Raw genomic sequence first — 115,343 nt, forward strand, 5'->3', positions numbered from 1 at the left:
ATGAGTCAATGAGCTGTGCCTGTCCTTGCCCTATTAGTTGTCAAATCTGTTATTTGAATGAACCTTTTCCTTTCGTTGTTAGTCATAGCTGTCTCTATTGATGGTGAGACAGCTGGTTTTATGAAAAAAAGAAAATATTGGTTAGGTGACGGTGATGCTTCGGATCAGGATCGTTTTTTTGTTGATGCTCTCGATTCTTCTTTGTGGGAGCGGGGAGATAAGAATAATTGGGATACGTGTTGGTATACGGGGATGCCTGATGAATCGGTATTTGAGTCGTTAACGTCGGAGCAAACGATTAATCATATTCCCGGTAATAGTGCACTTACCATTAAAAGTAACCTCTATCATACATTGGTGAATGCCAAGTTACGTGTAGCGAATACGCCTTATGCGCAACGTTTTGACTTTTTCCCCGAAACCTTTGTTATGCCCGGCGACTATTTTCGGTTTCAGCAGACAGCGCAACAAGAGCCTAAGCAGTTATGGATTCAAAAACCAAAAAATCTTTCTCGTGGCCGTGGTATCGATATGGTGCGTGAGCCTTCGATGGTTCCTTTTGATGATGAGTGGATTGTTCAGCGTTATCTTTCAAATCCGCACTTATGTCAAGGTAAAAAATATGTTCTACGTTGTTATGTATTGATTACCTCGGTAGAGCCATTACGGTTTTATTGGTATCAAGATGGTTTTGCTAAATTGGCATCTGAAGAATATTCAGCAGACGATTTGCATAATCTATATCGCCATTTAACCAATCCCGATATTAATGAAGAGAATGGCAGTGCAGAGGCTGCGGTTACTTTTATTTCATTTAAACGTTATCGTGATTGGTTAAAAAATGAGGGCCATGATGACGAAAAATTTTTTTCAGCATTAAAGGATATGATCACACTGACGGTCATCTCGGCTAGAGAGGCTATGCGTCGTCGTAATCATGTACTGGGTAGCGAAAACAAATCATGCTATGAGCTGATTGGTCTTGACTGTATGGTTGATGATGATATAAAGCCTTGGATTATAGAGTGTAATTTAAGTCCATCGTTATCAACTTATGCCGATGCTGCCGCCGGAGCCGCTGATGAGGCGAATGCAAAAAAAAGCATGGTGAGTGACTTAGTATGTATTTTAGGTTTGAATGATACGGTCAATGGCTCTTTAACCCATGCGGAGCGCCAGCAATATGAACTGAGTCATAGTGGTGGATTTGAGTGCCTCTTCCCATCAGAAAAGTCTACACAATATCTTCCCGTTTTCCCCGTTCCTAGATATAAAGATATCGAAAGCGTTCAATGGGAAAATAAACTAGACCTTGGTGTACTATCACTATTGCCAAATAAAAATAGTGATTATACATTTGCAGATTCTTTAGTTATTTTTGGGCAATCACATCACCTCAGCAATAGTATTAATAATGCTGGTAAGACGAATGCTCATGTTATTGCGCCTAATGAATTGGCAACATGGATATGGTTAAAAATATCAGCAGGTTATTCACCGAATACTATCATCGAGGAATTGTTAGAAACGCTTCCGCAATCAAAAGATGTCAGTCATTCCGAATTTTTATCCTCGATTTCTCAGCAGGTATGGGATGTTTTAGCGGACTGGGGGCAAGCCAATGTTTTTTCATTGCCGTGTTCTGGTGGCGATAGCAACGCTGCTAAAAAAGAAGCAGAAACGGCTTATTTTTATTGGGGCGATCAGCTAATAGAGCTTAACTTTTTTTGTCGAACGGCAATGCATCACTATAAGCCTCTTTTTTGCCAACCACGAGAAGGTGATAAGGTATATGCTGCTATAGATATTGTTCAGTCGTCCTATGGTTATTCAGTTGTGCATAATCGAACAATGCTAACGACTCAATTAACATTAGCGAATATTTTTAATGCCATATTTTCTTCGTTGATCAAGAATGAAGTTGAAAAAGGAAGTCATCTATTGGCAGCTTGCGCTATTACTACTAATAATAAAAATGTACTACTCGTTTCTCAATCTGATGTGATCAACGATGATTTCAGTGCTTTTATTGAAGCCTATAACGGGCAGGCAAGTATAGCTAATAATTATTTTTTGATTTCTTCCGATGGCAGTATCAAAGGGCTATTTATGCCGTTGAAAATAATGAATAGCTATTTGTTAAGTGATGATTCTTCGCTCCATGCAAGGGGTAATGGTTTTTCTTATAAGGCGATTGGCAATAATCATGGTTCATCTTTTGATGAATTTTTGAAAAATAGTACTCATTTATCGGTTATTTTTGTTACCGATTCTGAGCACTGTACGATGGAATCTTTGAGTCAATCAGATATTGCTAAAGAATTTTTCAATGCTTATCCCTCTGCTAGCCAAGCATCGTTAGTGCGACTTTCCAATTTTATTGATGATGTAGATTGTGGTTACAAAATCTCTTTGCAAAACAGTAGCGACGGATTAAAGAAAGGTATGGATATGTTGATGGATAATAAACTTCTATAGTCGATGATGAGCAGCCCCATAGTAACGGGGCTGTTATTCGGAAGAGAGTTTTATCTAATATTTCTTGTAGCCGCTCTCAGCTTCAGCCTTTGCTTCGGCTTCGCCTTTAGCTTCTGAGATACCTTTTGCTTCTGCCTTGGCTTCAGATTCAGCTTTGGCTTCTGATTCCGATTTGGCCTTATATTCAGACTCGGCGCTTGCTTTATATGATTCGCTCGCACTGTGATGTTCTGCTACTGCGTTATTAACAAATAATGCACTTGTGCCGGGTAAGAAACCGCTGAGTGCGACAACGGGAACGCCTACGGCGAGTTGTTTGGTGAATTTTTTAAGAAGTTCAGTTTTATTACTTTTCATAAAAGTACCTTATATGTAATAGATGATAATAGTATTTGCTCTCAGTTTGAGCGTATTATAAATACAAAAAGTGTGAGCTATACGTAGATTTTGTAGATTAAAAATAGTTCAACCTGTTTGTTTTTTAATGCCGCAATGCCCTTTATTTTTTAGTGACATGACTTTTTTTTGGCGTGTATAATAGCTTTAAAACTATCAATAATAATTACCTTACGTTTATATACCTATGTATAACGATTTGGACGATGTCGATAAAAAAATCCTTAAGTGCCTCACAGGCAATGCACGTATGCCGGTGAGCGACTTATCCCGTGAGGTTAACTTATCTCGTAATGCCGTGACGCATCGTATATCACGTTTGGAAAAAATGAATGTGATTAAGGGGTATCAGGTCATTTTGGGTGATGGCTTACCCATCAATGATGTGGTTGTGGCGATTATGATGGTTTACCGTAAAGATCGCATGCGCGGCACAGAAGTTATCAAGTACGTTGAAACTGTACCCGAAGTCACATCGTGTTACATTATGAGTGGCGATTATGATGTTATTCTTAATGTGCAGGCACGCTCACATGAACGCATTCATACTATTTGGCAAGAGATTAGCCATTTGCCGGGGGTAGATGATACGCGTACGACCTTTGCGCTATCTGCCGTAAAAATATAGTTTCTTTTCTTACACGCCCACCGTTGCCAATCATCTTGTTGGTTGCTGTTCTTCTTTTCTCTCTACTCTTCTGATCTTCTGGCACATGCACAATGTGCATTGTGTGAATGTTTTTCGTCATTATGCCCATGTATTTGGTGACTTCGTCAATGTTAGCTGACCGGTAGTTTTGTGATACTGCATCTACTGATAACTAACGAGAAGGTGTGACAATGAACTATAACGTAGCGTTAATTGGTTTTGGTGGTGTTAACCGCGCATTGGTTGAGATGGTGGCTACCGACCCTAAAAAATTTGAACGTGAGCAAGGTTTTAGTTTGCGTATTGTGGCTGTTTCAGATGTTTTTTTAGGATCTGTTTACGATCCTGAAGGGGTTGATGTTGAGCGATTAATGGCGTTGCCTGTTGAGCAAGGCGCTTGTGCAATACTGCCCAATGGTAAAGCGGATGCAGATAACGAAACTATTATAAAGCACAGTAACGCTGACATTGTTGTTGAAGCGACGGTGACAGACTCTGTGACCGGCGAGCCCGCTATTTCACATTGCCGTTGGGCCTTATCTCACGGTAAGCATGTGTCGACAACGAATAAGGGGCCCTTAGCATTTGCGGCGAAAGAGCTTATATCGCTCGCCGAAAAAAACGGTGTTAGTTTTGAATATGAAGGCGTTGTGATGAGCGGTACACCGGTATTACGTTTTGCCGATAAGTTATTAAAAGGCAGTGAGATCACACAATTTTCTGGCATTGTTAACGGTACAGCAAATTATGTACTGGGCCTGGTTGAACAAGGGAAAAGTTTCGATGAGGCCATTGCATCGGCACAAGCATTAGGATATGCCGAGGCTAATCCAAGCGCAGATATAGAAGGTAAAGATGTGATGTTGAAAGTGATCGTCTTGGCAAATCGTTTATGGGGAGCAAACTTATCGACGAAAGACGTTCAATGTGAAGGCATTACCGAGTTAAGTGAGTCTATGGTAAAAGACGCGGTTGAACATGGCGCACGTTGGAAGTTATTAGGCAAAGCCATTAAGCATGCCGACGGCCATATTACCGCAAGTGTATCGCCCGAACGATTATCGCTGGTTCACCCATTAGCAAGTATTAGTGGCCCTGTTAATGCGATGACTTATCACACCGATATGTTGGGCGATGTCACTGTTGCTGGCCCCGGAGCAGGGCGTATTGAAACGGCTTACGCTATTCTGTCCGATGTGATTGCAATACACGCTGAACAGACCAAACAAGGAGCGCACTAAGATGGAGTCTTTATCTAAAGTCGCGAACAAAACTTCAGATCAGCATGGCTTCTCTGGCACGGTATCGAATGCAACAATTGCTAGAACAAGCAATAGATCGGTCATTGATGTGATTAACCCTGCAACGCAAGCTGTCGTTGATTCTGTTTATGAAGCAACAAATGGCGACGTTGATGCGGCGTTAGCCAATGCGAAGCACGGTGTATCTATTTGTCGTGGCTTGGCTCGCTACCAGCGCGCTGATATTTTAATGGCGGCTGCCAAAAGCGTACAACAGCAATTGGAAGTATTTGCGCGACTCATCGTTCAAGAATCCGGTAAAACCATTATGCAAGCACGTAAAGAAGTATCGCGTTGCATTAACACATTAACGCTATCGGCCGAAGAGGCTAAGCGTTTGCAGGGTGAAGAAATTGCTTTTGACTCTTATGAAGGGGCAGTAGGGCGCCAAGGTTATACGCAGCGGGATCCTCTAGGCGTTATTGTCGCTATCACGCCATTTAACGACCCTCTAAATTTAGTGGCGCATAAATTAGGGCCTGCAATTGCCGGAGGGAATGCGGTGATTTTAAAACCTTCTGAGCAGGCGCCATTGTCTGCGCTCAAGCTGGTAGACACCTTAGTTAATGCGGGCTTAGATGAAAGAATTATTTCTGTGGTGGTGGGTGGTGCCGATGTTGGCCGTCAATTAATATCGGCGGACATTGTGCGAATGGTGTCGTTTACTGGAGGAATGTCAACCGGTGAAGCGATTACGCGTACTGCGGGATTAAAAAAAATGTCGATGGACTTAGGAGGAAATGCGCCGGTTATTGTGATGGCCGATAGCGATATTCATACAGCAGTAGACGCAACCGTATCGGGAGCATTTTGGGCATCGGGTCAGAATTGTATTGGTACGCAGCGTATCTTAATTGAGCGTTCAGCATTCGATCGTTTTGTGAGTACATTTGTTGCTCAAACACAACGTTTACGTGTGGGAGATCCGATGGACGAAAGTGTTGATGTAGGCCCAATGATTAATGTTGAACAAGCGATGCGGATTGAATCTTGGGTGAACGATGCGATTGCGCAAGGTGCAACACTATTAGCTGGACATCGTCGCACCGGTAGTTTTTACCCTCCTACAGTCTTGAGTAATGTGCCAGCGGATGCACAACTATGTGTTGATGAAGTGTTCGCCCCGGTGGTTATTTTGGATGTCTTTGATACATTTGAAGAGGCTGTTAGTAAAGCAAATAGTGTCGATTATAGTTTGCATGCAGGTATTTTTACGAATAATCTGGAGGTGGCATTAACGGCGGTTGATCGTTTAGAGGCGAGTGGAGTCATGGTGAATGACTCCTCCGATTTCCGTTTTGATGCGATGCCATTTGGCGGCTATAAGCGTGGTAGTTTGGGGCGTGAAGGCGTGCGTTATGCCTTAGAGGAAATGACACAAACTAAAGTGGTATGCTTTAATCGAACACAATAAATATTTTTTGGTGTTTATTGTTTCTTTCGTTTAATAACAATGCTGTTAATCTCGTTAGAAGCCAATACACTACGCGCTTTTGCTAACTGAGAGCGCGTATTAAAGGGCCCCGCAACCACTCGATGCCATTGTTGATTATCCTTGCCGCTAGTTGTTTCTATATCGACAGGTAAGCCTTGAAGAATTAACTTTGCACGTAGTGTGTCGGCATCGCTCGTTTGTTTAAATGAACCGGCTTGTAAAAAATAAATAATATTTTTTTGTTCAGGTGTTTTCTCAACAATCCGCTCGTCAACGTTGACTTCTTTACCTTTAAGTATCTCATAAAAGTCGAACTTGACTTTCGAGTCTTCACGCTTATCCTCATTGCCAGCTGTCATTGTCTTATCTTCTTTATTCGATTCATCTGACGGTGACGATGGGTTTTTTGAAAGCTCTGTTAAGAAAAATCCAAACCCAATAAGGCAGCCGCCGATAATTATCCATGCCCAGAGCGGAGGGCTTTTTTTAAGAGAGTTTTTTGACCGGTTATTTTTTGTTTGTGTGCGCCGAGTGTTGGATTTTTTTTTGCTGTTTTTGTCCGAATTGTTATTGGTTGGTTGACGTGAACGACGGGTTTTTTCAGATGGCGTCGTTGAGCGTTTGTTTTTTGCGAAGTCTTGAGACATAAGTGCGCTACGGAGTGGAATATGCTAATAATACTTTAGCTGTCACTGAGTAAAATACGGCCAGTTCTTTGGCAATAATCGAGTTAACAACTAAAAGGAAAGTCTGTGTCGATTCTACGTTTCTTGTGGGTCGACATCAACCAGCCAGTGTAGGCCTTTTGAAGTTTTCTTTTGTTCTAATTGGGCGCATAAGGTGTTGAGTAATGAGTGTAAAGTCGAGCGCCGATCTGTTTTTATCTGTAAGTAATAATAAAAGCGGTTATTACGCTTTTCGATACTTGACGGTAAAGGGCCGATAAAGCTCACAGTGTGAGAGGGTGTAATTAATTGCTCGCACAGTTTTTTTGCATCTTGTAAAAAGGTAACGGCTAGTTGGCTTTGGTGTGCATGGCAACGAATAAAGGCGATATAACGAAAAGGGGGAAGTTCACAGGTTTGACGTTCGCTAATTAATTGTTGGCTCAGGGCGCTATAACCATGATCGATGAGCTGTCTCAGCAATGGATGGTCTCCAAATTCGGTTTGTAGGAGAACTTTGCCATCATGGCTTTCTCTCCCGGCTCGCCCAGCAACTTGTGTGAGTAATTGCCCCATGCGTTCTGCTCCGCGAAAATCACTGCTAAAAAATCCACTATCAATACCTAACATAACCGCGAGCGAAACCTTGGCGAAGTGGTGGCCCTTTGCCAGCATTTGGGTGCCGATAAGAATACAGGGTTGTCCGCTATTAATTATCTCTAGCGTGGCTTGTAACTCGCCTTTTTTACTCATGCTATCGCGATCAATGCGCAAAATAGGCACATGAGGGAAATGCTGTTTGAGTTCTTCTTCGCTCCGCTGCGTTCCTTGTCCCAGTGCTTGTAAGCGTCGGCTATGACATTGTGGGCATTGTTCTGGCGCAGAGAATTTTGTATCGCAATGATGGCAATGCAATATCGCCGATTGTGGGGCGTGATAATGAGGTGTGTTTGAATGGCCGCGTTTATGTATTGTCATCCGGCTATCGCAGTGGGTGCACTCGCTAATCCAATGGCAATCTTGACACATTAGAGTAGGTGCAAACCCTCGCCGATTGATAAATACCAGCACCTGCTGCTGTTTGCCGATGGTGTGGCGGATGTCTTCTAAAATAGTCGGCGATAGCTGATCGTTGGATGATGGGACACAGTGTATTGCTGGCAGTGAGCTTTCGGTTGCGCGCGTGGTCAGCCGTAAATGTGTAAATCGTCCGCTAAGCGCATTGTGAAGTGTTTCTAGCGATGGTGTAGCGCTGCCTAGAATAATGGGGATGTTTTGTTGTTGAGCCCTCATGATAGCGGTATCTCTTGCCGAGTAGCGTACTCCTTCCTGTTGTTTGTAAGACAAGTCATGCTCTTCATCAACAATAATTAGCCCTAATGCAGGGAAGGGCGTAAATACCGATGAGCGAGTGCCGATAACGATAGGCGCATTGCCGGCTTTGGCGTCTTGCCAAGCAAACAGTCGTTGCTTATCACTGAGGCCAGAATGCAAAGTGGCGACGGGCAGCCCGAAGCGTTGTTCAAATCGTGAGACGGTTTGTGGTGTTAAGCCAATTTCGGGGACGAGGACAAGTGCTTGTTGCCCCTTTGCCATGACTTTTTCAATGGCTTGCAGATAGACCTCGGTCTTACCACTGCCTGTAATGCCGTCTAGTAAGTGGCAGGCAAATTGGTTGAAGTGGATGGCATCCAGTGCGGCTTGTTGTTCTGAGTTAAGAGGAAGTGGTGGGTTTTTAGATTGGCGGCCTAATCGGTTTTGCTCAAAATCAGTGGGCAGCGGCGTGTTTTTTTCTATTTCCTTTTTTTCCGCAAGGCCTTTTTTGCTTAGCGCTTGCAGTGTGGTTGTACTTAGATTGAGTGATGCTAGCTCGTTATGCGCGATTCGAACTTTCTGATTTAGTGCATCCCATGCTTGTTGTTGTTTTTTAGCGCGCCCAAAATCATCACGATTGTACTTTAGACCCGCCGCTGTCAGTTGCCAAGCGATTGCTTGTTCTCTAGAGGGTAAGGGCTTGGTTTTTCTCAATAATGTAGGTAAAGCGAGATGACAGACTTCGCCTAGTGGGTAGTGGTAATAGTCGGCACACCATTGGCAAAGGCGCAAAATATCTGTGGTAATAGCAGGCTTATCGGTTTCATCTAATGTAGGGCCGATAGTTTTCAGTTTATAGGGGGATGTGCGCCTTTCTGCGGACACCAGCACGCCGACCAGCGGTTTTTGGGCGCCAAAGGAAACCGTAAAACGTGTGCCCGGTGTTGGCGGTGTATCATTGTCGTGAGTTGCCGTTGTCTCTGCCGGCAGGTAATCGAATAGCCTGCGCAAAGGCGAAGGTATGGCGATACTAAGTGTTAGTGGCTCGCTCGCTGGATGATGGTCAGAAGGCATCGTAAATAGGTGGTCGCTGTTATTGGTTAATAATTGAGTGGTTGCGCTTGTGTTGGATCGTGATTCTGGTAAGATTGCCGCCCCTTAGTGGATGTGGCTTGTCGACTCAACTTTTACTGGTTATCTCGACAATGCAAACTAAACTATTTAAAGCGGCCGTGCTTGGCATTGTAACTTCTTAGTTGGGAGTTACTGATCAGGTGGCGGCGCAACGATAACATGATAGTGGAAGAGTAACATTATGAAAGCAGATATCCATCCAAAATATGCTGAAATGACAGCAACTTGTGGCTGTGGCAACGTGATTAAAACATCATCGACATTAGCTAAAGATATTCATTTAGACGTATGTTCGGCTTGTCACCCATTTTATACGGGCAAGCAAAAGACGGCAGATACCGGTGGTCGTATTGATCGCTTTAATAAGCGTTTTGCTGGTCGTACTGCGAAATAATTATACGGGCAAATTTTTGTCTATTAAAAAAGCCAGCTTAAGCTGGCTTTTTTGTGTCTGGCGTTCGTGTAAAAGTATCACTTTAAAAAATATCGACAGGTTTTACGCTGCTATTTTCTCCCGACTCAATACTTTCAGGAAGTTCTGTGGGGACGTTTTCCTCTAAAAAGACTTCCTCTATACCATTGGGGTCATCAGGTAAGGTCAATTCGCCCGTTTCGGGATTAATTCTCACGGTAACAACGCCACTCGGTTGTGGTGGCAAGGTGTCCGGTACATCCTTGAGAGCCGTTTCCATAAACTCAATCCAAATGGGTAATGCCGCAGTGCCTCCATATTCTCTACGGCCAATCTTGCTATTGTCGTCGAAGCCGACCCAAGCCGTTGCGACTAAATGAGAGTTAAAGCCAGAGAACCAAGCATCCGTAGGGCCGTTGGTGGTGCCTGTTTTTCCGCCAATATCGTTACGTCCTAATTTCTGTGCTTTTTTAGCGGTGCCGCGTTTGACGACATCTCTTAATATGGAGTTCATAATGTAAGTGACGCGTTCGTCCATTACGCGAGGCGCAGGCTTTGTTGTGGCTTGCTGTTCGTCGAGCGCGCTATCTTCCCCGCTAACCCATTGGTTTAATGGCGTGTTGAGCGCTGTACCCGTTGCGGTCGTTGTTGGTGCAGTGGAAGGTACTTTATAGGGGGTTGTTTGGAAGATAATGGTTTCTTCGCTATCTGTAATTTTCTCTACGAGATAAGGCTCTACTTTGTAACCGCCATTAGCAAATACCCCATATCCAGTCGCGACTTCGAGTGGAGTCATAACGTATGTGCCTAAAACCATGGATAGGTTTTTGGGTACTTTGCTACCGTCAATGCCAAACCGCTCGATACCTTCTATTGCTGTTTGAATGCCGATATTTCTAAGCAGTCGTATCGAGACGAGGTTACGCGATAGGTATAATGCTTTACGCAGACGCGTCGGCCCATAAAATTTGCCACTAGCATTTTCTGGGCGCCATGCGCTTTCGAGTGAGCCGCCTTCTACAACAACGGGTGCATCATTAAATATAGAGGCGGCAGTCAAACCATGCTCTAATCCTACGCTATAAATAAACGGCTTGAAGTTTGACCCCGGCAACCGTTTAGCTTGTGTGGCTCGATTAAAAGAGGTTTGTGTAAAGTCAAATCCGCCAACAACGGTTTTTATTGCGCCGTCAGATGGGTCAATAGCTGTTAGAGCACCTTGAATAGCGGGTATTTGTGAAAACTGCCAGCGAGTAGGTTCGCTATTTGTGCCCTCTGTTGGCGAATCGTTTTCTGCAGGGATTTGAAAAATGCGTACAACATCGCCGAGCTGTACAATCTTTTTCACGCTATTTGGAGCAGGGCTATAAAAATTTTCATTAACATATTTGCCGGCTTTATTGATGCCGTCTCGCCATTTGACGGTTGCGGTTTCCCCTGAAGCCAGTATAGCCGTGAATGATTTATCGTCTATAGATATGACTGCTGCAGGAATTAGCTTGCCGTAGCGAGGAATTGCCCGCAGCTTTTCTAACCAAGGTAGTAGGTTGACTTCGCCTAGCTGAGTGCCATTGATCACGATGCTGTCAGCATCGGAGCCATCACCCTTATTGGCGTTTGTGGCTTCTTTAGTTGTTTCTGTTGAGTGGCTTAAAGGTAATAGTTCTGCCGTGTCAAAACGTGCTTCAGGGCCTCTGTAGCCGTGACGTTGTGTATAGGCCAAAAGACCATTAACAACTGCGCGCTGACCGGCTGCCTGTAATCGACTATCAACAGTCGTATAAACATTGTACCCGCCGGTATAGGCTTTATCACCAAATAGTTCGAGGGCTTTTTCTCTTGCTATTTCTGCGACGTATGGTGCGTACAAATCTAGTTGTTGCCCGTGGTAGCTAGCAGAGACGGGCTCGTTGAATGCGGCTTCATATTGCTCATCGGAGATTTTGTTGAGCAATTGCATCCGGCCTAAAATCCAATTACGACGAATGAGTGCACGTGTTGGATTGGCGATAGGGTTATAGCTTGATGGTGCTTTGGGTAAGCCTGCAATCATTGCAGCTTGCGCGAGAGATAGTTCATTCAACTCTTTACCATAATAGACTCGGGCGGCTGTTTTCACGCCATAGGCACGATTGCCAAGGTAAATTTTGTTCAGGTATAGGGTGAGAATTTCCTCTTTTGACAGCTCCTGCTCAATTTTTAACGCGAGTAATATTTCGTTAAATTTACGAGAAAATGTTTGGTTGCGAGAAAGGAAGAAGTTGCGAGCCACTTGCATGGTGATGGTGCTTCCGCCGGATTGAATAGAACCTGACATGGCTAGCTGGGCAACCGCTCTAAGCAGCCCCGTTATGTCCACACCCTGGTGTGAATAAAAACCGTCATCTTCCGCAGAAAGTATGGCGTCGACTAAGAATTGTGGCGCCTCTTCAAAGGTTACCGGGTCGCGTCTTTTCTCCCCAAATTCACCAATAAGTTTACCGTCGGCTGAAAAAACCCGTAAAGGGACTTGTAGCTCAATCTCTTTTAGGCGCTCAACATCAGGTAGTGAGGGGTTCAAATAAAGATAAGTGCCGATTAACGCTGTGGTGGTCGCACAGATAAATGCGAGTGTTGACCACGCTAAAAATGGCAAGACAGCCTTTTTCAATGTCATTTTTCCTTTAAAATTAGAGGGTTATACTTAATGGGCGACGTTTGTCTACTATTATACTTTATTTCGCTATGATAATTTTCTGATTAAGTTGTGCAATGTGTGAAGCATAAGGTTGCGCTACCGAGTTAAAGTGCTATAACATGAACATCATGTAAGTTACCGATATAGATAAAAAAATTCACCTTTTTGATTTTTTTCAAGCTAGTTTTTAGAAAAACAATAACACGCAATTAAAGGCATCATGAGTTTATTTAAACGTAAGTCTAAGCCAATAGTGGGTATCGATATTAGTTCAACCAGTGTGAAACTGGTTGAACTATCGTCGCAATCGAGTGGCTATCAGGTTGAGAGCTTTGCGGTTTGCCCTTTGGCCCCCGGCGTTGTTGTAGAAAAAAATATTAATGACCTTGATGCTGTTGCTGATGCAATTAGGCAATTACTGGCTAAATCGCGCTGCAAGGCGAAAGAGGCCGCGGTTGCCGTTGCTGGGTCAGCGGTTATTACAAAAATTATTGATATGCCAGCAGATCTCAACGAGGATGCGCTTGAAGAGCAAATTACGGTCGAAGCTGATCAGTATATACCTTTTCCTCTTGACGAAGTCGCTATTGATTTTGAAATTCAGGGGCAGGCGAATGAAGATTCTAATCTCATGCAGGTATTGTTGGCGGCTTGTCGTAAAGAAAATATCGAGCTGCGTACGGCAGTACTGGAGCAAGCGGGTTTAACTCCCAAAGTCATTGATGTAGAGGCATATGCTATCGAACGTGCGTTGCCATTAATTGTTGATGAGTGGGAATCTGATGATGATCAGCTTGTTGCTATCATGGATATTGGCGCAACAGTGTCAACGCTTAGTGTGCTTAAAAACCAGCAAACGATCTATTCTAGAGAGCAGTTATTTGGCGGCAACAATTTAACGGATGAAATTCAACGGCGCTACGGACTTTCACAGACAGAGGCAGAGCAAGCAAAAATACAGGGCGGTCTACCTGATGATTATCTTGCTGATTTACTTGAGCCATTTAAAGAGACAGTATTGCAGCAAATTGCTCGATCGTTGCAATTTTTTTATTCTTCAGGAAACTATGGTCAAGTTGATCATATTGTTCTTGCGGGTGGAGTCGCTAGGTTGAGCGGTATTGCGCCACTAGTACAGAACCACCTAGAAACACTGGTTAGCGTTGCTAATCCTTTTTCCGGTATGGAGTATGCCTCAAAAATAGACAGTGGCGAGATTGAAGACGTTGCTCCTAGTTTAGTCATTGCTACGGGTCTTGCTATGAGGGGGTTAAGTTAATGGCAAATATTAATTTGCTGCCTTGGCGTGATGAATACAGGCAGGAGAAAAAGCGAGAGTTCTTTTCTACGCTGATTATGCTCGCCATACTGGCTGGCGTAGTGGGTTATGCATGGTTCGTTTTTATAGATAATAAAGTCGATGCTCAAAAATCACGTAATGAGATATTTACTCGTGAAATTAGTTTGCTAGATGCTCGTGTTGGTAAAATTACTAAACTTAAAGCTCAGCGTAAAGATTTAGAGTCTAAAACAGAAGTGATTCAGGGCTTACAGAATAAACGCCCGTTGGTTGTCCACTATTTTGATCAAATAGTGCGCGCTGTGCCAGACGGAGTATACTTTAAAGCAATGTCTCGAAAAGCTGACACTTATACAATTAAAGGTGTGTCAGAGTCTAATAGTCGGGTATCTACATTAATGAGAAACTTGGACGAGTCACCATTTTTTGCTTCGCCTAATTTAATTAACGTCGTGCAAGAGTCGTTTGAGTTGACGGTTGAAGCTCGCGTGCCGGTTGGCTTTTCTAGTCTTGCTAACTAATTATATTGTTAAACGCTAAAGAGTCTATTTATGTCCCTGCAAGACACATTAGAACAAATTAATAACCTTGATATCAATGAGATTGATTGGTCGCGTATTGGTGTATGGCCGCTGGCGGCTCGTATTTTTGTTTGTTTGATGGCTGTTGTCGGCGTATTAGTTTTTATCTACTTTTTTTATATTCAAGGTTTGCAAAGCACCTTGAGCCAGCAAATTAATCAGGAACAAGAGTTGCGTAATCAGTTTCAGACCCGCTTGTTCCAATCGGCGACATTAGAGCAACACAATAATTTGATGGAAAAAATGGAGGTCGACTTTGATTCGCTTGTTGCCCAGTTACCTCAAAAAACACAAGTGCCAGGGCTTTTGGATGATATTGATGAAAAAGGTCGTGTAAGTGGTCTAGACATCGTGAGCGTAAAGCTAGCTCCTGAAGTGCAGGGTGAGTTCTATGTGACCCTACCGATAGAAATTATCGTGGTTGGTAATTATCACAATTTAGGGGCTTTTGTGAGTGGTATAGCAGGTATGGCACGGATTGTTACACTTCACGATTTCGAAATAACATCAGGTGGTAAGGTCGGAGATTTGAAAATGTCTATTCAGGCTCGTACCTACCGGTCGTTAGATGGCGAGGGTGCATAGTGTTAATGGAGATATTTTTACAGGTCATTCGCTTTAGCGCTATTTCTTTGTCTGTTTTGTCATTAGCATCTTGTAGCAGCAAGTCTAATGATGATGTTTATGCGTTTATCGAGGAAAGTAAGCAGCGGCCTGTTGGTGATATTAGACCGCTTAAACGTTACCCACCTTATAAGCCTTATGACTATAGCTCACAGCAGATGCGTAGTCCATTTGAGCCTCCATCTGTCATTGAGCAAAAGATAATAAAGTCTAATAGCAATGTTAAGCCAGATATTGACCGTCAAAAGCAGCGTTTGGAAAACTTTGAATTTTCATCTTTATCGATGGTCGGTACGGTTAAGCAGAGTGATACGTTATGGGCTTTGATACGTGATCCTGAAGGGTCAATTGAACGCGTCAAAAATGGCTACTACTTAGGGAAAAACAATGGTCGAATAGTGAATGTGAATGGCGATTCGATTGATGTTATAGAAATTGTACCTAACGGTAGTGAGGGTTGGTTAGAGCGCCCTAATATTTTATCAATGAAGGCTGAAGAATAGTGACAAATAAATATTTTAAAGGGCTACATATGATACATCTGCGAATATTCTGCTTTTTGGTTTTGTCTGTACTGTCAGCGCAGAGCTCTTCGGCAATATCAATTAATGACCTTTCTTTTTCCGAATTGCCTGGGGGGCGTATTGAAGTACGCGCTCAATTTTCTTCACCGCCATCGATTCCGAAGGGTTATTCTATAGAGAGGCCCGCTAGAGTTGTTTTAGACCTTCCTGGCGTTGTTAGTCAATTACCACAAAAAAAATATTCGCTTGGACTTGGGAATTTGAACAGCGCTGTTGTGTTGACAGCGAAAGAGCGCACCAGGGTGATATTTAATTTAGATAGTATAGTTAGTTACTCCTCAAATGTTTCCGGTAACGACCTTGTATTTGTTCTAGACAATGCGATTGCTACTGAAGCTGCTGCTTTACCTGTTAGTAGCCAATCTGTTAGTCAAAGTATTCCCTCTCAGGCTGGCTTTAATACAATTACCAATGTTGATTTTAGGCGCGATGAAAATGGTGAGGGTAAATTAATTCTCTCATTGTCTAATCCAAAAATTGCGGTTGATATCGAACGTAGTGCTAGAAAAGTCAGTATGTTTTTTTCGAATACGACTATTCAAGATAACTTGCAGCGTCGTTTGGATGTTATTGATTTTGCTACTCCAGTCCAGTTTGTTGAGGCGCGCCGTAACAAAAATGGCGTCAGTATTAATATAGAGTCACAGGGGCAATACGATTATTTGGCCTATCAGGCCGATGGCACTTATGTTGTCAGTATTGCGCCTTTAACGCCTGAGCAAGTTGAAGAGCAAAAGGAACGTTTTAGTTTTGTTGGTGAAAAGCTATCGCTTAACTTTCAAGACATCGAGGTCAGAAAAGTATTAGAAATCATAGCGGATTTTACGGAACTTAATTTAGTGGCAAGTGATACGGTTAGCGGCAATATTACTTTGCGCTTAGAAAATGTTCCGTGGGATCAGGCGCTAGAGTTGGTGTTAAAGTCTAAAGGCTTAGATAAGCGTCAGTCGGGTAATGTATTGTTAGTGGCACCGGCTGCTGAAATTGCAGAGCGTGAGCGTCAAGAATTAGAGTCGCGTAAACAGCTACAGGAATTAGAGCCTTTGAGTACGGAGCTTATTCGTGTGCGCTACGCTAGCGCCTCTGATATTCTTGCCTTAATAAGTAGCGGTAGTTCCGAAAACGAAACCGCCGATGTCCAAAGTATATTGTCTTCCCGAGGCTCTGCCGTTGTTGATGAACGTACAAACTCAATGATATTGACGGATACCGCAGAAAATATTCTAGGAATAAAATCGCTGATTAATAAAATCGATGTGCCTGTTCGCCAGGTGATGATTGAGGCAAGAATTGTATCGGCGACAGATAATTTTATGGAAGAATTTGGCTTTTTTGTTGGTATTCAAGATACCTCTACAGCAACTAACCCCAATCTCACTACTACTGCTCGTAGTGATGCAACAGTTTTTAACCCCGTAGGTTCTGATTTTGATGTTAGCTATGTGTCGGGTAGTATTTCGTTGGCATTAGAGATTCAAGCGTTAGAAGACTCTGGTTATGGAGAGATTATTTCCCAACCCCGTGTATTAACTGGAGATAAGCAAACAGCAAAAATTTCTAGTGGGCAGCAGATTCCATTTACATCTAGTGATGGCGATACAGTAACGACGATTTTTCAGGATGCGGTATTGAGCTTGGAGGTTACCCCACAAATCACACCAGATAATCGTATTATTATGGATCTTAAAGTAAATCGTGACTCCTTAGATACCTCTACAGTAACGGTTAGTGGTTCGCCAATTAATGTCACAGAGCTGACGACTACAGCTTTGGTAGGTGATGGAGACACGATAGTGTTGGGTGGTATTTACGAGCAGACTAAAACAAGCTCCGTTAGTAAAGTTCCCGTGTTAGGCGACCTTCCTGTTGTTGGTCGTTTATTTAGAAGTGATTCAAATCAAGATGATCGTACGGAGTTACTAATATTTATTACCCCTCGTATTTTGGCTGATACTTTGATTGACGAGTAGTGTAAAAAAAATGCAAAAAATCGCCTTAGTTGGCCCGATGGGAGCTGGGAAGTCGACAATAGGGCGGTTGTTGGCCAACGCCTTGCGCGCTCCATTTTATGATAGTGATCATGTCATCGAAGAAAAAACAGGGGCAGATATCCCTTGGATTTTTGATGTGGAAGGTGAGTCGGGCTTTCGTGATCGCGAAACGGCAGTGTTGAAATCATTGCTCACCAAAGATCAGTTGATACTTGCCACCGGTGGTGGGATTGTTCTCAGAGAAGAGAATCGTCAGCTTCTCAAACAAGCTGATGCGGTTATCTATCTGAAAGCGGATACGGAGCGGCTTGTGCAGCGAACCTTTAAGGATAAAAAACGCCCATTACTACAAGTTGATGATCCAAGAAAAAAAATTATTGCCCTATTGGCTGAACGCGACCCGCTGTATCACGATGTGGCTACCCATGTCGTGAAGACGGATACTCGCAGCCCCAAAATTATCGCTCAACATATAACAACACTTCTCAATAAAGAACACTCTGCCTAGGCTTGCTATGTCCCTTCAACAAACACTGACTGTTAATTTGCCGAATGGGCGTCACTATCCTATTTATATAGGGCAGGGCTTGTTGGATAACGCTGAATTATTGACAGCTCATATTAGTGGTCGGCAAGTCTGTATCGTGACCAATGATACGGTTGCTCCGTTATATCTTGAAAAGGTACAAGTATTATTAGCGGGTTACCATGTTAATACTGTTGTGTTACCCGATGGTGAAGCGTATAAATCACTAAAAACTGTTGAGTTGATATACAACACGTTATTAGAAAATACTCATAATAGAAGTACAACTCTGATTGCTTTGGGTGGTGGTGTTGTTGGTGATATGTGTGGTTATGCAGCGGCAACTTACCAGCGCGGTGTTAATTTTATACAGATACCCACGACATTATTATCACAGGTAGACTCTTCTGTAGGAGGGAAAACGGGGGTTAATCACCCATTGGGTAAAAATATGATTGGTGCTTTCCATCAGCCTCAATCAGTGATTATTGATACGGACGTATTAAAGACTTTACCGGCCAAGGAGTTGTCTGCAGGTATTGCAGAAGTTGTTAAGTATGGTTTGCTCGGAGATATTGATTTTTATCATTGGATCGAGCAGCACATTGAAGAAATTATGTCGCTAAAGCAAGCGCTGGCTGTAGAAGCGATTGCGCGATCATGTCAAAGCAAAGCCGATATTGTTGCGATGGATGAGCGCGAGGGTGGGGTGAGAGCCTTGCTTAATTTAGGGCATACATTTGGGCATGCTATTGAAGCGGCACAGGGTTATGGTGTTTGGTTGCATGGGGAAGCGGTCGCTGCTGGTATGGTGCTTGCGCTCAAATTATCGGCCTTGCTCGATAAAATTTCCCTCGAAGACGTTGACCGCTTAATTCACTTACTTAAAAAAGCGAGTTTGCCGACATCTGTTCCTAGTGATATGTCGCCGGATCAATTTCTACAATTGATGTCTCTAGATAAAAAAGTTATTGACGGGACGTTGCGATTGATACTTTTAGAAAAAGTGGGACAAGCCTTTATTTGCGATGAAGCCCCTGTCGACTTGATAAAGCAAGCGATAGCTGAGCATACAATTTAGTTGTTTGCCCTAACGCAGTGAAGGTTCATGTTAGATATAAAATAAGTAATGTAGCGCTTTTGTAACAACAATAAAAAATTAAAATTAGTGACTAGCACTGCTAGCAGAGAGGCACCGTTCATGTCTGAGTTTGCAGCAAGTAACAAGCCTTCAACAATTAATGACGATCTAGCGGCCGTTGAGTCTCAGCCTTTATCTGAATCGTCGGCTTCTAGTTTCGTTACCCCCCGCTCGTTTGAAGATACTTTTCAGAGTGCCAGTATTGCCGACATTAATTATTCGACTATTGATGAGTGCCCGGACTTTCCATTTTTTGAAGGCGGTGACAGGCGAGCGGTGCTAGATGAAGTGGCTCATTTATGTCAGTTTAGTCATAACGTTGTAGCGGTTTTAGGTGCAGCAGGCGCAGGTAAAACATCACTCGCTCATCAGGCTGCACGCGAGTTGAGTGAGTCGGCAGATTGTTGTGTGATGGAAGCATCACCTATGAATACGGCCGAAAATATGTTGCTGTTATTGTCTCAGCAGCTCGGTATTTTTGTTGCTGATAATTCAAGTTTACAACAACTTACAGCGGCAATTAATTACTATCAGCCCCCGAGCTTGCATCAACGTGTGGTTATTATTGTTGATGAGGCGCAGTATTTGCAAGAAGCGGCCCTTGATGCATTTATTCAATTGTTGCAGAAGCCATCACCTAATTATTTTCATATTCTGTTGATCGGCGATCCGGTACTCCAGATTACTCTCGATAAGCTAGATAAAGGTGGCGTGCTGGTATACGACATACCGTTGCGCCCGTTAAACGAAAGTGAGTTATCGAGTTATGTTGATTTTAAACTTAGCCTGATCGATTACCAAGGTGCTGAGTTATTTGATGATGAAGTGATGCTCCACCTTTGGCGTGAAAGTAAGGGGCTGCCAAAAGCAGTGAACCATGTAGCCAACAAGGTGTTACTTGCCAATCAAATAGCGGAGACCGATAACCAGAGGATGGGTTTGCCTATGGGATATATGGCGATGATTGTCGTGTTGTTGGCCGCACTGATTCTCGCGGTTTTCTATATCGATGATACGCCCGATGGCGTTGCCGAAAAAGATCCCTCTGAATTGGCGTTGCCGCTCAATAGCGAAGAATTGAGTATCGATCAGCCGCTCTCTAGTAATGGAGGAGTAGCGACGATAGATAACTCGATAGATAATGCGGAAGCGATAGTTAAGCAAGATAATACTGTAGATATAGAGCAGAATGTGGCCGAAAGTACTACGCTCGTTGCCGACTCTGAGGATCAGCTCTTCTCTGTTAATAGTGATGCTATACAAGAGAGTAGCTTTTCTGTAGTTGATGATGATAATGTTGATTCACCAGCACCAGCACCAGCACCAGCACCAGCACCAGCACCAGCACCAGCACCAGCACCAGCACCAGCACCAGCACCAGCACCAGCACCCGAAGTTGATCTGTCTTCAGAAGACGTTCTACCGGCAAGTTCTCCAGTGGTTTCTGCAAATAGCTCGGCTGCTACCAGCGTTGCGGCTGAAGAGTCGAGTGCTACTAGTCCTGCGGCTACTACCATTACTTCTTCCGATGGCTCGTCTCAAAATACATTAGCCGCTGAAGCTGCGGTAATGACATGGCCGAGCTCAAACTATACCTTGCAGGTAATGGCTGCTAGCCGTTTATCGGGTGTGATGAGTTTCGTTAATGCACAGTCAAATCGTGACCTATTACGGGTCGTCACTCTGCCTCGCAATGGTGCAGCTTGGTATGTGGTCTTCACAGGCGTTTATGAAACACGTGAAGAAGCCCTATCGGCGATTACTTTTCTCCCTTCTTCTCAAAAAAATACACGTCCTTGGCCTAGGCAAATATCCGATATTAAGCAAAAAATAAGTGATTTTCGACGAAAATAGTGCTTTTTAAAGTTTTTTGTCGCGTATTTCATGTGCTTGGTTGTCAAGTATAGAATCGCAGGTTAGTATAAATCATCAATCAAAAACGCGTTTGCCCGAAAGGCAGGCATTGGTTGTGTCGAGTGCTGACGTTTTTTGCACTCTTTTGGTTCACCTGCGTAAAGCAAGGTCTTGATCAATAGTGAATAAGGCTTGTGCTTACCAACCGTGCGATATGCACACCTTAACCATAGCGGTTATTTTCGTTTAAGCCGCTCAATGTATTATCTATTTCGTCGCCCCAGCCCAATGTTGGATGTTACACAGAGCCGAAAAGCCCTGTTAATGCTAAGTGCGCTCTAGAAATAATTGACAGTGTTTGGCGATGTTGTCAGTCATAACGGTTACGTTAATTGGCATTATGCTTGCGGCGTAAATTCTGTTGTAAATAGAGCAGTAAAGAGGAGAAATGAAGTATGTCGACAGGTCTTTACGATATTAATGAATTTAAGGATAACTGTGGATTTGGTCTTATTGCTCATTTAAATGGCAAGGCCAGTCATCGCTTGCTTCAAATGACGATTGAATCCCTTACCTGTATGACGCATCGAGGCGGCATCGCGGCTGACGGTAAAACGGGTGATGGGTGTGGTTTATTAATGCAGAAGCCCGACTGTTTCTTCCGTGAAGTTATCCAAGAACAGTGTGGTGTTGAGCTTGATGAGCGCTATGGTGTGGGCTCAATCATGATTGATCGTGATGCTGGTAAGGCATCTAGAGCAAAATCGATTTTTGCTGATGCAATGCATGAAGAAGGATTACGTGTTGTTGCATGGCGTGATGTGCCCACCGATGATGCGTGCCTTGGCCCGATTGCGATCGAGTCAAAGCCTGATTTTGTTCAGGTGTTTATCCATAGTGCTACCGATAATTTATCGAGTCAAGAGTTTACGGCCAAGCTCCTTATTGCTCGTCGTAAAGCCAATACCATCATGCGCAATGAGGGCTTATTTTATATTGCCAGCTTGAGCGAAAAGGTTGTGTCTTACAAAGGCCTGATGATGCCTGTCGACCTTCCTGCTTTTTTCCCTGACCTTGCTAATCCTGCATTAGAAACGGCTATTTGTGTATTTCATCAGCGTTTTTCTACCAATACAATGCCCCGCTGGCCGCTCGCGCAACCTTTTAGATTGTTAGCGCACAATGGTGAAATTAATACGGTGACGGGTAATCGAAATTGGGCAACTGCACGCACCCCGAAATTTATTTGTGACTTATTACCCAACCCGGTTGATCTCGCACCGATGGTGAATCGCTCTGGTTCGGATTCTTCTAGCTTGGACAATATGTTAGAGCTATTGGTGGTGGGTGGTATGGATCTGCATCGTGCGGTCAGAATGTTGGTTCCACCTGCTTGGCAGAATATGCCCACCATGGATGATGACTTACGCGCCTTCTATGAATATAACTCCATGCATATCGAACCTTGGGATGGCCCAGCAGGGCTGGTTATTACTGATGGTCGTCATGCGGTGTGTACTCTGGATCGTAATGGTTTGCGCCCTTCTCGTTGGGTGATGACGAAAGACGGGCATATTACCGTGGCATCAGAAGTCGGCGTGCATAATTATCAGCCGGAAGATGTTGTTGCTAAAGGGCGTTTAGGGCCGGGGCAGATCTTATCTATTGATACGGAAACAGGGGAGTTATTACACACAGCCGATGTTGATGAACGTTTAAAAACGTCGAAACCTTATAAGCAGTGGCTGGACTCTCAGGCAACTACATTACAAGCAGAAGAGTCGCCTATAGACGGTATTAGTGGCGACGTACTTAACCAACAAATGAAAATGTTTGGTGTCAGTTACGAAGAGCGTGCGGATGTGATTCGCCCATTGGCTCAGCAAGGGCAGGAAGCAACAGGCTCTATGGGTGACGATACTCCCATGGCAGTGTTGTCGCAAAAACAACGTTCCTTGTATGACTATTTTAGGCAGCAATTCGCTCAGGTGACTAACCCACCCATTGACCCTTTGCGTGAAGCGATCGTCATGTCGTTAGAAACCTGCCTTGGTCGTGAGCTATCGGTATACGCAGAAACCGAAGCGCATGCTAAGCGAGAGATTATTCCATCACCGGTGTTGTCTCCGGCAATGTATCAAGCATTTATTGATTTGTGTGGTGGCTATTATCCCAAGCAGGAATTTACTTTATCTTATAATCCGGATGAAAAAAGCCTGCATCAAGCCGTCAAAGACCTGAGCAATAGTGTTGCTGTTGCTGCTCGTCAAGGCACGTCAATGATGATCTTGTCAGATGAAAACATACCTAAAGGGCATCTGCCTATCCATGTTTTATTGGCGACAGGCGCAGTGCATCATCGATTGATTAATGAAGGCTTGCGTTGTGATATTAACATTATTGTTGTAACGGCGACCGCTCGAGATTCTCATCATATGGCGGCATTGTTAGGCTATGGTGCTACAGCTATTTACCCTTATCTGAGCTACAGCATTATTAACGATCTAGTTAGTGATGGTCAGGTTACTGTTGAGACGGTGGATGCCTATAAAAATTACAATAAAGGTATCGACAAAGGGTTAATGAAGATCCTTTCAAAAATGGGAATTTCAACCGTTATGTCGTACCGCGGCGCGCAGCTTTTTGAAGCGGTGGGCTTAGATAATGAGATTATCGATCTTTGCTTTATCGGTACACCGAGCCGTATTCAAGGCGCAGGTTTTGCCGAACTAGAGGAGGACCAAAAACAGCTAGCGAGTGATGCTTGGAAGTCTCGCAAGCCTATTTCCCCCGGTGGTTTACTGAAGTATGTACACGGACAAGAGTACCACGCATACAACCCTGATGTTATTCAGGGGATGCACAAGGCGGTGCGTACCGGTGATTTTGCAGATTGGCAGTCGGTTGCCGATCTTATTAATCAACGCCCCATAGCGACACTACGAGACATGCTAGCCATTAGTGGTGATGTTACCCCTATTGCTATTGATGAAGTTGAACCTATTGAGGCGATTATCCCTCGTTTTGATTCGGCAGGAATGTCTCTCGGTGCTCTATCTCCCGAAGCCCATGAAGCGTTGGCCGAAGCGATGAATCGCTTAGGTGGCCGTTCAAATAGTGGTGAGGGTGGAGAGGATCCCGCGCGCTATGGCACACAGAGAAGTTCTAAAATTAAACAAGTCGCATCAGGTCGTTTTGGTGTTACGCCTCATTATTTAGTGAATGCCGAAGTACTGCAAATTAAAGTGGCTCAAGGGGCAAAGCCCGGCGAGGGTGGTCAGCTACCGGGCGGTAAGGTCAATGATTTAATTGCGCGCCTACGCTATTCCGTGCCCGGTGTTACTTTAATTTCGCCACCGCCCCATCATGATATTTACTCAATCGAAGATCTTTCACAGCTTATTTTTGATTTAAAGCAGGTGAACCCCGATGCCTTAGTGTCCGTTAAGTTAGTGGCGAGGCCGGGTGTTGGAACCATTGCCACAGGTGTCGCAAAAGCGTATGCAGACCTCATTACTATTTCAGGCTATGACGGTGGTACAGCGGCGAGTCCGTTAAGTTCTATTCATTACGCAGGCTCTCCTTGGGAGCTGGGCCTGAGTGAAACTCATCAAATGTTATGTGTAAATGATTTGCGCGATAAGGTGCGTGTGCAAACGGACGGTGGTTTAAAAACCGGATTAGATGTGGTTAAAGCCGCGATTTTAGGTGCAGAAAGTTTTGGCTTTGGTACTGGCCCAATGGTTGTTTTGGGTTGTAAATACTTACGCATTTGTCACCTCAATAATTGTGCTACTGGTGTCGCGACTCAGCGCCCTGATTTACGGAGTGAACACTATCAAGGCACGGTTGAGATGGCCATGAACTTCTTCCGCTTTATCGCAGAAGAAACCCGTCAGTGGATGGCGAGTATGGGTGTTAGATCATTAGCCGAATTAATTGGACGTGTTGATTTACTGACCGTTATAGAAGGCAAAACCAATAAGCAAAATAAATTAGACCTCAGCCCTATTATTCATAGCGACGACTTATTAAAAAGTAAACCGCAGTTTTGTCAGGTGGACAAGAACGCCCCCTTTGATAAGGGCGCTTTGGCTGAGCAAATGGTGAGCGATATTTTGCCTACGATTGAGTCGCAATCAGGTGGTGAGTTTCACTATACGATTACCAATTGTGATCGCTCATTGGGTGCGCGTTTGTCCGGAGAAATTGCCAAACGTTACGGTAACAGCGATATGGAAAAGAACCCTGTTGTATTACAGTTGAGTGGTATTGCTGGGCAAAGTTTTGGTGTATGGAATGCGGGTGGTTTGCACTTGTACCTTCAAGGTGATGCAAACGATTATGTGGGTAAAGGCATGGCGGGTGGAAAAATTGTGATTCGCCCACCGCAAGGTTCAGAGTTTCAAACCCAAGAAACGAGCATTGTGGGTAATACCTGTTTGTATGGTGCCACGGGCGGTCAATTTTTTGCAGCAGGCCGAGCAGGTGAACGCTTTGCTGTCCGCAATTCGGGCGTGAATGCTGTCGTTGAAGGTGCGGGAGATCACTGTTGTGAATATATGACCGGCGGACATGTTACCGTGTTAGGTAAAGTCGGCGTCAATTTTGGCGCAGGTATGACCGGTGGGTTTGCTTATGTTTACGACCCTAAGCATCAGTTTGATAAAAAGCATAATCCTGAATTAACGGATCTATGCCGTTTTGATCAGCCGATAATGGCGGGGCATGTTGCTCATTTAAAAACTATTATCGCTACTTTTGTGGAAGAAACGGATAGCGAATGGGGACAGTATTTATTGGATAATTTTGGCATGGCATCGAGCCAATTTGTCCTGATCAAACCTAAAGCATCTTCTCTTGAATCTTTGTTAACAACGACGATACCGCTTGAAGGGAATGTTGCATAAAATTTATGAACACGTCATATCCATAACTACAGTATTTTATTATTTGGCAATATGCGTATTGCATGAGCAATGATTTTACTTCGTATGAAAACGTATTTTTATACGACGGTTTTCGAAAAAAGGTGAAGTATTATGAACCAACCACTACAAAATGATTTTCAATTTATTGATGTAGCACGACAAGATCCGCAGAAAAAAGCAATCGACGTTCGTACCACAAAATTTGTTGAAATTTACCAGCCCTATACAAAAGAAGAAGTGGCTGAGCAATCTCACCGTTGCTTAGATTGTGGTAACCCTTATTGCGAGTGGAAATGCCCAGTGCATAATTTTATTCCTGATTGGTTGGGTTTAATTGCCGAAGGTAATATTTTTGAAGCCGCAGAGTTAAGCCATCAAACCAATTCTCTTCCGGAAGTGTGTGGCCGTGTTTGCCCACAAGACCGCTTGTGTGAAGGCGCTTGTACGCTCAATGATGGTTTTGGTGCGGTGACTATTGGTAATGCCGAAAAATATATTACCGACACCGCCTTTGCGATGGGTTGGAAGCCCGACATGTCTACGGTGGTTGCGACCGATAAAAAAGTGGCAATTATTGGTGCTGGTCCAGCAGGTATCGGATGTGCCGATATTCTTGTGCGCAATGGCGTTAAGCCGGTTGTGTTTGATAAGTATCCTGAAATTGGCGGTTTGCTTACCTTTGGTATTCCTGAGTTCAAATTAGAAAAGTCAGTGATGTCACGGCGCCGTGAAATTTTTACCGAGATGGGGGTGGAATTTCATCTGAATACCGAGATAGGTAAAGATATTAGTATTGATGAATTACTGGATCAATACGATGCGGTGTTTATGGGTATGGGAACGTATGAATATATGAAGGGTGGGTTTCCAGGTGAAAACCTATCGGGCGTTTATGATGCATTGCCATTTCTTGTGGCGAATGTGAATCGTAATTTAGGTTTTGAAAAATCACCGGAGGATTTTATTGATGTGGCGGGCCAGCGTGTTGTCGTATTAGGTGGTGGTGATACGGCGATGGACTGTAATCGTACTTCAGTCAGGCAAGGTGCTAGTCAAGTGATCTGTGCTTACCGTCGTGATGAGGAAAACATGCCAGGCTCTCGTCGCGAAGTGGTGAATGCACGCGAAGAAGGCGTTGAGTTTTTATTTAATCGTCAGCCGGTTGAAATTGTTAGCGGTGATAACAACGAAGTGACAGGGGTTAAGTGTGTGAAAACCCGGCTGGGTGAACCAGATAGTAATGGTCGCCGCCGCCCTGAAGTTATTGATGGTAGCGAAGAGATCATCCCAGCTGATGTGGTTTTAGTTGCTTTTGGCTTTAATCCCAACCCTGCACCTTGGTTTGATGATAAACACATTAGAGTGAATAGTTGGGGAGGGGTAATAGCGCCAGAAGAGCAGCCCTATAAATTTCAAACCAGTAACCCCAAAGTATTTGCTGGCGGAGATATGGTGAGAGGCTCTGACTTAGTCGTGACGGCTATATGGGAAGGGCGCCAAGCCGCGGAAGGTATTTTGGATTATTTGGAGATCTGAGCAGTCATCACTTTTGATGGTTGTATTTTTCGTATATGCGTCTCAATAATATTACTGTATGATTTGCGAATTACATTTTTTTCGCCATAGTTGACTATTTTATTTTGGTGGATTTTAGTCTTCGTTTAATATTTACAATTAGTGTCAGGAGTTATAATGAAAAGGTTAATGGTTGTTGGACTTTTTTTAATACTTACCGCTTGCAGCTCTATGCAAGTAACCACTGTTGATCCCAACACTGGTTACTTTGAAGCAAAAAAACAAGCAGTAACCACTGTTAGCAAATTCGTCGATTTAGATAGTATAAAGCAGCTTATTTTAATTCCTGATGAGGACTTTGTGAAAGGGCAAATAAATAATATTGGGTATTTTGATAAAGTAATGACTTTCGATGATTTGGAAAAAGAGATTATAGTTAATAATTTGCAAGACAAAGTTCCCTCGGTGAGAAATAAAATAGGTATTAATAAAGCCGCTAAGGAATATAAACCTTTTATATGGTTTCGATTTGATACCCGTGGCTCAGGCAACCATGAATATGCTCAATTTATTTTGACAGACCCAGATACACTTGAAGACATATTTGTATCGGAAATACATTTGGATTACATTTGGGCCGGAGTTAATGATCAATATACATGGTATCCACTGTTTAACGAAATGATTAAATACATTGAAGCTAATTCGCAAACGTACAGAAAGTAATCTAATTAATGCTGCTAGTGCAAACAATATGAATTCGAGTACCTAAATTCAAGGAGACCTTATGTTTGTTTCAGCGATTTACGCGTCGTTATTAGCTCTATTACTCGTCGTTTTGGCTGTTGTTGTTATTCGTGTGCGACGCAAAAATAAAATCGCTTTTGCTGATGGCGGAATTAATGAGCTAACCGTTGCTCGCTCGGCACATGCGAATGCGTCAGAATATATTCCCATTGCCCTAATACTTATGTTTGCACTGGAGTTTAATGTTGGCCATAGTTGGCTATTACATGCCTTTGGTATTTTGTTTCTGGCGGGGCGAATGATTCACGCTTATGGTATTTTGCGGGAACAATTACCTAAACGAGTATTGGGTATGGCATTAACCTTCATCACAATTGTAGGCCTTGCTGCCGCGAACTTTCTGGCTTTTTTGCCCTTTTAGCATCCCACCTCATATTCGTCTTTTTTGCCATAGCAGAATAAACCTGTTTGATGAATGACGTCATAAGGTGTGTTGGGCTACAATAGCGCGCTTAAATAAGAGTTATGAGGCCGTATGTCAGAGTTAAAAAATGATCGTTTTTTGCGCGCGTTATTGCGCCAACCTGTTGATAGAACGCCAGTATGGATGATGCGCCAAGCGGGTCGTTATTTGCCTGAATATCGAGCAAGCCGCGCAAAGGCTGGCGATTTCATGAGCTTGTGTGGTAATCCACAACTTGCTTGTGAAGTGACCTTGCAGCCGCTCGAACGCTACCCCGAAATTGACGCAGCCATACTCTTTTCTGATATTCTCACCATTCCTGATGCCATGGGTTTAGGTCTGTACTTTGAGACAGGCGAAGGCCCTAAGTTTTCTAAAACGGTACGTACTACCGCTGATATTGATGCGCTACCCGTCATTGATATGTCGAAAGATCTACACTATGTTACCGATGCTGTCTCGTTAATTCGTCGTGAATTAAACGGTCGTGTACCGTTGATCGGATTTTCAGGCAGTCCGTGGACATTGGCAACCTATATGGTAGAAGGTGGCTCAAGTAAAGATTATGCTCGTACTAAGTCACTGATGTATACACAACCAGAAGCCTTTGAACAGCTCATCGACAAGCTCGTAGTGTCTATTACTCACTATTTGAATGCACAAATTAAAGCCGGGGCACAAGCCGTACAGATATTCGATTCGTGGGGCGGGGCGCTGTCTCATCAAGCCTACCATCGTTATTCTTTAGCGCCAATGCAGCGTATTGTTGATGGTTTGATAAAAGAGCATGATGGTCGTCGTGTACCCTCTATTTTGTTTACAAAAGGAGGCGGGCAATGGTTGCCGTCATTGGCTGAGACGGGTGCTGATGCGCTGGGATTGGATTGGACGACAGATATTGGTCGTGCTCGACAAGAGGTTGGTCATCAAGTCGCATTGCAGGGTAATATGGATCCTGCTATTTTATATACTAACCCTAAACGCATACGAGAAGAAGTAGGGGCAATTTTGGCAGCATACGGCTCGGGTACAGGGCATGTGTTCAACCTAGGTCACGGGGTAACACCTCAGGCCAATCCGGATAATGTGGGCGCTTTTTTTACCGCTGTTCATGAATTATCTGAACCCTACCACTAGAGAGGTGGTAGAGAAATAAGAGGCAATCAGCGTAATCATTGGAGATCGACTATCATGGTGCCTGTTTAGGTACCCACTTTCTTTGATGGTGAATACAAGTAGGCAGTCTATTGAGTATTAAACCTGTAAAATTGCAAGTGAATGACATCGAATTAGGCATGTATATAGCCTCGCTTGATCGATCCTGGGAGAAAACCCCATTTCCTATCCAAGGGTTCTATATTCGCGATCTTTCAGAGATTAAGCAACTTAAAATACACTGTAAATATGTCTATATTGATATAGTAAAAGGCGTTTCCCCGTCAGATAAGACGCTTCTTGAAGGAAAACGCTTGCAAGATATTCCTGATGTATATCGAGGTAAACTCAAGCCCATTTATGTCGATAGTCAGGTATATGATCAATCTTATAGCTTAGAGAGTGAAATGCCGTTGGCGCAGGAAGTTTACGAGCGTTTGATCTGTGAAATGAATACGGCCATGGGGCAAATAGCTCAAAAAGCACCAGTATGCCTCGATGCACTTTCGCTTGCTGCTTATGCGATGGTTGACAGTATTATTCGCAACCCCGACGCTTTTATGTGGCTTGTCAGGGTGCGTAAAGCGGATGAAAAAGATCCCTTTTATCACCTGCTTCGCTCATCTGCTTGGTCTATAGCCTTTGCAAGACATTTAGGATTGAGTAAAGCGAATTTATGTTTACTAGCGTTGAGTACATTGCTTAGAGAGGTTGGCAGGCTGACTTTGCCTAAAGTTTTATTGTCCAGCAAAGCGGGTGACCCATCTCAAACCGGTGTTGGCCAGATTATTGTTGAGCAAACAATGGCAACGCTAAAGTCAATGGATGGACTTCACCCTAAAATACTAAAAACAGTTTCTATGATGTTTGAGCGGCTTAACGGCAGTGGTTATCCGCAACAACTCCAAGGTGATGACATTCCTTTTCTTTCTAAAGTTGCAAGTCTTGCTGTTTTTTATGACGAGGCAACGTATGTTAAAGGTGAGTTATGTTCAATTCCTAGTTCTCAATCTATATCACGGCTATATGAAGCGCGGGGTAAGCTGTTTCAAGATGATCTCGTTGTTGAATTTATTAAAACCTTCGGCCTTTATCCAACTGGCACTTTAGTTAAACTATCAATGGATGAAATTGCTGTAGTCACCGAACAAAATTATACACGCCGTTTAAAACCAAAAGTCATGGTTGTGGTTGATAAGGCAGGCAAGGCGCTTGATGAGTTTAGCTATATCGACTTGATGGTGGGCGATACTCGCACAATAGTGCCTCCGTCGCCATCACGCATTCGTAAAGCAGAAGCGCAAATTCCTTCGCGTATCGATATTGTTGAAGATGTGCAGCCTTATGATTACCCTATCAAGGTGACAAAAATACGTGAGGCGCACATCGCATTTATGACAGGGCAATAATCAATAAACGTCTTGTACAGAAATATTACGTCTCGCGTAGTTCCCCTATTTTTTCTCCCATCACGACGGGACTATTTGCGGCTAATTCATCATCCCAAACTGCTGCGCCCTTGCCAAATAATACAATCGCGGTCGAGCCTAACTTAAAGCGCCCCATCTCTTCACCTTTTTCCAAGGTTATACGGTCTGCCTTTTGATAACAGGTAGTACGTATTTGTTTCTTTACTGGGGCTACGAGCCCAGCCCATACGGTCTCAATACTGGCGACAATCATTGCACCTACAAGAATGACCGCCATCGGGCCATGCTCGGTATCAAATAAAGCAACCACTCGCTCATTGCGAGCGAATAATCTCGGCACATTTTCTGCCGTTGTTTCATTGACTGAGAATAAATCCCCCGGCACGTGAACCATTGTGTTCAGTGTGCCGCCTAATGGCATGTGTACGCGATGGTAGTCTTTTGGCGATAAATACACTGTAGCAAAGGTGCCGTCTGCAAATTGTTTGGCGATGTCGACATCACCGCCGACCAGCTCAAGTAAACTGTACTCTTGGCCTTTAGCTTGAAAGATATGCCCGTTGTGGATATCGCCTATTTGGCTGATACAGCCATCAGCAGGGCAAGCAATATTGCTTGCGCCCTGAGTGATAGGCCGTTGCCCTTCAGCCAGTGCACGGGTAAAGAAATCATTAAAGTGAGGGTAAGCATCGGGGTCTGGATTTTCGGCGATACTCATATCCACGTCATAACGACGAATAAACCAATGAATAATTCGTTGCTTAATCCACGTTGTTTTGTTTTCAGCGATCCAGCCGGCGAGACGAGATAAGGCATGTTGGGGGAGTAAGTATTGAAGTACAACAAAGATAGTCTTATTCATAGATACCGCGATTAATTGAGAGTAAAAATATAAAAGAAAGATTGGTGGGGCGGTATTGTATATTGGCAAACGCTAAATAGCATTAAAGAACCTCAGGCTAAGCCCTTTCGTCATGCCGAACTTGATTCGGTATCCTATAATATAAACGTTTGCCAGATTCCGATTTTCATCGGAATGACTTATCCAGAGTTTCCTTAGGGAGCCTCAGGCTTGTGTAACGGTTTTTTGTATAGAGGTTTCTTAACAGGGAGGATGAATACTTATAGTTGCTCAAGCGTGTGAGCTAATTCCTTACCTACGGCTTTGAAATATTGATGCTTTTGAGCGTCCCAACTTGTGTGATCACAATAAATCAGTGCTTTCGGTTTTTTTTGTTGAAACACCGACAGCAGCCCGCAGGGCTTAATATCACAAGATTGTGTAAATTGCTTAGGCATTTTGGCTGATGCTTTTGACAAGTCTTCAGGTGAAACGGAGATGCAGCACGGTTTGGTAATCATTTGCTGAAATAGGCTTTTCTCAGTGTGCCAGTCGGAATGAAAGTTGTTGATTTCGGGTTTATCCGCGAAGCCGTAACAGGTTTGTGTGTGAATATCATGGTCATCCACTTCCATAATGACACAGTGCTCGACACCCACTCCTTTAGCTAATGCATTCATAGTAATAGCCAGTGCTGTATCGGCATTATCACTTTGGCGAATTTTCTCCCGCCACGCTTTCAGCACTTCAGGTTGTAATGGTGCATTGCTCGCTAGGCCTGTGGGACAGATCGGGTCTTTGTGCAAGCCTCGTAGTCGGTTGATGGGCGCGAGCAAGCCTTGAAATTGTGTCGGTAATGGCATCGATAATGCCAGCTCAATGACAGCAGTATGTAGCTCTTCATCACTAATACCTAAGTGACGACACAAGAGCTTAGCGCAGCGCTGAATGTATTTACCGTTCCAATCAAAATAAATCGCAATGACATATTGGTTAAGTAGGTAAACGCCTGCTTCCACACTGTAAAATAAATTGCGTGCGACTTTGTCGTTTGCGAACCATTGCGTCAGTTTATTTTCTGGTAAAAGGTGAGCTTTAGCCCAAAAGTGTCGCTGTTTTATTGGGTTGATGGCTAAGGCATCTAAGCTGACTTTAGGCAGTAAAATCAGTTCGTTGGCTCGCTCTAGTAGGTCAGGTAGCTTAAAGCCTAATTTTTTAACACATAGCGCTATATACGATTGTGGTTTTTGGCTGGCGAGTACCTCCCCATGAGACATCGTTTTTGGTGCGGCAATCCACATGAGCCATAGCGGCGCATTAAAAAATAATGTCGGCAGAAAAAAGCGATCACTTGTTGCATTGTGTTTTTTATTCAATAGTGTGGATGCAAGATGTGCCGCAAATAAACTGGCCGATAGCACTTCTTTAAGCCCTTCTGGAGGAGCTGATATTGTTCGGCTACTTTTGATAACACGCTCAATTTTGTTAAGGCCAATAAGGCCTATTAAATGTGTTAGGTGCTGAATATCACCCTCTTTATCGCTGAGTTGTTGAGCTGTGCAATGAAATAACTTTAAGCACAAGAGTGGATCTTTTTGAATGGCGGAGGCGAGCATTGGAGATGTACAAGTATCATCATGCAGTAGTTTGATTACGGTGTTAGCGACAGTTTTATCAATGGGTAGTGGGTTCTTGGGAAGCTTTTTCAGCCAAATGGATAGCCTTGAGTCAGTGCTCTTTAGAGCTCCAGCACTATTCTTTTTCCCTAAAACTGCGCTGGGAGAGTGATTGTAGTCAGTACTATGCATTATTTGAGGTGTGGCCGCTAAGAAATACAAAAGGTTAACCTGTGGTGCATTCTGAGCCAAATTGCATTCATAGAACAGAAGAGCAGGTTATTTCTTCAGCAACTCTTGGCAGCAGGGAAGCTGCCACGAAGCTTATAGGATATATTTACAGCGTGTTGCTGAAGAAATAACCTGCTTTTTTGTTCGAAATTTTAGAATGCACCACGGGTAAAGGTTAGTTCGCAAGTAATAACACCGAATTATCGGAATGTTACTCGCTAAACACTCCTATAAATATAGCCTATAGTGAGATATTCGTTGTGTTTTTTAGAGGCTCCTATAGCTTATCGATGGTGTCCCTGAGATTGAAGTAGCTTTCCATACGCCGATCATTGACTCGCCCTTGTGCGTGGGCATCTAAAATGGCGCATTTTGGTTCGTGCCGGTGTTTACAATCACGAAATTTACAGCGGCCGATGTAGTCTCTCAGTTCAACAAACCCTTCTAAAATAGTTTCTTCATCCATGTGCCACAAGCCAAACTCACGTATTCCTGGAGAGTCAATTAATTGCCCTCCGTTTTCGCCATCGATAGAAGGAAAGTGAAATAATTGAGCGGTGGTGGTGGTGTGTGTGCCTCGCTGCGTAGCAGCCGACAATGCGCCGACTCGTAAATCTTGACCGGGTAATAAACGATTAATAAGTGAAGACTTACCAACGCCGGACTGGCCGACAAATACCGTTGTTTTGCCTTTTAAGAATTGTTTGAGGTTATTTAAGCCATCCTGTTCTGAAGACGAATCCTCTACTGTAGAGGCGAGCGTTGAGGTGTAAATAACCTCATAGCCGAGGCTGCGATACATCAGGCTGATGTCATCTAAAATATGTCGGTTTTTATCGTCAATCAGATCCATCTTGTTTAATAGTATTACTGGTTTGATGCCAATGGCTTCTGCTGCGACTAAGTAGCGGTCAATCAAAAAGGTATGCGGGCGGGGAAATGGTGCAACGACCACCAGAATATTATCAATATTGGCAGCAATGGTTTTCATCTCACCATGAGGGTCAGGACGAGATAGCGCTGATGTTCGTGGTTGTACAGCGACGACGACACCGGTTGGATCTGCATCTCGCCAAACGACATGATCTCCGGTCACGAGTGAACCCAAATGTGTACGCATATGACAGCGTTTCTTGGGGAGTAGCGAGTGCTCTGTAATCCCCTCTGACAGGGAGAGCGTTTGAATTTCAACTTGAGTGCCGTAGTGAGCAATCACTAAGCCTTCCTGTTCGGGGCCTAAGTGGCCGTCTTCTTCTTTGGTGTCAATCTGTGCATTTTTACGTTCGGCACGTTCGGCACGTTCTTGTTGAACCTTCTCTATACGCCATGCCTGCTTTCTAGTTAGTTTGCGCTTACTCATAAAAAAGCTCGATCATGGCGAACTCGGCTACAGCGAATGGAGTACGTTGAATGTTATCAAGAGAATCATTGGTAATAGGTTCAACTGGATTTATAAGCATATATCGGTAACATGGTAATGAAGTAAACACTGCACAGGATGATACGCGAATATGCTACACGAAGATAACCTGATTTGGATTGACCTAGAAATGACCGGGCTATACCCCAACGATGATGTCATCATAGAAATTGCCACTATCGTTACTGATAGCAATCTCAATGTACTGGCAGAAGGCCCAATGCTAGCCGTTCATCAATCGAATGAACGTTTAGCCGCCATGGATGAGTGGAATACGAACCAGCATGGAAAATCAGGCCTGACCGAGCGTGTACGTAATAGCACCATTACCGAAGCTGACGCAGAACAACAAACCATCGCTTTTCTTAAACAATGGGTGCCGGCAGGCAAATCCCCCATGGCGGGTAACTCGATCTGCCAAGATCGACGTTTTCTTGCCAACTACATGCCCGAGTTAGAAAATTATTTTCACTACCGTAACTTAGATGTCAGCAGTGTGAAAGAACTCGCACGCCGCTGGAAACCTGAGGCTCTCAATGGCTTTAAAAAATCTGGCGCGCACTTAGCAATGGATGATATTCGCGATTCTATTAACGAGTTAAAACACTACCGAGAAACATTTTTTGCCGTGTAATTGTTGGCAGGCAAATCGGAATACTACCCCGGTTGCCTTCATTGCTTGCAACCTTTGCGGCATTGGGCAAGCGAGTGGTAATGGCGAATTGAGATTTGCTTAAATCCGTTTTAACGACTGGGTTCGTACCTCACGATCACTTCATTGCGACGTAGAAAAGGCAGTGCCCATGGTGGGTTGTAGCGTGCGAGTGCCGGAGTGCTTATTGGAGTGATATTTTTTTCGGCGAGCCATGCTATCAAGCGTTCTGTTTTTTCGGCGACTTTTTTCTCTCCGGTAAAGCCAGAGAACCGCAGTGTTGCATAATAGGTTTCAGGTATTTCTGTGAGCATAACGGCTGGATTATTTGGAATGGGGAGGCTTGTCATGGTGTATTTACTTGGCATCACAAAATGTACCCGCCACTGTTGATCTACGCTTTCTGATATGAGCTTAACGGTCACCGGTGCTGTCATATCGATAGCGGAGGACGCAGAGTGATTGGCATCACTGTGGCGGGTGATTGTGACGGGTGCAGTCATGCTAATGGTCGTGTTGTTTGTATCCTCTTCGGTAGTTGATTCCTCTTTAGTTCCATTTTCGTTAGAAAATCGCACGGTGTTATTACCAAAAATATAATCTGCAATAAGTTTAAAGCCTTTGTTGCTGGCCTTATCCATATCCCCTGATACGGTGGCTTCGGCAATAATCATGGGTGCGTAACGGCGCAATTCGATATTTTCATCAGTGCCTAACACGGTGTACTGTGGTTCTTCTATTGCCATTGCCTTGCCTGTCGATAATAGTCCAAATAGAAAGCAGGATAGAATCATTATCGGGCTTACCTTAGTTTCTCGTTTCCCTGCTTTTTTCTCTTTTCTGCCGTTGTGTATCTCGCGGTATGAGCCTGTGGTGATCATAGGTGTTCTACTCCGATGCTCTAAGCATTTTCAAGTGGCTTTTTACCTAGTTTCTTTGAGTTGCTTGCTTAAACTATTTGCTTTTACGTAAATACTTCTCAAATAGCTGATGATTGAGCGAACGAAGGTATTTACTTGACTAAAATACTGTATATAACCACAGTTATTGGTCAGTTTAGTCAATAATGAGCAGTCAGCCATGAAACTACAACAAAAACTCGCGATTTTGGCCGATGCTGCGAAGTACGACGCGTCTTGTGCCAGTAGCGGTTCGACGAGTAAAAATTCGCGTAAAGGTAAAGGCGTTGGTTCAACCTCCAGTGGTATGGGTATTTGTCACAGCTATACACCTGATGGCCGCTGTGTATCTCTTCTAAAAATTCTACTGACTAATTTTTGTATTTATGAGTGTAGTTACTGTATTAATCGTGCCTCAAGCCCTGTTGAGCGCGCGCGTTTCACGGTCGACGAGGTGGTTAACCTCACTATTGATTTCTATAAACGCAATTATATAGAAGGGCTATTTTTAAGTTCTGGCATCATTCAATCGTCCGACTACACCATGGAGCAATTGGTGAGTGTGGCGCGTGAGTTGCGAAAAACGCATGATTTTCGTGGGTACATACACTTAAAAACTATTCCCGATGCCAGCCCCGAACTCCTGCGTATGGCGGGTTTGTACGCTGACCGTTTAAGCATTAATGTCGAGTTACCTTCTAAGCAATCATTGGCGCTGTATGCACCCGAGAAAAATCCGGTGACTATCAAGCAGTCAATGGGTACGTTGCGTGATCATATTGATGAATCAAAAGAGAGTCGTAAAAAGAGTAAGATAATCACATCAGCCCCTCATCGTAAACGTAAACCCTCTTCTCAATTTATGTATTCGCCTGCAGGGCAGAGTACTCAAATGATTGTAGGGGCAGACCAATCGTCTGATGCAAAAATTTTAACATTAGCCAATAATTTATACGGCAAATATCACATGCGCCGTGTGTATTATTCGGCGTTTAGTCCTATCCCACATGCTGCGCATCAACTGCCCGCGCAGTCACCCCCTCTATTGCGTGAGCATCGTCTTTATCAAGCCGATTGGTTACTGCGCTTTTATGGTTTTGATGTGTCAGAAATTGCTTCTACGGGGGCGTCTGCTAATGACGGTATGTTGGATTTAGATGTTGATCCTAAGTTAGCGTGGGCTTTGCGTAATCGTCATATTTTTCCGGTTAATATTAATACTGCACCACGGGAAATGTTATTACGTGTCCCCGGTATTGGTGCGATTGGTGCGCATAAAATTATTCAGTCCCGTCGTTTTAAAAAATTACGGATAGCCGATATTGCTAAATGCGGTTTATCGATTAAAAAAATTGAGCCATTTATCGAGGCGGCCGATAATAATTCGGCAAGCCACCTCTTAGAAGACGACAATCTAAAACAGTATTTTATGAAAAAAGAATCCGCTCAAATGGCACTGTTTTAGATATGGAGATATTCATCACGGCGAGTCATTCGATATATTATGATCGCAATTAAAGTCGATACATTACATGAATGGCGCATGCAGGCCCGTGAACTATTAAAACGCGGAATTATGCCGCAAGATGTTGCGTGGGAGAATAAACAGCAAAGCCTATTATTAGGTGCCGACCAACAGCAGTTAATTAATCAGCCGATTATTCATCAACAATTGGCGATACCGTCAGCCTTTTTCAATCTAGCTAACAATGTGGCCTGCTTTCGCGATGATCGTAAGTGGAGCTTGCTTTACAGTGTGGCGTGGCGGCTATTATTTGAAGATAAACAACTACTGGGAATGGCGATCGATAAACAGGTGTCAGAATTGCTTGCGATGCAGAAATCAGTAGCAAGAGATAAACATAAAATGGCGGCTTTTGTACGCTTTAAACGTGTTGATGTATTAGAGCACGAACCTGCTCAGCAAGGTGATAATTACGCGCATTATGTTGCATGGTTTGAGCCTGAACATCTCATCGTTATGGATAAATCCCCTTTTTTTGTTCGTCGCTTTAGTAATATGAGTTGGTCAATACTAACTCCAGATCTTTGTGCTCACTGGGATCAGCGAGAACTCACGTTTACTCAAGGTATCTCTCGACCACCGAGTATTGCTGATGATTTGGAAAAACTATGGCTGACCTATTATCAACATATCTTTAACCCCGCACGGGTGAAGGTAAAAGCAATGCAATCTGAAATGCCTAAAAAATATTGGAAAAACTTGCCGGAATCTCATCTGATTAAATCATTACTCAGAGACGCAAGTTATCAAGAAATGGCAATGCTAGACAATGTTTGTGATGAAGATAAAAACCAAATTACTGAATCATTGTTTGTGAAAGAAAAGCAAGCCGAATTGCATCGAAAACGTCAGTCTTCATAGTGTTGCGAGCGGATAGAGAAGAAATTTTTATCTAGCTTATTTTGCAACGTTGAATTAATAGGTTGATTAAGGTTTGCGTTTGATTCGGCTCTGTTTTTAAAGGTAAAGGGATCCAGCTGATGTTATTTTCTTCACTATTTCCGTTTTTTTTCTGAGAAATTTGATAGATCTCTTTTTTACTTTCGCTAGTTTTTAATACGACTTTTGTTTTCGAGCTATTAACAGTGACGGAGGTAATCGACTTTAAAGGTATAGAATATTGGGTGGTTGATACAGGGCTTGCAGTATTACCAATGATGCTCTCTTTGGTCACGTAAACATTGCACTGCTCGTAACTGTAGGCATAACGTAATTTTTTTGCGCTACGATGAAGTGATTGATACTGTGTTAAATTTTGAAATATTAATTTTGCGGTATCACTATTCGACACGCTGTTGGCTAAAGCGTTGGTAGATAATGCATAACAAGACACCATCACTGCTTGTGAGATTACACGAGTGATTGTGACATGTGGCGTGTTAGGTTTTTTTCGAGGGGACATCATATCGCAGTGGCTCATCGCTAAGTAAATGTGAGGGCGCGATAGTACCGGCTTGCTTACATTTCGTTAACTAAAAGCCAATAACACTTATTTATGTTCAAATAGTGTTCGATTTAATATTTTGATGGTAAATCGATGATTTTTGACGAAGATACTGCTATTTTTATTTTTGTGACGCTCGTCACACTTTTTTGCACCTCTCAACACTTAAGTAATGCTTATGTATGGGCGTCGATATAACGATATTGTATAAGCTTTATGAGGGGCTACTAACGCTTACTGGTCAAGTCTTGTGGCGAGTTATTTAGGTGTTTTTCGTTTGTCGCTTGATTTTACGTTTACTTTTTCGTGGGCTGTTTTGTCGTTGTATGGCCCATTCGATATGTTCTTGTACCATCTCCGATGGAAAATTTTTGCGTTGTTCTAGCGCTTGTTTGGCTTGATCCGATTTAGGTGCGTTGCCTAAACCTATGGCTAAATTACGTAGCCAGCGTTCGTAACCAATACGGCGAATTGCTGAACCTTCGGTATTTTTTAAGTATTGTGCTTCTGTCCATAAAAAGAGTTCGGTCAGTTCGCTGTCTTGTAGTTGGTGCCTCGGAGAGAAATCGTGCTCTTTGCTGGGTTGTGCGTATTTATTCCATGGACAAATGGCTTGGCAGTCGTCGCAGCCGAAGACACGATTACCGATGGGTTCTCGAAACTCTTCAGGAATAGAGGTTTTAAGTTCAATCGTGAGATATGAAATGCAGCGTGTAGCGTCTAATGTATAAGGCGCTGCAAAGGCATCGGTAGGGCATACACTCAGGCAGGCGGTGCAATCGCCACACTGGTTGTTGGCGATAGTTGAGTTAATGGGCAAAGGAATATTCGTCATCACTTCGCCCAAAAAAAACCAACTTCCCGCATTTTTATTGAGCACTAAGGTATGTTTGCCGATCCATCCTACCCCCGCTTTTTCGGCAAAGGCTTTTTCTAGTACGGGCGCGCTGTCTACAAATGGGCGTTGTGTGATCGTGTCGATCGGCCAATGATTGTCATGAGCTAAGGTTTGGTAACGCGATTCTAATTGTGCTGCCAGCCTTGCTAAACGCTTGCGAATCAATTTGTGATAATCACGCCCTAATGCATAGCGTGAAATATAGGCTTTATCACGTTGTTTTAAAATTTTAATGTGTTGAGGGTTTTCGGGTAAATAATCCATGCGTGCCGATATGACCCGTAAGGCATTGGGTAGCAGTTGCGAGGGATCGTTACGCAATGCTTGATGTTGTTCCATCCACGCCATATCCCCGTGATAGCGATTAGCTAGCCATCGTTCAAGATGCTCTTTATGCTCACCGATATCAATGTCGGTAATGCCTATTTGTTGGAAACCGAGTTCGCGTCCCCAGCGCACTACATCGTCGGCCAGCGCCATCATGTCTGGGTGATTGTGGTGCGCCCCATAAGGGATTTGATTCGGGGTGCTCATACCTTAGCTGCTATCTTAAAGTGGTTGGCTTATAATGGGCTTGTCGATTAATGTCTTAACCCGTGTGCATCCTAAAACATAGAACAAAATAACTTGTTTTTTGTTCTATGTATGTAATTTAGCTCAGAGTGCACCACAGGTTACCTTATTGTATGGTTATCCCCACTTTTTTTATACGAGTTTTTCTATGTCAGTATCGCTTCCCCTGTATACAGCACAACAAGTTGTAGAACTAGACCGATTAGTGATTCAGCACGAAGGCGTTAGCGCAGCGCTACTAATGAAACGCGCAGGCCGTTGCGCTTTTGAGCGCTTATTAGCGCAATGGCCACAAACGGCAGCGCTGCATATTTTTTGTGGGTCTGGTAGCAATGGTGGCGATGGTTATGTGTTGGCTGCGTTAGCTAAGCAGCGTAATTTACAAGTGTCGGTATGGTTTATTGGTGAACCAGCAACAGATACAGCAGCACTAAGAGCTCGTGATTATGCTACACAAGAAGGGCTTGTCTTGGGCGAAGACATTCGACCCTTTAATGAGGCCGCCTTTATTGATAGCCAGCTAATGCAAGATCCACGTACCGTGATTGTCGACGCTTTATTGGGCACGGGTACGGAGGGCGAATTACGACCGCTAATGCGCGAAGCGGTTAACGCCATCAATACAGCAAAGCAGCGTTATGGCTGGTCGGTCTTGGCAATAGATATTCCCACTGGTGTTAACCCCGATACCGGTGCTACCGGCGACGACGTGATTCAATCGGATGTAACTATCAGTTTTATTGGCCGAAAGCAGGGGCTTTACACCGGTGCAGGCCGAGCATGTAGCGGCCAACGTGTTTTCTCTTCATTAGACGTCGAGGAAGAGTGGTTGCACTTAGTTAATCCTGCCTCGCAAACATTGGCGTTGAGTGCCTTGTTGCCACAGTTGCCAGAAAGGCATAGCAATGCACATAAAGGTGATTGTGGGCATCTGCTAGTTGTCGGTGGCGATACCGGCGTTGGCTATGGTTATGGGGGGGCGCCTCTGATGGCGGCACAAATGGCTTTGCGTACCGGCGCTGGTTTAGTGAGTCTGGCAACGCAGCCGACGTTTGTGAATGCGGCATTGTCACGACAGCCTGAGTTGATGGTCGCGGGTATCGAAAGTGGGCAGGCGTTATTACCTCTCTTGCCTCGTGCAACTGCCATTGTGATCGGTACTGGCTTGGGGCAATCTGCATGGTCGGAACAATTACTCTACCAAGTTTTAGATCATGCAACGCAACCTTTGGTGATTGATGCTGACGCCTTACGTTTACTATCACAAGCACGCTTCGCTAGCTTGTCTGCTGTTGCTCAACAAGATCGCCAGTGGGTGCTGACACCTCACGCCGGCGAGGCCGCTGCGCTACTTGACTGTTCTGTGGCCGATATCGAAGCCGATCGCTTTGCAGCAGCTCAGGAAATTCAGCAACGTTACGGTGGTGCGGTTATTCTCAAAGGTGCGGGCACTGTCATCGCGACAGCGGATGGTCAGTTGTCTATTTGCGATGCAGGTAATGCGGGAATGGCCAGTGGGGGTATGGGCGACGTGTTAAGTGGTTTGGTTGGTGCGTTGTTAGTCCAAGGGATGAGTGTAAATGATGCCGCTAAACTGGCAGCGCTCTTACACTCCACTGCTGCCGATATAGCGGTCAAAACAATGGGGTTGCGCAGCTTATTAGCAACCGATTTAATTCCGGCAGTACAGAAGTTATTGAATGAGCCTGCGTTTAATGAGATTTTGTCGGGTGAGCCTTTGGGGCATACGGCAAAGAGTAATGGTGGCTAGTTTTATGGCGGACAGCATCATGACGACTATTGATTCGATGACCTTGAAAAGCACGCAATGGTTAGCCGATGAAGCCGCTACAGTGGCGGCGGGTGAGCAATTGATGGCGCAATTAAAACCCGGAATGACCGTGTTTCTAGAAGGTACGCTCGGTGCGGGTAAAACCACAATGACGCGAGGCATGCTTAATCAATTGGGGCATTCAGGTGCCGTTAAGAGCCCAACCTATACCTTGGTCGAACCGTATGAAAATTTACCATTACCGGTTTACCATTTTGACTTATATCGTTTAGGTGATCCTGAAGAATTAGAGTATATGGGCATTCGCGATTACTTTTCTTCTGATGCTATTTGTCTTGTTGAATGGGCTGAGCGAGGGCAGGGTATTCTTCCCCAGCCGCATATCGTCGTGCAATTAGCGCCTAAAACATGTGAGCAGACGTCGGTAGTCGGTCGAGAGCTGACGATTTTTTCGACGTAACACGACTTATATGTAGCATAATGAATACCATGATAATGATAAGAAAAATTGCTAGCGCTGGCTTCCTAATAATCGTTATGAGTAGCCTTTTGATAAGCCCCGCGTTATTAGCCGCAACTACCGTCGATAGTTTGCGCGTTTGGCGTGCGCCCGACCATACGCGGGTTGTTTTTGATATGAGCGATACGGTAAGTTATCAGCTTTTCTCGTTAGACAATCCTCAACGTTTAGTGGTGGATATTAGCGATACAAAAAACCAAGCCTCTTTAAAGAAACCTTTTTTTGCCGATAAAAAATCACCGATAAAAGGTATCCGTGCTGCGGCCAGAAATGGTGGCGATTTGCGTTTAGTATTTGACCTTACGACTAAAGTAAAGCCCCGCAGTTTTTTATTAGCCCCTAATAAAGGTAAGCCTCATCGCTTGGTGATTGACCTCTATGACAAAGATGCGTCAACTAAAAAAACAGTAGCTGCAGTTGTTGAAACAGCACCTGCATCGGAGAATAGCTCGACAACAGCCAGTGTTAAAAAAAGAAAGCCGCGTGATATTTTGATTGTGGTTGATGCTGGGCATGGTGGGGAAGATCCGGGTGCTATCGGACCTAAAAATCTCTACGAAAAAGTGGTAGTTCTTGATATTACTAAACGTTTGGAAAAACTTTTAAAGAAAGAAAAAGGTTTCTCAGTACGTTTAACACGTACTGGTGATTACTTTATTCCTTTGCGCAAACGAAGAGACAAAGCTAGAGAGTGGCGTGCTGATTTATTTGTCTCGATTCATGCTGATGCGTTTAAAAACCCACAGGCGAATGGGGCGTCGGTTTATGCGCTTTCACGTCGTGGTGCTACAAGTGAAGCAGCTCGCTTTCTTGCGCAGCAAGAAAATGAAGCAGATCTCATTGGCGGTGTAGGTGATGTGAGTCTTGAAGATAAAGACGAGGTCTTACGTGGTGTATTGGTTGATTTATCGATGACTGCAACAGTAGGCTCAAGTTTAGAAGTCGGTAGCGAAGTGTTGAAAGGGATGGGAGGCATTGCTCGTCTGCATAAAAAACAAGTCGAGCAAGCGGGATTTTTGGTGTTGAAGTCTCCTGATGTACCTTCAATTTTGGTGGAAACCGGTTTTATTTCTAATCCCAAAGAAGCTAAATTATTGGCAACGTCAAATTATCGTCAAAAAATGGCTAATACTATTTCCAAAGGCATAAAAAATTATTTTTATAGTAAGCCTCCTGCCTCAAGTTATGTTGCGTGGAAGAAAAATGGCAGTAAAGAAAGCGACTTGATTATTCCCGCTGATAATACGGCAGCTCAATCTGTCGCGAATAATGTCTCCCCCATTCAGACTTCAAATCAGTCTTCCTCTGTCAATGTAGCAACAACGTCGACGTCATCCATGGCTCGTATTACCCATAAAGTAAAGAGTGGTGATAGCTTGTCAACCATCGGTGAAAAATATCGGGTCAGTGTGACAAAAATTAAACGCTTAAATAAACTAAAAAATAATAATATCCGTATAGGTCAAGAGTTGTTAATTAGTGAAAGGCGGATAGTATCATCGACAAAAAAGATAACGCATACGGTAAAAAGTGGCGAGACATTGTCTGAAATTGCGCAGCAGTACAAGGTATCTTATACCACCTTAAAAAGTCGTAATAAATTAAAAAATTCCACAATACGTATAGGGCAAGTACTTACTATTTCGCCTTAGAAAATTCGGCTTGAGTAGCTCCCACCATTTAATAAAATGTAACGATTAATTATGACGCCTTTTTCTGGAATACAATATCAAGCTGAGCAGCGCAAGGGCGGTAAAGCTGCGTTAAAAAATAGGTTGCCTGCGGTTCCACCCTCTTCGTTATTGCTTGAGTTACCCGATGATCGTTTCCTTTCAATGATGACTAAGGTGATTAATCAGGCGGGTTTTCGTTGGTCGGTGGTAGAGAAAAAATGGCCGCAATTTGAAGCCGCTTTTTTGGGCTTCGATATTATGAAACTGAGTTTTTTGTCTCCGGAGCAATGGGAGAACTATATGACGGATACGCGTATTGTTCGTCATTGGCAAAAAATATGCGCTGTTCGTGAAAACCTATCATTTGTATATGATGAATCACGTAAACGAGGTGGTTTTGCGCAATTAATTGGTGAGTGGCCAGATGATGATCAAGTAGGTTTAATGCTCTACCTCAAAAAGCATGGCTCACGTTTGGGCGGGCAAACAGGCCCTCGTTTTTTGCGTTATGTGGGAAAGGATGTGTTTATGTTAACCGGCGATGTTGTGTTGGCAATGCAGAACGCGGGTTTAGATATTGCGGATAACCCAAGCAGTCAGCGTGATCTAAAAAAAGCGCAAACATTAATGAATCAGTGGCGAGAAGAAAGTGATTTACCTTATACCCATTTGAGTAAAATTGCTGCTTATTCCACAGGGATTAACTACGATTAATCGAACATTGATTAGACGCTAATGTTTAGAGATCCCTTTACTAAAAAAGCCGCCATTGAGTAATCAATGGCGGCTTTTTTTGGATAATCTCCCTCATAAGGGAAATATTATTATGAGTTTAAATCGGTGTGCTCATTTCGCCTAAACGTTTAGTCAGAATTTTATTCTCATTGTAATCAATAGGAATAACCACCAAGCTTGGACCACTTTCGTTGAAAGAAGCTTCCAGCGCATCTTGCAGTTTGCTGGCATCAGTCACTAGGTGTCCATTCCAACCAAATGACTCAGCGAGTTGCATCCAGTCGGGGTTATTGAAGGCAAGGTCGGTGCTGCGATCAAATTCCGCTTCTTGTTTCCAGCTAATTAAACCGTAACCGCCATCTTCCCATACCATGACGGTCATGTTGCAGTTGAGACGACGAGCCGTTTCCATTTCTTGTACATTCATCAAGAAACCGCCATCGCCACAGATGGACAAAATGCGGCGCTCTGGGAATACTAGGCTAGCCGAAATAGCACCGGGTAGAGCAAAGCCCATCGAACAGAAACCGTTAGGAATTAAACAGGTGTTAGGCTCGTGGCAGTGGTAGTGGCGCGCGATCCACATTTTATGTGCGCCCACATCTGATAATAAAATATCATTATCGCCGAGTACTTGGCGTGCATCCCATAAGGCTTTTTGTGGGCGTATTGCTGCTTCGCCGGCGTCATCTTTATATTGTTCAAGCTCAGCGGTCATCAATGTGCGCATTTTTTTCTGACTGCTAAAGTCGTGATCAAAACCACCTTCATTACTAATGGTGTCGTTGAGCATTTCTAAAGCATGAGCGATGTCGCCAACCACTTCAATTTTAGGGTCGTAATTCTCGTCAATTTCAGAAGGTAAGAAATCAATGTGAACAACTTCTGCGGTTTTTCCGTTATTCCACAATTTAGGATGATACTCGACCATATCAAAACCAATCGTGATCACCAAATCGGCTTTTTCGATGGCGTAAACCGGAATATCTTTTGCGCCTAAACCAACGGTATATAGACAATAGTCTTTGTCCATATCTACGCAGCCTTTCGCCATAAATGTACTCATCACACCAATGCCGGTCGTTTCGCATAAGATGCGTAACTGCTCGCTAGCACGACGGCGAATACAGCCATTACCAGCAATAATAATCGGCGTTTTTGCCGCTTTTATACGGTCGTAAGTTTGGCGAATAATATCGGGATCGGGCACCGAGCGTAAAAACTTACGTACAGTTAGTGGCTCTTTCTTGCTCTCTAGTTTGGCAATATCTTCGGGTAACTCAATCAGTACCGCGCCGGGCTTTTCGGTGCGGGCTAAGCGTACCGCTTTGCGAACAATTTCAGGGATATTGTCGGGGTGCCATACGGTCGTCGCCCACTTGGTGACAGCACTAAACATATCAACCACATCCATGACTTGGTGTGATTCTTTGTGTAGTCGAGTGGAAGCCCCTTGGCCGGTAAGTACAATCATGGGCGCGCGATCCATATTAGAATCGGCAACACCGGTAATCAAATTGGTCGCACCCGGGCCTAGCGTACCGAGGCAGCCAGCAGGATTACCCGTAAGGCGGCCATAAATCTCAGCCATAAATGCAGCGCCTTGTTCGTGGCGAGTGAGGATAAATCGGATCTGGTCAGATTGTTCTAGCGACATCATAAAGTCGGCGTTTTCTTCGCCGGGTACACCAAATATATATTCGATGCCTTCTTCTTCGAGACATTTGACTAAGAGATCGGATGCCTTCATGGTATATTCCTTCTTTCGTGACTGAATGAGTAATGTGGTTGTGCAATTATTCAACAAATAAGATCTTGCGATATGCCCGTTAAAACCAGCAGGTTTACGTATGGTCTTCGCCGCTAATTTAGCATCAAGCAGCTTATCTAAGCGGAGGATAGCATGCTTAGATTTCACTGGCTTTACCGCGATCGTGATTATTCATCAAAAAACACAATTTATTGAACAAAAAATAAAATATCATTGAATATAAGTAGTACAGAGAGCCATCTATGAGCAATATCGTCACTCCCCCTGAGTCTGATGAGAGTATTTCACTAAAAGACTATGCCGAAAAAGCCTACCTCGATTATTCGATGTATGTGATTTTGGATCGTGCCTTACCCAATATAGGAGATGGCCTAAAACCGGTACAGCGTCGTATCGTTTATGCCATGAGCGAGTTGGGATTAAAAGCAACGGCAAAATTTAAAAAGTCAGCCCGTACTGTCGGTGATGTCATTGGTAAGTTTCACCCACACGGCGATTCGGCGGCCTATGAAGCCATGGTGTTGATGGCGCAGCCTTTCTCTTATCGTTACCCCTTAGTTGACGGTCAAGGTAACTGGGGATCGCCGGATGACCCCAAGTCTTTTGCGGCGATGCGTTATACGGAGTCTCGACTCACTGCTTACAGTGATGTGTTGCTGGGAGAGCTAGGGCAAGGTACGGCTGAATGGACCCCCAACTTTGATGGCACGATAGATGAGCCCAAAGTGCTTCCGGCACAAGTGCCTAACATCCTGCTTAACGGAACAACGGGTATTGCCGTGGGTATGGCGACGGATATTCCGCCGCATAATTTGCGTGAGGTGGTGAGTGCTTGCATCCATTTGCTTAGTAACCCTAAAGCAACAGTCGCTGAGTTATCTGAGTTTGTATTGGCACCTGATATGCCAACGGATGCGGAAATTATTACTGCGCCGCAGGATATTTTGTCGATGTATGAAACGGGGCGCGGCAGTTTACGTATGCGCTGCGTATGGTCGACTGAAGATGGCGATGTGGTGGTTACTGCCTTGCCGCATCAGGTCAGTGGCGCAAAAATATTAGAACAAATTGCCGCACAAATGCAGGCGAAAAAACTGCCCATGGTAGCCGATCTGCGTGATGAATCGGATCACGAAAATCCCACGCGCTTGGTGATTATTCCACGCTCGAATCGTGTTGATATTGAGCAATTAATGAATCATCTGTTTGCAACGACGGATCTTGAGCGAACCTACCGCATCAATATGAATATGATTGGTATTGACGGCTTACCAGCCGTTAAACCGCTAAATGTGATTTTGACCGAGTGGCTTTCTTTCCGAATGGTGACCGTGCGTCGACGTTTGCAATACCGTTTGGATAAGGTGATGAAACGTCTGCATATCTTAGAAGGTTATCTCGCGGCTTTCTTAAATATTGATGAAGTGATTCACATTATTCGTACCGAGGAGAAACCTAAGCAGGTCTTAATGGATCGCTTTGGCGTGACGGATATTCAGGCCGAAGCTATTTTAGAATTAAAGCTTCGCCAAATTGCAAAATTAGAAGAAATTAAAATTCGCGGTGAACAAGATGAACTCGCTAAAGAACGTGAATGGTTGGATGGCATTTTAGCATCGGCAACAAAGCTTAAAAATTTAGTGAAAAAAGAATTACAGGCCATTTCGGATAAATATGGTAACGACCGCCGTTCGCCGATTGTTGTGCGTGGTGAAGCGCAAGCCTTAACGGAAGCAGACCTACTCACCAGCGATCCAATCACCGTGGTGTTATCAGAAAAAGGATGGATTCGTTCGGCCAAAGGCCATGAAGTTGACCCCGAAGCACTGAATTATAAATCCGGCGATGGTTATAAATTTTCGTCAAAAGGCAAAAGCAATCAGCACGTATTACTTCTCGATTCCACTGGACGAAGCTACGCAATGGCAGCGCACACATTGCCATCGGCTCGTGGCCAAGGCGAACCCGCAAGCGGGCGCTTAAATCCGCCGAGTGGTGCGGTATTTACGGGCTTGTTAATGGGTGATGAAAAACAACGTGTTCTTATTGCTAGCGATGCCGGTTATGGTTTTGTTACGGAGCTAGGCAATTTATATACGAAAAATAAAGCAGGTAAAGCATTGCTAACCTTGCCTAAAGGCGCTCAAGTGCTGCCACCATTCATCCTTGATACGGTAGACGATGCATACGTTGCAGTGGTCAGTAATGAAGGTCGTTTGTTAATCTTTCCATTGAATGATTTGCCTGAACTCGCTCGTGGTAAAGGGAATAAAATGTTGAGTATTCCGGGCGCGCGTGTTGAAGCGAGAGAGGAATTTGTGGCTGCAGTCGCCGTGATTCACTCGACACAAAAGCTCACCGTGTTTTCTGGTAAGCGCCACACCACGTTTAAAATGTCTGACCTTGAGCATTATCGCGGAGAGCGCGGCCGTCGTGGTCATAAACTTCCTCGTGGATTTCAAAAGGTAGATTCTATCGCTGTTGTGTAATTATTTTATTAAATGAACCTCTGGCTTGTTCTGAGGTTCTTTAAGTCGACCTTCAGTATCTGGAGAGTATGAAGAGGAACGTGGTGAGTATAGCTCGTTACCCTAATACGCTGTACTCGTTGTCGCGCTTACAGCTAATCACTTGTTTACTTGCGCTGCTTGGTGTGGGTACAGTTTTTGTCTATGGTTTGTCGCAATGGTCTGAAGAAAAAGCATTGCGGGTAGCGAGAGAAAAGGCAGAAACGGTATTAAATTATCAGTCCTCCAATGTGATACTTCAACTTAATAAATTTAGTTTGATTACAGCATTAGTTGCTAAACGTCCTGATGTCCTTAAGGCATTTCGACAACAAAATAATAAAGAAAAGTTTTGGGATTCGCTTGCTTTGCCTACACGCCAACTCGCGGCAACTGTATCCGGGTTGTCTGGCGCGCAAGATGTATGGTTGGTGGATCGTCAGGGTTTAGTTTTTTCTAGTAATCATCGTGAATTTTTAGGCAGTAGTGTTGTGCAGCAACCCTTTTATAAGGCTGTGCTGCAAGGTCGTTTGGGTCGTATGAGTGATGTCGATGCTGAGGGGCGTCGGATCTATATTCTTGCTTCCCCCGTTTTTGTTGATCAAAAAGTGGCTGGCGCAGTTGTTGCGAGAATCAATGTTGATGTTATTGAGTATGTGTGGGCATTATTGCCAGAGCCTATTCTCGCGAGCGACCAAAATGGGCGTGTGTTGCTATCTAATGTCAGCGATTGGCGTTTACAAAATGTTGGCGATTTATTAAAAATACCTTCCCGTTTATCGGGTCGAATGACGGCTCGTTCCTCTCGCACTAACAGTACTTCCAGTCAAACAGTTCGCCATGTGCGTGTAAGCAATCAAGCCGATAAAGCCATGGCTAAACGTTACCTAGAAGTGACTCGATATACGCCATTGCTCCAGTGGCGTTTTCATACTCTTGTCGATTTGACGGCAGTAAGGCAACAAAAAATGACTACGGCAACAATCAGTGGCCTAGTGATTGCACTATGTATAGTGTTACTGTGGATTGTTTTTGAGCGCCATCGTCGACGCATTGATCGTTCGCGTAGTCAGCGCGCTTTCGCGCTACGCTTGGAGCGACAGGTGAGAGATCGCACCAGAGATCTTGTTGACTCTAATACACAATTAGCATCTGAGGTTCGCGAACGAATAGCTGCAGAGGCCGCATTACGCGCAACGCAAGATGATTTGATGCAGGCGGCTAAACTGGCCGGTATTGGTCAGCTATCAACAGCCTTGGCGCATGAATACAATCAGCCGTTAGCAGCAATACGTTCCTACGCCGACAATGCACAGCAGTTATTAAGTAAAGAAAAAACAGAGGCCGTTGCTGATAATCTACAACGTATTACGCGATTGACAGAACGGATGGCGAACTTAACGACAACACTACGCTCCTTTGCACACAAGTCAGATGATCAGTTGGTAGCGGTCAATTTATCAAGTGTGATGGACGAAATGGTTATTTTGCTATCCCCTCAAGCAAAAAAGCACGGTGTTAATTTACATATTAATAGCCCAGTGAAAGACGTCGTCGTGACCGCGAGTCATTTACGTTTATCGCAAGTGATTATTAATATTGTGTCGAATGCTATCGATGCTGCTCAAAACGAAGAGCGTAAAGTGGTTGAGGTAAGCTGGGATGCGCGTTCCACTATTGCTGAAATATATATAAAAGATAGTGGGCGTGGTATTTCTGCAGATGTACGAGAAAAAATATTTACGCCCTTTTTTACCACTAAGGGAGTCGGGGTAGGTTTAGGATTAGGGCTTTTTATGGCCTACAATATTGTTAAAAGTTTTTCTGGCAGTATTGACGTTGAACATGAAAAAAATTACGGTGGTGTTTTTCGTATCACCTTGCCTTTAGCAAATTAGAACTCGTCATCCCGGTGAAAGCCGGAATCCAGCCAGTATTTGTGTTGCGGTGATGCCGGATCAAGTCCGGCATGACGAAACTATTATGAAGGTATGCAAAGGTATGATGAAGGCGTTTATATAAGCGATTTCTTAGTAAAAACAACAAGCGCCAATGCGATGTTAGTGATTTTTTTATTAATAAGGCTCACTGTTTTATGACAGCTCCCACCATTCTTTTGGTCGATGATGATGAAGACTTGCGCCACGCGCTTGGACAAAGTTTAACGCTGGCTGATTTTGATGTGTCTGATTATAGCAGTGCCGAAGGTGTGCTTGATCGTGTACATCGTGGTTTGTACGGTGTGTTAATTACCGATATTCGTATGACGGGCACTGATGGTTTGGCATTGATGTCGATGGCTTTGGAGGTTGATCCCTCTATGCCGGTTATTCTCATTACCGGTCACGGCGACGTTGCGCTTGCGGTAGAAGCAATGCGAGCAGGTGCTTATGATTTGATAGAAAAACCCTTTTCAGCCGATCGCTTAACCAATGTGGTTAATCGAGCTTTAGAAAAGCGGCGCCTGGTTTTAGAAAACCGCAGCTTGCGTCAAGAACTATCTGACAGTGCCACACTAGATAAGCGTTTAGTCGGCCGTACGCCTTCTATGTTGCGATTGCGCACAGAGTTGATGGCGCTGACAAGTGCAGATGTGGATGTGTTGGTTTGGGGAGAAACCGGATCCGGTAAGGAGGTGGTTGCTCGCGCATTACATGAAGAAGGTAATCGCCAAGGCAAGCCTTTTGTTGCGCTAAATTGTGGCGCTATTCCGCTTGATATTATGGAGTCGGAACTGTTTGGCCACGAATCGGGAGCCTTTACTAGCGCAAATAAAAAACGCATTGGTAAATTAGAATATGCGAATGGCGGTACGGTATTTTTAGATGAAATAGAATCTATGCCGATGGAATTACAGATTAAATTATTACGGGTCATAGAAAATAGAGCGATTGAGCGCTTAGGTTCTAATACCATCATTCCACTAGATATTCGATTTATTGCAGCCACTAAAGTTGATTTGGAAGCTGCCTGTACAGAAAAACTATTTCGTGCAGACTTGTATTATCGCCTTAATGTCGCGACGATTCGTATCCCCCCTTTGCGTGAACGTAAAGAAGATATTCCCATTTTATTTCATCATTTAGCAAGAGAAGCTCGTTCTCGCTATCGTCGAGAGATTCCAGAAATAAGCCCTCAAACGATGACTGAGTTAATGGCTTATGATTGGCCGGGTAATGTGAGAGAGTTACGTAATGTAGCGGATCGCTTAGTGCTAGGGATTTGGACAGGCTTAGAGAGTGAGTCGTCCGCACCATCAGCGGGCTCGGGCGAGCAGACAACGTTGGCTGACAAGGTGAGTCACTACGAGCGATCAGTTATCGCAGCAGAGTTGAGTACGCAACAAGGTAGTGTGAAGAAAACGTATGAGTCCCTTGGCTTGTCACGCAAAGCGCTTTATCAAAAAATGAAAAAATATCATTTAGACAAAAATATATTAGCCGATGATCCCAATGCAGTAGAATAGAGTACTCCCAGCAGTGTGTCGTTTAGGTAACATCTCTTACAAAAATGTGTCGATATAAGCCCATTTTTTATCTTCTTTTCTTATCTTTTTACGTTTTTCTCTTGCTAAATATGCATTCTCTTCTTTTGGCACGCTTTCTGCTAAATCATATCGACTTCGCATAAGACCGGTGACTTTTACATCGTGTACTGGTATCGGCGATGATGATTATAAATATAAAACTACAGACTTGTTGCCTAAAGCAGTGAAGCCTTAAACTTTTTAATAAGTTTAGCGGTATTCTTTTTGCTGGATTGGGCGACCTACCTTTGAGGAAAAATCTATGAAACGTTTACTTACTGCTATGAGTGCAGCAGCGCTATTAACGACGTCGGCAATGGCAACCGCAGACTGTGATCCGGGTGAAATTGTGATTAAGTTTAGTCACGTAACCGCAGCAACCGGTCATCCCAAAGGTGAAGCGGCAGGCGCAATTGCTGCTCGTATCAACGAGGAAATGAATGGTAAAGCGTGTATGCAGGTATTCCCACGCTCGCAATTATTTAATGATAATAAAGTGATGGAAGCCTTATTGTTAGGCGATGTACAAGTTGCTGCGCCGTCGTTAGCGAAGTTTGAGGCTTATACAAAAAAGTACCGCTTATTTGATTTGCCATTCTTATTTAATGATATGACAGCCGTAGAAAAATTCACAAACGGCCCTAAAGGACAAGAGTTACTCAATGCAATTGATGATAAAGGTTATGTAGGATTGTCCTACATTTTCAACGGGCTGAAACACTTTTCAGCGACGAAGCCTTTATTAGTCCCTAGCGATGCAGAAGGTCTAAAGTTTCGTACACAAACATCTGACGTAGCAGTAGCAATGATCGAAGCCATGGGTGCCAATGCACAAAAACTAGCATTTAAAGAAGTCTATGGAGCATTGCAAACGGGTGTGGTTAATGGTCAAGAAAATACGTGGTCAAATATTTACAAACAAAAATTCTTCGAGGTGCAGGACGGAGTAACAGAAACCAATCACCAATTACTCACTTATCTAGCGGTTACTTCTAAAGAGTGGTTAGGTAGTTTGCCTGAGGACGTGCGCACACAGTTTTTAGCTATTTTTAAAGAAGAAACCAATAAGGCGAATGCTAAAGCAACCGCAATTAATGAAAAGTCAAAATCTGAGATCATTAACGCAGGCGGTATTGTAAGAGCATTAACACCCGAGCAAAGAAAGATCTGGGTAGACACCATGAAGCCGGTTTGGAAAAAGTTTGCTGATGATATTGGTCAAGATGTTATTGATGCTGCGGTTGCGGCAGGCCAGTAAGTCGATTAACTAAAAAGTAAGTGTCATCAGTCAAAGGGTAAATAGTGCGTTTTTATCTAGCGTCTCATTATTTACCTTTGGAAGCTCTTAACAAGTCATTCCGGTGAAAACCGAAATCTAGTAAGCAGTTATATTATAGAGGTGCCGGATCAAGTCCGGCATGACGAAAATATGGAATTAATACCCCTGTGTGACGAAAGGTGTTAATCAGAGCTTCTCTTTGTTTCTTTTTATAGATGCTATTGAGGGTTGTTATGAACAAAGTATCTACATTTATTGATCGCTTTGAAGAGAATTTTATTGCCATTATCCTTGCACTAATGGTGTTCATTAGTTTTTCGCAGGTCATAGCGCGCTATGCCTTTAATTCAGGATGGGGTGGCGCGTTAGAATTAACGCAAGTGCTATTTGCTTGGCTTATTTTGTTTGGTATGAGCTACGGTATTAAAGTGGGTTCTCACTTGGGTGTTGATGCACTTATTCGCACATTTCCAAAACCTGTGTTTCGGTTTTTTTCATTATTTGGTGCCGTTGTTTGTATTGTTTACGGCGTCACACTGTTTTCAGCGGAATGGCTGACGATGTTTGGTATCGAGTCTAAGGGCGGAGCATGGTTTTACTTTAGTAAAATTTATCAGATTGGTATTGGCATGGAAGATATTGTATTGCCTAGTTTTTTACCTGAAGCGCTAGGGGGCGGCGAACGTTTACCACGTTGGATTGCTTATTTGATTCTGCCGATTGGTTTAGTGCTATTTGTGCTGCGCTCAGCGCAGGCATTTTGGGCTATTTGGAAAGGTGAGCGTCAAATGATTATTGCTTCTCACGAAGCAGAAGAATTAGTTGATGAGCATAAAAATACTGTGAAGGAGGCCGGGTAATGGAGTCATTAATATTATTTGGTCTAGTTTTTGTTTTTTTATTTCTTGGTGTGCCAGTTGCCGTATCACTTGGTTTATCGAGCGTGCTTGTCATTGCCATTTTTTCCCATGACTCAGTATCTTCTGTTGCACTACAGTTATATACCGCCTCGCAAAATTACACCTTATTGGCGATCCCGTTTTTTATTTTGGCCTCTTCTTTTATGTCAACGGGCGGTGTTGCACGGCGTATTATTCGATTCGCTATCGCAGCGGTCGGACATGTTCGTGGTGGGTTAGCCATTGCTAGTGTATTTGCGTGCATGCTGTTTGCAGCCCTTTCGGGCTCATCGCCGGCTACCGTTGTTGCTATTGGTGGTATTGCTATTGCAGGGATGATGCAAGCGGGATACACCAAACAGTTTGCCGCAGGCGTGATTGCCAATGCCGGTACGCTAGGGATTTTGATTCCGCCTTCTATTGTTATGGTGGTGTATTCAGCAGCTACCGATGTGTCTGTGGGTAGAATGTTTCTAGCGGGTGTATTTCCTGGTTTGTTGGCCGGTCTTATGTTGATGGTTGCGATTTATGTCAATGCGCGTATGAAAGGTATGCGTAAAGAACCCTTCGTAGGTATGACAGAAGTTTTTGAATCGGCGGGAGCGGCTTCTTGGGGATTATTTCTAATTGTCATTATTTTAGGGGGGATATATGGCGGCGTCTTTACACCAACCGAGGCGGCATCGGTGGCTGCTGTGTATTCATTTTTGATTGCTGTTTTTATTTATCGCGATATGGGGCCACTCAAAGATGTTGAGTGGCGTGAAGATGGTGAAGGCTTATCCAGTGTGATTGTACGTAATACAGGGCTAACACTGAAGAATAGTCTAGCCGTGTTTTATCACGATGATACCCGAAAGGTAATGGTAGATTCCGCCAAAACGACACTCATGCTGATGTTTGTTATCGTCAATGCATTAGTATTTGCTCATGTGTTAACGTCAGAAAATATTCCACAATATGTGACCAACCTTATGCTTGATGCTGGTTTTACGTGGTTCACTTTTTTGATTGCAGTTAATATTATTTTGCTATTAGGTGGGCAATTTATGGAGCCATCGGGCCTACTGTTGATTGTTGCTCCGGTGGTATTTCCAATAGCGGTTGAGCTGGGTATTGATCCTATTCACCTTGGGGTGATAATGGTGGTTAATATGGAAATCGGTATGGTGACTCCGCCCATCGGTCTCAATCTTTTCGTTACATCAGCGATTACTGGAATGAGTATGGTGGAAGTCATTAAAGCAGCGATGCCTTTCGTTTGCGTGATGTTTATTTTCTTGTTGATGATTACCTATATTCCCGCTATTTCGACATGGTTGCCGACGACCATGATGGGGCCAGAAATTATTACCCAGTAGCATTTCGTTGTATGAATATTCTCCCCTTTTTGGGCAGCAACTCGCTGCCCTTTTTTGTATTTGCCCTTTTAAAAAAGGGTTGATACAGTAGTTTTATGAATGATGATATTGATGATTTTTTAAAAGAAATGCATGACGTGCAACCGCTTAAGCGAGAGCGGCGGGTGGTACTGAATACACAATCGGTTGATAAAACAACGGCTAAAGTACGCCAGCAGGCGGCGCAGTCTGAAGCGGTGTCTCAGCGTGACCCCTTGGTGGATAGTGATGTACAGCAATTGGATGCGAATGCTGTGCTGGAGTATCAGAGACCGGGGGTGCAGCACGGTGTATACAAGCAATTACGCTTGGGCAAGTATGCCATAGAGGCACGTTTGGATCTTCATCGGATGACGGCTGAGCAGGCACGGTTAACACTGTACCAATTTGTTCGCGATTGTATTCACCATGATATTCGCTGTGCGCTGGTTACCCACGGTAAAGGTGAGGGCAGAGCGAACCCTGCGGTGCTAAAAAGTTTAGTGGCACATTGGTTACCGCAGATTGATGAGGTGCTGGCATTTCATTCTGCGCAAAAGCATCACGGTGGCACAGGCGCGACATATATTATGTTGAAGAAGAGTGAGAAAAAACGCTTAGAGAATCTAGAGCGCCATCAAAAAAGACGTTAACAATCAAAGTCGCCGCTTTTTTAAGCTTTATTTTTTGTTAAGTTTCTGAATACGTCATTCTGGTGAAAACCCATAACTGTCCGGAATAAAAGTTAAGCGTATTGCTGAAGAGGTTGCAGCCTCTAGGTTTAAAGGGTAAAACCCACTGACACGACTCATAACCTAGAGGCTGCAATATGTATAGAAATACACGATTTACTGAATTAATGAAAGCACTTCCTCGCCAAGCAGTAGAAAAAGTGGTTTCAAAGCATAAAGCAGATAAGCACAACAAAGGATTTCGTTGCTGGAATCAACTGCTCGCAATGATCTATGCGCAGGTATCAGGATGCCAAAGCTTACGAGAATTAGAGGCGGGTTTTAATAGTCAGGAGACGCATCATTACCATTTAGGTTGTCGTAAAATTAAGCGTTCGACATTATCAGATGCGAATAAATATCGTTCGAATAACGTGTTTGCTGATATCTGTGCATTGCTCTTAAAGCGCGGACACAAAAAAGTGAAAGGTGAACTCAGTGACCTATTGTATTTACTAGATTCCACACCGATACCGTTAGTGGGTTTAGGTTACGATGAGTGGGCTGAAGCAGAAAAAGATAATCGTATTCAGGGATTAAAAGCGCATTTAACGATAGCGTCTCCGAGTAATACTCCGGTCAACCTTGAAATAACAGAACCTAAGATAGGTGATCTTGAAGTAGGTAGAAAAACGGAAGCGGAAATAGGCGCGACGTATGTGTTTGATAGGGGTTATACCGACTATAACTGGTGGTATCGTTTACATGAATCAGGTAGCGTATTCGTCTCTCGTTTTAAACGTAATGCGTCTTTAGTGGTTGAATCGTATCGTCCAATCGAAGCCAAAGATGAGGCGATAATTTTAGAAGATGCGATAGTGTGTTTTAAAAACAAACGTCCGGGAGGCGCTAGGGTTAATCATTATCACGGTACGCCACTACGAAAGATTACAGTGAGTCGGCCGGATAAAGATACGCCGTTAATTATCGCGACCAATGACATGACGCGGTCAGCGAAAGAGATTGCTCAGTTGTATAAACAGCGTTGGGGAATTGAATTGTTTTTTAAATGGATCAAGCAACACTTAAAAATAAAAGTGTTCTTGGGTCGTAGTAAAAATGCGGTAAAAATACAAATTTATAGCGCCATTATTACGTACTTGTTGGTGCAATTGTATCAGCGCAATTTTCGACAAGATGTGAGCTTGAAGATGTGCCTAATGAGCTTGCGAGCGACTCTGTTTCAGAGAGTTGAAACAGAGTGGCAAATAGAGAAAAAGAGGCGTAAGAAAGTCTTGTATTACCAATCCATGCAAGGAGCTCTTGCTCTATGAATATTTATTCCGGACAGTTATGGGTGAAAACCGGAATCGAGTTAATATGTATCAAGCGCCTTCCCCATTCTATTGTGAGCTTACGATGAATTATCTACAGACCAAGCAATATTGTTTAACAAAACCAGAGGCGCATGAAGATTATCCTTTTGGGCCAGATGCTTTGGTGTTTAAGATTAACGATAAATTGTTTGCGATCTTAGGTGAAGAAAAAGGGGTAGCACGTGTGAATCTCAAATGTGACCCTGACGAAGCATTAATGCTGAGGGATATTTTTGATGCAGTGATCCCTGGTTATCATATGAATAAACGCCATTGGAATACGGTTATTCTTGATGGCAGTATTCCACAAGGTGAAATCGAGCGAATGATAGATCGTTCTTATGGTTTGGTGGTGAAGTCGCTCAAAAAAGCAGAGCGAAAATCGTTAGAGTTAGCGTATGGTGAAGAGCAGCTTTATCGTTAATATAATGAGTGTCTAAACAAGCTATACGTCATTCCGGACAACACTTTCTTGTTGATCCGGAATCTCTTTACTCTAACGAAGATTTATCGGCTTGCCATTATGTCTTCCACCAATGGTCTAAAAATTGCCTCGCGGATACTGTCAGCAATACTATTAATATCCGGTGAGAAGTAACGGTCTTGATCGTAAAAACTCACCCGCTCCCTAATTAAGTCATAAGCGAGTTCTACCTTTGGTGATGACTTTAGTGGTCGCCTAAAATCCATTCCTTGAGCGGCGGCGAGTAACTCGATAGCAATAATTCCCCGTGTGTTTTCTGCCATATTAGCTAAGCGTCTTGCGGCAAACGTTGCCATAGAGACATGATCTTCTTGGTTGGCAGAGGTCGGTAGGCTGTCTACTGATGCGGGGTGGGCGAGTGATTTATTTTCTGACGCTAAGGCGGCAGATGTTACTTGCGCAATCATAAAGCCAGAATTGACGCCGCCGTTCTCGACTAAGAAAGGGGGTAATTTGCTTAGACTACTATCAATTAATAGCGCCATGCGGCGTTCAGAAAGTGCGCCAATTTCCGCAATGGCTAAAGCGAGATTGTCGGCGGCCAAGGCGACGGGTTCCGCATGAAAATTGCCGCCAGAGATAATATCGTCACCAAAAATTAACGGATTGTCGGTGACACCGTTGGCTTCCACTAATAAAGTGTCGGCGCTATTGCGTATTTGGTTAAGGCAGGCGCCCATGACTTGCGGCTGGCAACGTAGAGAATAGGGGTCTTGAACCTTTTCGCAGCTTTGATGTGATTCGCTAAATTCTGAGCGCTCACCTAATAAGTCACGGTAGACCGCTGCCATATCAATCTGCCCTTGTTGGCCGCGAACTTCATGGATACGAGGATCAAACGGTGAGCGACTACCTAGGGCGGCTTCTACACTCATTGCGCCTGCAACCGTACTTGCTGCCAGCACGTCTTCAGTATGAAATAAGCCTTCTAATGCAAAGGCGGTAGAGGCTTGTGTGCCGTTGAGTAAGGCCAGTCCTTCTTTGGGGGCAAAGGTAATGAGTGGTTGCTTGGCGATTGCCATGCCTTCTTTACCCGTAAGAATTTTACCCCGATAACGGACATGGCCTTCTCCCATTAATGGAAGGCTCATGTGTGCCAGTGGTGCTAAATCACCGCTGGCACCGACAGATCCTTTTTGGGGGACACAAGGATAGACTTCGGCGTTAATCAGCGCGATTAATGATTCAATCACCGATAAACGAATACCAGAAAACCCTCTCGCCAGTGAGTTGATTTTTAATACGGTCATGAGTCTTACGGTATTGTCGTCCATTAATTCGCCAATGCCAGCGGCATGCGATAAGACGATAGAACGCTGTAGTAAGGTGAGTTCTTCGGGTTTAATACGAGTGTTGGCGAGTAAGCCAAAGCCCGTGTTAATACCATATACTACGCGGCCTTCATCAATGACTTGTTGTACGATATTGGCAGACGCATAAATAGCGGCTTTGTTCTCTTCCGCCAGCGTGATGTGGACTGGCGAGCGATTAATCTCTCGTAATTGAGGTAGTGTTAATTTGCCTGCTTGGAGTGTGAGCTTTTTCATTATTTATTCTCCTGCATCGGTAAGTCTAGCCCGTTCTCTTGGGCGCAACGGTTAGCGATATCGTAACCGGCATCGGCGTGACGCATCACGCCTGTAGCGGGATCATTCCATAGTACGCGACCCACGCGTTGAGCCGCATCGTCCGTGCCGTCGCAGACAATCACTACCCCAGAGTGTTGACTAAATCCCATACCCACACCACCACCGTGGTGAAGGCTTACCCACGTTGCACCGCCTGCTGTACTGAGCAGTGCGTTGAGTAGCGGCCAATCTGATACGGCATCAGAGCCATCCAACATCGCTTCAGTTTCACGGTTGGGGCTGGCGACCGAGCCTGAATCGAGATGATCGCGGCCAATCACCACGGGAGCAGATAACTCACCGTTCTTGACCATGTCGTTGAATGCTAGAGCGATACGTGCACGGTCTTTTAGACCAATCCAGCAGATACGTGCCGGTAAGCCTTGGAATTGAATGCGTTCCCGTGCCATATCTAACCACTGGTGTAGATGAGGGTCATCGGGGATGAGTTCTTTGACTTTTTGATCCGTTTTATAAATATCCTCAGGGTCACCCGATAACGCGACCCAGCGGAATGGCCCAATGCCTTGGCAAAATAAGGGGCGAATATACGCGGGTACAAAGCCGGGGAAATCAAAGGCGTTTTTAATGCCTTCTTCTAATGCCATTTGGCGAATGTTATTGCCGTAGTCCAATGTGGCTGCGCCACGTTGTTGCAATGTGAGCATGGCTTTTACTTGAATGGCCATGGATTTTTTGGCGAGATTAACGACGTTTTTTTCGTCTTGCTGACGTTCGGTAATAGCCTGTTCCATACTCCAGCCTTGGGGTAAGTAACCGTTTAAGGGATCATGTGCGGAGGTTTGGTCAGTGACCACATCAGGGCTAATATTTCGCTCGACTAATTCACTGAATATATCCGCAGCATTGCCTAATAAGCCAATAGAAACCGGGGTGTTATCTCGCTTTGCCTGTTCTATCATCGCTAGCGCTTCATCTAGAGAGAATGCTTTTTTATCGACGTAACGTGTCGCTAAACGGAAGTCGATGCGCGTTTCGTCACATTCCACAGCAATCATCGAAAAGCCTGCCATTGTTGCGGCTAAAGGCTGTGCGCCGCCCATGCCACCTAGCCCGCCGGTGACGATCCATTTACCACTGGCATTGCCATTAAAGTGCTGTTTAGCAACGGCGACAAAGGTTTCGTAGGTGCCTTGTACAATGCCCTGACTGCCAATATAAATCCAACTGCCAGCGGTCATTTGCCCATACATGGCGAGGCCTTTTTTATCGAGCGCGTTAAAGTGTTCCCAGTTCGCCCAATGGGGAACAAGGTTAGAATTGGCAATGAGTACGCGAGGGGCGTTTTCGTGAGTTTTGAAGACGCCGACGGGCTTACCGGACTGAACTAATAAACTTTCGTCGTTTTCTAAGCGTTGTAATACCTCGATGATTTTGTCATAACAGGCCCAGTCTCTAGCCGCGCGGCCAATGCCACCATACACAACGAGGTCTTCGGGTCGCTCTGCGACCTCGGGATCTAGGTTGTTCATTAGCATGCGCATAGCGGCTTCGGTTTGCCAGCTTTTGCAGTGTATTTTAGTTCCGCGAGGCGCTTGTATGTGTCGAGTGGTGTCGTGTCTTTTTGAGTCGGTCATATCATTCATGTGCGAATCTCTCATTTCGAATAGCAGAAATAATTCATTGGGTTATTGGTATGTCATTGCTTGGCTTGTTATTGATAGGCCGCTTGCGGGAAGTTAATTTTTCCTCCCAAACTGTAACGGTTGCCAGGGTGGCTCAATATGGCGTAGTTCACTAAGCCTTCTTTTGACCATGTACGCCGCTGAATTTGTAAACAGGCTTGTTGAGCGGTGATATGTAAGTGATGTTGAACATCATCGCCAGGGATGACAGCTTCAACTAAATGTTCTGCTTGTGCTAGTGGTGCGACTTTGCATAAATAAGCGTGTGTTGTTGTCTTTGAAAAATCTTGTTCTAAATAGTGTGGTGCTAAGGTTGGGTTAACGAAGCGATCTTCTAACTGAATAGGTAATTGGTTTTCTAGATGACAAATACGACTATGAAATAATGCAGTGCCAATACTGATACCAAAGTGTTCGGCGAGTAATCTGTCGGCAGTGACTTCGGTTAAGGCGATGATATTGGCTTGGTGATGGTGGTTGCGTGCATTAATTTCATCGGCAATATTTTTTATTTCTAACAGCGAAGATTGGCTGTTAAAGCTGGCAACGCACGTTTTTGCCCCTTGAGCACGCGCTAAAATCCCTTGTTCGGAGAGTTCCTGTAAAGCGCGCCGCGAGGTCATGCGGCTTACACTAAACTGTTTGGCTAGCTCATTTTCTGATGGCACAGGGTGCTGTTCTAACCATTGACCAGAATCTATTTGTTCTAAGATGTAGCCTTTTATCTGTTCAAATTTGCTGGCAGCCATGAACGCCTCCTACTCTCTATTAATAAACTAACGAATAAAACGAACGCTTGCTTGTATATACAAGTTGAGGCATGATTTCATAATCATCTTGTATATACAAGTTTTTTCGGTGATTCAACGAAAAGGTGCAAATAAATGATTGATGCAATACTTGATGCTGATCTGGTGCTGGTCGATGCCCGCATTATGACTATGTCTGGGGATGAGCTCGATAAAAGTATTATTTACGATGGCGCTGTTGTTGTTTATCAAGGAGTGATTGTATGGCTAGGGAATCAGTCATTATTGCCTCGTGTAACGCCGTCGGCACGTATTGAATCTTGTGGAGGTCAATGGCTTACTCCTGGGTTAATTGATTGCCATACGCATTTACTTTTTTCGGGAAATCGCAGCGCCGAGTTTGAGCAGCGAGCGCAAGGGACGAGTTATGCCGACATCGCGAGGCAAGGCGGAGGTATACAGCATACCGTCAAAGAAACTCGCGCAGCGACCGAATCTCAGCTCTATGAACAAGGTTTTTTACGTGCCAAAGCGATGATAAAACAAGGGGTGACCAGTCTAGAAATTAAGTCTGGTTATGGCCTCAATACAGAGACGGAGTGTCGGCTGTTGCGGGTGGCGCGTATGCTTGAAAATGCATTACCGCTTACTATCAAAACGACATTTTTGGGGGCGCATGCCTTGCCACCTGAATACGCAGGGCGGAGTGACGAGTATATCGATTATGTTTGTCAGCACATGCTACCCCGGGCGGCAGAGGAGCAATTAGTCGATGCGGTAGATGTATTTTGTGAGTCTATTGGCTTTAACGCTGCACAAACCGAGAAAGTATTTCAGACTGCTCACTCATTAGGTTTGCCGGTAAAGCTCCATGCTGAACAACTATCTAATATTGGCGGCAGCGTGTTAGCGAGCCATTATCAGGCATTATCGGTTGATCATATAGAGTACCTAGATGAGGCCGGTGTGGAAGCGATTGCAGCGAGTGACAGCGTAGCCGTGCTCTTGCCTGGCGCTTATTATTGTTTGCATGAAACCCAAAAGCCGCCAATTGCATTACTGCGGAAGCATAAGGTGCCAATGGCCGTCGCTACCGATTTTAATCCCGGTTCTTCTCCAATGGGTTCGTTACCGTTAATGATGAATATGGGGTGTCACTTATTTGGTTTAAGTGCAGAAGAAGCCTTGCTGGGGGCAACCATCAATGGAGCAAAAGCCTTAGGGATTGATGCTCAAGTGGGTTCACTTGCGGTTGGTAAGCAGGCGGATATAGTCAGTTGGAATATTGATCACCCGCGTGACTTGGTCTATCAGTTTGGTTTACAGCCTATACATAAAATGTGGAAGGCAGGAAAGCCTATTATTGAATACTAGCGCCGATAATTTTTGTTGTGTTTATCAATGAATGAATAAAAGGAGCCTCTGATTAACCGTCATTCCGGCGTATGCCGGAATCTATACATGCTTAATTTATAGGGATTCCGGGTCAAGCCCCATAACTGTCCGGAATAAAAGTTAAGCGTATTGCTGAAGAGGTTGCAGCCTCTAGGTTTAAAGGGTAAAACCCACTGACACGACTCATAACCTAGAGGCTGCAATATGTATAGAAATACACGATTTACTGAATTAATGAAAGCACTTCCTCGCCAAGCAGTAGAAAAAGTGGTTTCAAAGCATAAAGCAGATAAGCACAACAAAGGATTTCGTTGCTGGAATCAACTGCTCGCAATGATCTATGCGCAGGTATCAGGATGCCAAAGCTTACGAGAATTAGAGGCGGGTTTTAATAGTCAGGAGACGCATCATTACCATTTAGGTTGTCGTAAAATTAAGCGTTCGACATTATCAGATGCGAATAAATATCGTTCGAATAACGTGTTTGCTGATATCTGTGCATTGCTCTTAAAGCGCGGACACAAAAAAGTGAAAGGTGAACTCAGTGACCTATTGTATTTACTAGATTCCACACCGATACCGTTAGTGGGTTTAGGTTACGATGAGTGGGCTGAAGCAGAAAAAGATAATCGTATTCAGGGATTAAAAGCGCATTTAACGATAGCGTCTCCGAGTAATACTCCGGTCAACCTTGAAATAACAGAACCTAAGATAGGTGATCTTGAAGTAGGTAGAAAAACGGAAGCGGAAATAGGCGCGACGTATGTGTTTGATAGGGGTTATACCGACTATAACTGGTGGTATCGTTTACATGAATCAGGTAGCGTATTCGTCTCTCGTTTTAAACGTAATGCGTCTTTAGTGGTTGAATCGTATCGTCCAATCGAAGCCAAAGATGAGGCGATAATTTTAGAAGATGCGATAGTGTGTTTTAAAAACAAACGTCCGGGAGGCGCTAGGGTTAATCATTATCACGGTACGCCACTACGAAAGATTACAGTGAGTCGGCCGGATAAAGATACGCCGTTAATTATCGCGACCAATGACATGACGCGGTCAGCGAAAGAGATTGCTCAGTTGTATAAACAGCGTTGGGGAATTGAATTGTTTTTTAAATGGATCAAGCAACACTTAAAAATAAAAGTGTTCTTGGGTCGTAGTAAAAATGCGGTAAAAATACAAATTTATAGCGCCATTATTACGTACTTGTTGGTGCAATTGTATCAGCGCAATTTTCGACAAGATGTGAGCTTGAAGATGTGCCTAATGAGCTTGCGAGCGACTCTGTTTCAGAGAGTTGAAACAGAGTGGCAAATAGAGAAAAAGAGGCGTAAGAAAGTCTTGTATTACCAATCCATGCAAGGAGCTCTTGCTCTATGAATATTTATTCCGGACAGTTATGGGGTCAAGCCCGGAATGACAAAAGCGGTTAATCAGAGGTTCCAAAAATATACCGATGCTGCCTATGCACTTTTAATAAAAGCGCAACTTAATTCTGCTAATGCTTGGCCGGTTACGCGCTTGCCTGCCTGTACGCCAGCAGGGTGTCGACCGGGAGCCCCTTCCGCTAAATGAAGATATTGTATCTTGGGTAATGTTGCTATTTGGTGTACATAGTAGAGCGCGTCATCTAGTGAAATACCTGCTCGGGTAATAGCGCTGCTCGGCATTTCGGTAATGGCGTCTACATCGACTTCGATACCAATGGGCGATGAAGCGCTCGTTAAGTAGTGCTGTGTTTTTGTTATGCATTCATCAAAAGTGATTTCTTTTCGCCAAAAAATTTGTTGAATACTGTAAAAAGGAAATTGCAATTTTTTGAGTGCGTTTAACGCATCAGTAGAATTTTTTTGTTCATGAAGCCCCAGTACGCTGTAGCGCTCAAGATGACCTTCGGCATAGGCATAGTGGAATGGGTTGCCGCTATGTCGCCCCTCTAACGCCCGAAAGTCTGCATGGGGGTCAAGATTGGTCACCGCCATCGCTTGTTGTTTTGCTTCTGCACATGCCTTGATAATAGGGTAGGCATTGTTATGGCCACCGCCAATAACAATAGGGATGAGCCCTGCGCTAAAAATCGATAAGAGAATGCGGTGTACTCGTTGATCCAGCACCCCACATAATTGCTGGTAATGCTGATGCGTGTGCGGCTGCGCATCCATTGATGGTTTCATTAAGTCATCGCAATTAATATGACCCACCAATAAAACATCTTCTCCCGATAAAAACTCATTGCTTTGTAGATTTAAAAAATACGTGAGGAATGCATCCCACCCCTCTTCGGCGCCAGCGTGTCCGTGGTTGGCTACCGGTCCAATGCTTTCTGGAATACCGATAAGTGCAAAACGATAGCCGTGTTGAGTGGCGGTCGCTATGTCTTTGTCGGTATTTGCTATCCCTACCTTTTGTCCTAACTTCTGTTCGCCTGCTCGTGCAGCCGTGTATTGGTTGAGTTGGCGTTGTGTGAATAACGATAGATGTTGCATGACAGGCCTATAAGAGAGTAAGTGAAACGTTACGTTCTGATTAAGCCTCTCCGTCATGGGCTCGATCTGGCATCCTTATAATAGAGGTGTTTGTTAGGTTCCGGTTTTTACCGGAGTGATTTATTCAGAGGTTCTTTATCTAGAGTCGATAGGTGTGAGTCAGTTAGATTCCCATTTCTTGGCGTAATTTTTCCATGCGTTGAATATTTTCTTCTTTGCTGAGTGGCTCTGCTTCTTTGTTGGGCAGTGCAAGTGGCGTGATGTCAGGTAACACAATACCGTCAATCACTTGTTGACAAAGTTTTTCATAATGCGCTTTGAAGACTGGAAAAGCGACGCGTTCGGTATTGTTCGCAAGAAAGTACCAGTCTGATTGTTTGCCAGCGTAATAGACTGCCGGATGAGACCATGTGGCATTGGTTTTTGGTGATGGTGCATTGCACGCTTGACGATAGGCGTCGTGAACATTAGGTAGTGACATGTCAGTGTTGAGCTCTGTGCAAGCGCGAACAATCTGGCTGATCGTCGGTAGGTAGTCAGACGTTTTTATAACACTGTGTACAGCACTTAAAATAATATCGGGACTAAATAGCGATAAACTTTCCATCCACAAGCGCTTGGCAAAGTTCAGCTCTTCTAATTCTTTGTAGGCGCTAAAGTATAAGTGGTGATAGTTGAGGCGTAATAATTCAAAGCTCTGGTTGATACTATCGATCAGCTGTTCTTTTTCTTCCGTCGATAAAACTTTGTTGTGTGCCTGATTGTTATCGCCGCTGGAATTAGGATGCCCAGCTTCTGTCGCTAAGTTGTTCTGTGACTTTACGATCTTTTGTGCGACTTGTTCCAGAAGCGGGTTGCTGTCTTTCATAATGGTTTTTCCACTGATGTTTTACGTGGCGTAAAAAAATGTTATCCCAGCTATGCATGGGTTGGGCGCGATTGCGCCAGTATAAAATAAACTCACCAATTTGTTGTTGGATAAAATCGGGCTCGATGTTCGCATGTACGGTGAGCATTTCTATACAGTCTGGTGATGGTTGCCAATGTTCTTTAATTAACTCTGGGTGTTTGTTCCGCTCAACACCAGCTTGCACAAAGCGCCATTGCTGAATAATGTGCTCGGCAAAAAGTGTTCCCCATTCCGAATGTAGCGCCCCTTTCTCTATCCACTTATGGATAAACTCTGGTGTGCACTCATCGATAAAAGAGATGTCGATGCCTTGGCTGGTGTTTAAGTACGTTAAGGTATGCTGATCAGGCTTCCAGTCAGCCTGCATGGGGGTGCTACGTTTTTTGTCGATAAAGGGTGTATCTTGTTTCTCCCAGTCTTCTTTTAGCCACGAGAAAAAAGGCATATCCCAGTTGCTGTGTATGGCGCCCGATTGCTGATGATGTAATGAAAAGCGCTGTAGCGACTTTTGCACAAACGTATCGGGGATTCCATCGTGGACAATTTGCTGTTGTAGTTGTTCGCTAGGCAGCCAATGCTGAGGTAATGGTGTTGCGTTACTGGTTTTGGCGACATGCTTTTGCCACTTAACCTGTAATTGTGTGACAAATTTAGCGCCCCATGTGCGATGAGTTTCACCGCGCTCGCGCCAATAATGTACAAATAAGGGTAGTTGCTCGCGGATAAAATGTGTCGGAATATTCAGTTGCGATAGCATTGCTAAGGTATCGCGATCCGGCTGCCAGTTGGGTGGGAGCAAGGTTGCGCCTTGTGATGCACGGCGGTTATTTTGATGAGCCGGTTGTCCAGTTTGCCCGCCTTCTTGGTGTACATTATTGTGTTGTGTACCCGTATTAGTCGCGTAGTTGACCGACGTTAATGTGTTTTCTCTTATCTGAGGCGTGTTTGTGGTCGATGGTGAAGAGGCTGAGTTGGTCTGCTGAATCTGTGCAATGGCTTGTTGATTAAACGCAAATTTCAATAATTGGCTTTGGCCGTAGGGAGCGGATAAGAGTAAAATAATACCGAGATCGCGTAACCGTTGGCTGACTCGTTGAATATCTAAATCATCCCAAAAGGGCATGTGCGAAGCTAATTGTTCGCCGGACAATTCATGCCAGTGGTAGCCGCGGCTCTCTGTGCCTGTCTGGAGGCGAGTGAGTTCATCTAGCTGTGACAATAAAACAGCTTCTTCAAGGCCGATAGTAGCGGCCAGTGAAGGGAAGATAAGGAGTGGTTTTTCGGGCATCAGTAAAGACATCGGGATATTCTATCACCTTCATCTCCCTTCATCACTGTCTTGGTAAGCAGCGTTTATTATTAGTCACAGATGAGTGTGTTTCTTCCAAGAACTTATAAGTATTACCTATGCACACTACGCTGTGATGGCATGGTAAAGTACTGCCTGTGGTTGTGGATTAATACCGGCTTAATTAAACCCGTGGTGAATTCTGAAGTACTGCCCCATAAAAATAGGGGCTTTATCCATCAACACGCAATGAATATATCCCTGTAAGCTCCGCGGCAGCTTCCCTGCTGCCGAGGGTTGCTGAATAAAGCCCCTATTTTTATGGGTCTTTTTTTATGCGTCTTTGCGGTGAATTTTGCACAATGCAGCATGGGCTTAATTAAATAATATCTTGTAATGTAGGAATAAAATCATGGCGATAACGCGAGTAATAAAAAAACATCTTACAAAAGTCCATCTTGTTGGTAGCTTGTCACTGACCGTTGTGTTGGGGATGAGCCTAAGCCATTCTGCAGCAGCGGGTTGGCTCGATAAAGTGAAAGAAGTGGTGGGTAATAATGTGTCGACAGAGCAAATAACATCAGGCGCTCAATCAATCGCCGGCGGTGAGTTGTCGACAGAAGAAATTAGCGCCGCGTTTAAAGAAGCTTTAGATATAGGTAGCCGTAAAGTGGTTGACCAACTGGCGACAACCGATGGTTTTAATAAAGATAGTGCTATTCGTATTCCTTTGCCCGAAAAGCTGCAAACCGTTAAAAAGTGGATGGGTAAAGTGGGCTTGGGTGATCGTATGGATGATCTTGAAGTCAAGCTGAACCGCGCGGCGGAAGACGCTGCTCCGAAAGCAAAGGCGTTGTTTGTTGACTCGATCAAAGCCATGTCTTTTGATGATGTACGTAATATTTACAACGGTGGCGATAATGCGGCGACTAACTATTTCCGTGAAAAAATGACGCCGGCACTCACGCAAGAAATGCAGCCTATTGTGCAAAATAGCTTATCTGAAGTGGGTGCGGTTAAAATGTACGATGATGCGATGAGCGACTATAAAAGCATCCCTTTTGTTCCAGATGTAAAAGCTGATTTGGTGAATCATGTGGTTGATGGTGGTCTAGAGGGCATTTTTCATTATTTGGCTAAAGAAGAAGCGGCGATTCGCCAAGATCCCGTTAAACGTACGACAGAGTTGTTAGAGCGTGTATTTGGCGCGGAATAAACGCTGACAATAGGAATTCATCGTGGAGATCAAAATGATAATACGCAGTGTAGTGAGTGTATTAGCTATAGCTTTATGTTGGGCGAGCAGCGCTTTTGCTGATACGCCACAGCCGCAAGTGGCGCAGTTATTTGTGCGAGGTGAGGCGCAGCTAATGGTGCCGCCCGATCAGGTATCGGTATCGTTGGGGGTGACGACGCAAAAAGCCACGGCTAAGCAGTCGGTAGCAGATAATACCCGCAAAATGAACGCACTGATTAATGCCTTGGTTGGCTTGGGTTTGAGTGATGATGATTATAAAACACAAAACTTTCAGGTGAACCCTGTGTGGTCCAATCGTCCTAAGGGAGCCGGTAGCAACTGGCAGGCCAAAATTATTGCTTATCGCGTTACCAATACCCTTTCGGTGACAACGCAAGCGTTAGATCTCATCGGTGACTTAATCGGTGCCGCTACCGAAGCGGGAGCAAACCAAGTGAACGCCGTGCATTTTAGTTTATTTAATGCGCGACAATATCGTCAGCAAGCCATCACTCAAGCTATGGATAATGCGCGAACCGATGCCGATGTACTTGTTGCCGCCAGTGGTGATCGCATCAAGCGCACCTTGTCACTGCGTTTAGATAATGCCTCAGCTTCTAAAGAACGCGTGGAAATGAAAACAATGGCGAGAAGTAGCGCATTAATGGCTGATGCAGCCTATACTCCGCCGCCAATACAGTCAGGGGATATTGTTGTGCGCGCATCAGTTTCGGTGACTTATGAATTAGAAAGTCCGTAATCGTTGATGGCTAAGTCAACCCTGAATTCAGCAATAAATGTGATAGATGCTATGAAAAACAATAACCGTGCTGACCTTGTTTATGGTTTGCATGCCGTGCAGGCACTCATTGATGGCTCGCCGCAACGCATTAGCGTGTTGTGGGTGCTCAAAGGGCGTAACGATCAACGCCTACAGTCTATAAGGTCTATAGCAGAAAAACATCGTATGCGAGTGAATGCGGTCGAGCGCGAAAAGCTGGATGCAATGATCACAGGTAATCACCAAGGGGTTGTGGCAGAAACGATAGCTGATACGCAGGTGTACGATGAGGATTATCTAAAAAGTCGGCTGCCAAAGTTACAAGAGCAGGACATTATTCCGTTTATTTTAGTATTAGATGGCGTGACCGATCCCCACAATTTAGGTGCGTGTTTACGTTCGGCCGAGGCCGCGGGCGTGCAGTTTGTGATCGTGCCGAAAGATAATTCGGCCTCGTTAACGCCGACGGTTATTAAAGTGGCCTGTGGTGCTGCAGAAGTGTTGCCTTTGGTGCGTGTAACCAACTTGTCCCGTACGCTGGAATGGCTTCAAGCGCAGGGTGTGTGGCTAGTGGGTGCCGCAGGTGAAGCGCAGCAGGATCATTACCAGATGAATCTAACCGGGCCTTTAGCGGTAGTGATGGGAGCGGAAGGTAAAGGCTTGCGCCGTTTAACGCGAGAGCGTTGCGACTCGCTGATTCGTATTCCGATGATGGGTGATGTGAGTAGTTTAAACGTGTCGGTGGCGACAGGGGTTTGCTTGTTTGAAGCATTAAGACAGCGTGTTGTTGAGCGCAATTCCTAAGGCTGAATTTTTCCGCTTTTATGACTTAATTCTGAGGAGTAAATGTGAGTTCAAGCACTTGTAGTGCTTTTTTGCGATCGGCTTCAGAGAGGGAGTCTACAAAATCGACAATATTCTGCGTCGATTGTCGTAACGGTTTGGTGACATATTCTGGGCTGTCTTCTTGTATCGCATAATAAACCGGCTGCCCGCGACCCTGTAACAGCCAATCAATCGATACGCCAAATACTTCGGCCATTTTTAATGCCATTGCCATACGGGGAAGTTTTTCTCCGTTGCGATAGCTCCAAATCATCACTTCACTGACACCCAATAGCTTACCTAGCGCCTTTTGGGTGCTTTCTACGCCGGATAATGCCACGGCCTCAGTAAAACGTTCTGCAAACTCTGGATGTTTCATGCCGCACAATTTATCCGCAAGTTACTTAAACTGCAGCTATTTCATAGTTTATCTGTAAGTTATTATGCGGCTTGAGTGTCGCCTAAATCAACATTTATTGGATGATAGATAAAAATGTTAATCAAGGTGTCGTGTTGGGGGCTGTATAGCAAGATCAGTGTGCAGCTCCTTCTGGTTAAGCCCTTTCGTCATATCAGGCTTTATCCCACTCATAACTGTCTGGAATAAAGCTCTAGTCGTCATACCGGACTTGATCCGGTATCCGTTTAACACAATCGTTTATTAGATTCCGGCTTTCAACGGAGTGGCTTATTCAGGAGTGCTCTAAGAAAAGAGGCTAAACAGCAGGTAATAGTCGGGTAGGAAGTAATAAGACGGCGAAAAAGAAAGCGCCAGATAGATCGGCGCTTCTGGTAGTCGGGCTTTTTAAAATGCCGCTTGATAAATGGCTAGCGCATCGGCTTCGTTGACGGTACGAGGGTTGTTGATCAATAGGCGCTCTTGCTTCATCGCATCACTAGCTAACATAGCGAGGTCGCCCTCTGGTACTTTCATGTCTTTTAGTGTGTTTGGTAAGCCCAAGTCGACAATCAGTTTTTCGATATGCGTGATCAGTGCTTCGGTCACTGTTGCATCATCGCCTTCTACCGTGCTGCCCATAATCGATGGGGCGAGCTCGGCATACAGAGCTTGTGCTTCTGGTGCATTGAATCGCATCACATAAGGCAAAACAAGGGAATTACTTAGACCGTGCGGGATATGATAGTGGCCGCCTAATGGGTAGGCCAAGGCGTGTACGGCAGCAACCGGTGCATTGGCAAACGCTTGTCCAGCAAGGCAGGCGCCTAGCAACATCGCTTGGCGAGCTTCAATATTTTTGCCGTCATGTGTGGCGGTCATAATGTTTTCACTGAGCAAGGTTAGAGCTTGTTTGGCAAGCATATCCGCATAGTGGTTTTTTAAACGTGCGCTGGTATAGGCTTCGATGGCATGAACCATCGCATCGACGCCAGTGGCTGCTGTGATGTGGGGCGGCAGGCCAACGGTGAGCTCTGCATCCAATAACGCAACATCGGGGTACAGTTGTGTTGCCACAACGCCCGCTTTAGTGGTTTCGCCGGTGGTAACAATCGCCACTGCTGTGACTTCTGAGCCAGTGCCTGCTGTCGTTGGGATAAGGATAAGCGGTAGGCGCTGGCCTTTCGCGTTGCCAACACCATAAATGTCACTTAGCTTCTCGCCCGATTTAGCCATTAGTGCAATGAGTTTCGCGGTATCCATTGAGCTTCCGCCCCCAAAACCGATGACACCGTCATTGCCGCCGGCTTTTAATACGTCTAATGCGGCATACACGACAGACTCTGGTGGATCAGCAATAACATCTGCATAGCTGTTATAAGGCATGTCGCCTGTTTTTAAGGCATCTTCTAGTTTTGCCATTAAGCCGACGTTGACAATGCCTTGGTCGGTGACAATCAGTGGCTTGGTCATGTGGTTCTGGCGGCAAATGTCAGCGATGCTGTTGAGTGCGCCCGACTCGTTGATAATCGATTTGGTGGTGTTGAAAACAAATGGTTTCATAATGGCTTCGGCTCCTTTGTTGAAGCGTTAAGTGTAGTCGCTATATGTTAGTTGAAGTACTTTAGTTGTAATGATTATTTATGCATTGCCTAGTTCACAAGGCGATACGTTATTCGGTTGTTACACGGTACATGACAAATATAAATAAATCATGACAGATTTCTCTATTCGGCGGCGAATATTTTTCGTTGAATCCCTTGTGCAAATACTCTACAATTCGCGCCCCCGTGTTTCTGTATCTTTCAAGTTGCTAACTAATTGATGGGTATTTCAGTCAGCACAGGGTTATGTTTGGGGGCGATACTTAACGGTATCAACCTCTTGTTCCTTGCTTCACTCGTTGCCTATGTTGAACAATGGCGAATAAATGAGGAGGCATTCACCCGTAAGGAAAAGATATGCGTCATTACGAAATTATATTTCTTGTACACCCTGATCAGAGTGAGCAAGTGTCCGGTATGGTTGAGCGCTACACAGCATCAATCAACGAAGAAGGTGGCAGTGTTCACCGCTTAGAAGATTGGGGTCGTCGTCACTTAGCGTACTCAATCAATAAAATTCACAAAGCACACTACATTCTTATGAATGTTGAGTGTAGCGATACTGTGTTAGATGAATTAACCACGACATTCCGTTACAACGATGCCGTGTTACGTCACATGGTTATCCGTACTGATGAAGCGGTTGTTGAAGAATCGCCAATCATGAAAGCGGAAAAAGAAGGTCGTGAGCGTCGTACACGTCGCGAAGAGCGTTCTGAGCCAGCTCAAGAACAGAAACAAAAACCATCAGAAGCGCCGGCTTCTGATACAGCAGGGGAGCAAGCATAAGATGTCTCGTTTTTTCCGTCGTCGTAAGTTTTGTCGTTTCACTGCAGAAGGCACTAAGCAAATCGATTATAAAGATCTTGATACGCTAAAAGCCTATATCTCAGAAACAGGTAAGATCGTTCCTAGCCGTATTACTGGCACCAAAGCAAAGTATCAGCGTCAATTGTCTACAGCAATTAAGCGTGCGCGTTATTTAGCTTTGATCCCTTATACGGACGGTCACGATAGATAAATTATGATGCGCGCCCTAGCTGAATTTATGATGCGTGGGCGGCTTCAGGCGGGAGCCATTGCAATGCTGGGTGCGTTAATCCCATTGCTGACTCCTGCTGCTGTTGCGTTAACCACGCTACGCAAAGGGGCTACCGAAGGATTGAGTATTTTACTCATCGGAGCCGCGCCAGCACTAGCAGCCTTATGGTTTGCAAGTGATGGTGAAGGAAACTCGTTGATATCATGGATGGCATTGTTGTCATTACTGGCGGTATACATTCCCGCATGTGTTTTGCGCACCACGATCTCGCTGTCTTCTACATTGATAGCGACATTGGCAGTAGCAACAGTGATAGCCGTGATGACATTGTGGGCTGCACCCGACGTGGTAGATACCATGTCAGATAATCTTAGGCAGCAAATGTCCGCGCTTGAGCAAACGCCTACCGATGATTTGTCATCGTCGACAGCGGGCTCACCTGTGGTATCGCCGCTAATGACATTGGCCACCACGGTGGGTATGTCGGGATTACTTGCTTATATACTGACAGCCAATGGATTGATTGGCGTGCTTATTGGGCGCTGGCTACAATCGTTAGCTTTTAATCCAGGTGGATTTGGTGAAGAGTTTCGTGGCCTTAGACTAGGTATTGGTTTTTCGGCAGTGTGTTTTCTTGGCAATGTGTTGCTAAGTTACTACGATGATCAGTATTGGTGGTGGGCTAATTTGCTAGCGATACCGTTACTGTTAGTTGCTGCATCCGTTGCGCATCAAGTAGTGCGCCAGCGAGAGCTAGGCGGGCATTGGTTAGTCTTGTTTTATATTTTGGCGCTCGCTGTTATGCCAGTTGTCATGAGTATTGGTTTTTTAGACGCGTGGTTAAATTTTCGCGATCGACTGCAAAAGCAGTGATTGCATAAAAATTACATTAAAGAGGATTGCGAGATGGAAGTTATTCTACTCGAAAAAGTGGGTAAATTAGGTGGTATTGGTGACAAAGTGGCCGTTAAAGCGGGCTTTGGTCGTAACTATTTAATCCCTCAAGGTAAGGCGTTAGCGGCAACATCAGCTAATGTGGCTGAGTTTGAAACTCGTCGTGCGGATCTTGAAGCTGCTGAAGCTGAAAGCAGAAAAGCGGCTGAAGCACGCGCTGAGCAGCTAGCAGACCTAGAAGTGACTATCACGGCTAGTGCTGGTGACGAAGGCAAACTATTTGGTTCGATTGGTACACGCGACATTGCTGATGCCTTATCAGCGGCAGGTGTATCGGTAGAGAAATCAGAAGTGCGTTTACCTGAAGGTGCATTGCGCAATGTTGGTGAATACGACATTGATATTCAAGTACACAGCGAAGTAACGCAAGCGATCAAATTGATTGTTATTGCTGAGTAATTACAAGAAAACGCCAGTACCTAACCGGTATGATTTAGTGTTGTTGGCGTTTGATTGTGTTTTCTCTAAAGGCACTATTAACCTCGGTTAGTAGTGCTTTTTTTTCGTCTGCGGTATGATATTTACTCTTTGATTTTTGCCGTCATCCACAATAATAAATAGACCCGCACCTAATGATGTATCCACAAGACATGCTTGCTGCTGATGACATGCCCTCGACTGAATACGAGCAAGTGTCGTCGTCTTCCCAGCCATTGCCCCATTCGCCAGAAGCCGAACAGGCGGTGCTGGGTGGTTTAATGCTGGCAAACAATTTTTATGATGCCGTTGCCGAAGTCATTCAAGACGGCGATTTCTTTAAAGATAGTCACCAGCAAATTTTTAATGCGATTAACCGCTTAGCGGAAGCCGAGCAACCCTTCGATATTATTACGTTGTCAGAAGAGTTGGCGCGCAACGATGAATTAGAGCGCATCGGTGGTATGCCATATCTTTCGGATATTGCTAAAAATACGCCAAGTGCATCCAATATTGCCGCTTATGCGCGCATTGTGCGTGAACATGCCACGATCCGGCAGTTAATCCGTGTCGCTAACGATATTTCGCGCTTGGGTTATGATTCTTCAGGCCTTGATGCTAACGACCTTTTACAGCTCGCCGAAAAGCGCGTGTTAGAAATTGCCGAAGGCCGGCCCAAAGAGGGTGGCTTAGAGGCAATGGAAGGTCTGCTCAAAAGTACGGTTGAGCGCATCGACAAGTTGTTTCGCTCTAAGAGTGATATTACAGGTCTGAGTAGTGGCTTGGTCGATCTTGATCAACGCACGGCGGGTTGGCAAAACGGCGAATTAATTATTCTTGCGGCGCGTCCATCCATGGGTAAAACGGCGCTGGCGCTTAACTTTGTTGAATCGGCGATATTTACTCAAGAAAAGCCCGTGTTAGTTTTTAGTATGGAAATGCCGTCTGAGGCACTGATTATGCGGATGATTTCCTCTGTGGGGCGCATTGATCAGGGTAAAATTCGTAATGGTCAGCTCACCGAAGAAGACTGGCCTAAGCTGTCTACCGCCGTGCAAAAAATGAAAACCGCTCCGCTGTTTATTGATGATACGGGTGGCCTAACACCGCAAGACATGCGTGCACGTATTCGTCGTACCGTGCGTGAACATGGCGAGCCTGGACTCATCATGGTGGATTATTTGCAGCTAATGCAAACCGCCGGTAATAGCGATGGCCGTACACAAGAAATTTCTGAAATTTCCCGCTCATTAAAAGGCTTAGCCAAAGAATATAATTGCCCAATGATTGCGCTCTCACAGCTTAACCGTGGTGTAGAACAACGTCCGAATAAGCGCCCCATGAACTCCGACTTACGTGAATCCGGTGCCATCGAGCAAGATGCCGATGTGATCTTATTTATCTATCGCGACGATTATTACAACGAAGATAGCCCCGATAAAGGCATCGCCGAGTTGATTATCGGTAAACAACGTAACGGTGAAATTGGCACCTGCCGCGCAGCTTTTGTGGGTAAATACACAAGGTTTGAAAACCTCGCGCCAGATTATGTGCAGCCAGAGTACTAAGTGAAAAGCTAAGTAAAAAGATGAGTGAAGAATTGCGTGTTTTTTGAGCGACTCGGTTGAGCCTGTATAGCGATTGTGATTTAATGCGACAGCCTTAAGATGGGGCGAATTAATTAATTTATGGAGAAAGAAATGAAAAAAGTATCTGCCTTAGTGGGCGCTTTGGTTTTGGTTGGAAGTCAAATGGTTGTTGCTGGAGACTCTTATATTGGTTTGGGCTTTGGTTCATCTAAGTACGATACCGGAGTATCGAATATAACAGGTTCAGCTACTCTCGACGAAAAAGATAGCGCCGTTAAAATTTTCTATGGTTTTAATGTTGCATCGCAAATTGCTGTTGAAGTGCACTATGCCGATTTAGGTGAAGCATCTCTGAAAGGTAATAATGGTGATACATTTGATATTGACAGTTCTTCATTTTCGTTCATTGCGAACGATGCAGCAATAGTGAGTGAAGCTACAAGTTTTGGTGTGTCCGGTGTCTTTAAGCTATTTGATGAAGCTAGTGTTAATCCTTATTTTAAAGCAGGGATACATCGTTGGGATGTTGATGCTCAAGTATCATCGACCTCTAGTGCAACCGCTTCGGTGAGTGATGACGGTTTTGATGCGTTATTTGGTATAGGTGCCGATATTAAGGTGTCTGACAGCTTCTTTATTAGAGCGGAATATGAATCATATACTATAGGTGATGATGATGCTGCAGTCGCAACATTAAGTGCTAACATAGTATTTTAATAATGAAAAAATTTTGAACATACTGCCTTCAACCTGTGAAGGCAGTATGTTGTAATTTTTGTTTATTTATTAGTTTTTGAACGCCCCTTTCCTCGATTATCCCACTGTCCCCCACGCGCTTGTTGATACTGCCCTTTCCTAGAAGGAATGGTGTTGCGTTTCCCCATTTTTCCCGCCGCGGGTACTAAACACTTTTCACCATCACCAATTAAATCGCTGCGCTTCATATCTTGCAGTGATGCACGAATATCGTCCCAGTTTTTTTCGTCGTGGTAGCGTAGGTAGGCTTTATGTAAACGGCGTTGTTTGAGGTTGCGTGCGGTAAACATTTTTTTGCTTTTGTAGCTCAGTTTTTTGAGTGGATTACGGCCGCTATGGTACATGGCTGTCGCCAATGCCATGGGCGATGGATAAAAGGTTTGTACTTGATCAGCGCGGAATTTATTACGCTTTAACCATAATGCTAAATTAAGCATGTCTTCATCTTCACACCCGGGGTGGGCGGCAATAAAGTAGGGGATCAAATACTGTTTTTTACCCGCTTCTTTTGAGTACTTTTCAAACATGGCTTTGAACTTGTCGTATGAGCCCATGCCGGGTTTCATCATCATTGAGAGGGTTTTGTCTTCGGTGTGCTCCGGTGCAATTTTTAAATAACCACCGACGTGGTGAGTGACTAGTTCTTTGACATATTCTGGGTCTTGAATGGCAAGGTCGTAGCGTAAACCTGAAGCAATCGAGATGCGCTTAATGCCGGGTATCGCCCGTGCCTTTCGATAAAGGTTAGTGGTGGGGCTGTGATCGGTTTTTAAGTTTTTACAAATGCCGGGGTATACGCACGATAAGCGACGGCAATTGGCTTGAATCACATCATCCTTACAATTTAAGAAATACATATTGGCCGTAGGGCCGCCAAGATCAGAAATGGAACCCGTAAAATTAGGCACTTGGTCGCGTATTTTTTCGATCTCCCGCAATACCGATTCTTCGGATCGGCTCTGAATAATGCGCCCTTCGTGTTCGGTAATCGAGCAAAAAGTACAGCCGCCAAAACAGCCACGCATAATATTCACCGATGTGCTAATCATGGTGTAGGCGGGGATATTGGCTTCGCCGTAGCTTGGGTGCGCTCGACGCTGAAAGGGTAAGTCAAACACGCCATCCATCTCGTCAGTTTTTAGAGGGATCGGCGGTGGGTTGACCCAGATTTCACGATCGCCATGCTTTTGTACCAATGGGCGTGCATTATGAGGGTTGGCCTCTTGGTGTAACACCCGCGATGCATGGGCATAGAGCGCTGAGTCTGCGCGTACTTTTTCGAAAGAGGGTAGGCGAATATAGGTTTTATCTTCATCTAACGCCACTTTGCGGTGCAGCGGCATCGGGATGATTTTAATCGGTTCAGGAATAATTTCCTCTACCACTGGTTTACTGGCTTCAGTATCTGCCGTGGCTATCCCTAGCTTTTCTTCGGTACTTTTTTCGCTACAAGTACTGGGTGATTGGTCATATTCGTAAGGGTTAGGGATTTTGTCGATCTGTCCCGGCCAATCAATACGTGTGGAGTCTATTTCGCTCCAGCCGCTGGGCGGTGTTTTGCGCACAATGGTGGTGCCGCGAATGGTTAATAACTCATTAACACTGCGACCATGCGCCAGTTGGTGAGCGACTTCTGCGATAGCGCGTTCGGCATTGCCATATAGAAGAATGTCTGCCGTAGAATCAATCAGCACCGAGCGGCGCACTTCATTCGTCCAGTAATCGTATTGGGCAATACGGCGTAAGCTAGCTTCGATGCCGCCAATCACGACAGGAATATGTTTATAGGCTTCTTTACAGCGTTGAGAATAAACGGTGACCGCACGATCAGGTCGTTTACCGGCAATACCGTCGGCGGTGTAGGCATCGTCGTTGCGGACTTTTAGATCAGCGGTGTATTTGTTAATCATCGAATCCATATTGCCTGCGGTTACACCAAAAAATAAATTGGGTTCGCCTAGTGCGGTAAAGTCATCCGCACTTTTCCAGTCGGGCTGCGCAATAATCCCCACGCGAAATCCCTGAGACTCCAAAAAACGCCCCATCACTGCCATGCCAAAACTCGGATGATCAACGTAAGCATCACCAGTGACGATAATAATGTCGCAGCTATCCCAGCCTAGCTCGTCCATTTCGGCACGGCTCATCGGTAAATAAGGGGCGGCGTCAAAACATTCTGCCCAATATTTAGGGTATTGGAAAAGGTGAGGAGCTTTTGCTAAACCGGTTTTTGCCATAATAAATGCGTCTGCGATGAGGTCGGTAAGCCAGTGTATTACTGGGTGATGGAGCGGCGCTATTTTCGCATATTTATTGATCACACGTTAGTGTAGATTGCCTGTCTTTTCGTGTGATTCAGTGTTTTATTTTGTGTCTTATCACTCGTGCATATCTGCTGTATGCCTAGGTTGAGCTACTGGTGTTCACAGTGTATGATCGCCGCCTTTGTTAGCAATCTGTGTAGAAAGTATGCAAGTATTTCGTCATATTCAGTCACTACGTGAATGCTTAGCCATTGATCGCCAAGCAGGTAAGCGCATTGGTCTTGTGCCTACGATGGGTAACCTTCATCAAGGGCATTTAGCGCTGGTGAAAACGGCTAAGTCTCAGTGTGATGTTGTGGTCGTGAGCATTTTTGTGAATCGCTTGCAGTTTGGTCTTAATGAAGACTGGGATCAGTATCCACGGACCTTTGATGATGATTGTCAAAAGCTGATCACCGAGCAGTGTGATTATTTATTTTTCCCTGAAGAAAAAGAAATTTATCCGAATGGGATGGATGGGCAAACCCGTGTCGTAGTCCCGACGATGACCGATATGCTCTGTGGTGCAAGCCGCCCCGGGCACTTTGAAGGCGTGACCACGGTGGTGAGCAAGCTATTTAATATTGTCGAGCCACACGCGGCGGTATTTGGTCTAAAAGACTATCAGCAAATCGCAGTTATTCGTCGTATGGCACAAGATTTGTGTATGCCGGTAGAGATTATTGCTGGTGATATTGTACGTGAAGATGATGGGCTTGCCATGAGCTCACGTAATCATTTTATTACTCGTGATGAGCGTCCCCGAGCGAATCAATTGCGTCAGAGCTTGTTGTGGATTAAGCAACAGATCGAGCAGGGACAGAAAGATTATTTAGCACTCGAAATTGCCGCTAAAGCGCAGATTGTAGAAGCGGGTTTTCGTATTGATTATCTACAAATATGCAGTAGCGATACGCTAATGCCAGCCGCTCAAGATGATGAAGAAATCACGGTATTGGGTGCGATGTATACCGAATCTGCACGGCTTATCGATAATCTGTCTTTAAAAAGTCTCTGATTTAAAAGTTAACAGAACCGCAATGATTTTTGGTTATTATCGCTAGAAACGCATCATTCATTATATTCATTGAAAATAGTAAGTAGTAGAAATATGCAAACAACATTATTGAAAGGCAAGTTACATATGGCCTGCGTGACGCAGGCTGAATTGTGGTACGACGGCTCGTGTGCCATCGATTCTGATTTGGTTGAGCTGGCGGGTTTTCGCGAGTTTGAGCAAATTGATATTTACAATGTCAGTAATGGTGAGCGCTTTACGACCTATGTGATTTTGGCAGAGGCAGGCTCAGGGACTATCTCGCTTAACGGTGCGGCGGCTCGTAAAGTACAAGTTGGAGATCGTATTATTATTGCGGCTTACGGTCAATTTGATGATCAAGAGCTGGATACCTTTAAGCCCCGTCTGGTGTACCTTAGCGAAGAAAATAGAGTCGAGCGTACAGCGAATACTATTCCTGTGCAAAAAGACTAGCTTGTTTTTGAATAATGCCGCAACCATAATGGAGTGATTCTCCATTATGGTTGCGCAACAGTGTATTACTGACGAATACCTTCAATATGCAAATCCATAAATACAGATGTTGATGTTGGCCCTAGGCTTCTTTTAATATTGAAGTCTTTTAGCACTAACTCGGTCGTTCCTGAAAATCCTGCTAAGTATTTATTTTTTCTCTCTCCTTCTGCAATTTTCGTTGCATCAATGACAATGCTCTGAGTGACACCGTTAAGGGTGAGGTCTCCCATAATGCTGAGAGTTCCATCACTTGCGGGAGTGACTTTTTTGCTCTCAAATATTGCCTGTGGGTATGCACTCACATTTAAAAAATCATCGCTGCGTAAGTGCTTGTCTCTTTTGGCGTGATTAGAGTCGACGCTAGCGGTGTCGACAATGACTTTTATCGATGCGTTGTCGATATTATCTTTGTCGTAATTGAATGAACCGCTAAATGTGTTAAATCGACCCGTTAGCCAAGAAAACCCTGCGTGCATAATTTTAAAATTAATAGAGGCGTGTGCCCCTTTGGTGTCAATGATGTATTCAGCGGCAGAAAGGGTGTGGCTAAATAACACAATCGAGCTTGCGGTAAGTAATTGAATGAATGTTTTTTTCATGATTTTTCTCCAGATGGTTAAGTTAAAGGACCTCTAAACAAGTCATGTGTGGTTTTTAGCTGGATAAAATAAGCGTATTTTTCGTTGAATATTTCGCCAATAGCTCGCTATTACCTTCAATATTCGCCTCAAATACACTCATTTTATCTCACCGAAAATTTCACTCAGATTTATTCAAAGGTTCCTTAAAGCATTTTTTTTAAGGTGTGATCTTTATCGATGATGTGATGTTTTATTGCAGCAAGGCCATGTATTGAAGCGGTGCATACAGTCAGCCATGCGATCCAGTAGTGTAGAAAGCCTGCAATGTCTGCTTGCAATGGATGAAATGATCCGAGGGATGGTATGTAAAACCAATTGAAAACTGCGAGTGCGCGGCCATCGGCTGTAGGCATGAGATACCCAGTAATGCATAATAAAGTGCAAAGTAGGTAGAGTAGATAATGAGTGATAGTAGCGAGATTTTTTTCTAATTTTGATAAAGAAGCTGAAGGTGTAGGCGCTTGATTATATAGTTTCCATCCGAAGCGGATCATTAAAAGAGCGGCAAAAAACACTCCTAGTCCTTCATGGTAGAAAGGTGCAGCGTCGTACCAATAATCATCATAATCTAAATCTACCATCCATAGCCCTAAGCAAAATAGTAGTATGAGTATAGGCACGGTTAGCCAGTGAAAAAACTTAGCCGGCCACCCGTAATGATGTGATGTATTTTTTATCATTTATTAGCCAATAAGATTAGTAGTAGTGAATATAGTGAATGATAAAGCTGATGGCTTCCTGATTTTTAACACTGATTTTTAATGTAATTTTTGAGTGCTTATTTGGTTTTTATCGTATTTATTGGAGGTAGAATATGTTGGATATTTGTTAGTGTTAACGTAATTTTTAATCCACCCAGTGCAATGCTATCTTCTAATAAAATTTTTCCATGATATGCCTCTACAATAGCATGAGCAATGCTGAGGCCTAGCCCCGCACCATCTGATTGATTGTCTTTCCCTCGGTAAAACTTTTCAAGCAAGTATTTTTTTTCACTATCATTAACGCCATATCCGCTGTCTTCTATCGAAATGATAGTGTCTCTGTCTATTTGATTGATATTGATGAGGATAGTGCCGATTTTTTTATTGTTTTTTCCATATTTAAATGCATTGTCAATAATGTTTCTTAATAAGACTTCTATTGCCAGTGGATCGGCATCTACGGTTAAATTATTTTCTCCTTGCATAGTGATGTTGATATGCTGGTCAGTGTTTAATAGGTCAGAAATGATTAATCGAGTTAGCTCGCAAATGTCAAAAATGCTATTGTCTTTTTGTGTTAATTGCCGATTTCTATTTTTGGCAAGGCTAATTACTTGGTTTGCTACCCTAATGGTTCTAAGTGCTGATTTTTTAATATGTGATAATTTTTGCGAGCTTTCTTCAAAGTTTACACTCTGTATTTGTGCGATAAGCGCTGTAATAGGTGTTCTTATCTCGTGAGAGCAGGTGTCTAAAAATTGTCTTTCTTTTTCTAATTGATTGCGCAAGTTATGAATAAGTTGGTTGATTGCTTTTACCAAAGGAATTAATTCTTTTGTTGTCACTTTTTCGTGCACAGTGTCTTGTGTGTTTTCGGGTAAATTAGATACGGCGGTTGCTAATTCATTTAGTGGCCTTAGGCCAGATCGAATCGAAAAATAAATTCCTGCGGTTGTGGCTAAAAAAATAAGTAATAAAGGAATGGATATTGAGGCGACGAGGCGACGCGCGGCATGGCGTCTTTCGGAATCTTTAAAGCCGACAGCGGCGCATGTATTGTGCTGGCAATGTGTGCTAATAATCCATCTTTTATTGTCGTGCTCATGAAGGTATGTTTCTGTTCTTGTAGGCTTTTTTAAGTGGAGAATGTTTTGATCGATAACGATATTGTTATCTTGCCATATCGTAGTAAATTGATCACCTGATTCGGATAGCGAAAGGGCGTCTATTTTTTGGTGAGAAAGAATGTTTACCCAATGCGATGCAGATTGTTGTGTGTGTTCGTAAATATAATTTCTTGAGCCTTCTTTAACAAGAAGTTTTGTCGTTATTGTCGTGGTGATCCATACGATTAAAAATAAGCAGCTTATGCGTATGAGTAAGCGCGTTCTTAATGATTGTTCTGCAGTTTTGGTATTAGATAACCAACGCCGCGAATAGTTTTTATTAGCTTGGGCCACAGTTTTTTTCTCAGTTGTGAAACATACACTTCGATAGTGTTTTCTTCGATTTCCTTATCCCAGCGATAAAGTGCATCAATAATTTGTTGTTTTGTTTTTACCTGTCCCTGTGATTCAAGTAAGTACTGCAATAAGCGAAAGTGACTAAGCAATAAAGAGGTTGGTTGATCATTTACGTACACTTGAATGGATGCAGGATCAAGCACGAGGTGTTGGTAAACAATGCTCGGCGCTGTTCGCCCCATTTTACGACGTAATAACGCTCTGACGCGTGCAATTAGCTCATCCATGTCGAAAGGTTTTACAAGGTAGTCATCAGCTCCACTATCGAGGCCTAGTACAACGGCCTTGGGTTCGTCTCTGGCGGTTAATACCATGACGGGAAAATCGATTGACTGTCGACGTAAATCGGAAAGGAAGGATAGCCCATCTCCATCGGGCAAGCCTAAATCGAGAATTAATAAGCCAACCGTGTGATCGGTTGCCGCAACACGAGCAGACTGAATAGTTGCACTATGCTCAACCTCGATACCGGTACTACGTATTTTTCGGATAATGCCATCGGCGATACTTTGATCATCTTCAACAAGCAATATTTTCATATGCTACTCACTTATTTACTCAACAAATCATATCTTAAAAACCTGATTCAATCCTGATTTTTATTATCAGCCCCTAGCCATGGTTAACTGTTTATATCATGTATGCGAGTTAATATTTATGGTGAGTGTTATGAGGTTTATGATGAAGAGGTGTGTGCGGGTAGTAATCCTTAAGCTAATAGTGTTGTCTAGCTTGTTATTAATGGCTTCCTGTTCCTACGGGGGCAGTAAAGAACTTATTGCATGGGTTAAGCAGGGTGATATTGAGTCTGCTCGAACGCTGCTTCATCGTCGTTTTGTTCATTTGGAGGCGGTTGATAACGAGGGAAATACGCCTTTGCTTATCGCTGGTGTACAGCATGACTGGGAGCTGTTTGATCTATTGTTGGCGCATGGTGCAAATATTAACGCGCTCAATGCTAGAGATCGTGATTTGCTTAATACGGCGGTCAAAATACAATCTCCCTCGCTCGGCCTAAAAGCAATTGATGCAGGTATTTATGTTAATAGGTTTACGCCGAGTTATCAGGGGTCGGCATTGATCTATGCTTCAGCAGAAGGGCAGGTCGAGATTGTGAATGCATTAATTGCCGCTGGAGCATTAGTTGATCGTCAAAATAATCTTGGCTGGACAGCACTCTTAGAGGCTGTTGTTTTGGGGGATGGCTCTGAGCCATATCAAACAATTGTTAAAGCGCTCTTGCAAGCGGGCGCCGATAAAAATATCAAGGATAAATTTGGGCGTACGGCTTTGTATCATGCAGATGCTCAAGGTTATGAAAAAATTAGTCACTTATTGCAACATTGTGATCATTTTGTTTGTTCATCGTACTGAGGTTTTGTTTCTAAGATTAAGTCTGTTTTGTGATAGGCATCACGCTTGTTATTGGTTTTCTCAGTGGGTATGTATATGTAACGATTATTTAACGAAAGTAAGGTAGTGTGGTCATTGAGATATAGCGATTAACTTAGTACGCTAGCACCTCAAAAATAATATTTTTTTACAGACCACTCTCAGGAAATACTATGTCTTCTGTTTATCCCGTTTCAGATACTGTTAAAGCAAGCGCACATATTGATCAAGAAAGCTATCGTACGCTTTATGAGCAATCGATCAACGACCCTGATACTTTTTGGGCAGAGCAAGCCACGCAATTTCTAACGTGGCAACAGCCGTGGACGAGTGTATGTGAATCGGATATGCATAAAGGGTTGGCCCGTTGGTTTGATGGCGGCCAATTAAATGTCAGCGAAAATTGCATTGATCGCCACTTACCCGAACGTGCCAATCAAACCGCGATTATTTGGGAGGGCGATGACCCAACAGACGATCAGCACATTACTTATGCCGCCTTACATGAATCAGTTTGTCGTTTAGCCAATGTGTTAAAAGCGCGCGGCGTGAAAAAAGGCGATCGTGTGTGTTTGTATCTACCGATGATTCCAGAAGCCGCCTATGCCATGTTGGCGTGTGCGCGTATCGGTGCGGTTCACTCGATTGTATTTGGTGGTTTTTCTCCCGATGCTTTACGTGACCGTATTGTGAATTCTGATTGCCAAGTCGTTATTACTGCCGACGAGGGGGTGCGCGGTGGTAAGCATGTGCCTCTCAAAAAGAATGCCGATAAAGCCTTGGCCGGCTGCTCTAATGTGCATACTTGTTTGGTGGTTAAGCGTACCGGTGGCGATGTGCAGTGGGATGATAACCGTGATGTTTGGTATGGCGAAGCCGTTGCCGCTGCAGATACCGATTGTGCACCAGAAGCGATGGATGCCGAAGACCCCTTATTTATTTTATACACATCAGGTTCTACCGGTAAGCCAAAAGGGGTGCTGCACACAACAGCCGGTTACTTGCTACAGGCGGCGATGACTCACAAATATGTGTTTGATTATCAAGAAGGTGAAGTGTATTGGTGTACCGCCGATGTGGGCTGGGTGACAGGGCATTCTTATATTGTGTATGGCCCACTGGCCAATGGCGCGACATCGTTAATGTTTGAAGGCGTGCCAACCTACCCGAGTGCATCGCGTTGTTGGGATATTGTTGATAAGCATAACGTAGCGATTTTTTACACAGCGCCAACCGCCATTCGTGCTTTGATGGGTGCGGGTGATGAATGGGTAACTAACACGTCGCGCAAAAGTTTGCGCATTCTAGGAACCGTCGGTGAACCGATTAACCCCGAGGCGTGGCAGTGGTATCACAAGATTGTCGGTGAAGAGCGTTGTCCGATTGTTGATACGTGGTGGCAAACCGAAACCGGCGCGCATATGCTAACGCCATTACCGGGAGCCACCGCGTTAAAACCCGGTTCAGCCACGTTGCCATTTTTTGGTGTTCAGCCTGCACTATTAGATGAAAACGCACAAGAAATTGAAGGCGAAGGTGCCGGTAGTTTGGTGATTAAGGCATCGTGGCCCAGCCAAATTCGTAGCGTTTATGGTGATCACCAGCGATTAATCGATACGTATTTTACAACCTATCCCGGTTACTATTTTACTGGCGACGGTGCGCGTCGCGATGCCGATGGTTATTACTGGATTACCGGTCGTATGGATGATGTGCTTAACGTAAGCGGCCACCGTTTAGGTACTGCCGAGATTGAAAGTGCCTTGGTGCTACACGAAAAAGTCGCCGAATCGGCCGTAGTAGGTTATGACCATGATATTAAAGGGCAAGGTATTTATGCCTACGTCACCTTGATGAATGGCGAAGAGCCGAGCGATGCTATCAAAAAAGAACTTATTGGTTTGTGTGTGCAGCAAATTGGCCCCATCGCAAAACCCGATTTAATTCAGTGGGCGCCGGGTCTACCGAAAACACGCTCCGGTAAAATTATGCGCCGTATCTTACGTAAAATCGCCACCAATGAAATTGATAGCTTGGGTGATACCTCTACGTTAGCTGATCCGTCAGTTGTTGATGAATTGATTGAAAATCGCTTGGTGAAATAAGGAAGATAGTGTTTAGGCGTTTATGCAAAATATATTCATTACATTCTTAGATGTTTTTTATTAGTGCAGTTAGCTATCAAAAGGAAATCGAATTGAATCCTAAATCACATACATTGTTTCATTTTACAAAGAACAATGAAACATTAAAGCTCATAATCAAGAATGGATTTTGGCCTCGATATTGCCTAGAAGATGTTGCTTGGCTAAGGTACAAAGAGTTTGATTTTATTGCATATCCTATGGTTTGTTTTTGTGATATTCCCATATCAAGAGTAGATGAACATGTGAATTTTTATGGCGAATTTGGCGTCGGTTTATCTAAGGAATGGGCTGAAGCTAATAAGCTAACGCCTATTCTTTATGTGGCCTCAAATAACCATATTCCCAATTCATATCGTAAAATTATAGATCTTGCATACAACTTAGAAAAAGCTGCAAAAAATGAAGCGAAAAAATCAGTTAGATACTTGCTAGCTCATGCAAAGCCTACTGATGGAAATATGGTTATAGGAGGTGAATTTGTACCAAAAGAATTTCATCAAGAGTCCGAATGGAGATATGTGCCCAAAAATGAAAAAATTCAAGATTATCTAAAGCGTGCAGATTTTGAAAATGAAGAGCTAGCCAATAAAAATAATGAATTAACGAAAGAGCACTGTACCATTAGATTTACGCCGAAAGATATAAAGTATATTTTTGTCAAGAACGATAGTGATATACCAGACATAATCAACTTTATTCAAACAGAGCTAGACAGCTATCCGAGTGCCGACCTTAAGCTGTTAATGTCACGTGTAACCTCACTTGAAAGCATTAGGAATGATATATAGTGTTTGTAATGGAGTTTAACTTCTCTTAGCTGAGGCGACGAAAAGTATTACCCTTCAAAGCAAACGTTACTTAAAAAAGAAAGGCATACCATGAAAGCACTTGTCTTAGAGCAGGCTCGAAATTTAGTCGAGCGCGAAATTAGCCTGCCAGAGTTACCATCGGATCATACCTTGGTTTCTGTTGTGGCTGCTGGTATTGGTGGTAGTGAGTACCAAGGTTTTAATCATCCGGGTATTCGATCGCTGCCGAGTATTATGGGGCATGGCATTGTAGGCATGATTGAAGGTGGAGAGCGTGTTGCCATATATCCTTTATCGGGTTGTGGGGGCTGCACTTATTGCTTAGCTGGGCAAACGTCGCTTTGTGATCAGTGGTCGCTGATTGGTGTGCAGACAGATGGCGGTTTCGCTGAATATGTGTCGGCACCTACCAATAGCCTAGTGCCTCTACCAGATGGGCTTTCATGGGAGCAGGCAATATTTATTGAGCCTTTTGCGAACTCAATCAATGCATGGGAAATATCGGAGGCTACTGCAAACTCATCGGTGGCTATTGTTGGGGCAGGTGGATTAGGTTTGGGGTTAGTCGCTTGTGCAAAAGCCATGGGATGTAAAAATATCACAGTGATTGAATCATCGTTATCACGCCAAGCCGCCGCGCGTAGTTTAGGTGCAACATCGGTAATCAGTCAGGTGGCTGATGAACCTCAAGAAGAAAGTAATGCTCAAGGCGTTGCGCCTCTTTTGCGCAGCACTTCTTTGTATGACGCTTTCGATGTGGTGTTTGATACAGTGGGGTCTGAGGCGACTCGATCTATGGCGATAGCTATAACGAAGAAGAACGCTATTTGTGTATTTTTAGGTTTTTCATCCCCAATGTTTGAGCTTAATATGTCAGAGCTGATTCGGCATCAAAAAATAGTGAAGGGCTCGTTTGCCTTTTCACGGCAACAATTTGAAAGCGCGCTACACTTGGTTGTTCATTGTGAGTCAGCGTGGGTTAATAATGTATCAATGGATGACGTTGAGCCCGTGCTACTAAATTTTTTAGCGGGTGATTTTAGTCTTGTTAAAGCCGCATTAAGGCATCGATAAGCTGTTCAGAGGCTCCTTAAACATTTTTTCAAAAACAATATCACTTAAGAGTGCTAGTAGAGTATAGATGTAGAGTATCGCTATGGACATCGTCTTTTCTTCTCAAATAGTTATCGCATTTATGATCTATTTTTTAGGTGTTGCTAGTCCGGGCCCTAGTAATTTAGCCATTATGGGTGTTGCCATGTCATCTGGTCGGCGACCTGCGATGATGCTTGCGTTGGGCATTATTTTAGGCTCTGGTTTTTGGGGTGTTTTAGCGGCTTTTGGCTTATCTACAGTGCTAACTCATTATGTCTCATTGCTGTATGCCATGAAAATAGCAGCGGGGTTTTATTTATTGTGGCTGGCTTATCAATCAGCACGCTCTGCGTTTTTTACTGCTTCTTTAAATAAAAAGTTGAATATAAGCCCTGAGAATAGTGGCGCGTCTATCAATCGAAATAACAATGTGTATCAGCGCTTATTTGTTCGCGGTCTCTTATTACATCTAACCAACCCCAAAGCGATTTTTGTCTGGTTGTCTATTGTGACATTTTCTGTGCCTGCGTCAGCGTCGAGTCAATACATGTTTGTGGTTGTGTTTGGCTGTAGTTTAATTGGCATTATTGTGTTTTTATCTTATGCCTTTTTGTTTTCTACAGTGTCGGCTCAGCGTGTTTATTGTCGCTTGCAGGTGTTTTTTGATGGATTTTTGGCGGTGTTGTTTTCTATAGCAGCTATGCGTATGTTGTTTATTCCGTTGAAAGCATCGGATGATTTTTAAGTGTAATCGCTGAAAAATCATGTATGACTTATTCAAAAGTACCAAATATTTAATAGGATGTTAATGATGTCAGTAACGATCACTCAAGCGACATTGAATGACGTAGCAGAAATAGCGGTGATTTTTAATCAATACCGTATTTTTTACCAGCAATCTAGTAATGTAGAGTTGGCTGAATATTTTATTGGTGAGCGATTAAGAAACAATGAATCCGTTATTTTTCTTGCGAAAGAGGGTGAGCAATTATTGGGTTTTGTACAGCTTTATCCTTCGTTTTCTTCGGTGTCGGCTAGGCGAACATGGATTCTTAATGATCTTTATGTCAATGAAGTGTCGCGGGGTTTAGGCATAGGAAAGTTATTGCTTGGTGAAGTTAAAAACTTTTCAAATGAATCTGGCGTTAAAGGTGTTGGCTTGCAAACGGCTATAGATAATACGACAGCCCAAGGTTTATATGAATCGTTGGGCTATAAAAAAGACACGAATTTTTATAGTTATTTTTTGGACTTAGAATAAGTGCTTGCCTGAAAACTAAGCGCTGGCTTAACTACAAAAAATAACCGTGGCTGCACGGTTATTTCCTGATTTTACTCTTTTTCTAAAAATTCAATAAGATAATAAATTGTTTTATCTCTCGCAGTGTCAATAAAAAACTTGTTTTCTTTTAATGGTAACGTTTTGCCGGTTTTTATGCCGTCATGATCCAGTATATGGATTACAGCGTCTCGCTGCAGGTTAATGTTGGCTTTTACTGGTTCTAGTATCACGGGTGCTTCACCGGCATTCACTAATAAGTCGCCAATCATATTCATACCGGTATTATGGGCTCTGGCAATGGCGACAATAATGGCTTGGTTGTCAGATAGTAGTGTGTTGTTAGGTGATTTTGCCGTCGCAAGAATGACGGAGTACGGTGATTTTGGTTCAATACTTATATCATTAAATAGATATTTTTTTTGCTCTGAAAAGCCAGCGATACCCTGTGTTCCGGCGCTATTAATTTCTACTAATCCTTGACTCTTATCGTCATAATAAGACCATTTAAGTTGCTTTGTTGATGAGGTGATCACTTTTTTGCCGTCGCTTTGTGTGCGTAGGTAATCTTTTTTCCATGGAATGATCGTTGATGTGCCGTCTTGTTGAGTAAATTCAACGAGTATTTTTCCTGCAGCTAATGCGTAATGACTGGGGGTTCCGCTAAATGATTTGTTGTCTCCTTTATGCTCTGTTGAATGCGTAAAATCATAACGATTAGTGATTGCTTGCTGCTGACTGAGGCGACGAATAGCAATAGGTTCGGCTTCTTTAATATCTTGTCTCAGCACCATGCGGCTAAGTACAGGAAATAAGCCTAAGCCTACAGGTGTTAGGTTATTAAATTTATAGTCGGCAGGGTTTAACGTATCACTAAAAGCGACGCCATTACTTGCAAACTGATAACTCATATCCCAGCCTTGTAAGCCAAAACCATAGGCAGCAATAATTGTATTGTCAGCCGCAGCCCACTCGGAAGGCAGTACCGATAACCATTCGCTAAACATAAAAGGGCGGCCAGAGACTTGTTGCATGCCTGTTGATAGCAAGCCACTGCCGGGTCTGTGAAGCATATCATTTTCGGCTAAAGTAAATCCTGATTTCATGTGATGATTGGGGCTGCCTTTTGCTCCTCCTTGATAATTATGTCTGTCAACAACACCGGTTTCAGCATCATTAAGTAAATTTAAAAAGTGTGCTCCGGTATTTCCTGCTTGCCAATTTCCCGCCACAATGAGCCCCTTGAAACCAGTGTCTCGAATGGCTCGCTTTATTTTTTTGTAATAGTGCTGTTGTTTTAAAAATAAAAATTCTGCAGTATCTTGCAGTCGTTTTGATCGGTATCCTCTTGTGGAATGGTTGTCGTGAAGCCAAGGGTTTGTAATAGGTAGAATATTTTTATCCGCTAAGTTTTCGTTAGGAAATCCGCCCTCATTGCTAAAGGTATCAATAGCAGATCCGCCCCATGCAGACACGAGACCGGAATGGTCGCGATATTTTTTTGTTAGCCATTCGCTAAACTGCTGTGCTAACAGGCGTTGGTAACGAGGAAATTTTTTGACATCGCCCATGAATTTATAAAAGAATGCGTTTTCTTCATTTTGTATTTCGATATAGCTGAGAGCAGGGTCTTCTGCATAGCGTTGTTGGGTATACTGGTTTTTATGATTGAGTAAGTTGATTATGGTGTCGATATGTAATTGTTGAATATCTTCGGCGAACCAAACAAGGCCGGTAGTGACAGGTTTTTTAGGATTGGCACTGACAATTTCGTCGTAGTCCATAACAGAGGAGCGATCACCCTCGTAAACGCGAAGATCCCAAATCGGCGAAAATCCGTAACGTATGCCAGGCTGTTTCAGCAGTGATAGCCAATAATCAAATCGTTGTAATTTTTCAGGGTCGTATTCGCTAGATTTTTTGTCAGAGCCAATGCCTTCCCAGCCATGATTACTGAGTTTGTGCAGTCGTACATCGTTAATGCCATATTTTGCAAACAGTGCGGTACGTTTTTCGGCATCCTTTTTTTTCGGTGCGTTTTGAAAGTACTCCACATTGGTACCCCATGCTTTGTATTCCTTCTGCCCGGCGAATATTTTATCCCCGCGCGATACAAGAGGCGATGTAATGGGTGCTAACCAGTCAGCCATACCAATTTCGCCCTGTGCTACGTTATCTTTAGGCGTAAATGGAAACCAGTGCTCATGTGAAGTCTGTAAGGGGACATCGGTGTTTCGTTGGTAGAACTGGATGGCGTGTTTGGCTGAGAACACTAAGCGATGTTGTTGCGGGCTTGTTGGTTCTATAACATCGCCCGTCAGATTAATTCTTGATGCGCCGTGATGGTGAATGTTGATGGTGTTGGGAAACTGAATGGTTAATACAGAGTGATGATCGCTATTAAAATACTCTAGCTCGACTATATCGCTGTTGCGTGTCGGTTTTAGAGGGAAGGGAAGTCTATGACGCTTATTGTGTACATCAGTTGCGATAAGGTATCCGCCTTCAAGTACTTTTTCAGGTTCGACGGCAAACGCAATGTATGTGAGAGGGATGCTGCGCTTGCTCGATAAATGATGGTCGAAAATGACCGTGCCAGCCTTGGTTTCAACATCCATCATCCATCGGATATTGCCTTTGTCTAACAGGTAATCATATTGATAGTTAGCTAATGACTGCTCATCAGTGGCATCTGTTTTTTCTGCCTCGCTAACTCCCATCCACTGCCAGCCTTTTTTAAAGCCGAGAGTGTTGATCGTCACTAAGCGCTGGTCGTTCTCGTCAATAATAACAAATTGCCCTTTTTTGATATTAATGAAACGATAATCAGCATGGCTAGGTAAGGTAAAAAGTAGGCAGGTTAAGACAATAAAAGGCGCGATGTACGGCATAAAAAGGCTCGTTGGCTTATGAACAAGAAAAGTATAGTCGTCTGTTACGAGAGTGTGGACTGTACTTGTTTACCGAGAATCTTTTATCGACAGCCTTTACGCTATTTTAGAGGTGATGCTGGCAAGTATTCCCTCAGCACTTAGGCCAATGCCTTCTAAAATTTTCTCGCGCTTGCCATGATCGATAAAAGTGTCGGGTAAGCCTAGTGGTAGTACTTGGGTGTTTATGCCTTGTTGAGCGATAAACTCACAAACGCCACTGCCAGCGCCACCGGCAATCGCATTTTCTTCAAGGGTGACCAATAGCTTATGTGATTGTGCCAGTTGAGTGATCGCATTTTCATCCAAGGGCTTTACCCAGCGCATATCATAGACGGTCGCATTAATACTCGCTGCCGCCTTTACTGCTTCCGGTAACAACGTGCCAAAGTTTAAGATCGCCACGTTTTGTCCGTCGCGTACCCGTTTGGCTTTACCTATAGGGAGCAATTGATCGGGCATGTGAGTTTGATCAGCCGATACGGTGATGTTTGCTCCTACACCTTTACCTCTAGGGTAGCGTACAGCCGCAGGCCCTTGATAGTGATAAGCACTGGATAAGAGTTGGTAGCATTCGTCTTCATCACTGGGTGCAGCAATCACCATATTGGGTATGCAGCGCAAGAAAGAGAGATCAAAGCTACCAGCATGGGTTGGTCCGTCTTCACCTACGATTCCAGCGCGATCAATACCGAAAGTGACGTCAAGGTTTTGTAGTGCCACATCATGAACGAGTTGGTCGTAGCCGCGTTGCAAAAATGTCGAGTAAATCGCAACAACCGGCTTCTGCCCTTCGCACGCGATACCTGCAGCGACGGTAACCGCATGTTGCTCGGCAATAGCGACATCATAATAGCGAGTGGGGTATTGTTCGGCAAAGCTTACCATGCCAGAGCCTTCGCACATGGCAGGTGTAATGCCGACTAACTGCGGGCTTGCTGCTGCCATATCACAGAGCCATTGCCCAAAAATATCTTGGTACTTTTTCGCTGCTGGAGCTTGAGTTTGTTCCGTTGTAGCAGGCGCAGGTGAGCTTTCACTTTTTGGCTCTATTTTATTGAGCGCATGATAGCCTACGGGGTCGGCTTCTGCCGGTGAAAACCCTTTGCCTTTGCGGGTGATGATATGCAGGAGCTTTGGGCCTTTGATGTCTTTGAGCTTGCCGAAGTAATTGATTAACTCGGGTAAGTCGTGGCCGTCGATAGGACCGACATAGTTAAAACCCATTTCTTCAAATAATGTGCCGGGCGACACAAGGCCTTTCATGTGTTCCTCGGTACGACGTGCCATTTCCCAAGCGCGAGGTATCTTTGTCAGTACGCGCTTACTATTTTCGCGCAGAGCATTATAGGATTTGCTCGCCCAAATTTTTGAGAAGTAGGTCGCGAGACCACCGACGTTGGGGGAAATCGACATGTTGTTATCGTTAAGAATAACCAACAAGTCATTACCGGTGTGGGCACTATGATTGAGTGCTTCAAACGCCATGCCGGCGGTCATGGCTCCATCACCAATAACCGCAATATGTTTCCGCGTTTGGCTTGCCTCGTCTTGGTTAATGTCGGCATGTATTTCACTGCCAATTGCCATGCCGAGTGCGGCACTGATCGAGGTGCTTGAATGGCCGACACCAAAGGTGTCGTAATCACTTTCTGTGCGTTTAGGAAAACCGGATAAGCCTTGGTATTGACGCATCGTCAGCATTTGTTCACGGCGACCTGTCAGTATCTTATGGGGATACGTTTGGTGTCCAACATCCCAAACAATGCGGTCATTGGGTGTATTGTAGATATAGTGAAGGGCGATTGTCAGTTCAACCACGCCTAGTCCAGCGCCGAAGTGCCCGCCTGTTTTTCCTACGCAGTAAAGTAAGTAAGTGCGTACTTGCTCTGCAAGTGTTTCAAGTTGGTCTTTATCGAGCAAGCGTAAATCATCGGGCGAATTAATCGTATCCAATAGGGGGGTGTCTGGACGTAATAAAGGGATTTCGCTCGGTATCGACATAGGGTAATGGGCTGCGTTATCACAAGGTTGCTGTTATTTACTGAGGCAACATTGGGTCAGAAGAATCGATGATGATGTTTTCTATGCAAACACCTAATCACCTACAAAATAAGCGGCAATTGTAGACGCTTGTGAAGGGCTTTAACAGTGTTTACGAACGTCGGTTCACAATGTATGCAGACAAGTGGCGCAGGTGGTCTGCACGGTAGTCAAAACCACTTAATGCATCCAGTGCTTGCTCATGCAGTTGTTTCGCTTTCTTTTTTGAAGCCTCAAGCCCTAGTAAGGCGATATAGGTAGGCTTGCTAAGAGCTGCATCGGCACCTTGCTGTTTACCTAGTGTTTGCGTGTCTGATGTCACATCGAGGATGTCATCTTGCACCTGAAAAGCTAAGCCAATGGCATCTGAGTAATACTGTAAGGCTTGTAATTGGTCGTCAGAGGCAATACCCGTTGATAAGGCGCCTAGGCGTGTACTTGCGCTAATTAAGGCACCTGTTTTAAGGCGGTGCATGGTTTCTAACTGATTAATTGTGAGTGTTTGATCGACGGCCGCTAGATCGATTGATTGCCCTCCCACCATACCATTTGCTCCGCTGGAACGGCTGAGGATGTGCAGCATGGTAAGCAGTGTTTTGGGCTCAATGCTCTCGTCGTTGCCGGCTTCACTAAGTACATCAAAAGCAAAGGCTTGTAGTGCATCACCGGCAAGAATGGCGGTAGCCTCATTAAAGGCAATGTGGCAGGTTGGTTTTCCTCTGCGCAAGTCGTCATCATCCATGGCGGGTAAATCATCATGTATTAGGCTATAAGCGTGGATCGCTTCAATCGCCATGGCGGCACGTTCGGTGATAGGGTTGATGTCGGCTATTGCTTGTGCGCTGGCGTAGACTAACAGCGGTCTTACCCGTTTGCCCCCATTGAATAGGCTGTACCGCATAGCTTCTAATAGCTTAGGGTGTGCATCGAATTGACTCAGGTGTTGCTCTAAAGCCTTATCGATGCGTTGACAGCAGTGGTTGATAAATTGATTAAAGGGCACGTGTTAATTCTTCGCTGTTGTCATTGTTTTTTAAGTTGGTAGCTGGGTAATAGTTGGTCTAGGTGTCATCAAAAAGGTCGTTGATCAGGCCGCTATGCTTGATGTTGGTCGGCAATAAACTCAGCGGATTCGCCGGATGCGGTTAATACGTTAATTTTTTGCTCTGCTTGGGCTAAATGTTGTTGGCAGGCCTTGGTGAGTCGCACACCCTTCTCGAACGTACTGAGAGACTCCTCTAGCGATAGATCGCCATTTTCTAATGCTGCAACAAGGGCTTCCAATTCATTCATTGAGGCTTCAAAACTCAGTGAGTCCACCGTTTGTGTCTGCTTGCTTGCTTCTTCTTTACTCATAATATAGCTCGTTGTCGGACTCTTTAATAAGACCCCCTTACCCTACCAGAGCCTATGAATAATTTACAGGTTTTACAGGAGAAATGAAAAATAGCAGCTAGACTAAAAAAAGGCAGGGTAAAAAAACACCAAATACTTTACATGAGAGGTTAACTGTGGATTTAGCAACGCTGATCGGCATCATTGGGGCTTTCGCATTGATTGCAGTCACGATGATTCTGAGTGGTGATATTACGATGTTCGTTAATATTCCATCCTTAGTGATCGTATTCGGTGGTACGTTTACGGCGGTTATGGCGAAATACGGGTTATCGCAGTATTTAGGCTTTGGCAAGATGATTGGCAAGAGCTTTAAAAATAGCGACGCTAATTTAGGTGATTTAATTGATGAAATTGTTGCCCTAGCCGATGAGGCGAGAAAAGGCGGGTTGTTAGCGTTAGAAGGGAAAGAGGTCAGTAGTGATTTTCTCAGCAAAGGCATTCAATTACTGGTGGATGGCCATGAACCGGATGTGGTGAGAGGTATTCTTTCAAAAGAAAAAACCGAAGCAGAAAAACGGCACAAACTGGGCGCGGGTATTTTTACCAATATGGCCGCGATGGCACCAGCAATGGGGATGATTGGCACGTTGATCGGTTTAGTGGCGATGTTGGCAAACATGTCAGACCCTAAGTCCATCGGCCCGGCAATGGCGGTGGCATTGTTAACCACACTTTATGGTGCGGTTTTGGCTAATGCCTTTTGTGAGCCGGTAGCCGACAAGCTGTCTTTAAAGGCAGAGAACGATGTGCGACTGAAGAACCTTGTTATCGATGCTTTGCTTGCGATACAAAACGGTCAGAACCCACGAGTCATTGATAGTATGTTGCGTAACTACTTGCCAGAAGGTAAGCGAGAGGTTGCAGAATAAATGGTTTTTTTCATGATTCTGTCTATTAACGGCATTTGCCAGCGAAGGAATAGTCGCTAATGGTTGATGAAGAGGAAGAATGCGAATGCCCTGACGGGTTGCCCGCATGGATGGCAACCTTTGCTGACCTTATGTCGTTATTGATGTGCTTCTTCGTGTTGTTGCTGTCTTTTTCAGAGATGGATGCAATGAAGTTTAAGCGTTTGGCGGGTTCAATGGCGCAAGCTTTTGGTGTGCAAACGCAACTTAAGGTTACAGATGTACCAAAAGGGACGAGTATTATCGCGCAAGAATTTAGCCCAGCGATACCTGAACCCACGCCTATCAATGAAATATGGCAAAAAACAGCGGATATTACTCAGATGAGCTTAGAGGTTAAGCAAGTCGAAGAGTATGACGTTGAAGCCGGAGATGTTGATAAAGAAGCAGGTGTAAAGATAAAGATTAAGCAGCAGTTAGAAGAGCTGGTTTTAGAAACGCAGGAAGATGCCCGTGAATTGGCAAACGATCTGCGTGATCAAATCGTCGCCGGAGAAATTGAAATAGAAACCGATGGCCGAAAAATTATTGTGCGCATTCGTGAAAAAGGCTCGTTTAAATCCGGTTCCCATATCATGAATGATGACTATTTTGATGTGATGGACGATATTCGAACGGCGGTTCTTAAAAAACCTGGAAAAATACAGGTGCAAGGGCATACCGATAACGACCCAATAAGTACGGCTAGGTATCGCTCCAATTGGGAGCTGTCAACGGCGCGAGCGGTATCCGTTGCTCAGGCATTAATGGACGGCAATGTTGACCCTAGACGCTTTGAGGTGTCAGGTTTTGCAGATACTCAGTCACTGGTCGCCAACAGTTCCCCTGAGAATAAAGCACGAAATCGACGGGTAGAAATTGTGATTCGACAAGGTCTTGGTGAGGACTTATCACAAGAAGATCAAGCGATTATCCAAGAAGAGGGGCAAGACGTTATGCGTAATCTGGATATTGATCCTAATTACCTGTTCGACTTGCAGCCGGACGAAATTTTTTAAAGAGTGTTAACTATGAATAGCAGCCATGATAATCGACGTCGGTACTTTCGAATCGTTGACGCTCTGGGCGTTTCCTATCGTGTTATTAACGACGAGGATGTAGAGAATGATTCTGCCAAACGAATAGATACGATGAGTGTGTTAAATCATCATAATGCATTAATCCAAGAACAAATTGCTGTTGTTGAGCCGGATAATCCTGCCGTGGCTAAATTAGCGGTTCAGCTTAATCAAAAAATAGATGCGATTTTGATGATGCTAGAACTGGATAATTTGATGAGCCAGCATGCCTGTCATCGCATTGATCAAGCCAGCATTAGTGCCAGCGGTATTGCGTTTCCGGTGAGTGAGTCGTTAGCGCCAAATACCCTGCTAGAACTGGATCTTCTTTTGAGGCCTTCAGCTAAGCATGTCGTTACTTTAGGGCAAGTCATTGCCTGTGACGCAATGCCTGAAGCCGGATCTTATTATCTCAGGGTCGAATTTACAGAAATGACGGATTCCAATAGAGAAACGCTGATTCAGCATATTGTGCAGCGACAGGGCGTTTTATTGCGAGCATTAAAAGGGGTTGAGGAAGAAGAATAAGGCAAAAGGCGGTATGTGAGATATATCTCACATAGGTGGAGGGTAAATACTTACATATCATTGTCGCGATTTATTGCATTATTACACCCGCTGGACGCATCAAAGGACTGAAGCATGGATTGACGGACGTCGCTGAATATTGTTGAAATGACTCAACTTCCTGTAAATTAACCCCGTTGCTATTGTAGCAACGGGGTTTTTTATGGTCTGCAGTTTGGCTCGTTAGTCTCTACGTCAAAGGTTTTCTTCTGCAAACTCGGCAAGGCGGCTGCGCTCTATGCCATTAACATGCATGATACCTGCGTGCGGATATGCTTTGCTCTTTTCGACCAAGTAAGTTAAGCCCGATGTGAGTGGGGTAATGTACTTATTGTCTATTTGTGCCAAGTTACCGAGCACAACGATCTTTGAGTTCATACCGACTCGAGTAATAATGGATTTTAGTTGGAATTGCGTTAGCCCTTGGCTTTCATCAATAATGATGTAGGCATTATTAAATGAGCGGCCGCGCATAAAATTTAAGGATTTGAACTGAATGTTGGCCTTTTCTTTGACGTAATCAATACTGCTCATACTGTGTTCATCGCTCCCGTGTAACACCTCTAAGTTATCATCAAAAGCGGCCAGCCATGGCGCCATCTTTTCTTCTTCGGTGCCGGGTAAAAAGCCAATATCTTCAGCCATGGGGGTGGTTGATCGAGCGACAATGAGCTTATTAAAACGCTTTTCTTCAATAATGGCATGTAAACCGTAGGCCAGTGCTAATAGGGTTTTTCCTGAACCCGCAGGGCCAGTCAGTACTGTCATGTCGGCATCTTCATAGTTTAATAAGAAAAAACTCATGGCTTGCTCTAGATTGCGTGGTCTAACTCCCCAATAATTTTGGCTCATTAAATGCTGGCGATTTAAATCTAGTAGATGAATATATTGAGTATCTATTTCGGTAATGAGGCCAATAAAGTCTCCGCTATCGATAATAAACTGTGTGGGGTAAGCATGAGGGAAAAGCGATTTTTCAATGCAGTGCACGGTATCGCCACCTAGATTGGCGGTGCTACTATTGGCATTATTCTTTTCAATAAATGCCCAAAAATCGCCGTCGATTTCTTCGTAGCCGGTGGCTAATAGGTCTACATCATCAATGACTCTATCGTTACGGTAGTCTTCGACAATATGTAAGCCAGAGCCTTTAGCTTTTAGCCGCATATTAATATCCTTGGTCACAAGGCATACGGTTGAGCCGGCATTTTCTAACTGTAAATTAAGCGCAACATTGATGATACGATTGTCATTCGCATGTTGTGTGTTAATACTTAAATAGGGGATGTTGTCATCATTTTTAATGCGCTGATCGACGTAAATAGATAGCTTTCCTGCAGAGGTTTGATGTTCTCGTGTATCAATTGGGACGCCGTTCTGTATTTCTTTGGGTGTTGCTGCACCGACAATTTTTTCAATATTATTAATAGCGATGCGTGCTTCTCGGCTCACTTCTTTGTCGCGTCTATCTTTAATAATATCGAGTTCTTCTAGCACCGTCATCGGAATCACAACATGATGTTCCGCAAAAGCATGAATGGCCATTGGGTCATGTAGCAGTACGTTGGTGTCGAGAATGTAGACTTTTTCCATAAGTGCTCTCCTAAGAGTATGGTGTGCAACGTGAGTGATTAGATGAATTGTCGGGTGGCAAGATAAGGCCGAAGTCATTCGTTTTAATTACGGAGTGACTCACTATTGGATATTGAACGGTAAAGTACTTGAGACTTGAGTATTGGTGCTGAAGATTTTGAAAAATACTGAAAAGCAGGGCCGATAAATGAGCACCCGGTAATCGGGCTTGAGGTATTGTTATTGTACTCAACAGAAAGTCAATCATAAATAATCGACACACCTCTGGGATAACGCAGTGACTTTTTTATTTATTTGAAATATTTTCTTCCAAAACCATCTCAAATAAACCGCGTAGGTTGTTGTGCTGTTACTACTGATTATGAACATAAATATGAATAGGTCAAGTGACAATATGATGACCTTGTTTATTTTTTTCGTTTATTGGTGTTAACAATCTTCGATTTGTCAGCGGTTATTCATCTTTTTTACCCATGGTTACGTATCTTTTAAGAGTATATATACTGAATAAATAAAAGAGACAGCCTGTGAGCCTAATTAAAAAGCCTATTCTATTAGCGGACTTATCTCGATTCCCCATTATCGATAAAGTGATTTTAGAGTCTCTGGAACAAGCGCTGTATCGTGTCGTCATAGAAGTCGATGTGCAGCAGTATTATGTGTTAGAAGCACCCAAGAAATCATTGGTTCGACGTAGTGTTGTTGCTATCCAAAAAATACTCAAACCTTACACGATAATAAACATGTATTTGTCACATAAAAGCCCTTATGATGAAATGATCGGTCAGGAGCTTAACTCTAATAGCAATGAGTTATTAGTGCCTATTGGCGATTATTTTAATGATGTCGATGTAGTAAGCGCTAATAAAAAATACTCCATTAGTGCATGATGTCTATTGTCGTATGTATTGTTTTGGTTATATATAATGCGGCCATAAATTAGCGTGAAATTATAGCGACAGCATATGATTGTCCCACGCGGTATTAGCATGTTTATTCTGTTCTAAGATAGATAATTTTTTACCAGCTTTACAATGCAAGATAAGCCCTTTGCCAGTGCTCAATAAAAAGCAGGCCGGTTCCACTACTGTCCCACAGTTTGATCTAGATAAGAAAGCCTGAACCTCACTTGTTATAATGATTCTGCGAAGAAAACATTACTAACAAAGGGGTTCAGGCTTTGTCACATCATAACACCGCATTTCATCAGTTACTAAAACCATTATCTAGACATGAATTTGAAGGGCTTGCTAAAAAGCATCATGTAGGGCAAAAATTAAGGTCGGCCACTCGCTGGGATCAGTTTATTGGTATGGCGATGTCGCAGCTATCTGGCCGCCAAAGCCTACGAGATATTCAATCTAATTTAGAATCTCAACAGGATAAGCTGTATCACTTGGGTGCAAAACCCGTTTCAAAATCAACGCTATCTCGATTAAATGCCAATCAACCTGCAGAACTCTACGAAGCACTTTTTTATAAACTACTGAATCGCTGTAAAAACCAATCCGGCCAGCACAAATTCCGTTTCAAAAATCCATTGTATTCACTGGATGCAAGTGCGATTGATCTCTCACTAAAACTGTTTCCTTGGGCAGCTCATCGAGATGATACCGCTAATGTAAAACTCAGCGTGGGCTTGAACCATGGAACACTGATGCCTGAGTTTGTCGCACTGAGTGATGGCAACGAAAATGATATGGTTAAAGGTAGAGAATTCACCTTTCCAAAAGGAAGCATTGTTGCTTTTGATAAGGGGTATGTGGACTACCAATGGTTTGGAAGTCTTACACAGCAAGGTGTATCGTTCGTAACGCGCCTACGATCTAAAGCCGTTTACCGCGTGTTAGAGCGCAGAGAAGTCAACAAAAAGAAAGGCGTTTCAAGTGATCAAGTTATTCAGCTGAGCAGTGCTCACGCCATCAAACGCGGTGCGCCTACGCTACGACGGATAGGCTACCGAGACAAAAATAGCGGTAAGTTCTATACGTTTTTAACCAACAATTTAATACTGGCGGCGAGTACGATTGCTGCCATTTACAAAGACCGCTGGCAAGTCGAATTATTCTTCAAAGCGATTAAGCAAAACTTACAAATCAAAGCGTTTTTAGGCTTATCAAAAAACGCCATATTGACACAAATTTGGATAGCAATGATTACCTATTTACTACTCGCTTTTGCTCGGCATTCAGCAAAGAAAGGGTGGACAGTGCAGCGCATTCTTCGGGTGATCCAACTCAATTTATTTGAACGAAAAGCCTTGAGAGAGATACTTGATCCAAGTCCTCCTCCTAAACAAAAAGACCAACCTCAAATGAGGTTGGTCTTATGATTTCAAACTGTGGGACAGTAGTGGGCCGGTTCACTTAATGCAATTACACCGCACACATCTTCAAGATCTAAGTGGTACATAAACTGGCCGGTCGAGTGGTAAAATAATACACAATGCCCTTTGGGTGACGTCGCGGCGATAATGGTTTCCGTGCTGTCGAGTGTTATCTCGCCAATATACCCTTTAAGTTTTTTTTGGAGAGTAATAGTGAGCCTGTTATATCGTTATGATGAGCGAGTAGTATTTCATGGTCTTTGCTAATTTTTTCGATAGTCACTGTCATTTTGACTTTGCGGTTTTTGATGATGAGCGCTCATCTATTTGGGCGTCATGTCAGCAGGCAGGTATTCGTCACTTATTAATTCCGGGTGTTACACCTAAACAATGGTCGGTGGCTAACGGAATCTGTGAACAGTATCCCGGAATATATAGTGCGTGCGGCCTGCATCCTTGGTGGGTTGAGCGTGATCAGTTGCCAGAAATAGAGTACTGGCAAACTATGTTGCAGCATACCCATTGTGTGGCGATAGGTGAGTGTGGCTTAGATAAGCGTATTAGCGCTCCGCTTGCTAGGCAAGAAGCCATTTTTGAGCAGCATGTGTCATTGGCGCAGTCATTGAGATTACCTCTTATTGTTCATGTGCGTGATGCGCATAATGAAACGATACGCATACTCAAGCGTTTTTCATTGCCAGCCGGTGGTGTCATTCATGGATTTACGGGAAGTGTCGCCTTGGCTAAAGCTTACTGGGAGATGGGCTTTTATTTGGGGGTGGGAGGCAGTATCACTTATTCTCGAGCGAGAAAAACCATTGAAACGATAGAGTCTATGCCACTCGACTCGCTGATTCTGGAAACCGATGCGCCAGATATGCCTTTAAGTGGTGCGCAGGGGAAAGCTAACTCTCCTCTAGCGATCACACGCGTTGCTAGCACACTAGCATCCATTAAAAATAGCAGTGTTCAGCAGGTTGCAGAAGTAACGACAAAAAACAGTATTACGCTGTTTGGCCTAATGAACTCTTGAGGGTCGCCCTGTTCTTTAGATATGCGATAGAAATTAATGCTGTAAATAGCGATTTAATATAACAATTGGTTATTGGCACTTGTTAAACAAAGCTCGTATTTTGGTAATGAGACTTGTCGGCCAGTATGTTTTCAGTGCCTTATAATAATATTTAGGCGCCCCTGAATAAGTCTGAATGTGATTTCGTCGGATAAAATGGCGGTTTTAGGCGGTGTGTCTAAAGAAAAATGCGTCGGTTTTAGCGAATGAAAAACATTCATGGCGAGTTTGTAGGCTCCTTTAATAACTTGCTGATAAAACACATGCTAAATTCAATACTTGATTCGTTAGATGCACACCTTGCTGTCATTGATCGTAGTGGCTCGATTTGTTACGTGAATGACGCTTGGAAGCGCTTTGCTAAAAATAATGGCATGCCCAGTAATCAGTCGAGCTGGTTAGAATATAATTACCTATCGGTTTGTCGGTCGTCAGCGGCTAGTGATAATCAAGATGCAAAAGCGGTATTAGAGGGCTTAGAGGGGGTTATCCGTGAGGACGCCCCTTTTTTTACGTATGAATATCCGTGCCACAGCAAAGCGGAAAGACGATGGTACAGTTTCCATGTTGTTCCTCTTAAGGCACAACCTAACCATTATTTAATTTCTCATCAAAGTGTGACCGACAATAAGTTGCTGCTTCAACAGGCAGAGCGTTTATCGTATGAAGACCCACTGACAGGATTAAATAATCGGCGTGGCTTGGAGTGCTTAATATCAAAAGAGTTGTCGCGAGCGAAACGAGATAGCCATGAAGTGAGTTTTGTTATTTTTGATATTGATCACTTTAAACCATTTAATGACCGGTTTGGTCATGTCGCTGGAGACCGGTGTCTGAAAACAATAGCGACAATTCTTAAAGAAAAAGCGAGGCGCCCAGGGGATATTGCAGCCCGTATTGGCGGCGATGAATTTGTATTGGTGTTAGCTCGCGTTTCATATGCGCAGGTGATGTTAATTGTTAATGCTATTTGCCAAAAAATATCTGATCTAAATATGGTGATTGATCCCGGGCGAAAAATATCGTTGAGTGCAGGTGTTTCAACTATGGTGCCTAGTGGCAACAAAAATAACTTCCAAGAATATTACTGTCAAGCTGATGATATGCTCTATGCTGAAAAAAGAAAACGCGTCGTTTTGGCAGGTAAATAAATAGTTTCTTTTTGCAGCTCCCAATTATTTTTTATAAAAAAATATCCGAAAATTTATTTAACTAAAGCTCGAATGAAAAAAGTCTTAGCTAGCGTTTCTGTCAGTTACTCAATACCTCTTAAGTATTTCTCGTTTACCAATCTAAGTCGTCAGGTATTTCAAATTGCGCATAATAATCGTCGTCAGATTCAAGTGTTTTGACTTGCTGGCTGGGTAGAGCATTAAATACCACGATAATGTCTTCGTCGCGCTCACGGATTTTTTCTGCTATAGGGCGGGGAATAATGGCGTATTGGCTGCCTTGACGCGCAATACATAAGCGGCCGCGAATAATTTCGTCGGAGGTGGTTTTTGTAATGACTAGCTTTTTAATGGTTTTTCCATCGGTGAAATTATATTCAGTATCCCCTTTTTCTTTCGAGATTTGGTAGTGCTGGATCATTTGAGTGATTTGAGCTGCCGTTTCTTTCTTTTTTAGCTCTGCTTGACGTTGTTGGTTAAGTGCTGTGTCACGTAATGCTTTTTCTTGCTGGGTTTTTAGTGCTGCAGCTTGAGCATCACTAAGTGCGGATTCTTTGCTTCGGCGCTGCACATTTTTTTCTTTGCGGGCTTGTTTAGATATTTTTTTAGCCTTTTTATCATCAATAAGTTTGGCGCCGAGTAATTGTTCTTGGAGTGATTTGCTCATAATAATTTCTTGTTAATATTCTACCTGAAATGAAAAGTGCTTTTTCATTATGAAGGGTTATTGTGGTAGCTTCCATTGAAAAGTGTTTGAGGTGTCGTTATCGTCGCTGCGATATTTTTTTTGTAAGCCATTAAGAAAATTACGTAAGAATTGATCTTTGCATTCTCGATAGTGCTTATGCTCTGGTTTGCGAAATAAAGCACTCAGTTCTGGTTTGCTAATGGTAAATCCTGCAAGCCCCATGAGTTCGATAATATCTTCTGCGCGAAGCTTAAGTGCAATTTTTAGCTTTAATAAAATAAGGTTGTTGCTTAATTTTTTTTCGGCAGCCTGAGGTTCGCTATCTTTTTGTCCGCGACGATCAATAATAAAGCCATTCAAGAAAGTGGCGAATTGCCGATCATTGCAATTGAGAAACTCGTCATGCTCTTCTTTTTTAAGCCATTGGTTGACAGTGCTACGGCTAGTGGTTTCTCCTGTCAGCGAAATTAGCTTAACAATCTTGGTTTCTTTTAAATCAAAGGTGTAGCGTAATCGCCGTAGTATGTCGTTGTTTGTCATATCGCAGATCTCAATGAGTGAGTGTTTACGAGCGTGCTATAAACCATTTTGGAAGCTCCAGTTTGTAAAAAATGGCACATGAGCGCATAGTGAAAATGATGGCAATACATAGCGGGACATTGAGTTCGGGGTTGGGTAAATAACTATTGAGTGTGACAAAAATACTAAGCCCAATAAGCACAGGGGTTGCATAAAGTTCTTTGCTTAATAATAAACAGGGACTGTCCGAAAGAATATCCCTTATGATGCCGCCAAATATAGCCGTGATTAAGCCCATAACAACGGCTATTGAATCGGGGTAACCCAGGTTAATAGTTTTGAGGGCGGCGGTAATAGAGAATAAAGAGACACCTAGAGCGTCTAAATACAACAATAGCTGGTAGCGATTAGATAGGGTTTTGATGATAAAAAAAGCAAAAAAGGATACCCAAACTGATACCCATAAATACCATAGGTCTGCGACCCAGTAGATAGGGTAATTACCTAAAATCATATCGCGAATAGTGCCGCCACCTAATGCGGTAACCGAACCAAGTACAACAACGCTAAATATATCGAGATTTTTATGGCGGGTTGCAATAACCCCCGTTACGGCGAAAACCCCCATGCTGAACATGCCTAGGATGTATTCCATAAGGCGTTTACCTTTTTTGCTTGCCAGTCACGCTTTATTAGCCCCTTTTACGGTGCCGCCAAAGTCATAGTCAGCGTATTACCGTTAAACGTAATGGTATCGCCAGACATGACCTTCTTGCGTTTTTGCGTTTCAACGTTGCCATTTATACTGACAAGGCCTTGGTTAATGACCAGCTTCGCTTCAGCACCACTGCTGGCCAAACCTTCGAACTTTAGAATTTTGTAAAGCTCTACGGGTTCATGTGTTAGTTCGACAATCATTGCTATTGATCCGTCGCTACGGTTAGTGTGATTGTGCTTTTAGCACCATGAATGGCGTAACCTTTAGCTTCAATTTGTGCAATAACGTCGTTTTGCTCAAGTGCGGGATGCGTTTTATCCTTAAGGACTTCAAGGCGAGTTCTGAAAGGGGACAGTGTGAGCAAGTCGCTATCAATGTCGTTTGGTAGACTAATGCTCTCAAGTGAAGTGCCTTTAGCAACGGATAAGTGCTTGTTGCCGTTTTTTGTGCTGGTATAAATGTCAATTTTCAATGGGGCTGCCTTTGGATTAAAGCACGCGTGATTAGCACGGTGCTTGCGGTGAATGTATAGAGCTGAACCATGTCATAGTCGACAGAGTTTTTACGTCTAATGTGTTGCCCGTTTTGCCCATAGGCCTGCTATGTGTAAACGAGCGCTTGATTAGCCATTAGAGATATTTCATATCATTTATATTGGACGAGCACTAACGGCTCGCATTATACGCGTAATTTTTCTTGTGCACGATGCTTTTCAGTGGGTACATCAAACTGTGTGACTTTCTAATCGCAGGCGTTAATTTTACAATCGCTTAGACGCTCTATACACTTTGCGCGCATACGGCGTATGGTCAAGGTTCTTCGCGCAGCCCATGATGATAGTCAATGAAGGTATATCAATAAAATAGTAGGTAGTAGTCGATGGTAGTAAAAGCACTGAGAAATGGCGTGGGGATGATCATTGTATTAATCAGTTGGTTAACCCGCCCCAAGCAGATCCAACGTAGTGAAACTGAGCAGGCAGACGTGCAGCATCGCGCTGACGGTTTGGCGTTATATCAGCTCTATGCCTGCCCGTTTTGTGTTAAAACTCGTCGAGCTATTCATCGGCTAGCGATTAATATCGAGATGCGTGATATTAAGCATCCACAACATCGAGAAGCCTTAGAGCAGCAAGGTGGGCGGGTGATGGTGCCATGTTTACGTATTAGTAATGAGCAGGGTGACCAATGGCTGTATGAGTCTAGCGATATTATTCAGTACCTTGAAGAGCAATTCGCCTAGAGCGTGAATGCTTTTCTTTATCTGTTATTGTCTGTTGAAATAGCACTACAGGCCAACTAAATAAGGAAAAATTAATGCCGTCTATCACTATTCGTAAAGCTGTTATTGACGATGCCTCGTTACTATGAGTTTTGATGCTAAGACATTTAAAGCGCAGTTCCCTCTTTTTTCTCAGCCGGAAAATGCCACGCTCACCTATTTGGATAATGCTGCCACGACGCAGGTGCCGCAGTGCGTACTTGACGCAATGACGGGTTTTTATCTTCACCAAAATGGCAATGCGCAACGTGCAAGCCATCGTTTGGCGCGTTCAGCAACCGATATGGTCACCCAAACCCGGCAGCTAGCGGCTGACTTTATGGGGGTGAATGATGCTCTCCCAGAGCGTAGTGTCGTGCTCACGTCAGGTGCAACAGAATCGCTAAATCTTATCGCCTATGGTCTTGCTTCATTATTTAACGCGGGTGGCGAGATTGTGTTATCTGCGGGTGAACATCACGCTAACTTACTGCCTTGGCAGCGCTTGGCGGAACAGCAAAAAAGTCGCCTAGTATTTGTGCCTAATGATCATACTGGCGCGCCTGATTGGTCTCGTTGGGCCGAGGTGGTGAGCGAGCGAACCAAGGTGCTAGCGCTTTCTGCCGCTTCTAATGTGTTGGGTGAGGTGATTGATCTATCGCTAATCGCTCGTATTAAACAGCGTTTTTCTTCGTTAATTATTGTGCTTGATGCCTCACAGATTGCTTGTCATATGCCTTTGCGTGTCACGCAGTGGCAATGTGATTTTATGGTGTGTTCGGCGCATAAATTTTATGGCCCCAAGGGGGCTGGGCTGCTCTACGGGCGCCCTGAATTACTCGCACAAATGCAGCCTATGCATCTCGGTGGCGAGATGGTTGAACAGGCGATGTTGCATCGCAGTGAATTGGCTGAAGGGGCTCAGCGATTTGAGGCAGGAACGTCGTCACTCAGTGCTATTGCAGGGCTGAATGCTTGTTTGCAATTTTGGCAGCGGCAAGACCGCAACGCGATGCAGGCGTATGAGCAAATGCTCACAGATTACCTTTATCGCTCGCTCGCTGCGGTTTGTCAGCCTGCCGTGGGTTTGCGAATACTGAGAAGTGAGCGCTCACTCGAAACGCACAGCAGCAGTAGCCAATTGCATCACGCTCAAACACGTAACGTGGGGATTGCCGTTATTGTTATTGATCATTCCGTCACATCACTAGCGATGAGCTTAAGTGATTTGGCGCATTGGTTAGATGATAGCAATATTGCTGTACGTATGGGGCGTCATTGTGCTCACACCTTGTGGCAGTCGTTATCATCGGGCGGTGTTGGCGTGACGAATGGCCTGCGTGTCTCGCTGGCGGCTTATAATACCGTTCAGGATATTGATAATCTTATTGCCGCTATTACTGCGTTTACGCGTACGTATTGTGTAGCGACGGATTCCTCTGAGATGAGTGTATCGTCCGATTTGGTACTTTCTTCGGATTCTGTATTGAGCGACGACTTATCGCATTTGTGTGAGCAAGATTTACTTGATGCGCCATCCTGGCAAAAGCGCTTTAAAGTGTTGGTGGAATGGGGCAAGGCAATCACTGTCAAACCGTCGATTCGTAGACCTGAATGCGAGGTTAGGGGGTGTGAATCGCAGGTATGGGTTAAGCATTGCTTGATAGATGATAGGCATTATTTCTTTATTGATAGCGATGCCAACCTTGTAAAAGGGTTGTCGGCATTATTGTTGTTATGGTTTAACGGTAAAACGCGAGAAACGATACAAGCTATTAATGTTGAAGAGCGATGTCAGACGCTAGGCTTAGAGAAATATCTGAGCGAATCAAGAATGAATGGCTTTTTGTCGATAGTGGCTGTGATGAAACGCGCTGAATGATTAAGCGTTGGCGCTAGCCATCTGAATACCTTGTTTTTTCGTAAGTGTGTTGTAGGAAATATAGGTTCAAGGTCGCGCCTGTCGCAACGCCGATGATCGTAGACAATATGTGGTTAACCCTCTACACTAGCCGCGTACAAAATTACCTTATATATTCCATCTTGTCGGGGTGCTTTATCGGCCACATATTGTTGATGTGTGGAGCGGTTAGAGCTGAGATTGTCCCGTTGAACCTGATCAGAGTGACGTCTGCGTAGGGAACAAGAGCCATTTTATTTTGCCTGTTTTCTGTGCAGGTATATGCGCTTCCCTGTTCCGCCGCCCTGATCATTACTACATTGTTAATGAGAGAATGACCATGGCCGAATCTATTGTTCGCAAACTCAGCGAATCTGCAACTGTCGACAAATTATCTACCGAGCCATTGCCGGGTTCACAAAAAATTTACGTGGAAGGAAGTCGCCCTGATATACAAGTCGCGATGCGTGAAATTAATGTGACGCCAACACAAATGCAAGATGGCACCGAAGAAGCCAATGCGCCAGTGCGTGTATACGATACATCGGGCCCTTATACAGACCCCAGTGTTGACATCGATGTGCGTAAAGGCCTATCTAAATTGCGAGAACAGTGGATTGAAGAACGCGGTGATACCGAATTTTTAGAGCGTTACACATCAACGTATACCAATATGCGCGATAGTAATATTGCCTTAGAAAACTTACGTTTCGAACATAATTTAAAGCCGCGTAAAGCCAAAGCGGGTAAAAATGTGAGCCAGTTACACTATGCGCGCCAAGGTATTATCACACCAGAGATGGAATATATCGCCATTCGTGAAAATCTTGCACTGAGCGAAGCTGAAATGGAAGCAGCGATGCGGGATCAGCACCCCGGTGAAAACTTCGGAGCATCGACACCTAAATATATTACCCCTGAATTTGTTCGTTCCGAAGTGGCTTGTGGGCGTGCGGTTATCCCCTCCAATATTAACCACCCTGAAATCGAGCCGATGATTATTGGGCGTAACTTTCACGTTAAGATCAATGCCAATATTGGTAACTCAGCGGTGACCTCCTCTATTGAAGAAGAAGTTGAGAAGCTCGTATGGTCGACCCGATGGGGCGGTGATACGGTGATGGATCTCTCCACCGGCAATAATATCCATGAAACGCGAGAGTGGATTGTGCGTAATTCACCGGTACCCATTGGTACGGTACCGATTTATCAAGCGCTAGAAAAAGTGAATGGTGTGGCAGAAGATCTGACGTGGGAAATCTTCCGCGATACATTAATCGAACAAGCCGAGCAGGGTGTGGATTACTTTACGATTCATGCGGGTGTGTTACTGCGCTATGTGCCCATGACGGCCAAACGTGTCACCGGTATTGTATCGCGCGGTGGTTCTATTATGGCGAAGTGGTGCTTGGCGCATCACAAAGAAAATTTCCTTTACACGCATTTTGAAGATATTTGTGAAATCCTTAAAGCCTACGATGTGACCTTCTCTTTAGGCGACGGTTTGCGTCCCGGTAGTGTTGCCGATGCGAATGATGAAGCACAGTTTTCTGAATTAAAAACATTGGGTGAGCTGACCAAAATTGCATGGAAGCACGACGTGCAAGTTTTTATTGAAGGCCCCGGTCATGTGCCGATGCATATGATCAAAGAAAATATGGACGAACAACTCAAGCATTGTCACGAAGCGCCGTTTTATACCTTAGGGCCGCTAACAACCGATATTTCTCCGGGCTATGATCACTTTTCATCGGGTATTGGTGCGGCGATGATTGGTTGGTATGGCTGTGCCATGTTGTGTTATGTCACGCCAAAAGAGCATTTGGGTTTGCCGAACCGTGATGACGTGAAGCAAGGTATTATTACTTACAAAATTGCAGCTCACGCCGCGGATCTTGCAAAAGGTCACCCCGGTACACAGTTGCGTGATAATGCCTTATCAAAGGCGCGTTTTGAATTCCGCTGGGAAGATCAATTTAATTTGAGTCTTGATCCTGATACCGCGCGTGCTTTCCACGATGAAACGTTGCCTAAAGACTCAGCGAA

The 115,343-nt window shown here is 44.0% G+C and carries 100 protein-coding genes and 1 riboswitch (1 of these 101 cut by a window edge); of the genes, 64 read left to right on the forward strand and 36 right to left on the reverse strand.

The genetic code is table 11. The features are described 5' to 3' along the window. The first annotated feature begins 120 nt into the window (after nucleotides 1-120). Nucleotides 121-2,478 carry an ATP-grasp domain-containing protein gene (locus ACZ5O6_RS01060; protein WP_447091963.1) on the forward strand — a complete coding sequence of 786 codons (2,358 nt, stop codon included), beginning with the start codon at nucleotides 121-123 and terminating at the stop codon, nucleotides 2,476-2,478. Between the two features lie 54 nt (nucleotides 2,479-2,532). On the opposite strand, the gene ACZ5O6_RS01065 is transcribed toward ACZ5O6_RS01060, so the two are convergent. Further along, complete coding sequence (locus ACZ5O6_RS01065; protein WP_447091962.1) at nucleotides 2,533-2,835, reverse strand: hypothetical protein; 303 nt, start codon at nucleotides 2,833-2,835, stop codon at nucleotides 2,533-2,535. A 226-nt stretch (nucleotides 2,836-3,061) separates the two neighbouring features. Here ACZ5O6_RS01065 and ACZ5O6_RS01070 point away from each other — a divergent pair, with 226 nt between their 5' ends. The 3 genes from ACZ5O6_RS01070 (at nucleotide 3,062) to ACZ5O6_RS01080 (ending at nucleotide 6,238) form a co-directional block, all read left to right on the forward strand. Further along, nucleotides 3,062-3,502: an Lrp/AsnC family transcriptional regulator gene (locus ACZ5O6_RS01070; protein ID WP_447091961.1), complete on the forward strand. Its 441-nt coding sequence runs from the start codon at nucleotides 3,062-3,064 to the stop codon at nucleotides 3,500-3,502. Between the two features lie 212 nt (nucleotides 3,503-3,714). After that, nucleotides 3,715-4,764 (forward strand): homoserine dehydrogenase, encoded by a 1,050-nt coding sequence (locus tag ACZ5O6_RS01075; RefSeq protein WP_447091960.1) that lies wholly within the window; start codon nucleotides 3,715-3,717, stop codon nucleotides 4,762-4,764. 1 nt (nucleotide 4,765) lies between these two features. Further along, nucleotides 4,766-6,238: an aldehyde dehydrogenase family protein gene (locus ACZ5O6_RS01080; RefSeq protein WP_447091959.1), complete on the forward strand. Its 1,473-nt coding sequence runs from the start codon at nucleotides 4,766-4,768 to the stop codon at nucleotides 6,236-6,238. Between the two features lie 14 nt (nucleotides 6,239-6,252). On the opposite strand, the gene ACZ5O6_RS01085 is transcribed toward ACZ5O6_RS01080, so the two are convergent. Together ACZ5O6_RS01085 and ACZ5O6_RS01090 are read right to left on the reverse strand one after the other, a co-directional pair. Continuing rightward, entirely contained in the window at nucleotides 6,253-6,906 is a 654-nt protein-coding gene (locus ACZ5O6_RS01085) for an SPOR domain-containing protein (RefSeq protein ID WP_447091958.1), read from the reverse strand. Nucleotides 6,907-7,020: 114 nt separating this feature from the next. Next, nucleotides 7,021-9,312, reverse strand: coding sequence for a primosomal protein N' (locus ACZ5O6_RS01090; protein ID WP_447091957.1), 2,292 nt, complete (start codon nucleotides 9,310-9,312; stop codon nucleotides 7,021-7,023). A gap of 241 nt (nucleotides 9,313-9,553) precedes the next feature. Between ACZ5O6_RS01090 and rpmE the strand changes: the two genes are divergently transcribed. Continuing rightward, on the forward strand, nucleotides 9,554-9,766 hold the full coding sequence (gene rpmE / locus ACZ5O6_RS01095) for a 50S ribosomal protein L31 (RefSeq protein ID WP_447091956.1): 213 nt from the start codon (nucleotides 9,554-9,556) through the stop codon (nucleotides 9,764-9,766). Nucleotides 9,767-9,848: 82 nt separating this feature from the next. Here the strand turns inward: rpmE and ACZ5O6_RS01100 are convergent, their stop codons facing one another. Beyond that, the gene (locus tag ACZ5O6_RS01100) at nucleotides 9,849-12,440 is read right to left on the reverse strand and encodes a penicillin-binding protein 1A (RefSeq protein ID WP_447091955.1); all 2,592 of its coding nucleotides are present in this window, start codon (nucleotides 12,438-12,440) and stop codon (nucleotides 9,849-9,851) included. Between the two features lie 241 nt (nucleotides 12,441-12,681). On the opposite strand from ACZ5O6_RS01100, the gene ACZ5O6_RS01105 reads away from it, so the two are divergent. The 14 genes from ACZ5O6_RS01105 to ACZ5O6_RS01170 all read left to right on the forward strand — a co-directional run bounded on the left by ACZ5O6_RS01105 (nucleotide 12,682) and on the right by ACZ5O6_RS01170 (nucleotide 31,282). Beyond that, nucleotides 12,682-13,740: a pilus assembly protein PilM gene (locus ACZ5O6_RS01105; protein WP_447091954.1), complete on the forward strand. Its 1,059-nt coding sequence runs from the start codon at nucleotides 12,682-12,684 to the stop codon at nucleotides 13,738-13,740. Continuing rightward, the gene (locus ACZ5O6_RS01110) at nucleotides 13,740-14,282 is read left to right on the forward strand and encodes a PilN domain-containing protein (RefSeq protein ID WP_447091953.1); all 543 of its coding nucleotides are present in this window, start codon (nucleotides 13,740-13,742) and stop codon (nucleotides 14,280-14,282) included. The genes ACZ5O6_RS01105 and ACZ5O6_RS01110 overlap by 1 nt, the downstream gene beginning before the upstream one ends. A 30-nt stretch (nucleotides 14,283-14,312) precedes the next feature. Beyond that, nucleotides 14,313-14,927, forward strand: a complete 615-nt coding sequence (locus ACZ5O6_RS01115; RefSeq protein WP_447091952.1) for a type IV pilus inner membrane component PilO — start codon at nucleotides 14,313-14,315, stop codon at nucleotides 14,925-14,927. Nucleotides 14,928-14,932: 5 nt separating this feature from the next. Beyond that, nucleotides 14,933-15,469 (forward strand): pilus assembly protein PilP, encoded by a 537-nt coding sequence (locus ACZ5O6_RS01120; protein ID WP_447091951.1) that lies wholly within the window; start codon nucleotides 14,933-14,935, stop codon nucleotides 15,467-15,469. A gap of 29 nt (nucleotides 15,470-15,498) precedes the next feature. After that, nucleotides 15,499-17,520, forward strand: a complete 2,022-nt coding sequence (pilQ, locus tag ACZ5O6_RS01125) for a type IV pilus secretin PilQ (RefSeq protein ID WP_447091950.1) — start codon at nucleotides 15,499-15,501, stop codon at nucleotides 17,518-17,520. A gap of 10 nt (nucleotides 17,521-17,530) precedes the next feature. Further along, the gene (gene aroK, locus ACZ5O6_RS01130) at nucleotides 17,531-18,049 is read left to right on the forward strand and encodes a shikimate kinase AroK (protein ID WP_447091949.1); all 519 of its coding nucleotides are present in this window, start codon (nucleotides 17,531-17,533) and stop codon (nucleotides 18,047-18,049) included. A 7-nt stretch (nucleotides 18,050-18,056) separates the two neighbouring features. Then, nucleotides 18,057-19,148, forward strand: a complete 1,092-nt coding sequence (gene aroB / locus ACZ5O6_RS01135; RefSeq protein WP_447091948.1) for a 3-dehydroquinate synthase — start codon at nucleotides 18,057-18,059, stop codon at nucleotides 19,146-19,148. A 120-nt stretch (nucleotides 19,149-19,268) separates the two neighbouring features. Beyond that, nucleotides 19,269-21,062, forward strand: a complete 1,794-nt coding sequence (locus ACZ5O6_RS01140) for an AAA family ATPase (protein ID WP_464283525.1) — start codon at nucleotides 19,269-19,271, stop codon at nucleotides 21,060-21,062. A 455-nt stretch (nucleotides 21,063-21,517) separates the two neighbouring features. Continuing rightward, a complete protein-coding gene (gltB, locus tag ACZ5O6_RS01145) occupies nucleotides 21,518-25,972 on the forward strand; it encodes a glutamate synthase large subunit (protein ID WP_447091946.1) in 4,455 nt (1,484 codons plus the stop codon). A 132-nt stretch (nucleotides 25,973-26,104) separates the two neighbouring features. After that, nucleotides 26,105-27,529 carry an FAD-dependent oxidoreductase gene (locus ACZ5O6_RS01150; RefSeq protein ID WP_447091945.1) on the forward strand — a complete coding sequence of 475 codons (1,425 nt, stop codon included), beginning with the start codon at nucleotides 26,105-26,107 and terminating at the stop codon, nucleotides 27,527-27,529. 156 nt (nucleotides 27,530-27,685) lie between these two features. After that, the gene (locus ACZ5O6_RS01155) at nucleotides 27,686-28,234 is read left to right on the forward strand and encodes a hypothetical protein (protein ID WP_447091944.1); all 549 of its coding nucleotides are present in this window, start codon (nucleotides 27,686-27,688) and stop codon (nucleotides 28,232-28,234) included. A 61-nt stretch (nucleotides 28,235-28,295) separates the two neighbouring features. After that, nucleotides 28,296-28,676, forward strand: a complete 381-nt coding sequence (locus tag ACZ5O6_RS01160) for an MAPEG family protein (RefSeq protein ID WP_447091943.1) — start codon at nucleotides 28,296-28,298, stop codon at nucleotides 28,674-28,676. A 114-nt stretch (nucleotides 28,677-28,790) separates the two neighbouring features. Then, on the forward strand, nucleotides 28,791-29,855 hold the full coding sequence (gene hemE / locus ACZ5O6_RS01165; protein WP_447091942.1) for a uroporphyrinogen decarboxylase: 1,065 nt from the start codon (nucleotides 28,791-28,793) through the stop codon (nucleotides 29,853-29,855). A gap of 110 nt (nucleotides 29,856-29,965) precedes the next feature. Next, complete coding sequence (locus ACZ5O6_RS01170; protein ID WP_447091941.1) at nucleotides 29,966-31,282, forward strand: HD-GYP domain-containing protein; 1,317 nt, start codon at nucleotides 29,966-29,968, stop codon at nucleotides 31,280-31,282. 25 nt (nucleotides 31,283-31,307) lie between these two features. Here the strand turns inward: ACZ5O6_RS01170 and asd are convergent, their stop codons facing one another. From asd to rsgA, 3 genes are all read right to left on the reverse strand, one after another. Next, nucleotides 31,308-32,165: an archaetidylserine decarboxylase gene (gene asd / locus ACZ5O6_RS01175; RefSeq protein ID WP_447091940.1), complete on the reverse strand. Its 858-nt coding sequence runs from the start codon at nucleotides 32,163-32,165 to the stop codon at nucleotides 31,308-31,310. Nucleotides 32,166-32,425: 260 nt separating this feature from the next. Next, nucleotides 32,426-33,952 carry a hypothetical protein gene (locus ACZ5O6_RS01180; protein ID WP_464283526.1) on the reverse strand — a complete coding sequence of 509 codons (1,527 nt, stop codon included), beginning with the start codon at nucleotides 33,950-33,952 and terminating at the stop codon, nucleotides 32,426-32,428. Between the two features lie 316 nt (nucleotides 33,953-34,268). Beyond that, on the reverse strand, nucleotides 34,269-35,351 hold the full coding sequence (rsgA, locus tag ACZ5O6_RS01185; RefSeq protein ID WP_447091938.1) for a small ribosomal subunit biogenesis GTPase RsgA: 1,083 nt from the start codon (nucleotides 35,349-35,351) through the stop codon (nucleotides 34,269-34,271). Between the two features lie 151 nt (nucleotides 35,352-35,502). Between rsgA and orn the strand changes: the two genes are divergently transcribed. Further along, nucleotides 35,503-36,045 (forward strand): oligoribonuclease, encoded by a 543-nt coding sequence (orn, locus tag ACZ5O6_RS01190; protein WP_447091937.1) that lies wholly within the window; start codon nucleotides 35,503-35,505, stop codon nucleotides 36,043-36,045. 110 nt (nucleotides 36,046-36,155) lie between these two features. Here the strand turns inward: orn and ACZ5O6_RS01195 are convergent, their stop codons facing one another. Further along, nucleotides 36,156-36,857, reverse strand: coding sequence for an SOUL family heme-binding protein (locus ACZ5O6_RS01195; protein ID WP_447091936.1), 702 nt, complete (start codon nucleotides 36,855-36,857; stop codon nucleotides 36,156-36,158). A gap of 286 nt (nucleotides 36,858-37,143) precedes the next feature. Between ACZ5O6_RS01195 and ACZ5O6_RS01200 the strand changes: the two genes are divergently transcribed. Both ACZ5O6_RS01200 and ACZ5O6_RS01205 read left to right on the forward strand, forming a co-directional pair. Next, the gene (locus ACZ5O6_RS01200; protein ID WP_447091935.1) at nucleotides 37,144-38,427 is read left to right on the forward strand and encodes a putative DNA modification/repair radical SAM protein; all 1,284 of its coding nucleotides are present in this window, start codon (nucleotides 37,144-37,146) and stop codon (nucleotides 38,425-38,427) included. A 39-nt stretch (nucleotides 38,428-38,466) separates the two neighbouring features. Then, nucleotides 38,467-39,348, forward strand: a complete 882-nt coding sequence (locus tag ACZ5O6_RS01205; protein WP_447091934.1) for a TIGR03915 family putative DNA repair protein — start codon at nucleotides 38,467-38,469, stop codon at nucleotides 39,346-39,348. A gap of 31 nt (nucleotides 39,349-39,379) precedes the next feature. On the opposite strand, the gene ACZ5O6_RS01210 is transcribed toward ACZ5O6_RS01205, so the two are convergent. Both ACZ5O6_RS01210 and queG read right to left on the reverse strand, forming a co-directional pair. Next, entirely contained in the window at nucleotides 39,380-39,892 is a 513-nt protein-coding gene (locus ACZ5O6_RS01210; RefSeq protein WP_447091933.1) for a hypothetical protein, read from the reverse strand. 301 nt (nucleotides 39,893-40,193) lie between these two features. Then, entirely contained in the window at nucleotides 40,194-41,363 is a 1,170-nt protein-coding gene (gene queG, locus ACZ5O6_RS01215; protein ID WP_447091932.1) for a tRNA epoxyqueuosine(34) reductase QueG, read from the reverse strand. 187 nt (nucleotides 41,364-41,550) lie between these two features. On the opposite strand from queG, the gene ACZ5O6_RS01220 reads away from it, so the two are divergent. From ACZ5O6_RS01220 to ACZ5O6_RS01235, 4 genes are all read left to right on the forward strand, one after another. Further along, nucleotides 41,551-43,173, forward strand: a complete 1,623-nt coding sequence (locus ACZ5O6_RS01220) for an NAD(P)H-hydrate dehydratase (protein WP_447091931.1) — start codon at nucleotides 41,551-41,553, stop codon at nucleotides 43,171-43,173. A gap of 19 nt (nucleotides 43,174-43,192) precedes the next feature. Beyond that, complete coding sequence (gene tsaE, locus ACZ5O6_RS01225) at nucleotides 43,193-43,654, forward strand: tRNA (adenosine(37)-N6)-threonylcarbamoyltransferase complex ATPase subunit type 1 TsaE (RefSeq protein ID WP_447091930.1); 462 nt, start codon at nucleotides 43,193-43,195, stop codon at nucleotides 43,652-43,654. An 89-nt stretch (nucleotides 43,655-43,743) separates the two neighbouring features. Continuing rightward, nucleotides 43,744-45,366, forward strand: a complete 1,623-nt coding sequence (locus ACZ5O6_RS01230; protein WP_464283527.1) for an N-acetylmuramoyl-L-alanine amidase — start codon at nucleotides 43,744-43,746, stop codon at nucleotides 45,364-45,366. A gap of 51 nt (nucleotides 45,367-45,417) precedes the next feature. Then, a complete protein-coding gene (locus ACZ5O6_RS01235) occupies nucleotides 45,418-46,101 on the forward strand; it encodes a DNA-3-methyladenine glycosylase I (protein ID WP_447091928.1) in 684 nt (227 codons plus the stop codon). Between the two features lie 118 nt (nucleotides 46,102-46,219). On the opposite strand, the gene ACZ5O6_RS01240 is transcribed toward ACZ5O6_RS01235, so the two are convergent. After that, nucleotides 46,220-48,040: an acetolactate synthase large subunit gene (locus ACZ5O6_RS01240; protein WP_447091927.1), complete on the reverse strand. Its 1,821-nt coding sequence runs from the start codon at nucleotides 48,038-48,040 to the stop codon at nucleotides 46,220-46,222. A gap of 95 nt (nucleotides 48,041-48,135) precedes the next feature. Here ACZ5O6_RS01240 and parC point away from each other — a divergent pair, with 95 nt between their 5' ends. The 3 genes from parC to ACZ5O6_RS01255 all read left to right on the forward strand — a co-directional run bounded on the left by parC (nucleotide 48,136) and on the right by ACZ5O6_RS01255 (nucleotide 53,866). Beyond that, on the forward strand, nucleotides 48,136-50,382 hold the full coding sequence (gene parC, locus ACZ5O6_RS01245; protein WP_447091926.1) for a DNA topoisomerase IV subunit A: 2,247 nt from the start codon (nucleotides 48,136-48,138) through the stop codon (nucleotides 50,380-50,382). Between the two features lie 83 nt (nucleotides 50,383-50,465). Continuing rightward, nucleotides 50,466-52,298 (forward strand): ATP-binding protein, encoded by a 1,833-nt coding sequence (locus ACZ5O6_RS01250; protein ID WP_447091925.1) that lies wholly within the window; start codon nucleotides 50,466-50,468, stop codon nucleotides 52,296-52,298. A gap of 197 nt (nucleotides 52,299-52,495) precedes the next feature. Then, nucleotides 52,496-53,866, forward strand: a complete 1,371-nt coding sequence (locus ACZ5O6_RS01255; protein ID WP_447091924.1) for a sigma-54-dependent transcriptional regulator — start codon at nucleotides 52,496-52,498, stop codon at nucleotides 53,864-53,866. Nucleotides 53,867-53,902: 36 nt separating this feature from the next. Here ACZ5O6_RS01255 and ACZ5O6_RS01260 read toward each other — a convergent pair whose 3' ends face one another. After that, on the reverse strand, nucleotides 53,903-54,028 hold the full coding sequence (locus ACZ5O6_RS01260; RefSeq protein ID WP_447091923.1) for a hypothetical protein: 126 nt from the start codon (nucleotides 54,026-54,028) through the stop codon (nucleotides 53,903-53,905). 160 nt (nucleotides 54,029-54,188) lie between these two features. On the opposite strand from ACZ5O6_RS01260, the gene ACZ5O6_RS01265 reads away from it, so the two are divergent. The 6 genes from ACZ5O6_RS01265 (at nucleotide 54,189) to ACZ5O6_RS01290 (ending at nucleotide 59,954) form a co-directional block, all read left to right on the forward strand. Further along, nucleotides 54,189-55,184 (forward strand): DctP family TRAP transporter solute-binding subunit, encoded by a 996-nt coding sequence (locus tag ACZ5O6_RS01265; RefSeq protein ID WP_447091922.1) that lies wholly within the window; start codon nucleotides 54,189-54,191, stop codon nucleotides 55,182-55,184. Between the two features lie 254 nt (nucleotides 55,185-55,438). Beyond that, nucleotides 55,439-56,065 carry a TRAP transporter small permease gene (locus ACZ5O6_RS01270; RefSeq protein WP_447091921.1) on the forward strand — a complete coding sequence of 209 codons (627 nt, stop codon included), beginning with the start codon at nucleotides 55,439-55,441 and terminating at the stop codon, nucleotides 56,063-56,065. Next, nucleotides 56,065-57,465 (forward strand): TRAP transporter large permease, encoded by a 1,401-nt coding sequence (locus tag ACZ5O6_RS01275; protein WP_447091920.1) that lies wholly within the window; start codon nucleotides 56,065-56,067, stop codon nucleotides 57,463-57,465. Before ACZ5O6_RS01270 ends, ACZ5O6_RS01275 begins: the two co-directional genes overlap by 1 nt. Nucleotides 57,466-57,560: 95 nt before the next feature. Further along, nucleotides 57,561-58,136, forward strand: coding sequence for a DNA endonuclease SmrA (smrA, locus tag ACZ5O6_RS01280; RefSeq protein WP_447091919.1), 576 nt, complete (start codon nucleotides 57,561-57,563; stop codon nucleotides 58,134-58,136). Between the two features lie 176 nt (nucleotides 58,137-58,312). Beyond that, nucleotides 58,313-59,488 (forward strand): IS4 family transposase, encoded by a 1,176-nt coding sequence (locus tag ACZ5O6_RS01285; RefSeq protein WP_447093035.1) that lies wholly within the window; start codon nucleotides 58,313-58,315, stop codon nucleotides 59,486-59,488. A gap of 85 nt (nucleotides 59,489-59,573) precedes the next feature. Next, nucleotides 59,574-59,954: an MmcQ/YjbR family DNA-binding protein gene (locus ACZ5O6_RS01290; RefSeq protein WP_447093016.1), complete on the forward strand. Its 381-nt coding sequence runs from the start codon at nucleotides 59,574-59,576 to the stop codon at nucleotides 59,952-59,954. An 83-nt stretch (nucleotides 59,955-60,037) separates the two neighbouring features. Here ACZ5O6_RS01290 and hutH read toward each other — a convergent pair whose 3' ends face one another. From hutH to hutC, 3 genes are all read right to left on the reverse strand, one after another. Then, entirely contained in the window at nucleotides 60,038-61,561 is a 1,524-nt protein-coding gene (gene hutH, locus ACZ5O6_RS01295; RefSeq protein ID WP_447093017.1) for a histidine ammonia-lyase, read from the reverse strand. After that, nucleotides 61,561-63,249 carry a urocanate hydratase gene (gene hutU, locus ACZ5O6_RS01300; RefSeq protein ID WP_447093018.1) on the reverse strand — a complete coding sequence of 563 codons (1,689 nt, stop codon included), beginning with the start codon at nucleotides 63,247-63,249 and terminating at the stop codon, nucleotides 61,561-61,563. The genes hutH and hutU overlap by 1 nt, the downstream gene beginning before the upstream one ends. Nucleotides 63,250-63,317: 68 nt before the next feature. Continuing rightward, nucleotides 63,318-64,037, reverse strand: coding sequence for a histidine utilization repressor (hutC, locus tag ACZ5O6_RS01305; protein WP_447093019.1), 720 nt, complete (start codon nucleotides 64,035-64,037; stop codon nucleotides 63,318-63,320). 135 nt (nucleotides 64,038-64,172) lie between these two features. Between hutC and hutI the strand changes: the two genes are divergently transcribed. Both hutI and ACZ5O6_RS01315 read left to right on the forward strand, forming a co-directional pair. Next, nucleotides 64,173-65,411 carry an imidazolonepropionase gene (hutI, locus tag ACZ5O6_RS01310; RefSeq protein WP_447093020.1) on the forward strand — a complete coding sequence of 413 codons (1,239 nt, stop codon included), beginning with the start codon at nucleotides 64,173-64,175 and terminating at the stop codon, nucleotides 65,409-65,411. A 225-nt stretch (nucleotides 65,412-65,636) separates the two neighbouring features. After that, on the forward strand, nucleotides 65,637-66,812 hold the full coding sequence (locus ACZ5O6_RS01315; RefSeq protein WP_447093035.1) for an IS4 family transposase: 1,176 nt from the start codon (nucleotides 65,637-65,639) through the stop codon (nucleotides 66,810-66,812). 83 nt (nucleotides 66,813-66,895) lie between these two features. Here the strand turns inward: ACZ5O6_RS01315 and ACZ5O6_RS01320 are convergent, their stop codons facing one another. The 3 genes from ACZ5O6_RS01320 to ACZ5O6_RS01330 form a co-directional block, all read right to left on the reverse strand. Beyond that, entirely contained in the window at nucleotides 66,896-67,918 is a 1,023-nt protein-coding gene (locus tag ACZ5O6_RS01320; protein ID WP_447092926.1) for a formimidoylglutamase, read from the reverse strand. A gap of 163 nt (nucleotides 67,919-68,081) precedes the next feature. Beyond that, the gene (locus ACZ5O6_RS01325; protein ID WP_447092925.1) at nucleotides 68,082-68,786 is read right to left on the reverse strand and encodes a hypothetical protein; all 705 of its coding nucleotides are present in this window, start codon (nucleotides 68,784-68,786) and stop codon (nucleotides 68,082-68,084) included. Next, on the reverse strand, nucleotides 68,698-70,128 hold the full coding sequence (locus ACZ5O6_RS01330) for a DnaT-like ssDNA-binding domain-containing protein (protein WP_447092924.1): 1,431 nt from the start codon (nucleotides 70,126-70,128) through the stop codon (nucleotides 68,698-68,700). Before ACZ5O6_RS01330 ends, ACZ5O6_RS01325 begins: the two co-directional genes overlap by 89 nt. A gap of 400 nt (nucleotides 70,129-70,528) precedes the next feature. Between ACZ5O6_RS01330 and ACZ5O6_RS01335 the strand changes: the two genes are divergently transcribed. The 3 genes from ACZ5O6_RS01335 to rlmB are packed head-to-tail and all read left to right on the forward strand — an operon-like array spanning nucleotide 70,529 to nucleotide 72,938. Then, complete coding sequence (locus ACZ5O6_RS01335) at nucleotides 70,529-71,332, forward strand: DUF4197 domain-containing protein (protein ID WP_447092923.1); 804 nt, start codon at nucleotides 70,529-70,531, stop codon at nucleotides 71,330-71,332. Nucleotides 71,333-71,366: 34 nt separating this feature from the next. Next, entirely contained in the window at nucleotides 71,367-72,113 is a 747-nt protein-coding gene (locus ACZ5O6_RS01340; protein ID WP_447092922.1) for an SIMPL domain-containing protein, read from the forward strand. Nucleotides 72,114-72,164: 51 nt separating this feature from the next. Then, entirely contained in the window at nucleotides 72,165-72,938 is a 774-nt protein-coding gene (gene rlmB, locus ACZ5O6_RS01345; RefSeq protein ID WP_447092921.1) for a 23S rRNA (guanosine(2251)-2'-O)-methyltransferase RlmB, read from the forward strand. Nucleotides 72,939-72,963: 25 nt separating this feature from the next. Here rlmB and ACZ5O6_RS01350 read toward each other — a convergent pair whose 3' ends face one another. Both ACZ5O6_RS01350 and ACZ5O6_RS01355 read right to left on the reverse strand, forming a co-directional pair. Then, entirely contained in the window at nucleotides 72,964-73,338 is a 375-nt protein-coding gene (locus tag ACZ5O6_RS01350; protein WP_447092920.1) for a helix-turn-helix transcriptional regulator, read from the reverse strand. A 426-nt stretch (nucleotides 73,339-73,764) separates the two neighbouring features. Beyond that, the gene (locus ACZ5O6_RS01355; RefSeq protein WP_447092919.1) at nucleotides 73,765-74,919 is read right to left on the reverse strand and encodes an iron-containing alcohol dehydrogenase; all 1,155 of its coding nucleotides are present in this window, start codon (nucleotides 74,917-74,919) and stop codon (nucleotides 73,765-73,767) included. Nucleotides 74,920-75,317: 398 nt separating this feature from the next. On the opposite strand from ACZ5O6_RS01355, the gene rpsF reads away from it, so the two are divergent. The 6 genes from rpsF to ACZ5O6_RS01385 all read left to right on the forward strand — a co-directional run bounded on the left by rpsF (nucleotide 75,318) and on the right by ACZ5O6_RS01385 (nucleotide 79,679). Beyond that, complete coding sequence (rpsF, locus tag ACZ5O6_RS01360) at nucleotides 75,318-75,749, forward strand: 30S ribosomal protein S6 (RefSeq protein WP_447092918.1); 432 nt, start codon at nucleotides 75,318-75,320, stop codon at nucleotides 75,747-75,749. A 1-nt stretch (nucleotide 75,750) separates the two neighbouring features. Continuing rightward, nucleotides 75,751-75,981, forward strand: coding sequence for a 30S ribosomal protein S18 (gene rpsR, locus ACZ5O6_RS01365; protein WP_447092917.1), 231 nt, complete (start codon nucleotides 75,751-75,753; stop codon nucleotides 75,979-75,981). 3 nt (nucleotides 75,982-75,984) lie between these two features. Further along, nucleotides 75,985-76,875, forward strand: coding sequence for a hypothetical protein (locus ACZ5O6_RS01370; protein ID WP_447092916.1), 891 nt, complete (start codon nucleotides 75,985-75,987; stop codon nucleotides 76,873-76,875). A gap of 33 nt (nucleotides 76,876-76,908) precedes the next feature. Next, a complete protein-coding gene (rplI, locus tag ACZ5O6_RS01375) occupies nucleotides 76,909-77,355 on the forward strand; it encodes a 50S ribosomal protein L9 (protein ID WP_447092915.1) in 447 nt (148 codons plus the stop codon). 209 nt (nucleotides 77,356-77,564) lie between these two features. Continuing rightward, entirely contained in the window at nucleotides 77,565-78,941 is a 1,377-nt protein-coding gene (dnaB, locus tag ACZ5O6_RS01380) for a replicative DNA helicase (RefSeq protein ID WP_447092928.1), read from the forward strand. Between the two features lie 132 nt (nucleotides 78,942-79,073). Next, entirely contained in the window at nucleotides 79,074-79,679 is a 606-nt protein-coding gene (locus tag ACZ5O6_RS01385) for an outer membrane beta-barrel protein (RefSeq protein WP_447092914.1), read from the forward strand. 62 nt (nucleotides 79,680-79,741) lie between these two features. On the opposite strand, the gene ACZ5O6_RS01390 is transcribed toward ACZ5O6_RS01385, so the two are convergent. Further along, nucleotides 79,742-81,955 (reverse strand): YgiQ family radical SAM protein, encoded by a 2,214-nt coding sequence (locus ACZ5O6_RS01390; protein WP_447092913.1) that lies wholly within the window; start codon nucleotides 81,953-81,955, stop codon nucleotides 79,742-79,744. 232 nt (nucleotides 81,956-82,187) lie between these two features. On the opposite strand from ACZ5O6_RS01390, the gene panC reads away from it, so the two are divergent. Both panC and panD read left to right on the forward strand, forming a co-directional pair. Next, nucleotides 82,188-83,039, forward strand: a complete 852-nt coding sequence (panC, locus tag ACZ5O6_RS01395) for a pantoate--beta-alanine ligase (RefSeq protein ID WP_447092912.1) — start codon at nucleotides 82,188-82,190, stop codon at nucleotides 83,037-83,039. Nucleotides 83,040-83,132: 93 nt separating this feature from the next. Then, entirely contained in the window at nucleotides 83,133-83,513 is a 381-nt protein-coding gene (panD, locus tag ACZ5O6_RS01400) for an aspartate 1-decarboxylase (RefSeq protein ID WP_447092911.1), read from the forward strand. 65 nt (nucleotides 83,514-83,578) lie between these two features. Here the strand turns inward: panD and ACZ5O6_RS01405 are convergent, their stop codons facing one another. The 4 genes from ACZ5O6_RS01405 to ACZ5O6_RS01420 all read right to left on the reverse strand — a co-directional run bounded on the left by ACZ5O6_RS01405 (nucleotide 83,579) and on the right by ACZ5O6_RS01420 (nucleotide 86,962). Next, entirely contained in the window at nucleotides 83,579-84,154 is a 576-nt protein-coding gene (locus tag ACZ5O6_RS01405; RefSeq protein ID WP_447092910.1) for a YceI family protein, read from the reverse strand. Between the two features lie 185 nt (nucleotides 84,155-84,339). Then, nucleotides 84,340-84,876 (reverse strand): cytochrome b, encoded by a 537-nt coding sequence (locus ACZ5O6_RS01410; protein WP_447092909.1) that lies wholly within the window; start codon nucleotides 84,874-84,876, stop codon nucleotides 84,340-84,342. A 98-nt stretch (nucleotides 84,877-84,974) separates the two neighbouring features. Further along, the gene (locus tag ACZ5O6_RS01415; protein ID WP_447092908.1) at nucleotides 84,975-86,360 is read right to left on the reverse strand and encodes a sensor histidine kinase; all 1,386 of its coding nucleotides are present in this window, start codon (nucleotides 86,358-86,360) and stop codon (nucleotides 84,975-84,977) included. Then, nucleotides 86,291-86,962, reverse strand: a complete 672-nt coding sequence (locus tag ACZ5O6_RS01420; RefSeq protein ID WP_447092907.1) for a response regulator transcription factor — start codon at nucleotides 86,960-86,962, stop codon at nucleotides 86,291-86,293. The genes ACZ5O6_RS01415 and ACZ5O6_RS01420 overlap by 70 nt, the downstream gene beginning before the upstream one ends. 202 nt (nucleotides 86,963-87,164) lie before the next feature. Between ACZ5O6_RS01420 and ACZ5O6_RS01425 the strand changes: the two genes are divergently transcribed. From ACZ5O6_RS01425 to ACZ5O6_RS01450, 6 genes are all read left to right on the forward strand, one after another. Beyond that, on the forward strand, nucleotides 87,165-87,797 hold the full coding sequence (locus ACZ5O6_RS01425) for an ankyrin repeat domain-containing protein (RefSeq protein ID WP_447092906.1): 633 nt from the start codon (nucleotides 87,165-87,167) through the stop codon (nucleotides 87,795-87,797). Between the two features lie 191 nt (nucleotides 87,798-87,988). Next, nucleotides 87,989-89,920, forward strand: coding sequence for an acetate--CoA ligase (acs, locus tag ACZ5O6_RS01430; protein ID WP_447092905.1), 1,932 nt, complete (start codon nucleotides 87,989-87,991; stop codon nucleotides 89,918-89,920). Between the two features lie 92 nt (nucleotides 89,921-90,012). Further along, nucleotides 90,013-90,750 (forward strand): abortive infection system antitoxin AbiGi family protein, encoded by a 738-nt coding sequence (locus tag ACZ5O6_RS01435; protein WP_447092904.1) that lies wholly within the window; start codon nucleotides 90,013-90,015, stop codon nucleotides 90,748-90,750. A gap of 90 nt (nucleotides 90,751-90,840) precedes the next feature. Beyond that, the gene (locus ACZ5O6_RS01440; RefSeq protein ID WP_447092903.1) at nucleotides 90,841-91,845 is read left to right on the forward strand and encodes a zinc-dependent alcohol dehydrogenase; all 1,005 of its coding nucleotides are present in this window, start codon (nucleotides 90,841-90,843) and stop codon (nucleotides 91,843-91,845) included. Between the two features lie 82 nt (nucleotides 91,846-91,927). Then, nucleotides 91,928-92,611: a LysE family translocator gene (locus ACZ5O6_RS01445; RefSeq protein WP_447092902.1), complete on the forward strand. Its 684-nt coding sequence runs from the start codon at nucleotides 91,928-91,930 to the stop codon at nucleotides 92,609-92,611. A gap of 63 nt (nucleotides 92,612-92,674) precedes the next feature. Beyond that, nucleotides 92,675-93,127 (forward strand): GNAT family N-acetyltransferase, encoded by a 453-nt coding sequence (locus tag ACZ5O6_RS01450; protein ID WP_447092901.1) that lies wholly within the window; start codon nucleotides 92,675-92,677, stop codon nucleotides 93,125-93,127. A gap of 71 nt (nucleotides 93,128-93,198) precedes the next feature. Here the strand turns inward: ACZ5O6_RS01450 and ACZ5O6_RS01455 are convergent, their stop codons facing one another. The 4 genes from ACZ5O6_RS01455 to ACZ5O6_RS01470 all read right to left on the reverse strand — a co-directional run bounded on the left by ACZ5O6_RS01455 (nucleotide 93,199) and on the right by ACZ5O6_RS01470 (nucleotide 99,474). Then, on the reverse strand, nucleotides 93,199-96,036 hold the full coding sequence (locus ACZ5O6_RS01455) for a hypothetical protein (RefSeq protein WP_447092900.1): 2,838 nt from the start codon (nucleotides 96,034-96,036) through the stop codon (nucleotides 93,199-93,201). 96 nt (nucleotides 96,037-96,132) lie between these two features. Next, the gene (gene dxs / locus ACZ5O6_RS01460) at nucleotides 96,133-98,073 is read right to left on the reverse strand and encodes a 1-deoxy-D-xylulose-5-phosphate synthase (RefSeq protein ID WP_447092927.1); all 1,941 of its coding nucleotides are present in this window, start codon (nucleotides 98,071-98,073) and stop codon (nucleotides 96,133-96,135) included. A gap of 157 nt (nucleotides 98,074-98,230) precedes the next feature. Beyond that, a complete protein-coding gene (ispA, locus tag ACZ5O6_RS01465; RefSeq protein WP_447092899.1) occupies nucleotides 98,231-99,121 on the reverse strand; it encodes a (2E,6E)-farnesyl diphosphate synthase in 891 nt (296 codons plus the stop codon). A gap of 92 nt (nucleotides 99,122-99,213) precedes the next feature. After that, a complete protein-coding gene (locus tag ACZ5O6_RS01470; RefSeq protein WP_447092898.1) occupies nucleotides 99,214-99,474 on the reverse strand; it encodes an exodeoxyribonuclease VII small subunit in 261 nt (86 codons plus the stop codon). A gap of 155 nt (nucleotides 99,475-99,629) precedes the next feature. Here ACZ5O6_RS01470 and pomA point away from each other — a divergent pair, with 155 nt between their 5' ends. From pomA to ACZ5O6_RS01485, 3 genes are read left to right on the forward strand one after another with little or no spacing between them, the layout of a single operon-like run. Further along, a complete protein-coding gene (gene pomA, locus ACZ5O6_RS01475; protein ID WP_447092897.1) occupies nucleotides 99,630-100,385 on the forward strand; it encodes a flagellar motor protein PomA in 756 nt (251 codons plus the stop codon). Nucleotides 100,386-100,444: 59 nt separating this feature from the next. Next, on the forward strand, nucleotides 100,445-101,422 hold the full coding sequence (locus ACZ5O6_RS01480; RefSeq protein WP_447092896.1) for a flagellar motor protein MotB: 978 nt from the start codon (nucleotides 100,445-100,447) through the stop codon (nucleotides 101,420-101,422). A 12-nt stretch (nucleotides 101,423-101,434) separates the two neighbouring features. Then, nucleotides 101,435-102,010, forward strand: a complete 576-nt coding sequence (locus ACZ5O6_RS01485; protein ID WP_447092895.1) for a PilZ domain-containing protein — start codon at nucleotides 101,435-101,437, stop codon at nucleotides 102,008-102,010. A gap of 234 nt (nucleotides 102,011-102,244) precedes the next feature. On the opposite strand, the gene ACZ5O6_RS01490 is transcribed toward ACZ5O6_RS01485, so the two are convergent. After that, nucleotides 102,245-103,642: a PhoH family protein gene (locus tag ACZ5O6_RS01490; RefSeq protein ID WP_447092894.1), complete on the reverse strand. Its 1,398-nt coding sequence runs from the start codon at nucleotides 103,640-103,642 to the stop codon at nucleotides 102,245-102,247. Between the two features lie 527 nt (nucleotides 103,643-104,169). Between ACZ5O6_RS01490 and ACZ5O6_RS01495 the strand changes: the two genes are divergently transcribed. Both ACZ5O6_RS01495 and ACZ5O6_RS01500 read left to right on the forward strand, forming a co-directional pair. Then, on the forward strand, nucleotides 104,170-104,532 hold the full coding sequence (locus tag ACZ5O6_RS01495; protein WP_447092893.1) for a DUF6482 family protein: 363 nt from the start codon (nucleotides 104,170-104,172) through the stop codon (nucleotides 104,530-104,532). A gap of 290 nt (nucleotides 104,533-104,822) precedes the next feature. Continuing rightward, nucleotides 104,823-105,974: an IS4 family transposase gene (locus ACZ5O6_RS01500; RefSeq protein ID WP_447093036.1), complete on the forward strand. Its 1,152-nt coding sequence runs from the start codon at nucleotides 104,823-104,825 to the stop codon at nucleotides 105,972-105,974. Between the two features lie 2 nt (nucleotides 105,975-105,976). Here the strand turns inward: ACZ5O6_RS01500 and ACZ5O6_RS01505 are convergent, their stop codons facing one another. Next, nucleotides 105,977-106,180, reverse strand: a complete 204-nt coding sequence (locus ACZ5O6_RS01505; protein ID WP_447092288.1) for a DUF1513 domain-containing protein — start codon at nucleotides 106,178-106,180, stop codon at nucleotides 105,977-105,979. Nucleotides 106,181-106,221: 41 nt separating this feature from the next. Here ACZ5O6_RS01505 and ACZ5O6_RS01510 point away from each other — a divergent pair, with 41 nt between their 5' ends. Together ACZ5O6_RS01510 and ACZ5O6_RS01515 are read left to right on the forward strand one after the other, a co-directional pair. Then, the gene (locus ACZ5O6_RS01510) at nucleotides 106,222-107,001 is read left to right on the forward strand and encodes a TatD family hydrolase (protein WP_447092172.1); all 780 of its coding nucleotides are present in this window, start codon (nucleotides 106,222-106,224) and stop codon (nucleotides 106,999-107,001) included. A gap of 245 nt (nucleotides 107,002-107,246) precedes the next feature. Next, nucleotides 107,247-108,191 carry a sensor domain-containing diguanylate cyclase gene (locus ACZ5O6_RS01515; RefSeq protein ID WP_447092173.1) on the forward strand — a complete coding sequence of 315 codons (945 nt, stop codon included), beginning with the start codon at nucleotides 107,247-107,249 and terminating at the stop codon, nucleotides 108,189-108,191. Nucleotides 108,192-108,324: 133 nt separating this feature from the next. Here the strand turns inward: ACZ5O6_RS01515 and ACZ5O6_RS01520 are convergent, their stop codons facing one another. Genes ACZ5O6_RS01520 through ACZ5O6_RS01540 form a run of 5 tightly spaced genes read right to left on the reverse strand, consistent with a single transcriptional unit; the run spans nucleotide 108,325 to nucleotide 110,609 of the window. After that, on the reverse strand, nucleotides 108,325-108,879 hold the full coding sequence (locus ACZ5O6_RS01520) for a DUF2058 domain-containing protein (protein ID WP_447092174.1): 555 nt from the start codon (nucleotides 108,877-108,879) through the stop codon (nucleotides 108,325-108,327). Between the two features lie 57 nt (nucleotides 108,880-108,936). Further along, on the reverse strand, nucleotides 108,937-109,440 hold the full coding sequence (locus tag ACZ5O6_RS01525; protein WP_447092175.1) for a YehS family protein: 504 nt from the start codon (nucleotides 109,438-109,440) through the stop codon (nucleotides 108,937-108,939). Nucleotides 109,441-109,465: 25 nt separating this feature from the next. Next, entirely contained in the window at nucleotides 109,466-110,074 is a 609-nt protein-coding gene (locus ACZ5O6_RS01530; RefSeq protein WP_447092176.1) for a trimeric intracellular cation channel family protein, read from the reverse strand. A gap of 47 nt (nucleotides 110,075-110,121) precedes the next feature. Then, nucleotides 110,122-110,337 carry an RNA-binding S4 domain-containing protein gene (locus ACZ5O6_RS01535; protein ID WP_447092177.1) on the reverse strand — a complete coding sequence of 72 codons (216 nt, stop codon included), beginning with the start codon at nucleotides 110,335-110,337 and terminating at the stop codon, nucleotides 110,122-110,124. Nucleotides 110,338-110,339: 2 nt separating this feature from the next. Further along, nucleotides 110,340-110,609: a hypothetical protein gene (locus ACZ5O6_RS01540; protein ID WP_447092178.1), complete on the reverse strand. Its 270-nt coding sequence runs from the start codon at nucleotides 110,607-110,609 to the stop codon at nucleotides 110,340-110,342. A gap of 407 nt (nucleotides 110,610-111,016) precedes the next feature. Between ACZ5O6_RS01540 and ACZ5O6_RS01545 the strand changes: the two genes are divergently transcribed. The 3 genes from ACZ5O6_RS01545 to thiC all read left to right on the forward strand — a co-directional run. Next, nucleotides 111,017-111,379 (forward strand): glutaredoxin family protein, encoded by a 363-nt coding sequence (locus ACZ5O6_RS01545; RefSeq protein WP_447092179.1) that lies wholly within the window; start codon nucleotides 111,017-111,019, stop codon nucleotides 111,377-111,379. Nucleotides 111,380-111,503: 124 nt separating this feature from the next. Further along, nucleotides 111,504-113,279, forward strand: a complete 1,776-nt coding sequence (locus ACZ5O6_RS01550) for an aminotransferase class V-fold PLP-dependent enzyme (RefSeq protein ID WP_447092180.1) — start codon at nucleotides 111,504-111,506, stop codon at nucleotides 113,277-113,279. A 155-nt stretch (nucleotides 113,280-113,434) separates the two neighbouring features. Then, nucleotides 113,435-113,556: riboswitch (TPP riboswitch) on the forward strand. A gap of 81 nt (nucleotides 113,557-113,637) precedes the next feature. Then, nucleotides 113,638-115,343, forward strand: the 5' portion of a protein-coding gene (gene thiC, locus ACZ5O6_RS01555; protein WP_447092181.1) for a phosphomethylpyrimidine synthase ThiC. The gene runs 172 nt beyond the window's last position; 1,706 of the gene's 1,878 nt are visible here — the first part of the coding sequence; it begins with the start codon at nucleotides 113,638-113,640; its stop codon lies beyond the right edge, outside the window.

Source organism: Eionea flava, from assembly GCF_055393785.1.

Excerpts from the sequence above, each read along its gene's own strand:
- tsaE (WP_447091930.1), top strand. The coding sequence starts at position 43,193 with ATGACGACTATTGATTCGATGACCTTGAAAAGCACGCAATGGTTAGCC.
- ACZ5O6_RS01320 (WP_447092926.1), bottom strand. The coding sequence starts at position 67,918 with ATGCAACATCTATCGTTATTCACACAACGCCAACTCAACCAATACACG.
- ACZ5O6_RS01265 (WP_447091922.1), top strand. The coding sequence starts at position 54,189 with ATGAAACGTTTACTTACTGCTATGAGTGCAGCAGCGCTATTAACGACG.
- ACZ5O6_RS01530 (WP_447092176.1), bottom strand. The coding sequence starts at position 110,074 with ATGGAATACATCCTAGGCATGTTCAGCATGGGGGTTTTCGCCGTAACG.
- ACZ5O6_RS01275 (WP_447091920.1), top strand. The coding sequence starts at position 56,065 with ATGGAGTCATTAATATTATTTGGTCTAGTTTTTGTTTTTTTATTTCTT.
- ACZ5O6_RS01080 (WP_447091959.1), top strand. The coding sequence starts at position 4,766 with ATGGAGTCTTTATCTAAAGTCGCGAACAAAACTTCAGATCAGCATGGC.
- ACZ5O6_RS01330 (WP_447092924.1), bottom strand. The coding sequence starts at position 70,128 with ATGTCTTTACTGATGCCCGAAAAACCACTCCTTATCTTCCCTTCACTG.
- ACZ5O6_RS01525 (WP_447092175.1), bottom strand. The coding sequence starts at position 109,440 with ATGACAAACAACGACATACTACGGCGATTACGCTACACCTTTGATTTA.
- ACZ5O6_RS01550 (WP_447092180.1), top strand. The coding sequence starts at position 111,504 with ATGAGTTTTGATGCTAAGACATTTAAAGCGCAGTTCCCTCTTTTTTCT.
- ACZ5O6_RS01255 (WP_447091924.1), top strand. The coding sequence starts at position 52,496 with ATGACAGCTCCCACCATTCTTTTGGTCGATGATGATGAAGACTTGCGC.
- ACZ5O6_RS01480 (WP_447092896.1), top strand. The coding sequence starts at position 100,445 with ATGGTTGATGAAGAGGAAGAATGCGAATGCCCTGACGGGTTGCCCGCA.
- pilQ (WP_447091950.1), top strand. The coding sequence starts at position 15,499 with ATGATACATCTGCGAATATTCTGCTTTTTGGTTTTGTCTGTACTGTCA.
- ACZ5O6_RS01490 (WP_447092894.1), bottom strand. The coding sequence starts at position 103,642 with ATGGAAAAAGTCTACATTCTCGACACCAACGTACTGCTACATGACCCA.
- ACZ5O6_RS01335 (WP_447092923.1), top strand. The coding sequence starts at position 70,529 with ATGGCGATAACGCGAGTAATAAAAAAACATCTTACAAAAGTCCATCTT.
- dnaB (WP_447092928.1), top strand. The coding sequence starts at position 77,565 with ATGCCCTCGACTGAATACGAGCAAGTGTCGTCGTCTTCCCAGCCATTG.
- ACZ5O6_RS01285 (WP_447093035.1), top strand. The coding sequence starts at position 58,313 with ATGTATAGAAATACACGATTTACTGAATTAATGAAAGCACTTCCTCGC.
- ACZ5O6_RS01405 (WP_447092910.1), bottom strand. The coding sequence starts at position 84,154 with ATGAAAAAAACATTCATTCAATTACTTACCGCAAGCTCGATTGTGTTA.
- panD (WP_447092911.1), top strand. The coding sequence starts at position 83,133 with ATGCAAACAACATTATTGAAAGGCAAGTTACATATGGCCTGCGTGACG.
- ACZ5O6_RS01315 (WP_447093035.1), top strand. The coding sequence starts at position 65,637 with ATGTATAGAAATACACGATTTACTGAATTAATGAAAGCACTTCCTCGC.
- ACZ5O6_RS01085 (WP_447091958.1), bottom strand. The coding sequence starts at position 6,906 with ATGTCTCAAGACTTCGCAAAAAACAAACGCTCAACGACGCCATCTGAA.
- ACZ5O6_RS01545 (WP_447092179.1), top strand. The coding sequence starts at position 111,017 with ATGGTAGTAAAAGCACTGAGAAATGGCGTGGGGATGATCATTGTATTA.
- ACZ5O6_RS01140 (WP_464283525.1), top strand. The coding sequence starts at position 19,269 with ATGTCTGAGTTTGCAGCAAGTAACAAGCCTTCAACAATTAATGACGAT.
- parC (WP_447091926.1), top strand. The coding sequence starts at position 48,136 with ATGAGCAATATCGTCACTCCCCCTGAGTCTGATGAGAGTATTTCACTA.
- hutH (WP_447093017.1), bottom strand. The coding sequence starts at position 61,561 with ATGAAAAAGCTCACACTCCAAGCAGGCAAATTAACACTACCTCAATTA.
- ACZ5O6_RS01440 (WP_447092903.1), top strand. The coding sequence starts at position 90,841 with ATGAAAGCACTTGTCTTAGAGCAGGCTCGAAATTTAGTCGAGCGCGAA.
- ACZ5O6_RS01520 (WP_447092174.1), bottom strand. The coding sequence starts at position 108,879 with ATGAGCAAATCACTCCAAGAACAATTACTCGGCGCCAAACTTATTGAT.
- ACZ5O6_RS01060 (WP_447091963.1), top strand. The coding sequence starts at position 121 with ATGAAAAAAAGAAAATATTGGTTAGGTGACGGTGATGCTTCGGATCAG.
- ACZ5O6_RS01445 (WP_447092902.1), top strand. The coding sequence starts at position 91,928 with ATGGACATCGTCTTTTCTTCTCAAATAGTTATCGCATTTATGATCTAT.
- rpsR (WP_447092917.1), top strand. The coding sequence starts at position 75,751 with ATGTCTCGTTTTTTCCGTCGTCGTAAGTTTTGTCGTTTCACTGCAGAA.
- rpmE (WP_447091956.1), top strand. The coding sequence starts at position 9,554 with ATGAAAGCAGATATCCATCCAAAATATGCTGAAATGACAGCAACTTGT.
- ACZ5O6_RS01385 (WP_447092914.1), top strand. The coding sequence starts at position 79,074 with ATGAAAAAAGTATCTGCCTTAGTGGGCGCTTTGGTTTTGGTTGGAAGT.
- ACZ5O6_RS01090 (WP_447091957.1), bottom strand. The coding sequence starts at position 9,312 with ATGCCTTCTGACCATCATCCAGCGAGCGAGCCACTAACACTTAGTATC.
- acs (WP_447092905.1), top strand. The coding sequence starts at position 87,989 with ATGTCTTCTGTTTATCCCGTTTCAGATACTGTTAAAGCAAGCGCACAT.
- gltB (WP_447091946.1), top strand. The coding sequence starts at position 21,518 with ATGTCGACAGGTCTTTACGATATTAATGAATTTAAGGATAACTGTGGA.
- hutI (WP_447093020.1), top strand. The coding sequence starts at position 64,173 with ATGATTGATGCAATACTTGATGCTGATCTGGTGCTGGTCGATGCCCGC.
- aroB (WP_447091948.1), top strand. The coding sequence starts at position 18,057 with ATGTCCCTTCAACAAACACTGACTGTTAATTTGCCGAATGGGCGTCAC.
- ACZ5O6_RS01420 (WP_447092907.1), bottom strand. The coding sequence starts at position 86,962 with ATGAAAATATTGCTTGTTGAAGATGATCAAAGTATCGCCGATGGCATT.
- aroK (WP_447091949.1), top strand. The coding sequence starts at position 17,531 with ATGCAAAAAATCGCCTTAGTTGGCCCGATGGGAGCTGGGAAGTCGACA.
- ACZ5O6_RS01290 (WP_447093016.1), top strand. The coding sequence starts at position 59,574 with ATGAATTATCTACAGACCAAGCAATATTGTTTAACAAAACCAGAGGCG.
- rplI (WP_447092915.1), top strand. The coding sequence starts at position 76,909 with ATGGAAGTTATTCTACTCGAAAAAGTGGGTAAATTAGGTGGTATTGGT.
- ACZ5O6_RS01115 (WP_447091952.1), top strand. The coding sequence starts at position 14,313 with ATGTCCCTGCAAGACACATTAGAACAAATTAATAACCTTGATATCAAT.
- ACZ5O6_RS01370 (WP_447092916.1), top strand. The coding sequence starts at position 75,985 with ATGATGCGCGCCCTAGCTGAATTTATGATGCGTGGGCGGCTTCAGGCG.
- hutC (WP_447093019.1), bottom strand. The coding sequence starts at position 64,037 with ATGGCTGCCAGCAAATTTGAACAGATAAAAGGCTACATCTTAGAACAA.
- ACZ5O6_RS01205 (WP_447091934.1), top strand. The coding sequence starts at position 38,467 with ATGATCGCAATTAAAGTCGATACATTACATGAATGGCGCATGCAGGCC.
- ACZ5O6_RS01455 (WP_447092900.1), bottom strand. The coding sequence starts at position 96,036 with ATGCCGTACATCGCGCCTTTTATTGTCTTAACCTGCCTACTTTTTACC.
- ACZ5O6_RS01390 (WP_447092913.1), bottom strand. The coding sequence starts at position 81,955 with ATGGCAAAAACCGGTTTAGCAAAAGCTCCTCACCTTTTCCAATACCCT.
- ACZ5O6_RS01160 (WP_447091943.1), top strand. The coding sequence starts at position 28,296 with ATGTTTGTTTCAGCGATTTACGCGTCGTTATTAGCTCTATTACTCGTC.
- ACZ5O6_RS01260 (WP_447091923.1), bottom strand. The coding sequence starts at position 54,028 with ATGCGAAGTCGATATGATTTAGCAGAAAGCGTGCCAAAAGAAGAGAAT.
- ACZ5O6_RS01410 (WP_447092909.1), bottom strand. The coding sequence starts at position 84,876 with ATGATAAAAAATACATCACATCATTACGGGTGGCCGGCTAAGTTTTTT.
- ACZ5O6_RS01340 (WP_447092922.1), top strand. The coding sequence starts at position 71,367 with ATGATAATACGCAGTGTAGTGAGTGTATTAGCTATAGCTTTATGTTGG.
- ACZ5O6_RS01195 (WP_447091936.1), bottom strand. The coding sequence starts at position 36,857 with ATGATTCTATCCTGCTTTCTATTTGGACTATTATCGACAGGCAAGGCA.
- ACZ5O6_RS01220 (WP_447091931.1), top strand. The coding sequence starts at position 41,551 with ATGTCAGTATCGCTTCCCCTGTATACAGCACAACAAGTTGTAGAACTA.
- panC (WP_447092912.1), top strand. The coding sequence starts at position 82,188 with ATGCAAGTATTTCGTCATATTCAGTCACTACGTGAATGCTTAGCCATT.
- ACZ5O6_RS01235 (WP_447091928.1), top strand. The coding sequence starts at position 45,418 with ATGACGCCTTTTTCTGGAATACAATATCAAGCTGAGCAGCGCAAGGGC.
- ACZ5O6_RS01120 (WP_447091951.1), top strand. The coding sequence starts at position 14,933 with ATGGAGATATTTTTACAGGTCATTCGCTTTAGCGCTATTTCTTTGTCT.
- ACZ5O6_RS01325 (WP_447092925.1), bottom strand. The coding sequence starts at position 68,786 with ATGAAAGACAGCAACCCGCTTCTGGAACAAGTCGCACAAAAGATCGTA.
- ACZ5O6_RS01105 (WP_447091954.1), top strand. The coding sequence starts at position 12,682 with ATGAGTTTATTTAAACGTAAGTCTAAGCCAATAGTGGGTATCGATATT.
- ACZ5O6_RS01075 (WP_447091960.1), top strand. The coding sequence starts at position 3,715 with ATGAACTATAACGTAGCGTTAATTGGTTTTGGTGGTGTTAACCGCGCA.
- hutU (WP_447093018.1), bottom strand. The coding sequence starts at position 63,249 with ATGAATGATATGACCGACTCAAAAAGACACGACACCACTCGACACATA.
- ACZ5O6_RS01355 (WP_447092919.1), bottom strand. The coding sequence starts at position 74,919 with ATGAAACCATTTGTTTTCAACACCACCAAATCGATTATCAACGAGTCG.
- rlmB (WP_447092921.1), top strand. The coding sequence starts at position 72,165 with ATGAAAAACAATAACCGTGCTGACCTTGTTTATGGTTTGCATGCCGTG.
- rsgA (WP_447091938.1), bottom strand. The coding sequence starts at position 35,351 with ATGAGTAAGCGCAAACTAACTAGAAAGCAGGCATGGCGTATAGAGAAG.
- ACZ5O6_RS01110 (WP_447091953.1), top strand. The coding sequence starts at position 13,740 with ATGGCAAATATTAATTTGCTGCCTTGGCGTGATGAATACAGGCAGGAG.
- ACZ5O6_RS01425 (WP_447092906.1), top strand. The coding sequence starts at position 87,165 with ATGGCTTCCTGTTCCTACGGGGGCAGTAAAGAACTTATTGCATGGGTT.
- ACZ5O6_RS01070 (WP_447091961.1), top strand. The coding sequence starts at position 3,062 with ATGTATAACGATTTGGACGATGTCGATAAAAAAATCCTTAAGTGCCTC.
- orn (WP_447091937.1), top strand. The coding sequence starts at position 35,503 with ATGCTACACGAAGATAACCTGATTTGGATTGACCTAGAAATGACCGGG.
- queG (WP_447091932.1), bottom strand. The coding sequence starts at position 41,363 with ATGAGCACCCCGAATCAAATCCCTTATGGGGCGCACCACAATCACCCA.
- hemE (WP_447091942.1), top strand. The coding sequence starts at position 28,791 with ATGTCAGAGTTAAAAAATGATCGTTTTTTGCGCGCGTTATTGCGCCAA.
- ACZ5O6_RS01155 (WP_447091944.1), top strand. The coding sequence starts at position 27,686 with ATGAAAAGGTTAATGGTTGTTGGACTTTTTTTAATACTTACCGCTTGC.
- ACZ5O6_RS01510 (WP_447092172.1), top strand. The coding sequence starts at position 106,222 with ATGGTCTTTGCTAATTTTTTCGATAGTCACTGTCATTTTGACTTTGCG.
- ACZ5O6_RS01210 (WP_447091933.1), bottom strand. The coding sequence starts at position 39,892 with ATGATGTCCCCTCGAAAAAAACCTAACACGCCACATGTCACAATCACT.
- ACZ5O6_RS01100 (WP_447091955.1), bottom strand. The coding sequence starts at position 12,440 with ATGACATTGAAAAAGGCTGTCTTGCCATTTTTAGCGTGGTCAACACTC.
- ACZ5O6_RS01470 (WP_447092898.1), bottom strand. The coding sequence starts at position 99,474 with ATGAGTAAAGAAGAAGCAAGCAAGCAGACACAAACGGTGGACTCACTG.
- ACZ5O6_RS01350 (WP_447092920.1), bottom strand. The coding sequence starts at position 73,338 with ATGAAACATCCAGAGTTTGCAGAACGTTTTACTGAGGCCGTGGCATTA.
- smrA (WP_447091919.1), top strand. The coding sequence starts at position 57,561 with ATGAATGATGATATTGATGATTTTTTAAAAGAAATGCATGACGTGCAA.
- ACZ5O6_RS01180 (WP_464283526.1), bottom strand. The coding sequence starts at position 33,952 with ATGCATAGTACTGACTACAATCACTCTCCCAGCGCAGTTTTAGGGAAA.
- ACZ5O6_RS01535 (WP_447092177.1), bottom strand. The coding sequence starts at position 110,337 with ATGATTGTCGAACTAACACATGAACCCGTAGAGCTTTACAAAATTCTA.
- ACZ5O6_RS01200 (WP_447091935.1), top strand. The coding sequence starts at position 37,144 with ATGAAACTACAACAAAAACTCGCGATTTTGGCCGATGCTGCGAAGTAC.
- asd (WP_447091940.1), bottom strand. The coding sequence starts at position 32,165 with ATGAATAAGACTATCTTTGTTGTACTTCAATACTTACTCCCCCAACAT.
- ACZ5O6_RS01450 (WP_447092901.1), top strand. The coding sequence starts at position 92,675 with ATGATGTCAGTAACGATCACTCAAGCGACATTGAATGACGTAGCAGAA.
- ACZ5O6_RS01485 (WP_447092895.1), top strand. The coding sequence starts at position 101,435 with ATGAATAGCAGCCATGATAATCGACGTCGGTACTTTCGAATCGTTGAC.
- ACZ5O6_RS01515 (WP_447092173.1), top strand. The coding sequence starts at position 107,247 with ATGAAAAACATTCATGGCGAGTTTGTAGGCTCCTTTAATAACTTGCTG.
- ACZ5O6_RS01065 (WP_447091962.1), bottom strand. The coding sequence starts at position 2,835 with ATGAAAAGTAATAAAACTGAACTTCTTAAAAAATTCACCAAACAACTC.
- rpsF (WP_447092918.1), top strand. The coding sequence starts at position 75,318 with ATGCGTCATTACGAAATTATATTTCTTGTACACCCTGATCAGAGTGAG.
- ACZ5O6_RS01150 (WP_447091945.1), top strand. The coding sequence starts at position 26,105 with ATGAACCAACCACTACAAAATGATTTTCAATTTATTGATGTAGCACGA.
- ACZ5O6_RS01270 (WP_447091921.1), top strand. The coding sequence starts at position 55,439 with ATGAACAAAGTATCTACATTTATTGATCGCTTTGAAGAGAATTTTATT.